This is a genomic window from Enterobacter sp. BNK-29 (assembly GCF_048684785.1).
In the GTDB taxonomy this organism is placed as follows: domain Bacteria; phylum Pseudomonadota; class Gammaproteobacteria; order Enterobacterales; family Enterobacteriaceae; genus Enterobacter; species Enterobacter cloacae_M.
On sequence record NZ_JBLQTU010000001.1, the window covers coordinates 631575 to 746917 of the forward strand.

At 56.8% G+C, this 115343-nt stretch carries 101 protein-coding genes, 1 tRNA gene and 1 pseudogene (2 of these 103 cut by a window edge); 33 read left to right on the forward strand and 70 right to left on the reverse strand.

Going from position 1 to position 115343, the window contains the following annotated elements:
• The 4 genes in view from ACMGGX_RS02950 to yejF are tightly spaced (at most 9 nt apart) and all read left to right on the forward strand, a layout consistent with a single transcriptional unit that may run on beyond the window.
• Nucleotides 1-270, forward strand: partial view of an extracellular solute-binding protein gene (locus tag ACMGGX_RS02950; protein WP_420298021.1) — the final stretch only. The gene continues 1536 nt to the left of window position 1, outside the view; 270 of the gene's 1806 nt are visible here — the last part of the coding sequence; its start codon lies beyond the left edge, outside the window; its stop codon occupies nt 268-270.
• Between the two features lie 9 nt (nt 271-279).
• Entirely contained in the window at nt 280-1374 is a 1095-nt protein-coding gene (locus ACMGGX_RS02955) for a microcin C ABC transporter permease YejB (RefSeq protein ID WP_181593527.1), read from the forward strand.
• On the forward strand, nt 1374-2399 hold the full coding sequence (locus ACMGGX_RS02960; RefSeq protein ID WP_023312492.1) for an ABC transporter permease: 1026 nt from the start codon (nt 1374-1376) through the stop codon (nt 2397-2399). Before ACMGGX_RS02955 ends, ACMGGX_RS02960 begins: the two co-directional genes overlap by 1 nt.
• A gap of 1 nt (nt 2400) precedes the next feature.
• Complete coding sequence (gene yejF / locus ACMGGX_RS02965) at nt 2401-3990, forward strand: microcin C ABC transporter ATP-binding protein YejF (RefSeq protein ID WP_181593528.1); 1590 nt, start codon at nt 2401-2403, stop codon at nt 3988-3990.
• A 3-nt stretch (nt 3991-3993) separates the two neighbouring features.
• Here the strand turns inward: yejF and ACMGGX_RS02970 are convergent, their stop codons facing one another.
• The 3 genes from ACMGGX_RS02970 to rsuA all read right to left on the reverse strand — a co-directional run bounded on the left by ACMGGX_RS02970 (nt 3994) and on the right by rsuA (nt 6537).
• Entirely contained in the window at nt 3994-4338 is a 345-nt protein-coding gene (locus ACMGGX_RS02970) for a YejG family protein (RefSeq protein ID WP_045334337.1), read from the reverse strand.
• Between the two features lie 279 nt (nt 4339-4617).
• On the reverse strand, nt 4618-5814 hold the full coding sequence (locus ACMGGX_RS02975; protein ID WP_008500953.1) for a Bcr/CflA family multidrug efflux MFS transporter: 1197 nt from the start codon (nt 5812-5814) through the stop codon (nt 4618-4620).
• 15 nt (nt 5815-5829) lie between these two features.
• Nucleotides 5830-6537: a 16S rRNA pseudouridine(516) synthase RsuA gene (gene rsuA, locus ACMGGX_RS02980; RefSeq protein WP_023312495.1), complete on the reverse strand. Its 708-nt coding sequence runs from the start codon at nt 6535-6537 to the stop codon at nt 5830-5832.
• A 281-nt stretch (nt 6538-6818) separates the two neighbouring features.
• On the opposite strand from rsuA, the gene ACMGGX_RS02985 reads away from it, so the two are divergent.
• Nucleotides 6819-8579, forward strand: a complete 1761-nt coding sequence (locus ACMGGX_RS02985) for a DEAD/DEAH box helicase (RefSeq protein WP_202781760.1) — start codon at nt 6819-6821, stop codon at nt 8577-8579.
• 125 nt (nt 8580-8704) lie between these two features.
• The gene (gene rplY / locus ACMGGX_RS02990) at nt 8705-8989 is read left to right on the forward strand and encodes a 50S ribosomal protein L25 (protein ID WP_023312497.1); all 285 of its coding nucleotides are present in this window, start codon (nt 8705-8707) and stop codon (nt 8987-8989) included.
• 52 nt (nt 8990-9041) lie between these two features.
• Here rplY and yejK read toward each other — a convergent pair whose 3' ends face one another.
• Nucleotides 9042-10049, reverse strand: coding sequence for a nucleoid-associated protein YejK (gene yejK, locus ACMGGX_RS02995; protein ID WP_008500957.1), 1008 nt, complete (start codon nt 10047-10049; stop codon nt 9042-9044).
• Nucleotides 10050-10183: 134 nt separating this feature from the next.
• Here yejK and ACMGGX_RS03000 point away from each other — a divergent pair, with 134 nt between their 5' ends.
• The 3 genes from ACMGGX_RS03000 to ACMGGX_RS03010 all read left to right on the forward strand — a co-directional run bounded on the left by ACMGGX_RS03000 (nt 10184) and on the right by ACMGGX_RS03010 (nt 12340).
• A complete protein-coding gene (locus tag ACMGGX_RS03000; protein ID WP_008500958.1) occupies nt 10184-10411 on the forward strand; it encodes a YejL family protein in 228 nt (75 codons plus the stop codon).
• A 19-nt stretch (nt 10412-10430) separates the two neighbouring features.
• A complete protein-coding gene (yejM, locus tag ACMGGX_RS03005) occupies nt 10431-12191 on the forward strand; it encodes an LPS biosynthesis-modulating metalloenzyme YejM (protein ID WP_420298022.1) in 1761 nt (586 codons plus the stop codon).
• 72 nt (nt 12192-12263) lie between these two features.
• Nucleotides 12264-12340, forward strand: a tRNA-Pro gene (locus ACMGGX_RS03010).
• A 35-nt stretch (nt 12341-12375) separates the two neighbouring features.
• On the opposite strand, the gene ACMGGX_RS03015 is transcribed toward ACMGGX_RS03010, so the two are convergent.
• Entirely contained in the window at nt 12376-13563 is a 1188-nt protein-coding gene (locus ACMGGX_RS03015; RefSeq protein ID WP_420298023.1) for an MFS transporter, read from the reverse strand.
• A 115-nt stretch (nt 13564-13678) separates the two neighbouring features.
• Nucleotides 13679-13939: a DUF2534 family protein gene (locus tag ACMGGX_RS03020; protein ID WP_008500962.1), complete on the reverse strand. Its 261-nt coding sequence runs from the start codon at nt 13937-13939 to the stop codon at nt 13679-13681.
• A 209-nt stretch (nt 13940-14148) separates the two neighbouring features.
• Between ACMGGX_RS03020 and eco the strand changes: the two genes are divergently transcribed.
• Nucleotides 14149-14652 carry a serine protease inhibitor ecotin gene (gene eco, locus ACMGGX_RS03025; protein ID WP_420298024.1) on the forward strand — a complete coding sequence of 168 codons (504 nt, stop codon included), beginning with the start codon at nt 14149-14151 and terminating at the stop codon, nt 14650-14652.
• 135 nt (nt 14653-14787) lie between these two features.
• Here the strand turns inward: eco and mqo are convergent, their stop codons facing one another.
• Nucleotides 14788-16437, reverse strand: a complete 1650-nt coding sequence (mqo, locus tag ACMGGX_RS03030) for a malate dehydrogenase (quinone) (protein WP_420298025.1) — start codon at nt 16435-16437, stop codon at nt 14788-14790.
• 187 nt (nt 16438-16624) lie between these two features.
• On the opposite strand from mqo, the gene ACMGGX_RS03035 reads away from it, so the two are divergent.
• The gene (locus tag ACMGGX_RS03035; protein ID WP_181593533.1) at nt 16625-17914 is read left to right on the forward strand and encodes a SulP family inorganic anion transporter; all 1290 of its coding nucleotides are present in this window, start codon (nt 16625-16627) and stop codon (nt 17912-17914) included.
• On the opposite strand, the gene mgtE is transcribed toward ACMGGX_RS03035, so the two are convergent.
• From mgtE to ACMGGX_RS03065, 6 genes are all read right to left on the reverse strand, one after another.
• Complete coding sequence (gene mgtE / locus ACMGGX_RS03040) at nt 17877-19313, reverse strand: magnesium transporter (RefSeq protein ID WP_059446208.1); 1437 nt, start codon at nt 19311-19313, stop codon at nt 17877-17879. The genes ACMGGX_RS03035 and mgtE overlap by 38 nt on opposite strands.
• A 148-nt stretch (nt 19314-19461) precedes the next feature.
• Nucleotides 19462-21105 carry a multidrug ABC transporter permease/ATP-binding protein gene (locus tag ACMGGX_RS03045; protein ID WP_420298026.1) on the reverse strand — a complete coding sequence of 548 codons (1644 nt, stop codon included), beginning with the start codon at nt 21103-21105 and terminating at the stop codon, nt 19462-19464.
• 69 nt (nt 21106-21174) lie between these two features.
• On the reverse strand, nt 21175-21831 hold the full coding sequence (gene alkB, locus ACMGGX_RS03050; RefSeq protein WP_202770682.1) for a DNA oxidative demethylase AlkB: 657 nt from the start codon (nt 21829-21831) through the stop codon (nt 21175-21177).
• Nucleotides 21831-22889 carry a bifunctional DNA-binding transcriptional regulator/O6-methylguanine-DNA methyltransferase Ada gene (gene ada, locus ACMGGX_RS03055; RefSeq protein ID WP_420298027.1) on the reverse strand — a complete coding sequence of 353 codons (1059 nt, stop codon included), beginning with the start codon at nt 22887-22889 and terminating at the stop codon, nt 21831-21833. The genes alkB and ada overlap by 1 nt, the downstream gene beginning before the upstream one ends.
• A gap of 72 nt (nt 22890-22961) precedes the next feature.
• Nucleotides 22962-24017 (reverse strand): FAD:protein FMN transferase ApbE, encoded by a 1056-nt coding sequence (gene apbE, locus ACMGGX_RS03060; RefSeq protein ID WP_023312507.1) that lies wholly within the window; start codon nt 24015-24017, stop codon nt 22962-22964.
• A 114-nt stretch (nt 24018-24131) separates the two neighbouring features.
• Complete coding sequence (locus tag ACMGGX_RS03065) at nt 24132-25244, reverse strand: porin OmpC (protein ID WP_063441564.1); 1113 nt, start codon at nt 25242-25244, stop codon at nt 24132-24134.
• A 743-nt stretch (nt 25245-25987) separates the two neighbouring features.
• Between ACMGGX_RS03065 and rcsD the strand changes: the two genes are divergently transcribed.
• A complete protein-coding gene (gene rcsD / locus ACMGGX_RS03070) occupies nt 25988-28660 on the forward strand; it encodes a phosphotransferase RcsD (protein ID WP_058841535.1) in 2673 nt (890 codons plus the stop codon).
• A 16-nt stretch (nt 28661-28676) separates the two neighbouring features.
• Nucleotides 28677-29327, forward strand: a complete 651-nt coding sequence (gene rcsB / locus ACMGGX_RS03075) for a response regulator transcription factor RcsB (RefSeq protein ID WP_003859405.1) — start codon at nt 28677-28679, stop codon at nt 29325-29327.
• Between the two features lie 90 nt (nt 29328-29417).
• Here rcsB and rcsC read toward each other — a convergent pair whose 3' ends face one another.
• Both rcsC and gyrA read right to left on the reverse strand, forming a co-directional pair.
• A complete protein-coding gene (rcsC, locus tag ACMGGX_RS03080) occupies nt 29418-32264 on the reverse strand; it encodes a two-component system sensor histidine kinase RcsC (protein WP_045402761.1) in 2847 nt (948 codons plus the stop codon).
• Nucleotides 32265-32399: 135 nt separating this feature from the next.
• The gene (gyrA, locus tag ACMGGX_RS03085; RefSeq protein WP_039263204.1) at nt 32400-35036 is read right to left on the reverse strand and encodes a DNA topoisomerase (ATP-hydrolyzing) subunit A; all 2637 of its coding nucleotides are present in this window, start codon (nt 35034-35036) and stop codon (nt 32400-32402) included.
• Nucleotides 35037-35182: 146 nt separating this feature from the next.
• Here gyrA and ubiG point away from each other — a divergent pair, with 146 nt between their 5' ends.
• The 4 genes from ubiG to yfaE all read left to right on the forward strand — a co-directional run bounded on the left by ubiG (nt 35183) and on the right by yfaE (nt 39978).
• Nucleotides 35183-35911, forward strand: coding sequence for a bifunctional 2-polyprenyl-6-hydroxyphenol methylase/3-demethylubiquinol 3-O-methyltransferase UbiG (gene ubiG, locus ACMGGX_RS03090; protein WP_420298028.1), 729 nt, complete (start codon nt 35183-35185; stop codon nt 35909-35911).
• A gap of 347 nt (nt 35912-36258) precedes the next feature.
• A complete protein-coding gene (gene nrdA / locus ACMGGX_RS03095; RefSeq protein WP_045402753.1) occupies nt 36259-38544 on the forward strand; it encodes a class 1a ribonucleoside-diphosphate reductase subunit alpha in 2286 nt (761 codons plus the stop codon).
• Between the two features lie 49 nt (nt 38545-38593).
• Entirely contained in the window at nt 38594-39724 is a 1131-nt protein-coding gene (nrdB, locus tag ACMGGX_RS03100) for a class Ia ribonucleoside-diphosphate reductase subunit beta (RefSeq protein WP_023312514.1), read from the forward strand.
• A complete protein-coding gene (gene yfaE / locus ACMGGX_RS03105) occupies nt 39724-39978 on the forward strand; it encodes a class I ribonucleotide reductase maintenance protein YfaE (protein ID WP_008500234.1) in 255 nt (84 codons plus the stop codon). Before nrdB ends, yfaE begins: the two co-directional genes overlap by 1 nt.
• 89 nt (nt 39979-40067) lie before the next feature.
• Here yfaE and glpQ read toward each other — a convergent pair whose 3' ends face one another.
• Together glpQ and glpT are read right to left on the reverse strand one after the other, a co-directional pair.
• Entirely contained in the window at nt 40068-41123 is a 1056-nt protein-coding gene (gene glpQ, locus ACMGGX_RS03110; protein ID WP_420298029.1) for a glycerophosphodiester phosphodiesterase, read from the reverse strand.
• An 11-nt stretch (nt 41124-41134) separates the two neighbouring features.
• Complete coding sequence (gene glpT / locus ACMGGX_RS03115; protein ID WP_024908206.1) at nt 41135-42487, reverse strand: glycerol-3-phosphate transporter; 1353 nt, start codon at nt 42485-42487, stop codon at nt 41135-41137.
• A gap of 252 nt (nt 42488-42739) precedes the next feature.
• On the opposite strand from glpT, the gene glpA reads away from it, so the two are divergent.
• The 3 genes from glpA to glpC are packed head-to-tail and all read left to right on the forward strand — an operon-like array spanning nt 42740 to nt 46762.
• A complete protein-coding gene (glpA, locus tag ACMGGX_RS03120) occupies nt 42740-44368 on the forward strand; it encodes an anaerobic glycerol-3-phosphate dehydrogenase subunit A (protein ID WP_420298030.1) in 1629 nt (542 codons plus the stop codon).
• The gene (gene glpB / locus ACMGGX_RS03125; protein WP_420298031.1) at nt 44358-45575 is read left to right on the forward strand and encodes a glycerol-3-phosphate dehydrogenase subunit GlpB; all 1218 of its coding nucleotides are present in this window, start codon (nt 44358-44360) and stop codon (nt 45573-45575) included. The genes glpA and glpB overlap by 11 nt, the downstream gene beginning before the upstream one ends.
• Nucleotides 45572-46762, forward strand: a complete 1191-nt coding sequence (gene glpC / locus ACMGGX_RS03130; RefSeq protein WP_420298032.1) for an anaerobic glycerol-3-phosphate dehydrogenase subunit GlpC — start codon at nt 45572-45574, stop codon at nt 46760-46762. The genes glpB and glpC overlap by 4 nt, the downstream gene beginning before the upstream one ends.
• A gap of 33 nt (nt 46763-46795) precedes the next feature.
• Here the strand turns inward: glpC and ACMGGX_RS03135 are convergent, their stop codons facing one another.
• The 10 genes and pseudogenes from ACMGGX_RS03135 to ACMGGX_RS03180 form a co-directional block, all read right to left on the reverse strand.
• A complete protein-coding gene (locus tag ACMGGX_RS03135; RefSeq protein WP_181593544.1) occupies nt 46796-47995 on the reverse strand; it encodes a nicotinamide mononucleotide deamidase-related protein YfaY in 1200 nt (399 codons plus the stop codon).
• Between the two features lie 93 nt (nt 47996-48088).
• Nucleotides 48089-48628, reverse strand: a complete 540-nt coding sequence (locus ACMGGX_RS03140) for a YfaZ family outer membrane protein (protein WP_348561539.1) — start codon at nt 48626-48628, stop codon at nt 48089-48091.
• A 124-nt stretch (nt 48629-48752) separates the two neighbouring features.
• Nucleotides 48753-50113 (reverse strand): annotated as a pseudogene (gene menE / locus ACMGGX_RS03145) (o-succinylbenzoate--CoA ligase).
• A complete protein-coding gene (menC, locus tag ACMGGX_RS03150; protein ID WP_181593546.1) occupies nt 50110-51075 on the reverse strand; it encodes an o-succinylbenzoate synthase in 966 nt (321 codons plus the stop codon). Before menC ends, menE begins: the two are co-directional and overlap by 4 nt.
• Entirely contained in the window at nt 51075-51932 is an 858-nt protein-coding gene (menB, locus tag ACMGGX_RS03155) for a 1,4-dihydroxy-2-naphthoyl-CoA synthase (RefSeq protein WP_159514608.1), read from the reverse strand. The genes menC and menB overlap by 1 nt, the downstream gene beginning before the upstream one ends.
• The gene (menH, locus tag ACMGGX_RS03160; protein ID WP_181593547.1) at nt 51929-52705 is read right to left on the reverse strand and encodes a 2-succinyl-6-hydroxy-2,4-cyclohexadiene-1-carboxylate synthase; all 777 of its coding nucleotides are present in this window, start codon (nt 52703-52705) and stop codon (nt 51929-51931) included. The genes menB and menH overlap by 4 nt, the downstream gene beginning before the upstream one ends.
• Nucleotides 52702-54372 carry a 2-succinyl-5-enolpyruvyl-6-hydroxy-3-cyclohexene-1-carboxylic-acid synthase gene (gene menD / locus ACMGGX_RS03165; protein ID WP_420298033.1) on the reverse strand — a complete coding sequence of 557 codons (1671 nt, stop codon included), beginning with the start codon at nt 54370-54372 and terminating at the stop codon, nt 52702-52704. The genes menH and menD overlap by 4 nt, the downstream gene beginning before the upstream one ends.
• An 88-nt stretch (nt 54373-54460) precedes the next feature.
• Entirely contained in the window at nt 54461-55756 is a 1296-nt protein-coding gene (gene menF, locus ACMGGX_RS03170) for an isochorismate synthase MenF (RefSeq protein WP_348561544.1), read from the reverse strand.
• An 86-nt stretch (nt 55757-55842) separates the two neighbouring features.
• Nucleotides 55843-56148 (reverse strand): stress response protein ElaB, encoded by a 306-nt coding sequence (elaB, locus tag ACMGGX_RS03175; RefSeq protein ID WP_008500219.1) that lies wholly within the window; start codon nt 56146-56148, stop codon nt 55843-55845.
• A gap of 53 nt (nt 56149-56201) precedes the next feature.
• Nucleotides 56202-56663 carry a GNAT family N-acetyltransferase gene (locus ACMGGX_RS03180; protein ID WP_348561545.1) on the reverse strand — a complete coding sequence of 154 codons (462 nt, stop codon included), beginning with the start codon at nt 56661-56663 and terminating at the stop codon, nt 56202-56204.
• A gap of 71 nt (nt 56664-56734) precedes the next feature.
• Between ACMGGX_RS03180 and rbn the strand changes: the two genes are divergently transcribed.
• Together rbn and ACMGGX_RS03190 are read left to right on the forward strand one after the other, a co-directional pair.
• Nucleotides 56735-57652, forward strand: a complete 918-nt coding sequence (gene rbn, locus ACMGGX_RS03185) for a ribonuclease BN (protein WP_348561546.1) — start codon at nt 56735-56737, stop codon at nt 57650-57652.
• Nucleotides 57653-57716: 64 nt separating this feature from the next.
• Nucleotides 57717-58721, forward strand: coding sequence for a chemotaxis protein (locus tag ACMGGX_RS03190; RefSeq protein ID WP_023312530.1), 1005 nt, complete (start codon nt 57717-57719; stop codon nt 58719-58721).
• Between the two features lie 92 nt (nt 58722-58813).
• On the opposite strand, the gene nuoN is transcribed toward ACMGGX_RS03190, so the two are convergent.
• From nuoN to lrhA, 14 genes are all read right to left on the reverse strand, one after another.
• The gene (gene nuoN, locus ACMGGX_RS03195; RefSeq protein ID WP_023312531.1) at nt 58814-60271 is read right to left on the reverse strand and encodes an NADH-quinone oxidoreductase subunit NuoN; all 1458 of its coding nucleotides are present in this window, start codon (nt 60269-60271) and stop codon (nt 58814-58816) included.
• Between the two features lie 6 nt (nt 60272-60277).
• A complete protein-coding gene (nuoM, locus tag ACMGGX_RS03200; protein ID WP_023312532.1) occupies nt 60278-61807 on the reverse strand; it encodes an NADH-quinone oxidoreductase subunit M in 1530 nt (509 codons plus the stop codon).
• A 76-nt stretch (nt 61808-61883) separates the two neighbouring features.
• The gene (gene nuoL, locus ACMGGX_RS03205) at nt 61884-63725 is read right to left on the reverse strand and encodes an NADH-quinone oxidoreductase subunit L (protein WP_014884634.1); all 1842 of its coding nucleotides are present in this window, start codon (nt 63723-63725) and stop codon (nt 61884-61886) included.
• Nucleotides 63722-64024, reverse strand: coding sequence for an NADH-quinone oxidoreductase subunit NuoK (gene nuoK / locus ACMGGX_RS03210; RefSeq protein WP_003861496.1), 303 nt, complete (start codon nt 64022-64024; stop codon nt 63722-63724). The genes nuoL and nuoK overlap by 4 nt, the downstream gene beginning before the upstream one ends.
• Nucleotides 64021-64575, reverse strand: a complete 555-nt coding sequence (gene nuoJ / locus ACMGGX_RS03215; RefSeq protein WP_023312534.1) for an NADH-quinone oxidoreductase subunit J — start codon at nt 64573-64575, stop codon at nt 64021-64023. The genes nuoK and nuoJ overlap by 4 nt, the downstream gene beginning before the upstream one ends.
• Before the next feature lie 10 nt (nt 64576-64585).
• Nucleotides 64586-65128 (reverse strand): NADH-quinone oxidoreductase subunit NuoI, encoded by a 543-nt coding sequence (nuoI, locus tag ACMGGX_RS03220; protein ID WP_003861491.1) that lies wholly within the window; start codon nt 65126-65128, stop codon nt 64586-64588.
• 13 nt (nt 65129-65141) lie between these two features.
• Nucleotides 65142-66119 carry an NADH-quinone oxidoreductase subunit NuoH gene (nuoH, locus tag ACMGGX_RS03225; protein WP_047346615.1) on the reverse strand — a complete coding sequence of 326 codons (978 nt, stop codon included), beginning with the start codon at nt 66117-66119 and terminating at the stop codon, nt 65142-65144.
• The gene (gene nuoG, locus ACMGGX_RS03230) at nt 66116-68839 is read right to left on the reverse strand and encodes an NADH-quinone oxidoreductase subunit NuoG (protein WP_252032540.1); all 2724 of its coding nucleotides are present in this window, start codon (nt 68837-68839) and stop codon (nt 66116-66118) included. The genes nuoH and nuoG overlap by 4 nt, the downstream gene beginning before the upstream one ends.
• Nucleotides 68840-68894: 55 nt before the next feature.
• Complete coding sequence (gene nuoF, locus ACMGGX_RS03235; RefSeq protein ID WP_023312536.1) at nt 68895-70232, reverse strand: NADH-quinone oxidoreductase subunit NuoF; 1338 nt, start codon at nt 70230-70232, stop codon at nt 68895-68897.
• The gene (gene nuoE / locus ACMGGX_RS03240; RefSeq protein ID WP_006176513.1) at nt 70229-70729 is read right to left on the reverse strand and encodes an NADH-quinone oxidoreductase subunit NuoE; all 501 of its coding nucleotides are present in this window, start codon (nt 70727-70729) and stop codon (nt 70229-70231) included. Before nuoE ends, nuoF begins: the two co-directional genes overlap by 4 nt.
• Nucleotides 70730-70731: 2 nt before the next feature.
• Nucleotides 70732-72534 (reverse strand): NADH-quinone oxidoreductase subunit C/D, encoded by a 1803-nt coding sequence (gene nuoC, locus ACMGGX_RS03245; RefSeq protein ID WP_023312537.1) that lies wholly within the window; start codon nt 72532-72534, stop codon nt 70732-70734.
• A gap of 89 nt (nt 72535-72623) precedes the next feature.
• A complete protein-coding gene (nuoB, locus tag ACMGGX_RS03250; RefSeq protein WP_003861482.1) occupies nt 72624-73298 on the reverse strand; it encodes an NADH-quinone oxidoreductase subunit NuoB in 675 nt (224 codons plus the stop codon).
• A 15-nt stretch (nt 73299-73313) separates the two neighbouring features.
• Nucleotides 73314-73754 carry an NADH-quinone oxidoreductase subunit NuoA gene (nuoA, locus tag ACMGGX_RS03255; protein ID WP_014171000.1) on the reverse strand — a complete coding sequence of 147 codons (441 nt, stop codon included), beginning with the start codon at nt 73752-73754 and terminating at the stop codon, nt 73314-73316.
• Between the two features lie 631 nt (nt 73755-74385).
• Nucleotides 74386-75324, reverse strand: coding sequence for a transcriptional regulator LrhA (gene lrhA, locus ACMGGX_RS03260; protein WP_047174162.1), 939 nt, complete (start codon nt 75322-75324; stop codon nt 74386-74388).
• Between the two features lie 937 nt (nt 75325-76261).
• On the opposite strand from lrhA, the gene alaA reads away from it, so the two are divergent.
• Entirely contained in the window at nt 76262-77476 is a 1215-nt protein-coding gene (gene alaA, locus ACMGGX_RS03265; protein WP_008500204.1) for an alanine transaminase AlaA, read from the forward strand.
• A gap of 94 nt (nt 77477-77570) precedes the next feature.
• Complete coding sequence (gene yfbR / locus ACMGGX_RS03270) at nt 77571-78170, forward strand: 5'-deoxynucleotidase (protein WP_023312539.1); 600 nt, start codon at nt 77571-77573, stop codon at nt 78168-78170.
• 54 nt (nt 78171-78224) lie between these two features.
• Here the strand turns inward: yfbR and ACMGGX_RS03275 are convergent, their stop codons facing one another.
• From ACMGGX_RS03275 to yfbV, 4 genes are all read right to left on the reverse strand, one after another.
• Nucleotides 78225-80057 carry an SLC13 family permease gene (locus ACMGGX_RS03275; RefSeq protein ID WP_048980040.1) on the reverse strand — a complete coding sequence of 611 codons (1833 nt, stop codon included), beginning with the start codon at nt 80055-80057 and terminating at the stop codon, nt 78225-78227.
• Nucleotides 80058-80132: 75 nt separating this feature from the next.
• Nucleotides 80133-80792 carry a sugar phosphatase gene (locus tag ACMGGX_RS03280; RefSeq protein ID WP_045402709.1) on the reverse strand — a complete coding sequence of 220 codons (660 nt, stop codon included), beginning with the start codon at nt 80790-80792 and terminating at the stop codon, nt 80133-80135.
• Between the two features lie 11 nt (nt 80793-80803).
• Entirely contained in the window at nt 80804-81298 is a 495-nt protein-coding gene (locus tag ACMGGX_RS03285; protein ID WP_023312542.1) for a YfbU family protein, read from the reverse strand.
• Nucleotides 81299-81390: 92 nt separating this feature from the next.
• Nucleotides 81391-81846 carry a terminus macrodomain insulation protein YfbV gene (yfbV, locus tag ACMGGX_RS03290; RefSeq protein WP_181593556.1) on the reverse strand — a complete coding sequence of 152 codons (456 nt, stop codon included), beginning with the start codon at nt 81844-81846 and terminating at the stop codon, nt 81391-81393.
• Nucleotides 81847-82183: 337 nt separating this feature from the next.
• Here yfbV and ackA point away from each other — a divergent pair, with 337 nt between their 5' ends.
• Together ackA and pta are read left to right on the forward strand one after the other, a co-directional pair.
• Complete coding sequence (ackA, locus tag ACMGGX_RS03295; RefSeq protein ID WP_033146081.1) at nt 82184-83386, forward strand: acetate kinase; 1203 nt, start codon at nt 82184-82186, stop codon at nt 83384-83386.
• A 76-nt stretch (nt 83387-83462) separates the two neighbouring features.
• Entirely contained in the window at nt 83463-85604 is a 2142-nt protein-coding gene (pta, locus tag ACMGGX_RS03300; protein WP_023312545.1) for a phosphate acetyltransferase, read from the forward strand.
• A gap of 74 nt (nt 85605-85678) precedes the next feature.
• On the opposite strand, the gene ACMGGX_RS03305 is transcribed toward pta, so the two are convergent.
• From ACMGGX_RS03305 to ACMGGX_RS03325, 5 genes are all read right to left on the reverse strand, one after another.
• Complete coding sequence (locus ACMGGX_RS03305) at nt 85679-86632, reverse strand: transketolase family protein (RefSeq protein WP_085841639.1); 954 nt, start codon at nt 86630-86632, stop codon at nt 85679-85681.
• Nucleotides 86625-87455, reverse strand: coding sequence for a transketolase (locus ACMGGX_RS03310; RefSeq protein ID WP_348561548.1), 831 nt, complete (start codon nt 87453-87455; stop codon nt 86625-86627). The genes ACMGGX_RS03305 and ACMGGX_RS03310 overlap by 8 nt, the downstream gene beginning before the upstream one ends.
• Complete coding sequence (locus tag ACMGGX_RS03315; protein WP_023312548.1) at nt 87452-88843, reverse strand: PTS ascorbate transporter subunit IIC; 1392 nt, start codon at nt 88841-88843, stop codon at nt 87452-87454. The genes ACMGGX_RS03310 and ACMGGX_RS03315 overlap by 4 nt, the downstream gene beginning before the upstream one ends.
• A gap of 21 nt (nt 88844-88864) precedes the next feature.
• Nucleotides 88865-89137 carry a PTS sugar transporter subunit IIB gene (locus tag ACMGGX_RS03320; protein WP_003861447.1) on the reverse strand — a complete coding sequence of 91 codons (273 nt, stop codon included), beginning with the start codon at nt 89135-89137 and terminating at the stop codon, nt 88865-88867.
• Between the two features lie 80 nt (nt 89138-89217).
• Nucleotides 89218-89661: a PTS sugar transporter subunit IIA gene (locus ACMGGX_RS03325; RefSeq protein WP_023312549.1), complete on the reverse strand. Its 444-nt coding sequence runs from the start codon at nt 89659-89661 to the stop codon at nt 89218-89220.
• A 234-nt stretch (nt 89662-89895) separates the two neighbouring features.
• On the opposite strand from ACMGGX_RS03325, the gene ACMGGX_RS03330 reads away from it, so the two are divergent.
• On the forward strand, nt 89896-90915 hold the full coding sequence (locus ACMGGX_RS03330; RefSeq protein WP_420298034.1) for a LacI family DNA-binding transcriptional regulator: 1020 nt from the start codon (nt 89896-89898) through the stop codon (nt 90913-90915).
• 3 nt (nt 90916-90918) lie between these two features.
• On the opposite strand, the gene yfcD is transcribed toward ACMGGX_RS03330, so the two are convergent.
• From yfcD to yfcF, 3 genes are read right to left on the reverse strand one after another with little or no spacing between them, the layout of a single operon-like run.
• Nucleotides 90919-91473, reverse strand: a complete 555-nt coding sequence (gene yfcD, locus ACMGGX_RS03335; protein WP_023312551.1) for an NUDIX hydrolase YfcD — start codon at nt 91471-91473, stop codon at nt 90919-90921.
• Between the two features lie 55 nt (nt 91474-91528).
• Entirely contained in the window at nt 91529-92080 is a 552-nt protein-coding gene (gene yfcE / locus ACMGGX_RS03340) for a phosphodiesterase (protein ID WP_181593558.1), read from the reverse strand.
• A gap of 56 nt (nt 92081-92136) precedes the next feature.
• A complete protein-coding gene (gene yfcF, locus ACMGGX_RS03345; RefSeq protein WP_420298035.1) occupies nt 92137-92781 on the reverse strand; it encodes a glutathione transferase in 645 nt (214 codons plus the stop codon).
• Nucleotides 92782-92922: 141 nt separating this feature from the next.
• Here yfcF and yfcG point away from each other — a divergent pair, with 141 nt between their 5' ends.
• From yfcG to ACMGGX_RS03365, 4 genes are all read left to right on the forward strand, one after another.
• Nucleotides 92923-93552: a GSH-dependent disulfide bond oxidoreductase gene (yfcG, locus tag ACMGGX_RS03350; protein WP_023312554.1), complete on the forward strand. Its 630-nt coding sequence runs from the start codon at nt 92923-92925 to the stop codon at nt 93550-93552.
• A gap of 75 nt (nt 93553-93627) precedes the next feature.
• A complete protein-coding gene (gene folX / locus ACMGGX_RS03355; RefSeq protein ID WP_023312555.1) occupies nt 93628-93996 on the forward strand; it encodes a dihydroneopterin triphosphate 2'-epimerase in 369 nt (122 codons plus the stop codon).
• A 13-nt stretch (nt 93997-94009) separates the two neighbouring features.
• Nucleotides 94010-94903, forward strand: coding sequence for a TIGR01777 family oxidoreductase (locus ACMGGX_RS03360; RefSeq protein WP_033146089.1), 894 nt, complete (start codon nt 94010-94012; stop codon nt 94901-94903).
• A 44-nt stretch (nt 94904-94947) separates the two neighbouring features.
• The gene (locus ACMGGX_RS03365; RefSeq protein ID WP_420298036.1) at nt 94948-95466 is read left to right on the forward strand and encodes a GNAT family N-acetyltransferase; all 519 of its coding nucleotides are present in this window, start codon (nt 94948-94950) and stop codon (nt 95464-95466) included.
• Between the two features lie 162 nt (nt 95467-95628).
• Here the strand turns inward: ACMGGX_RS03365 and hisP are convergent, their stop codons facing one another.
• The 15 genes from hisP to pdxB form a co-directional block, all read right to left on the reverse strand.
• On the reverse strand, nt 95629-96402 hold the full coding sequence (gene hisP / locus ACMGGX_RS03370) for a histidine ABC transporter ATP-binding protein HisP (protein WP_023312558.1): 774 nt from the start codon (nt 96400-96402) through the stop codon (nt 95629-95631).
• Between the two features lie 8 nt (nt 96403-96410).
• A complete protein-coding gene (locus ACMGGX_RS03375) occupies nt 96411-97127 on the reverse strand; it encodes an ABC transporter permease (protein WP_008502590.1) in 717 nt (238 codons plus the stop codon).
• Nucleotides 97124-97810 (reverse strand): histidine ABC transporter permease HisQ, encoded by a 687-nt coding sequence (locus tag ACMGGX_RS03380; protein ID WP_014832782.1) that lies wholly within the window; start codon nt 97808-97810, stop codon nt 97124-97126. Before ACMGGX_RS03380 ends, ACMGGX_RS03375 begins: the two co-directional genes overlap by 4 nt.
• An 88-nt stretch (nt 97811-97898) precedes the next feature.
• The gene (hisJ, locus tag ACMGGX_RS03385; RefSeq protein WP_023336423.1) at nt 97899-98681 is read right to left on the reverse strand and encodes a histidine ABC transporter substrate-binding protein HisJ; all 783 of its coding nucleotides are present in this window, start codon (nt 98679-98681) and stop codon (nt 97899-97901) included.
• A gap of 226 nt (nt 98682-98907) precedes the next feature.
• Nucleotides 98908-99690 carry a lysine/arginine/ornithine ABC transporter substrate-binding protein ArgT gene (argT, locus tag ACMGGX_RS03390; RefSeq protein ID WP_023312560.1) on the reverse strand — a complete coding sequence of 261 codons (783 nt, stop codon included), beginning with the start codon at nt 99688-99690 and terminating at the stop codon, nt 98908-98910.
• A 291-nt stretch (nt 99691-99981) separates the two neighbouring features.
• Nucleotides 99982-100551 (reverse strand): UbiX family flavin prenyltransferase, encoded by a 570-nt coding sequence (locus ACMGGX_RS03395; protein WP_029740194.1) that lies wholly within the window; start codon nt 100549-100551, stop codon nt 99982-99984.
• Between the two features lie 89 nt (nt 100552-100640).
• The gene (purF, locus tag ACMGGX_RS03400; protein WP_024908947.1) at nt 100641-102158 is read right to left on the reverse strand and encodes an amidophosphoribosyltransferase; all 1518 of its coding nucleotides are present in this window, start codon (nt 102156-102158) and stop codon (nt 100641-100643) included.
• A gap of 33 nt (nt 102159-102191) precedes the next feature.
• Nucleotides 102192-102680, reverse strand: coding sequence for a colicin V production protein (cvpA, locus tag ACMGGX_RS03405; RefSeq protein WP_000262116.1), 489 nt, complete (start codon nt 102678-102680; stop codon nt 102192-102194).
• Between the two features lie 255 nt (nt 102681-102935).
• Nucleotides 102936-103622: a cell division protein DedD gene (gene dedD, locus ACMGGX_RS03410; protein ID WP_039263233.1), complete on the reverse strand. Its 687-nt coding sequence runs from the start codon at nt 103620-103622 to the stop codon at nt 102936-102938.
• A complete protein-coding gene (folC, locus tag ACMGGX_RS03415) occupies nt 103612-104880 on the reverse strand; it encodes a bifunctional tetrahydrofolate synthase/dihydrofolate synthase (RefSeq protein ID WP_420298037.1) in 1269 nt (422 codons plus the stop codon). Before folC ends, dedD begins: the two co-directional genes overlap by 11 nt.
• Before the next feature lie 70 nt (nt 104881-104950).
• Entirely contained in the window at nt 104951-105856 is a 906-nt protein-coding gene (gene accD / locus ACMGGX_RS03420; protein ID WP_003861408.1) for an acetyl-CoA carboxylase, carboxyltransferase subunit beta, read from the reverse strand.
• 154 nt (nt 105857-106010) lie between these two features.
• Entirely contained in the window at nt 106011-106670 is a 660-nt protein-coding gene (locus ACMGGX_RS03425; RefSeq protein WP_039263236.1) for a DedA family protein, read from the reverse strand.
• A 28-nt stretch (nt 106671-106698) separates the two neighbouring features.
• On the reverse strand, nt 106699-107511 hold the full coding sequence (gene truA / locus ACMGGX_RS03430; protein ID WP_023312566.1) for a tRNA pseudouridine(38-40) synthase TruA: 813 nt from the start codon (nt 107509-107511) through the stop codon (nt 106699-106701).
• Complete coding sequence (locus ACMGGX_RS03435) at nt 107511-108524, reverse strand: aspartate-semialdehyde dehydrogenase (RefSeq protein ID WP_420298038.1); 1014 nt, start codon at nt 108522-108524, stop codon at nt 107511-107513. The genes truA and ACMGGX_RS03435 overlap by 1 nt, the downstream gene beginning before the upstream one ends.
• 67 nt (nt 108525-108591) lie before the next feature.
• Entirely contained in the window at nt 108592-109728 is a 1137-nt protein-coding gene (gene pdxB / locus ACMGGX_RS03440; RefSeq protein WP_420298039.1) for a 4-phosphoerythronate dehydrogenase PdxB, read from the reverse strand.
• A gap of 113 nt (nt 109729-109841) precedes the next feature.
• On the opposite strand from pdxB, the gene flk reads away from it, so the two are divergent.
• Nucleotides 109842-110846: a flagella biosynthesis regulator Flk gene (gene flk, locus ACMGGX_RS03445; protein WP_420298040.1), complete on the forward strand. Its 1005-nt coding sequence runs from the start codon at nt 109842-109844 to the stop codon at nt 110844-110846.
• A gap of 84 nt (nt 110847-110930) precedes the next feature.
• Here flk and ACMGGX_RS03450 read toward each other — a convergent pair whose 3' ends face one another.
• Nucleotides 110931-112109, reverse strand: coding sequence for an MFS transporter (locus tag ACMGGX_RS03450; RefSeq protein WP_420298041.1), 1179 nt, complete (start codon nt 112107-112109; stop codon nt 110931-110933).
• A 208-nt stretch (nt 112110-112317) separates the two neighbouring features.
• Complete coding sequence (fabB, locus tag ACMGGX_RS03455) at nt 112318-113535, reverse strand: beta-ketoacyl-ACP synthase I (RefSeq protein WP_023336433.1); 1218 nt, start codon at nt 113533-113535, stop codon at nt 112318-112320.
• Between the two features lie 158 nt (nt 113536-113693).
• On the opposite strand from fabB, the gene mnmC reads away from it, so the two are divergent.
• On the forward strand, nt 113694-115343 hold the 5' portion of the coding sequence (gene mnmC / locus ACMGGX_RS03460) for a bifunctional tRNA (5-methylaminomethyl-2-thiouridine)(34)-methyltransferase MnmD/FAD-dependent 5-carboxymethylaminomethyl-2-thiouridine(34) oxidoreductase MnmC (RefSeq protein WP_420298042.1). Its footprint extends 348 nt past the window's final position; the window shows 1650 of its 1998 coding nt (coding positions 1-1650); its start codon is at nt 113694-113696; its stop codon lies beyond the right edge, outside the window.

A 115343-nucleotide genomic window follows, 5' to 3' on the forward strand; every position in this document is an offset into this window, starting at 1 on the left:
GGGGTAAAAAGCCTGGCGATTGACGCGCTGATTGCGAAAATAGTGGCGGCGCAGGGGGATAAAGAAAAGCTCCTGCCGCTCGGGCGCGCCCTCGACAGGGTCCTGACCTGGAACTACTACATGCTGCCGATGTGGTATATGGGTGAAGATCGCCTTGCGCGCTGGGACAAGTTCTCCGTGCCTGCCGTGCGCCCTGTCTACTCCCTGGGCTTTGATACCTGGTGGTATGACGTTAACAAAGCCGCCAGACTTCCCGCTGAGCGGCGATAAGGAATCATCATGGGTGCCTATCTTCTCCGTCGTCTCCTGCTGATTATCCCCACCCTGTGGGCCATCATCACGATTAACTTTTTTATCGTGCAAATCGCCCCCGGCGGCCCGGTCGATCAGGCAATTGCCGCCATTGAATTTGGCAACAGCGGCGGCATGCCCGGCGGCGGCGGTGAAGGGATGGGCGCGAGCCATGCGCGAACCGGCGTAGGGAATATCAGCGAAAGCCATTATCGCGGCGGACGCGGGCTGGATCCGGAAGTGATCGCCGAGATCACCCACCGCTACGGCTTTGACAAACCGATTCACGAGCGCTATTTCAAGATGCTCTCGGATTACATCCGCTTTGATTTTGGCGACAGCCTGTTTCGCAGTGCGTCAGTATTAACGCTGATCAAGCAAAGCCTGCCGGTTTCGATAACGCTGGGGCTGTGGGGAACGCTGATTATCTATCTGGTCTCTATACCGCTCGGGATCCGCAAAGCGGTGTATAACGGCAGCCGGTTTGATATCTGGAGCAGCACGTTCATCATTATCGGCTACGCCATCCCGGCGTTTCTGTTTGCCGTCCTGCTGATTGTCTTTTTTGCCGGGGGGAGTTATTTCGACCTCTTCCCGCTGCGGGGGCTGGTCTCCGCCGATTTCAGCTCCCTGCCGTGGTATCAGAAAATCACTGACTATCTCTGGCATATCACGCTGCCGGTGCTGGCCACGGTCATCGGCGGGTTTGCGGCCCTGACCATGTTGACCAAAAACGCCTTTCTCGATGAAATTCGTAAACAGTACGTCGTCACGGCCCGCGCTAAGGGCGTGAGCGAGAAGCAGATCATGTGGAAACACGTGTTCCGCAACGCCATGCTGCTGGTGATCGCCGGATTTCCGGCCACGTTCATCGGCATGTTTTTTACCGGCTCGCTGCTGATAGAGGTGATGTTCTCGCTCAACGGCCTGGGGCTGCTGGGCTATGAGGCTACCGTATCTCGCGACTATCCGGTGATGTTTGGCACACTCTATATTTTCACCCTGATTGGCCTGCTGCTGAATATCATCAGTGATATCAGCTATACGCTGGTCGATCCCCGAATCGATTTTGAGGGCCGCTGATGCCGCGTTTAAGCCCCGTCAACCAGGCCCGCTGGGCCCGCTTTCGCCACAACCGCCGCGGCTACTGGTCGCTGTGGATTTTTGCCGTGCTGTTTGCCTTAAGCATGTGTTCGGAGCTGATCGCCAACGACAAGCCGTTGCTGGTGCATTTTAACGACCGCTGGTACGTGCCGGTTATCGCCAACTACAGCGAAAGCGACTTCGGCGGCCCGTTTGCAACACCGGCGGAGTATCAGGATCCGTGGCTTCGCCAGCAGATCGAACAGCACGGCTGGGCGCTCTGGGCGCCGGTGCGCTTTGGCGCAAACAGCATTAACTTCGCCACCACGACGCCGTTCCCTTCCCCGCCCTCCGCGCAAAACTGGCTGGGAACGGATGCTAACGGCGGGGACGTGCTGGCGCGCATCCTGTACGGCACGCGAATCTCGCTTCTCTTTGGGCTGATGCTGACAATCTTCTCAAGCGTAATGGGCGTCGTGGCGGGCGCCGTTCAGGGCTACTACGGCGGGAAAATTGATCTGTGGGGCCAGCGGGTTATTGAAGTCTGGTCAGGCATGCCAACGCTGTTTCTGATCATCCTGCTTTCCAGCGTGGTGCAGCCCGGCTTCTGGTGGCTGTTAGGCATCACCGTCCTGTTCGGCTGGATGGCGCTGGTGGGCGTGGTGCGCGCGGAGTTCCTGCGCACCCGCAATTTCGACTACATACGCGCCGCGCAGGCGCTTGGCGTGAGCGACCGGGGGATCATCTTCCGCCACATGCTGCCCAACGCGGTAGTGGCAACGCTCACCTTCCTGCCGTTTATTCTGTGCAGCTCGATCACCACCCTCACCTCACTGGATTTTCTTGGTTTCGGGCTACCGCTGGGTTCCCCGTCGCTCGGCGAACTGCTGCTACAGGGTAAAAACAACCTGCAGGCGCCGTGGTTAGGCATCGCCGCCTTTCTTTCCGTGGCCGTGCTGCTGTCGCTGCTGATTTTTATTGGCGAAGCCGTGCGCGATGCCTTCGATCCGAACAAGGCGGTATAAAATGACCCAGCCTCTTCTCAGTATTGATAACCTGTCGATTGCTTTTTCAAAGCAGGGCGAGACGCGCAACGTGGTCAGCGACCTGTCGCTGCAGATCCAGACCGGGGAAACGCTGGCCCTGGTGGGCGAGTCGGGTTCAGGCAAGAGCGTTTCGGCACTCTCTATCCTGCGGCTGCTGCCATCCCCACCGGTGAGCTACCCGCAAGGGGATATTCTGTTTCACGGCAGCTCGCTGCTGCATGCCGACGAACATACCCTGCGCGGCATTCGCGGCAACAAAATCGCCATGATCTTCCAGGAGCCGATGGTTTCCCTCAACCCGCTGCACAGCCTGGAGAAACAGCTCTATGAAGTGCTCTCCCTGCACCGGGGGATGCGCAAAGAGGCCGCGCGGGGAGAAATTCTGGACTGTCTGGAACGAACAGGAATACGCAACGCGGCCAAACGGCTGAATGATTTTCCGCACCAGCTCTCCGGCGGCGAACGCCAGCGCGTGATGATCGCCATGGCACTGCTCACGCGACCCGAGCTGTTGATTGCCGACGAGCCCACAACGGCGCTGGACGTGACGGTACAGGCGCAAATATTGACGCTGCTGCGGGAGCTGCGTGACGAGCTGAACATGAGCCTGCTGTTTATCACGCACAACCTGAGCATTGTGAGAAAGCTGGCCGACAGCGTCGCGGTGATGCAAAACGGACGATGCGTTGAACAGAATAGCGCGTCCACGCTGCTGAGCGCGCCGCAGCACCCCTATACGCAGCGTTTGCTCGACAGCGAACCCTCCGGCGACCCGGTTCCCCTCAAGGCGGACAGCACACCGCTGCTGCGCGTTGAGGATCTGTCCGTCTCGTTTCCGATCCGCAAAGGTATTTTGCGACGCATCGTCGACCAGAATCCGGTGCTGAAAAACATCCGCTTCTCGCTGCGCCCGGGAGAATCCCTGGGGCTGGTGGGCGAATCCGGTTCCGGCAAAAGCACCACCGGTCTGGCGCTACTGCGCTTAATTGCCTCCCAGGGAGAGATCCTCTTTGACGATATGCCGCTGCACCGCTGGAACCGCCGCCAGATGCTGCCCGTGCGGCCCCGCATGCAGGTGGTGTTTCAGGATCCCAACTCCTCGCTTAATCCACGGCTCAGCGTGCTACAGATTATCGAAGAGGGTCTGCGCGTGCATCAGCCCGGCCTGAGCGCTCAGCAGCGCGAGCAGGAAGTTATGCGGGTGATGGCCGAAGTGGGCCTAGATGCCGGGACGCGCCACCGCTATCCGGCTGAATTCTCCGGCGGGCAGCGCCAGCGTATCGCCATTGCCCGCGCGCTGATCCTGAAGCCGGAGCTGATTATTCTGGATGAACCGACGTCGTCGCTGGACAGAACCGTTCAGGCGCAGATCCTGGCCCTGCTGAAAGGGCTGCAGGAAAAGCACCGGCTGGCCTATATCTTTATCAGCCACGATCTTCAGGTGGTGCGGGCGCTATGCCATCAGGTGATTGTGTTGCGACAGGGAGAAGTGGTCGAGCAGGGTGAGTGCCAGCGCGTATTTAGCGCGCCAACGCAGCGCTACACGCGCCAGCTGTTGTCGGCAGACTAGCGGTCAGAAAGGGTACTGGCCGGAGAAAGGCTCCGCGATGGCAACGCCAAAATTCTTCAGACGGCAGGTGGCGGCAAATTCGTCCTGGCTTTTCACAAACAGGCACGGCTCACCTTCACACTCCAGCACGGAGCTGTCCACTTCGATATCCGTCAGGGCCTGACTGAGACGCTCCATCACCCGCCATGCATTTTCGTCGCTCGGGCTCAGCAGCTTGAGTGCCACCAGGCAGTTTTCACAGCCCGCGACGTTTTGCGGAATCGGTTCAACTTTCGAACCTGCAAAACCCGTCGACCAGCGATAGCTCTGGGGCAAGCGATGGACAATGGAGAGTTGTAATGTATTCACGTTCGTTCCCCGGAAGCAAAATTTACTTCACAATTTATTTACATTTATAGTAACACATCATCGCCAGCCTGCACTATTCAGCGCTTTTTTATCCGTTTCCTGGCTCGCGTCGGCGCTATATGTACCCGTTTCTGCGATCTAACTCAACCTTTTTGAATACAATGATGTGACTTTTTACACAAATAGATTTTACATAAAATAAACAAACACGGAATAAACGAACGGGGGTTTGGTTGATATGCATCAACAAAAAAGGCCCTGCCGGGCCTTCTCTGTGTTTTAGTGGGCCGCTTTTCGCGGTCGGCTGGCGTAAAGATAGAAGAGTATCGAGCTGGTTGCGCAAAAAGCCATCGCCCACAGCATGGGCCATGCCGTCGTAAAGGTCGCCATTGAAAGCAACGCGCCAACGATAGCGCCGATGCCGAAGCGGAACGTCCCCGCCAGGGAAGAGGCGGTGCCCGCCATATGCGGAAACTCATCCAGGATCACCGCCATCGCATTAGATGACACCATCGACACGCAGCCGACAAAGGCCGCCACCCCGACCACCAGCGCCCAGAAGCCCACGCCCAGAAACGCGCTCACCACCAGCCAGATAGCCATCACAAACTGGATCCACAGCCCGGCGCGGAACATGTTCAGCGCCCCCACCCGCCGGACAAAACGGCTGTTGATGATGGTCATGATGAACAGGAAGACGATGTTAAGCGCAAAGTAATAGCCGAAGTGCTGCGGCGAAACGTGGTTCAGCTCGATGTAGACAAACGGCCCGGCGCTCAGGAAGGAGAACATCCCGGCGAAGCTGAACCCGCTTGCCAGCATATAGCTGAGCACGCGCTTGTGGCGAAACAGCGAGGCAAAATTGCCGATTGTGGTTCGGATGTGGAATTTCTGACGGCGCTCGACGGGAAGCGTTTCATCAATAAAGAAGAAAATCATCGCCGAGGCCAGCAGCGCGGCCAGGGCCAGGATCCAGAAAATCACATGCCAGCTAAACCACACCAGCACCGCACCACCGGCCATCGGGGCCACCAGCGGCGCAATCGTCGTCACCAGCATAACAAACGACATCATGCGGGAGAACTCTTCCTTCGGGTAGATATCGCGCATCAGGGCGTTAATCACCACGCTTGCCGCTGCCGCCGCCAGACCGTGGAAGAAGCGCATGATAATCAAATGATCGATGGTCTGCGCCAGCGCACAGGCCACCGCTGCGGCTGCAAAGACCAGCGTCCCGCCCAGAATAACGGGCTTGCGTCCAAGGCTGTCCGCCATCGGGCCATAAAACAGCTGGCCAAGGGCAAAGCCAAGAATATAGGTGCTGAGCGTCATCTGCGCGCTGCCCGCCGGAACGCCAAACTGCGCGGAAATGACCGGCAGCGCGGGCAGGTACATATCAATAGACAGCGGCATCAGCATGGCCAGCAGGCCAAGAATGAAGACGATTTTGAACGACGAGTGTGGCCTGGTGGTCACAGAGCTCTCCTGAAATTAGTGCGAAGGCAGACCGACGCTGGCGATCTCTTCTTCCGTTAACGGGCGATATTCGCCTGGCGCCAGGTCGGGATCGAGTTCGATCGCACCAATCCGCTCACGATGCAGGCCAACAACGTGGTTCCCCACCGCGGCAAACATACGTTTCACCTGATGGTAACGCCCTTCGCTGATGGTCAGACGGACTTCCGTCGGCGTAATCACCTCAAGCACGGCGGGTTTGGTCAGATCTTTTTCATTATGCAGTTGAACGCCTTTCGTGAATTGCTCTGCCGTGTCATCCGACACCGGCGACTCCAGCGTGACCAGATAGGTTTTCTCGCAGTGGTGACGCGGGGAAGTAATGCGGTGCGACCACTGCCCGTCGTCGGTCATCAGTACCAGACCGGTGGTATCGATGTCGAGGCGGCCTGCGGCGTGCAGCTTGTGCGCCACCGGTTCGTCGAGGAAATAGAGCACCGTCGGGTGATCGGGATCGTCCGTTGAGCAGACGTAGCCTTCCGGCTTATTGAGCATGAAGTAGCGCGGACCGTGCTGCTGGGTCAGCGGATTGCCGTCATACTCCACCTGATGGTCAGGTTGCAGTTTGAACGCGCTGTCTCTCACAATGTCGCCATCCACGGTAACGCGGCTGGCGCGAATTTCGCGCCCGGCAATAGCGCGGCTTACGCCGAGTTGCTGAGCGATAAACTTATCAAGTCGCATGAAATCTTTTTAGCCTTAATGGTGCTGGGAGTCGGACAACAGGTCCGAAAAAAGAAGCAGTCTGGAACGGTTCAGTATAATGGTCTGGTTGCGCCACTCAAGGGAAAAAGTTTCGTGGCATACTATCTATACCCTAAATAATTCGAGTTGCATGAAGGCGGCAAAAGAGTGAATCCCCGGGAGCTTACATAAGTAAGTGACCGGGGTGAACGAGTGCAGCCAACGCACAGGCAACTTGAAGTATGACGGGTATATGTGCGGAATAACGAAACCGAGACCCTATGACTTTTACACTTCGTCCCTATCAGCAGGAAGCCGTTGACGCCACCCTCGCCTGGTTCCGTAAACATCGCGAGCCGGCGGCGATTGTGCTCCCGACCGGCGCAGGCAAAAGCCTGGTCATCGCAGAACTGGCGCGTCTGGCCCGTGGTCGCGTGCTGGTGCTGGCGCACGTTAAAGAGCTCGTCGCGCAAAACCACGCCAAGTATTGTGCGCTTGGGCTGGAAGCCGATATTTTCGCCGCCGGGCTGAAGCGCAAAGAGAGCCACGGCAAAGTGGTCTTTGGCAGCGTGCAGTCGGTGGCGCGCAATCTGGACCTGTTTCGCAGCGAATTTTCGCTGCTGATCGTCGACGAGTGTCACCGCATCAGCGATGACGACGACAGCCAGTACCAGCAAATCCTGGCTCACCTGAAAGCGGTGAATCCTCACCTGCGCCTGCTGGGCCTGACGGCGACCCCGTTTCGCCTGGGGAAAGGCTGGATCTATCGCTATCATTATCACGGCATGGTGCGCGGTGATGACAAGGCCCTGTTTAGCGACTGCATTTACGAACTTCCGCTGCGCTACATGATTAAACACGGCTACCTGACGCCGCCTGAACGGCTGGATATGCCGGTGGTGCAGTACGATTTCAGCCGTCTGCAGGCGCAGAGCAACGGCTTATTCAGCGAAGCGGATCTCAATCAGGAGCTGAAAAAGCAGAAGCGTATTACGCCGCATATTATCAGCCAGATTGAGGAGTTCGCCGCGACGCGCAAGGGGGTAATGATCTTTGCCGCCACCGTTGAGCACGCGCGTGAAATCACCGGATTACTGCCCGCCGGCGACGCGGCGTTAATCACCGGCGAAACGCCCGGCCCGGAGCGCGACAGCCTGATTGACGCCTTTAAAGCCCAGCAGTTCCGCTATCTGGTAAACGTGTCGGTATTGACCACCGGCTTTGACGCCCCGCACGTCGACCTGATCGCCATTTTGCGCCCGACCGAATCGGTCAGTCTGTATCAGCAGATTGTTGGCCGCGGCCTGCGTCTGGCCCCGGGAAAAACCGACTGCCTGATTCTGGATTATGCCGGTAACCCGCACGATCTCTATACGCCTGAGGTCGGCGCGCCAAAAGGGAAAAGCGACAACGTGCCCGTGCAGGTCTTTTGCCCTGCCTGCGGGTTTGCCAACACCTTCTGGGGAAAAACCACCGCCGACGGTACGCTGATCGAACACTTTGGCCGCCGCTGTCAGGGCTGGTTTGAAGATGATGACGGGCACCGCGAGCAGTGCGATTTCCGCTTCCGGTTCAAAAACTGCCCGCAGTGCAACGCCGAAAACGATATTGCCGCCCGCCGCTGCCGGGAATGCGACACGGTGCTGGTTGACCCGGACGACATGCTGAAAGCGGCGCTAAAGCTGAAAGATGCCCTGGTGCTGCGCTGTTCCGGCATGGCGCTGCAGCCCGGCGCCGATGAAAAAGGTGAGTGGTTGAAAATCACCTATTACGACGAAGACGGTGCGGACGTCAGCGAGCGCTTCCGGGTTCAGACGCCTGCCCAGCGAATGGCCTTCGAGCAGCTGTTTATCCGCCCGCATACCCGCACGCCGGGCGTGCCCCTGCGCTGGATAACCGTAGCCGATATCGTGCGCCAGCAGGTGCTATTGCGCCATCCGGATTTTGTCGTCGCCCGTAAGAAAGGCCAGTTCTGGCAGGTGCGCGAGAAGCTCTTCGACTATGAAGGTCGCTTCCGTCGCGCCAACGAATTGCGCGGTTAGCGGGACTTTTCATTGATGTGAGGGGCATTTGAGTATAAAATGCCGCCCGCTTCACATCCGTGAGGCAGAACACTCACCTGCTGCTGGGTCGCCTGTAGTAGGGTTTTAAATACAGAGAGAAATCAATGTTCACTATCGAAGCAGAAGTACGTAACGTGCAGGGTAAGGGTGCGAGCCGCCGCCTGCGTAACGCTAACAAGTTCCCGGCTATCGTTTACGGTGGCGAAGCTGCTCCAGTTGCAATCGAACTGGATCACGACAAACTGTGGAACCTGCAGACCAAAGCTGAATTCTACAGCGAAGTTCTGACCATCGTTGTTGGCGGTAAAGAAGAAAAAGTGAAAGTTCAGGCTGTTCAGCGTCACGCGTTCAAGCCAAAACTGACTCACATCGACTTCGTTCGCGCGTAATCGCAAACTCGTCGAAAAAAAACCCCGCTTCTGCGGGGTTTTTTTATGGCTGTTATTTCCCACCCGAGGTGCGGCGCTGAAGCTGATCGCGCAGGTTCGGCGGCGTACCTTTAATGGTCAGCGTATCGGTGGCCGGATCCCAAAAGATGCGTTCACCCAGCAACATCGCGTCAAAGTTGATGGTTAACCCACCGCCGCTGCCGGCAAACTTGGTTAACTGACGCAGCGTGCTGCGATCGGCCGGGAAGCTCTCTTCAAGCTCATAGCCTTTCTCCGCGGTGAATTCCTGGAAGCTGACTTCGCTGACGCCGGCCAGCTCTTTTGACAGGGACTCCAGCTCGATCTCCTCCCCTGCCTGCAGCTGTTCGTTGCAGTAGCTGTAGACCTGCTGACGCACGGTCTGGCGCTCAGATTTATCGAGCTGCGCTTCAGCCGTGAAGTCGTCCACCGCCTGGAGCAGCCCTTTGTTCTGCGCTTTGGCGTTAAGACCTTCGCTGGCACCTAGGAAATCCATAAAGAAATCCGCCACTTTGCGGCCCACGCGCCCCTTCAGGAATGTCAGGTAGCGGGTCGACTCCGGGTTGGTTTCCCATTCGGTCAAATCAATACGCGCCACGATATCCGCATGGTTGATATCCAGATAATGCGTTGAGCTGATATCCAGCTGCTCGTTCACGCGCATGCTGCTTAAGTTATTCAGCACGGTAACCAGCAGATACTCGACCGCCAGGTAGCGATAGTGGCAGAACAGCACGATCCCGCCGTCGGCGAACGGATATTTCGCCAGTTCGTCGCGCAGACGCCCGGTTGCGGCACGGCTAAACGCCAGGAAATCCTCTTCGCCCTGACGCTGCAGGCGCAGGCTATCAGCCAGTTCACTCTCTTCGCTGAACAGGCCATAGGCTTTATTTTTGGCGCTATAGACGCGATGCAGCTCTGCCATCATCTCCACCACGGTCGCCGTGGGTTCCAGTAACGAATCGCGCAGCACCACTTCAAGGGTTTGCTCATCACGCTTGATAAGCTGGTGCAAGGCAATCTGGTTGATTTCCAGACTCATGATAAACTCTCCTTTTAGACCGGGCGGTATTCAACCACCACCAGGACATGTGTGCAACAACAGATAAAAAAGGGGAAAAAAAGCTGTTGCTACGGTAATATGTTGCCCTTTCATCAACAAACTGATTTTGATTTATGCCACAACATTCCCGCTACAGTGATGAACACGTTGAACAACTGCTCAGTGAGCTGGTCAACGTACTGGAAAAACATAAAACGCCGACCGATCTCTCCCTGATGGTTTTGGGAAATATGGTCACCAACCTGATTAACACCAGCGTTGCTCCGGCTCAGCGTCAGGCGATCGCAAAATCGTTCGCCCAGGCTTTACAGTCGTCCGTCAGCAACGATCCGGCCCATTAAGGGATACGAACAACAGTTTATGGTGACGAATCGTCAGCGCTACCGTGAAAAAGTCTCCCAGATGGTCAGCTGGGGGCACTGGTTTGCCCTGTTCAACATTCTGCTGGCGACGGTCATTGGCTGTCGTTATCTGTTTGTCGCAGACTGGCCAACAACGCTAACCGGGCGTATCTACTCCTGGATGAGCGTTGTGGGTCACTTTAGCTTTTTGGTTTTCGCCACCTATCTGCTGATCCTGTTCCCCCTGACGTTTATCGTCATGTCGCAGCGTCTGATGCGGTTCTTGTCCGCCATCCTTGCGACGGTGGGGATGACGCTGCTGCTTATCGACAGTGAAGTGTTCACCCGCTTCCACCTGCACCTCAACCCCATCGTCTGGGAACTGGTGATTAACCCCGACCAGAACGAAACGGCCCGTGACTGGCAGCTGATGTTTATCAGCGTCCCGGTGATCCTGCTGATTGAGATGCTGTTCGCTACCTGGAGCTGGCAAAAGCTCCGCAGCCTGACCCGGCGACGCCATTATGCGAAGCCCGTCGCCGCGCTCTTTTTCGTCTCCTTTATCAGTTCGCACATCATGTATATCTGGGCGGATGCAAACTTCTATCGCCCTATTACCATGCAGCGCGCGAACCTGCCGCTCTCGTACCCGATGACGGCCCGTCGCTTCCTCGAGAAACACGGCCTGCTTGATGCGCAGGAGTACCAGCGCCGTCTTATCGAGCAGGGTAATCCGGAAGCCGTCAGCGTTCAGTATCCTCTGAGCGACCTGAACTACCGCGATATGGGGCGCGGGCAAAACGTCCTGCTGATCACCGTCGATGGCCTGAACTATTCCCGTTTCGAGAAGCAGATGCCTGCGCTGGCCGCTTTCGCGAGTCAGAACGTCTCGTTTACTCAGCATATGAGCTCCGGTAACACCGCCGATGCGGGCATCTTTGGCCTCTTCTATGGCATTTCAGCCGGCTACATGGACGGCGTACTGTCTACCCGCACGCCTGCGGCGCTGATCACCGGGCTGAATCAGCAAGGCTATCAGTTAGGGTTGTTCTCCTCCGATGGCTTTAACAGCCCGCTCTACCGCCAGGCGCTGCTGTCCGATTTCTCACTGCCGACGGCGCAAAAACAGTCCGACGCGCAGACCGCCAGCCAATGGATAAACTGGCTGCAGCGCTACGCCCAGGAAGATAACCGCTGGTTCTCATGGGTTGCCTTTAACGGCACAACGCTTGCTGACAGCAATAAGAGTGACTTTGCGCGCCGCTACGGTCACGCGGCTGGCGATGTTGATGCGCAGATAGGCCGCGTGCTTGATGCGCTTCGCGAGTCAGGCAAGCTGGACAACACCGTGGTGATCGTGACCGCGGGTCATGGCGTGCCGCTAGGTGACGAGACGAAGAGTATGAGCTGGTCTCGCCCGAATCTGCAGGTTCCGCTGGTGATCCACTGGCCTGGCACCCCGGCGCAGCGCATCAATATGCTCACCGAGCATAAAGATGTGATGACCACCCTGATGCAACGCCTGCTGCACGTCAGCACGCCAGCAAACGAGTATTCGCAGGGGCAGGATCTCTTCAGCGCCGCGCGCCGCCACAGCTGGGTGACGGCTGCGGGGAATAATACGCTGGTGGTGACCACGCCGAAGCTGACGCTGGTGCTGAACAGCAACGGGAATTATCAGACGTATAATCTGCAGGGTGAACGGCTGAAAGATCAGAAACCGCAGCTGAGCCTGCTGCTTCAGGTCCTGACGGATGAGAAGCGCTTCATCGCTAACTGATTAATAATAAACCAGTTAGCGACAGATTCCCTTGCATTCAAAACGGAATCGAGTAGTATTCTTTTTATGCGTCGGCACGTAGCGCAGCCTGGTAGCGCACCGTCATGGGGTGTCGGGGGTCGGAGGTTCAAATCCTCTCGTGCCGACCAAAAACACATTGAAAACCAGCCTGATGGCTGGTTTTTTATTTCGCCTCGTCCGGCGTTTTGCGCAGATATACTAGCGTAGCCAGACAAATCACCGCTCCGGCATAAAACGTATATTCCGCACCAAACGTTTCCCATATCGCGCCGGCTCCCACGCTGGCGATTAATAATCCCACGCCGCTTACCAGACTAAAAATACCGAAAGCCGTGCCGCGCAGATCGGGCGGTGCGGTTTTAGCGATCATTGCCGCCAGTAATCCCTGGGTCATACCCATATGTATCCCCCAAAGCGCAACGCCTAAAATAATGCCCGCCCAGTGGGTGCTCAGTGCCAGCACAATGTCCGCTCCAATTAGCACCACCAGCCCCCACTGCAATAATCGGGTGTGGCTCATCACGTCGGATAACTTGCCAAACGGATAGGCTGAGAGGAAATAGAGCAGATTCATGGCAACCATCACCAGCGGGATCAGCGCCAGCGGCACACCCGACTGCTGAGCGCGAAGCACAAGAAATGCTTCACTGAAACGTGCGAGCGTGAAGATGGCCCCCAGGCCAATGACCCACCAGCAGCCTTTCCCGAGGCGCCTGAGATTCTCTCGTTTGATGGGATTCGTTCGTTTATGCTCGACAGGGGTTTTAGGCTCGTGCAGGCCGAAGAAAAGCAAGGCAACTGCGAGTACGCCGGGGATCACCGCAATCCAGAAAATGGTACGAAAATCATCATTCCACAGCAGCATTAAGCCTACGGCCAGCAGCGGCCCGAGAAAGGCGCCAATGGTGTCCATCGACTGACGCAAACCAAAAGCCGCGCCGCGGAGTTCCGGCGGCGTAACGTCAGCGACCAACGCATCGCGCGGCGCACCCCGGATCCCCTTCCCTGCCCGGTCGATTAAGCGTGCCCCCAGAATCATGCCCGACGAAGAGGCGATAGCGAACAGCGGCTTACTCAACGCGCCAAGACCGTAGCCCAGAACCGCGAGTCCTTTACGTTTGCCCAGATAATCACTGATGGCGCCAGAAAACACTTTGATAAACAGTGCAGTAGCTTCAGCCAGACCTTCAATCAAACCAATGAAGATCACGCTGGCACCCAGCGTCGTGACCATAAACAACGGCAGCAGGCTGTGAATAATCTCCGAGGAGATATCCATTAACATACTGACGCCGCCCACCACCCAGACGCCTTTCGGGATCCGGCTGAGCGTTGCAAACCGGGATAACATTGCGCATCTCCTGCTTTATGTCGAACAACCTCGTTCGAAACAGAATATCCTGGAAAAAAACATCAGACATAAAAAAAGCCAGCCCGCAGGCTGGCTTCTTATTGCAGGTAAACGCTTAGTGCTTCTCACGTCCACCCAGGAAGAAAATGCCCAGCGGGATGGCCAGCAGAACGGTGAACACCAGGCTGTAGACGAAGATCATCGCCGACTGCAGGACATACATGCTGGTTGTCCAGGCAGAGAGGGGGATATTGTACTGTTCGATCACGCCAACGATGGTTGCCCGCCCCACGCATGCGGCAGCAATCATAAATACGACCAGCAGCGCCAGGAGGAACTTGCGGCCTTCAGGCGTTTTCAGTTTTGCACGAACCATCTCTCTTCCCTTTTACAGATGAATAACAATACATAGGGTCTAAAATAACACGAACTGACACCTGACTCCACACCAGCATAAAAAACCACTAAACAGGTAAATTAAAAGCGCATAACGCTACCCATAGTGAAAATGTAAGTAAATAACACCGGTCATTCATCGTTGTTATGTTAACCTGCGCAGGATCGTTTTGACATAAAGGAATGACAATGAAAAACGCACCTAAATTTGCCATCGCCCTCATCGCCGCCGCGTGCGTCAGCAGCAGCGCTTTCGCCAGCGAAACCCCAAAAGAGCAGCCGCTGGAAAATGTGGCTCCGTACCCGCAGGCGGACAAAGGTATGAAGCGTCAGGTGATTCAGCTGCCGGTTCAGCAGGATGAAGCGAACTTTAAAGTGGAACTGTTAATTGGCAAGACGCTGGAAGTGGACTGCAACCAGCACCGTCTGGGCGGTCAGCTGGAAAGTAAAATCCTGGAAGGCTGGGGTTACGACTATTACGTCTTTGACAAAGTGACCTCTCCGGTCTCCACCATGATGGCCTGCCCGGACGGCAAGAAAGAGAAGAAATTTGTGACGGCGTATCTGGGCGACAACAGTCTGCTGCGCTACAACAGCAAGCTGCCGATCGTGGTCTATACGCCTGAAAACGTGGAAGTGAAGTATCGCGTGTGGAAGGCTGATGAGAACATCGGACAAGCGGTAGTACGTTGAAATTAAGTCGGGTGGCGGCTTCGCCTTACCCGACCCGGAAAGGGTGCGCTCTGGTGCCCTCACCCCACCCCTCTCCCACCGGGAGAGGGAGAAAACACTAAAAACGGTAACGGATGTTACCGTTTTGCTTTTACCTTACAGCGCGATATCCGCAACCGGTTTGTTTTCCGGCTGAGGCTTCAGCTCCGCTTTTGGCGCAGCATCCACAGCCTGTGGCTTGATGTATTGCAGCTGCAGTACGCGGCTGGTGTATTCCAGTTCCTGCTCCGTCGCGCTCACGTTGCCGTTCAGCTTCGTGCCGTAGGATGGAATAATGGTTTTCAGCTTCGCCTGCCATTCCGGGCTGGCGACTTTATCTTTAAACACTTTTTCCATCAGGTGCAGCATGATTGGCGCAGCGGTAGACGCGCCCGGTGACGCCCCCAGCAGCGCGGCGATGGTACCATCCTTATCACTTACCACTTCGGTACCCAGACGCAGCACGCCGCCCTCTTTCGGATCGCGCTTGATGATCTGTACGCGCTGACCCGCCTGCCACAAACGCCAGTCTTCTTTCTTCGCCTGCGGATAGTACTCTTTCAGCGCCTCGAAGCGGTCGTCGTCAGAGAGCATCACCTGGCTGATCAGGTATTTCACCAGGTCGAAGTTATCCAGACCCACGTCCATCATCGGCTTGACGTTAGAGGTGGTCGTGGCGCTGAGCAGATCCCACAGGGAGCCATTTTTCAGGAACTTGGTGGAGAAGGTTGCGAACGGCCCAAACAGCACCACGCGTTTGCCGTCAAGCATACGGGTGTCGATGTGCGGAACAGACATCGGCGGTGCGCCAACGGAAGCCTGGCCGTACACTTTTGCCAGATGACGGTTCACCACTTCCGGGTTTTCTGACACCAGGAACTGGCCGCCCACCGGGAAGCCCGCGTAGTCGTCCGCTTCCGGAATACCGGACTCCTGCAGCAGCTTCAGCGCCGCGCCGCCCGCACCGATAAAGACAAACTTCGCCTTGATGACGTGCTCGGCTTCGTTGTTTTTCAGATCGGCAACGGTCACGCTCCAGCTGTTATCCGCGTTGCGCTTGAAACCGCGCACTTCGGTGCTGAGCTGCAGGTTGAAGTTCTCTTTTTTCTTCAGAGACGTCACCAGCTGACGGGTAATTTCACCATAGTTAACGTCGGTACCAATTTCGGTACGGGTCGCCGCCACTTTCTGGTTCGGGTCACGACCTTCCATGACCAGCGGAGCCCACTCTTTAATCTGCGCGTGGTCTTCAGAGTATTTCATCCCGCGGAACAGCGTGCTCTGCTGCAGAGCGGCGTAGCGCGCGCGCAGGAAGTTGACGTTCTGCTCGCCCCACACAAAGCTCATGTGCGGCACGGTGTTGATGAAGGAGTGCGGGTCGTGCATCACGCCGCTGTTGACCTGATGAGACCAGAACTGGCGAGAAACCTGGAATGCTTCGTTGATCTCTACCGCCTTCTCGATACTAATGGAACCGTCCTTTTTCTGCGGCGTGTAGTTCAGTTCCATGAGTGCCGAATGTCCGGTACCGGCGTTATTCCATCCGTTCGAACTCTCCTGCGCCACGCCATCAAGGCGCTCGACCATGGTCATAGACCAGTCCGGCTGCAGTTCTTGCAGATAGGTTCCCAGCGTGGCGCTCATGATACCGCCACCAATTAAAAGGACGTCCGTTTCCTGCTCTTTTGGTGCGTCAGCTTTCGCCGCCATGGAGACGGTGTTAAGCCCCACGGCCAGAGAAAAGAGCATGGCAGTCATTTTTTTCATAATTTATGCCTTAGTGTAAAAGTGCTTGATGCGTGGAAATTGCAGGTGAAAAAAGCTGCGGGGGCACGGTAACAACTTTTAAATATTGTTTAAAGGTTACGAAATTATTGTAATTGTGAAATTTAATGATGGATTGTTTGTAAGGAATTATCGATGCGTCTGGTAAAGCGCGGTTTTACTGGCTAATATGTTGCGTTTTGTGATCGCGCGCACGGAAGCCTGCCCTAACCAGCGAACTGTTATGTCCCTACCCCATTCTGCTGTATCCCCCGAAGACCGCGTAGCCAACGTGCTGCGTTCCCCAAAGCGGCTGACGCGTGAAACGCTGGCAGGCGTGATTACCGCCCTGGCGCTGATCCCCGAGGTTATCTCATTTTCGGTGGTGGCGGGCGTTGACCCGAAGGTCAGCCTGATCGCCTCCGTGGTGCTGTGTCTTGCCCTGTCTGTACTCGGTGGTCGCCCGGCGATGGTCACGGCAGCGGCCGGGTCCGTGGCGCTGGTCATTGGCCCGATGGTGCATCAGCACGGCGTACAGTACATACTTCCCGCCGTGCTGATGGCGGGCGTGATTCAGATTCTGTTTGGCGTGCTGGGCATGGCAAGGCTGATGCGCTTTATACCCCAGTCGGTCATGACCGGGTTTGTTAACGCCCTGGGCATTTTGATCTTCTTCGCTCAGGTACCGCATTTCTGGAGCCGAAGCCCGCTGATTGTGGGCCTGTTCGTCCTGACGCTGCTGATCGTGCTGTGGGTGCCGCGCTATATCAAAAGCATCCCTTCCCCGCTGATTGCGATTGTTGTGCTTACCTTATTCACCGTTTCAACCGGTCAAATCCTGCCGACCGTGGGCGATGAAGGCTCCATGAGCGGCGGTTTGCCGGGTCTTACCGAGCTGCTGGTCCCGCTCAATGTGCAGACGCTGAGCATTATCTGGCCGTGCGCGCTGAGCATCGCGTTTGTCGGCCTGCTGGAATCCCTGCTGACGGCAAAGCTGGTGGATGAGCTGACCGCGACACCGTCAGGTAAACGCCGCGAAAGCATTGGACTAGGCGTCGGCAATATTCTGGCCGGTTTTTATGGCGGGATTGCAGGCTGCGCGATGATCGGACAAACCATCGTCAACGTGGAGATGGGGAAAGGTCGAAGCCGCATTTCAACCTTTGCGGCGGGCATTGTGCTGCTGATCCTGGTGACGGCGCTCAGCGACGTGATGGCCAAAATCCCGATGGCGGTGCTGGCGGGTATTATGGCGATTGTCGCCGTCAAAACCTTCAGCTGGCACAGCCTTCAGCCAGCCACGGTGAAAACGGCCCCGATTGCAGAAACGGTCGTCATGCTGGTCACCGTAGCCGCCACGGTATCAACCGGCAATCTGGCGATTGGCGTGCTGGGCGGGATTATCGTTATGGCACTCCTTCCCGCCCGCATTAAGCGTCGGCTTAAAGAAGAAAAACCGTCGCCAGCCCAAGAAAAATAAAGAAACCGCCGGTATCGGTGATGGCGGTGATCATCACGCTCGACCCCACCGCGGGGTCGCGCCCCAGTTTGGTCATCGTCAGCGGGATAATCACGCCCATTATCGACGCTACCAGCAGGTTCAGCACCATCGCCAGCATCATCACGCCGCCCAGGGCCATATCGTCGTACAGCCACCAGGTGATGCCGCCCATAATCCCGCCCCACACCAGGCCGTTAATTAGCGCGACGCCCATCTCTCTAAAAATGAGCCACGAAAAGTTACCTGGCTGAATGTTTTCCAGCGCCAGCGCGCGAACGATCATGGTGATGGTCTGGTTTCCGGTGTTGCCGCCGATTCCGGCCACAATCGGCATCAGCGAGGCCAGCGCCACCAGCTGAGAAATGGTGTGTTCAAACCCGTCAATCACCCGGGAGGCGATAAACGCGGTACACAGGTTAATGGCCAGCCACGCCCAGCGCGTTTTTACCGCCTTGCCGACGGAGGCATGGACGTCATCTTCGGCGCTGATCCCGCCGAGCGCGCGCAGGTCGTTGTCGGTTTCTTCATAGACCACGTCAACGATCTCATCGATGGTCAGACGCCCCATCAGTTTGCCGACGGAATCCACGACGGCGGCACTCACCAGGTCGTCACGCTCGAAGGTACGCGCCGCTTTCTCCGCATCGTCTTCCGGGGAGAAGACCATCGGCTCGTTTTCCATCACCTCGCTCACCTTCCGCTGGGTGCTGTTGAGCAGGATGGTTTTCAGCTCCAGCTCGCCGAGCAGGGTTTTATCCCGCGAGGTGACAAACAGTTTATCGGTATTATCCGGCATTTTGCCCAGACGACGCAGATAGCGCTGCACGGTACCGAGCGTGACGTCCGGTCGCACCGTGATAACGCCGAACTCCATGATCGCGCCGACGCTGTTTTTCTCGTAATGCATCACCTGACGCACGCGCGCGCGTTCATCGGCAGGCAGTGACGCCAGCAGGCGACCGGTCAGGTTTCGCGGCAGGTGCTGAACGAGGTAAATCTGCTCGTCGATATCCAGGGTTTGCACCGCGTCGAGAATATCCCGGTCGCTCATCTCGTCGATCAGGTCGTCCCAGACGTTTTCGGAGGCCTCAAGCAGCACCTGCCCGCGCTCGTGATCCTGCACCAGACGCCACAGGGCGTGACGCTCTTCCGAGGGAAGCGCTTCAAGGGTATCCGCCAGATCCGGCGGGGGTAAATGAGCAACCAGCGCACCTACCTCAGCAATATCGTCGGCCAGGGTGCCGACATCATATTGCTCAGCCAGGGTGAGTTTGCCTAAAAGCGTAGAAGTGACCGCTTTATCGGTCGTGAGAAGCCAGATGAGTCGCGCGCGCTCCTGGTCACGCTGTCTGGCGCTGTTTTTCTTTAATACCGACATCAATCATAAATCCATTAAATGAGTTGGGGTTAAGCATAGCGCGGGGATATGTAAATAAGAATAAACAACGGGGCGGGATGGAGAAAAAAGCGGCATTACGGCCACGATCTATCCCCTCTCCCTGTGGGAGAGGGTTAGGGTGAGGGCATCAGGCTGTGCGCGCCACCGCGTCACGCGAGGCCGCATCTCGCTCTTCACCGGTCAGCTCGCTCAGCTTGCCGTCGCGCATCTCCAGCAGGCGGTCAGCATGTATGAAGTAGTGATCGTCATGGCTGATGGCGAAAATGGTTTTGCCCATCTCCTGCATCAGCGGCAGCAGCACCTGATAAAACTCGCGGCGGAAATGCGGGTCCTGATCGGCAGCCCACTCATCCAGCAGGATGATGTCACGCTCTTCCGCCAGCGCCAGCAGCAGCGCCACGCGCTTTTTCTGCCCTTTGGAAAGCTTCAGGTTGAGGATCTTCCCGTCCTGTAACTCCAGCTTGTGCGACATCTGCAGCTGCGTCAGCCATTTTTCCACCAGCGCAGGATTAGCCTGTTGCCCTTCCGGCCCCAGGAGCCGATCGAACAGCCAGACGTCGGTGAACACCGCCGAGAAAAGCTTGCGGTAATCCTCGGGCTTCTCCGCGCTCAGCGCCTTGCCGTCCAGCAAAATCTCGCCCGACTGCGGCTGATAGAGTCCGGTCAGCAACATCGCCAGCGTAGATTTACCGCTGCCGTTGCCGCCGATGAGGAACAGCAGTTCACCGCGGCGGATCGTCAGGTTGACCGGCCCCACGGAGAAGGCGCTGTCCTGATAGCGGAACGTGACGTTACGCAGCTCCAGCGTCTGCCAGTTCGGGAAGGCCTGCGGGCGCGGGAATTCGGCTTTAAACGGCGCGAGATCGAATTTTTTGAGCTTATTAAATGCCACCTGCGCACTCAGCAGGGTGGGCAGCGCACCGACCGCTGAGAGCAGCGGCGTGCGCAAAAACAGCAGCGTCAGCGAGTAGGTTGCCGCGACGTTGGTGTCCGCCCAGCCCAGGCCGTTCGCCATCCAGAATACCAGGCCAATGGCACCCAGCATCATAATGTTTGACCAGTTCACCGCGCTCAGGTGGAAGGTATCGGCGCGAATAATATGATGACGGTATTCGCGCGCGTCCGGGATATAGAGATGATTAAAGATATGCTCAGCGCGCTCGCGGTTCAGGGTGAGCTCTTTGCGCCCTTCCAGCACCGTCTGGTAATCGTTATAAAGCTTATCTTCGGTTTCGCGCAGTACCGCCATGTGTTTGTAGACGCGCGACACCAGCATAAAGCCGCCCCAGATGGTAATAGCAATCCACAGCGCGGTCACCGCCAGCATTTTGCTGGAGAGCCAGGCGAGATAGGCAGCCGAGCCAAAGGTCAGAATGATCCCCTGCACCAGCTCCGGCAGCCGAACGAACGCGATGGTAATGGCGCGCACGTCGCTGGTCAGCCCCGCCAGCAGGGATGCGCTGCCGAGCTGCTCAACGCGCTCTACCTGAGTATCGAGGATCCGCTTGATAAACTCACTGCGCAAACGGAAAACGAAATGGTGCCCGAGCGTGGTCAGCGCCAGCTGGGAACCGAGCGTAACCGCCATCAGCAGGAGCAGCAGGCCGAGAAACTCCGGCAGAACGGAGAGCGAGGTATCGACCATTTCAATCAACCGCACGTTAATAAACGCGATCAGGCCAATACCCAGCGCGGCGCTGGCGAGGCTTAACGCCATTACTGCGATGAAGGGCCAGCGATACTGACGCCAGACGAGGAGAAGTAGTTGCATGCAGGCAATCCGGACAATAAAAATCAGCCAGCAGTGTAAACTGCCCTGCGTGTACATCAAGAATAATTCTTATTTTTGTTTACTCGCCCCCGCCTGACGGAAGGTCAGGTTGAAACGGTATTCACCCGTCAGCGGATGGACCCCGGGCTTCAGCGGCTGAATGCCGTGATAGTATAGCCGCGACTCCCTGCCCCACACCACCACATCGCCATGTTCCAGCATGATGCGCTTGAGCGGGTCGTTGCGACGTAATCCCCCAAACTGGAAGACGGCAGGCAAACCTAATGATACCGAGACGATAGGCGCGCGCAGATCGGGTTCATCCTTGTCCTGATGCAGCGAGAGCTTCGCACCGACGGCGTAGCGGTTGATCAGGCAGGCATCCGGCCGGAAGTCAGGATACTGCGCTGCCACGGCGGCCTCGTGGCAGAGAGACTGAAAAATCGCGGGCATCGGGGGCCACGGCTGGCCGGTAGCGGGATCGTTCGGGGCATACAGATAGCCCCGCTCGTTCGTTGCCCAGCCCAGCTCGCCGCAGTTGGCCATGGCCACCGACATGGTGTAGCCGCCCGGCGTCACCATATGGCGAAACGGCGAAACAGCCGTCACCTCGTCGATACCGGCAAGCAGCGCCGCCGCACGGGAGAGTGCAAAACGGCGCAGGATCACCGCTCCCGGCGCAAGCGGCTCCTGCCAGGGTTCAGCATCCGCAAAAAGATCGAGCATTATCTCTCCTGGCGTTTCGCCTCACGTTTCAGTAATAGCGCCTTTCGCGCCGTCCCCCAACGGTAACCCGACAGCGCGCCGTCGTTACGAACCACGCGATGACAGGGGATCACAATCGCCAGCGTGTTTGCCGCACAGGCTCCGGCAACGGCGCGTACCGCATTAGGTTGACCAATCGCCTGCGCCACCTGCCGGTAACTTGCCGTTTCGCCGCAGGGAATGTTGCGAAGGGCCTGCCAGACGCGCTGCTGGAACACGGTTCCGCTAATATCCAACGGCAGCGCAAGCGGTACGTCGCGGTGATCGATACTGGCAATCACCTGCTGGATCCGCTGTGCGAAATCCTCTTCCAGCTGCGCATGCACTGCTTTTGGAAAATGCGCGGCAAGCTCTTGGGCTAATTCTTCATCGCTGTCACCCAGCAGGATCGCACAGATCCCCCGCTCGCTTTCCGCAACCAGACAGCGTCCTAACGAGCAGTCGCTGATGGCATAACGCACTGCCGCATCCCCTTTGCGGTACTGCTTCGCCGTCATGCCCAGCGCATCGTTGGCTTTGCGATAATAGCTGCTGCTGTCGGGAAAGCCCGCCGCCAGCACGGCGTCGGTAATTTTGTCACCCTGTGCAAGCGCGGTGCGCAGGCGCTGGCCTCGCGCCGCCTGCTGCCAGGCTTTTGGCGTCATACCGGTCACGGACTTAAACAGACGGTGGAAATGGAAAGGACTCATGGCGACCTGCTGCGCCAGCCCCTCAAGGGTTAGCGTGGGATCCTGCTCCAGAAGACGGCAGGCGTGTTCCACTTTTGCCAGCTTCTGCGCCTGCGGATCGCGTTTGTCCGGCATGCAGCGCTTGCACGGGCGAAACCCTGCCTGAACGGCATGGTGGGCATCAGGATAAAAGCGGACGTTTTTACGCAGCGCGTGGCGGGCGCGGCATGACGGGCGGCAGAAAATACCCGTGGTCTGCACGGCGAAGACAAACTGTTCGTCAGCGAGCGGATCGCGGGCCAGCACGGCCTGCCAGCGATCCTCATCGGTAATAAAGGTTGAGTTTCTCATTATCGGCTCCTCTTGTAAGCATACATAGAGCCTGCCTGAGTGCCACTGATAAAAAACCCGCAACCTTGCTTTTTAATTTTTGTCGCGCACCAGGAAGCTATTGAACTGCGGCGAGCTCCAGGTTTTGAACCCGTCGCCCTCTTTGGTGATCATATAAACCGCCAGCCCTTCCTGACGAACCACCTCTTTGGCTTTTTCCGGGCCGAGAACCATTAAGCCAGTATCCCAGGCATCCGCTTCCAGCGCGGTTGGGGCGATGACCGTCACCGAGACCAGGTTATGCGTGATGGGACGCCCGGTCTGCGGATCGATAACATGCGAAATACGCTTCCCGTCAAGCTCGTAATAGTTACGATAGCTCCCGGAGGTACTGATGCCATGTCCGTTGATATCCACTATCGCCTGCACGGCATTTTGCCTATCGGTCGGCTTTTGAATCGCTACGCGCCACGGCTTATCGCTGGCGTTCATCCCCCGGCTGACTAGCGCGCCGCCCACGGAGACCAGATAGCGGGAAATGCCTTCCTGGGCCATCAGCGCTGCAAGATGATCCGCCGCATAGCCTTCCCCTACCGTCGACAGATCGACAAACAGATCGGGGATATCCTTTTGCAGGTACTGTTGTCCGTACTGATTGATCACCGTCAGATGCTGCAGCCCTGTCCGGGCGCGGGCGTCATCAATGGCCGCCTGTTCGGGCGTGGTCACCGGCTGTTTATTAGGTCCAAATCCCCAGAGGTTTACCAGGGGTCCGACGGTCACATCCATCGCGCCGTTGGTTTTATAACCCACGCGTATGGATTCGGTCACGATATCGGCCATCGCCTCGCTCACCGGCCACAGGGAGGTGCTGGTGGAGAGGTTAAAGCGCATCAGCGCCGAGTCATTTTTATAGGTTGAGAGCAGCTGATCGTCGGCATCCAGCTGAGACTGGATTTTGCCGCGTAGCTCATCTGTGCGTGTTTTATCGAGGTTCATCACGCTGACGCGCCAGAAGGTGCCCATCGTTTTGCCTTCGAGCACCGTCGCGGCGGGTGCGTCGGCTTTCGCCACGGGCGCGGAATCGTCACACGCGGTCAGGAAAAAAAGCATAGCCAGAAAGCTGGCGCGTAAAAAAGTCATGTCCATTCATTATTATCCTCATGCCAGGGCGGCAAGAGTACACCAAAACGGGTGAGTTGTTCGAATCTGCGAGACACAAAAAAGGGGCCAGCAGGCCCCTTACGTCACACGATGAAGCGATTAGAACTGGTAAACCAGGCCCAGCGCTACGATATCGTCAGTACCGATACCCGCCTGACGGGTGAATTCATTTTCATCAACCAGGTTGATTTTGTAATCCACGTAGGTGGACATGTTTTTGTTGAAGTAGTAAGTCGCACCAACATCAACATATTTCAGCAGATCCTGATCGCCGTAACCTTCGATGTCTTTCCCTTTAGACTGCAGGTAAGCCACGGACGGACGCAGGCCGAAGTCGAACTGGTACTGAGCAACCACTTCGAAGTTCTGCGCTTTGTTAGCGAAGCCGTAAGCGGTAGTCGGGCTGCTGCCGTTAGAGGTACCGAAACGGGTTGCGTTGTAGGTCTGGGAGTACTGCGCTGCCAGATAGATGTTGTTGGCATCGTATTTCAGGCCGCCAGAATAGACTTCTGCGTTATCGCCATGACCGTAAACGCTTGCGCCGTTCTGATCGGCGGTGCGTTTGGAGGAGGACATTGCACCGCCAACGCTGAAACCTTCACCCAGGTTATAGGTCACGGATGCACCGTAGCCGTCGCCGTTCTGTTTCAGCAGGCTACGACCACCTACGTTTTCACCGCTTACGCTGCCGTTTTTACCCTGATACTGCAGGGCAAAGTTCAGACCATCCACCAGACCGAAGAAGTCCTGGTTACGGTAGGTCGCTACGCCGTTAGCACGGGACTGCAGGAAGTTGTCTGCACCGTAGGTATCGCCGCCAAATTCTGGCAGAACGTCAGTCCAGGAGGTTACGTCGTAGATTACGCCGTAGTTACGACCGTAATCGAAAGAACCCGCGTCACCGAATTTCAGACCCGCGAACGCCACACGCGTCCAGGCATCGTTTTCGCTTTCGGAGGTGTTGCCCTGGATCTGGTATTCCCACTGGCCGTAACCGGTCAGCTGATCGTTAACCTGAGTTTCGCCTTTGAAGCCAAGACGCATGTAAGTCTGGTCGCCGTCGGCACTCTTGTCGTCAGAGAAATAGTGCAGACCATCGACTTTACCGTACAGATCTAATTTGTTGCCATCTTTGTTATAAATTTCGGCCGCATTTGCTGCGCCTGCCACCAGGAGTGCTGGTACCAGGAGGGACAGTACTTTAACTTTCATTTTATTAACCCTCTGTTATATGCCTTATAATTGCCACTGCTTACTGGTTAACCCTCATTAACCAGTCGGCAATTTCATTCTCCGCAAAATTACAGAATAATCCAATGCGAATATGATACGAAAACTTTGAAGATGTTTCATTTACCCATAAACATGTTTCAAAATGTAAATATCAAGGAACTTTTACAAAGCACAAATAGCTTAGAAAATTAGCACTTATAATCAAACAGGAAAATCAAGTCATAAAAATCAATGAGTTACAATAAAATCCGTTACAGCACTGAATGACAAAACAAGATCGCACCTAATCTCTAAAATAACTCTCGCTATCATCATTAACTTTATTTATTACCGTCATTCAGTTTTGAATGTCTGTTTATCCCTAATTGAACCGGATGCTTCGCATTCGGTTTTTTTTTACCTTTCTTTACGTAACTTCTCTTTTTTTGTGCTACCGCACCGTAATTGTAACGACTATTAACTAAATTCTCGTCGGATATTCTTCAAAGTCCATAAATTAGTACAAGACTTAATTTCTTGTTAATTCGTGCTATTTATTGACGGCGTGGGTCGATTATTTGTACGCGCATGGCGAGTTTGTACATGTTTTCTGCACTCCCTGCCGCCGATATTGTACGGAGAAAAAGTCGCCTCTTCCCGGACAGTCGCGCTGGAAATTCAGTTATTACCCTTTATACTGCCCTATCGCCACAGAGCACGACCATAACGGGTTAAAGATATCAATGAGTCAGACTGAAACTACCGCCCCGAGCAAATTCTCCCTTCTCCCCGGGAGCATCACCCGTTTCTTTCTTCTTTTGATCGTTGTGCTGTTAGTCACCATGGGGGTGATGGTACAAAGCGCGGTTAACGCCTGGCTGAAGGATAAGAGCTATCAGGTCGTGGATATCACCCACGCCGTGCACAAGCGCATAGATACCTGGCGCTACGCCACCTGGCAGATTTACGACAATATCGCGGCTGCCCCGACCTCCTCGTCCGGAGATGGACTTCAGGAGACGCGGCTTAAGCAGGATGTCTATTATCTCGAAAAACCGCAGCGTAAGACCGAGGCCCTTATCTTTGGCTCTCACGACAGCGCGACGCTTGAGATGACGCAGCGTATTTCGACCTATCTGGATACCCTATGGGGTGCCGAAACGGTGCCGTGGTCGATGTACTATCTGAACGGTCAGGACAACAGCATGATCCTGATCTCAACGCTGCCATTAAAAGATCTCTCGTCCGGCTTTAAAGAGACAACCGTGGGCAGCATCGTCGATTCCCGCCGGGCAGAGATGCTGCAGCAGGCGAACGCCCTTGATGAACGTGAGAGCTTCTCTTCCCTGCGTCGTCTGGCCTGGCAAAACGGTCATTATTTTACCCTGCGCACCACGTTCAACCAGCCAGGGCATCTGGCGACGGTGGTAGCCTTCGATTTACCTATTAATGATTTAATCCCGCCGGATATGCCGCTCGACAGCTTCCGCCTGGAGCCAGACAGCAGCACCCAGAACATGCGTGCGGCGTCCGACAAAGAGGCCGCAGAGAGCGTATCGATCTCCTTTAACGGCTCGAAAATCGAAATTGCCTCATCGCTGAACTCGACCGGCATGCGTCTGGTGTGGCAGGTGCCGTTTGGCACGCTGTTGCTCGACACCCTGCAAAATATTCTGCTGCCTCTGCTGCTGAATATCGGTCTGCTGGCGCTGGCCCTGTTTGGCTACAGCACCTTCCGTTTCCAGACGGGGCGTCAGAGCGACGCCTCTGCGGTTCCGGCCGGCACCAGCAATGAGTTGCGCGTATTGCGTGCACTGAATGAAGAGATTGTTTCCGTGCTGCCGCTTGGGGTATTGGTTCATGACCAGGAGGCGAATCGTACGGTGATGAGCAACAAAATTGCCGACCATCTGCTGCCGCATCTTAACCTGCAGAACATCACCACCATGGCGGATCAACACCAGGGGGTGATTCAGGCAACCATCAACAATGAACTGTACGAGATCCGTCAGTTCCGCAGCCAGGTGGCTCCCCGCACGCAAATCTTCATTATTCGCGACCAGGATCGCGAAGTGCTGGTCAATAAAAAGCTCAAGCAGGCGCAAAGGCTGTATGAGAAAAACCAGCAGGGGCGCGCCGCATTTATGCAGAACATTGGCGATGCCTTCAAGCAGCCGTTAAAAACGCTGGCGACCCAGGCGGCGGCGTTAAACACTTCTGAAAGCCACCAGCTTGCCTGCCAGGCCGATTCGCTGGTCAGAATGGTTGATGAGATCCAGCTGGCGAACATGCTGGAGAATGATTTCTGGAAGGGAACGCCAGCCCTCTTCTCCATTCAGGATCTGATCGATGAAGTGGTGCCGGAAGTGCTGCCCGTCATTAAGCGCAAAGGGCTGCAGCTGCTGATCAATAACAATCTCCCTGCGAATGACGAACGCCACGGCGATCGCGAAGCGCTGCGCCGCATTCTGCTGATGATTATTCAGTACGCCGTGACCACCACGCAGATCGGCAAGATCACCCTTGAAGTCAGCACCGAGGAGTCAGCAGAAGACCGTCTGACGTTCCGCATCCTGGACACCGGGGAAGGCGTCACAACAAGTGAAATTGATAATCTGCACTTCCCGTTCCTGAATGACACGCAGAGCGATCGCTACGGCAAGGCCAATGCCCTGACCTTCTGGCTGTGCGATCAGCTGGCGCGTAAGCTCGGCGGCCACCTGAATATCAAAGCCCGTGAATCCCTCGGCACCCGCTATTCTCTGCATGTGAAAATGGCGGCCAATCCGCAGGAAGAAGATGAAGAACGTCTGCTGGATGACGTCGTGGTGATGGTCGACGTGACCTCGAACGAAATCCGCAATATTGTCGTTCGTCAGTTAGAAAACTGGGGTGCGGCCTGCATCACGCCGGATGAAAGACTTGCAAGTCAAGAATTTGATCTGTTTTTAACTGATAATCCGTCTAATCTTACTGCCTCCGGCTTGCTTTTAAGCGATGATGAGTCAGGCGTGCGGAAAATCGGCCCTGGCCAGCTGCGCGTCAACTTTAATATAAGCAATGCGATGCAGGAAGCTGTACTACAACTAATAGAAGAGCAGCTGGCGCAGGAAGAGATAACGGAGTCACCGTTAGGCGGCAATGAAAATGCCGAGCTTCACGCCAGCGGATACTATTCACTCTTTGTTGATACAGTACCAGATGATGTTAAGCGGTTGTATACTGAGTCCGCTGCGAATGATTTTGCAGCGCTGGCACAGACAGCACACCGGCTTAAAGGGGTGTTTGCCATGCTTAATCTGGTTCCCGGCAAGCAGTTATGTGAAACGCTGGAACATCTAATTCGTGAGAAAGATGCCTCTGGCATTGAAAAATACATCAGCGACATTGACGCCTACGTCAAAAGCTTGCTGTAGCAAGGTAGCCTTATACATGAACAATATGAACGTAATTATTGCCGATGACCATCCGATTGTACTGTTCGGTATTCGCAAATCACTTGAACAGATCGAGTGGGTGAATGTAGTCGGTGAATTTGAAGACTCTACAGCACTGATCAATAACCTCCCAAAGCTTGATGCACACGTGCTCATTACCGATCTCTCCATGCCTGGAGACAAATACGGTGATGGGATCACGCTCATCAAATACATTAAACGTCACTTCCCGGATATCTCGATCATTGTTCTGACCATGAACAACAACCCGGCGATCCTGAGCGCGGTGTTGGATCTGGACATCGAAGGGATTGTGCTGAAACAGGGCGCCCCGACCGATCTGCCAAAAGCGCTCGCTGCGCTGCAGAAAGGCAAGAAGTTCACGCCTGAGAGCGTCTCTCGTCTGCTGGAAAAAATCAGCGCGGGTGGCTACGGTGACAAACGCCTGTCCCCGAAAGAAAGTGAAGTTCTGCGCCTGTTCGCAGAAGGTTTCCTGGTAACCGAGATTGCCAAGAAGCTGAACCGCAGCATTAAAACCATCAGCAGCCAGAAGAAATCAGCGATGATGAAGCTGGGCGTGGACAACGATATTGCTCTGCTGAACTATCTCTCCTCCGTTACGCTGAGCGCAACGGACAAGGATTGATTCCGGACGGGTGTGCGGCCTGATGCCCTCACCCAGTCCCTCTCCCGCGGGGAGAGGGTGAAAAAACGAAAAGGCCCTTACGGGCCTTTTTTATATTCTGGTTTTTCTCACGCGATCCGCGTAAATCGACAACGTCTGCTTCAGCACGTCCAGCGTCACCGGTTTCGACAGACAGCTGTCCATGCCTGACTCCAGACAACGCTGTTTCTCTTCCGCCAGCGCGTTCGCCGTTACGCCCACCACCGGCAGCGTCAGGCCCAGCTGTCGGATGCGCTGCGTCAGACGGTAGCCGTCCATGTTTGGCATGTTGACGTCGCTAAGCACGATATCAATATGATTTTTACTCAGCACATTCAGCGCATCCACGCCGTCATTGGCGGTTTTGCACTGGTAGCCCAGCGATCCCAGCTGGTCAGCCAGCAGGCGACGGTTAATCGGATGGTCATCCACCACCAGAATCATCATATCGTCATTTACCGACGCCAGAGACTCCGGTGACGGCAATCCGCCCGCGCCGTCGCGCTCTTCCAGCTCCACTTTGTAGATACGCGCCAGCAGGCTCAACAGCTCGTGCGGCGTTGCAACGCTGTGTACCCATTCCCCAGGCGCACGCTCGACAGGAATGCCGATGTGGCGACGGCAGAAGAGCACCGACCCCCTCCCCTGCCACGGCTGCTCCGGCATCTCGTCGGCGATCAGCACATCGTCCACATCCGGTGTTTGACCTTCATAGAGACACACCCTGACTCCACTGTGGGCAAGCAGCGCCGTCAGGTAGTCATTCAGCGAGGCGTTCTGCACCGCCAGCCAGCAGCGCTTGTCGCTCAGCCCGTCCACCGTCGCTTTTGCCGGATACTGCGCCGAATAGAGCGGAATGCGGATGGTGAACTGGCTGCCCATGCCGGGCTCGGTATCCACAGAGATATCGCCGTCCATCATGCTGACGAGCTTCTCGCAAATCGCCAGCCCCAGTCCGGTGCCCTGGAAGTTACGCTGCACGCCAGTCCCGACCTGGAAGAACGGGTCGAACAGGCGGACCACTTCCTTCGCCGGGATGCCGACGCCCGTGTCGCGCACGCGAATGCTCAGGTAATCCCCCGCCCGGCAAACGTGCAACACGATACAGCCAACGTCGGTGAATTTGATGGCGTTGCTGAGCAGGTTTGAGATGACCTGCTGCAGGCGCATCGGATCGCCGTGCAGCGTCAGCGGCACGTCAGGTTCAATAAAGCAGTAGAGCCCCAGCTGTTTACGCACCACCAGCGGCAGATAGTTGGCGCTGATGTGGTTCATGACCTCGCGCGGCGAAAACTCCCGCGGTTCGATTTTCAGCTGCTCAGACTCAATTTTAGAGAAGTCGAGAATATCACTGATGATTTTCAGCAGCAGGCTGGAGGAGTTGTTCATTGCCGTCACCAGCCTGTCGACCCCTTTCGGCAACTCTTTGGTCTGCAGCAGGTCGAGGTTACCGATGATCCCGTACAGCGGCGTTCGCAGCTCGTGGCTGACGGTGGCAAGGAACATCGATTTCGACTGGCTGGCCTGCTCCGCGGCCTGCGCCATCTCCTGCAGCGACTCTTCCATCTTCACGCGCGCGGAGACATCCACCAGCACGCAAATCGCCACGTTTTCATTGCGATAGCGGGAATGCACAAAGCTGATCTGCAGGTTGGTGTGCGTGCTGGTGAGCACGTCGACAAAGTTAACCTGCTGGCCGCAGATAATTTGCGTCAGCCTCTGCCGGTCCTCATGCGTCAGCATGTTCAGGTAGTTATGCGCCAGTTCGTTACTCAGGATATTGGTTCCGTCCTGGGTACGCAGAATACAGATCCCCACCGGCGCCGAGGCAACAATCTTACGGTTAAACTGCTCGTGTTCCTCCAGCCGCTGGGCGTCGCTTTCGGCCGGAATAAAGATTTTCCGCTCGTACATGCGCGCCAGGGTGAACAGCGCACCACCCGCGATCAGGTTCAGCAGAATGGCATTCATGATGAGAATCCGTATCCGCTCAAGCACCATGTCCACTGGCACCGAGTAGACAATGCTCAGCGACGAAGGCGGCAGGCTCTTCTTCAGCACCAGTTCGCGGAAGCCCGAGGTATAGCCAAACCACGACCGTTCCTGCATCCAGTGCGGTTCGACGTTTAACCGGTTATCCGGCCCGGCGAGTGAGATCAGCTGATGACCGTTTTCATCCAGAATGGTCACCCCCATAGGCAGGCTGCCCGGGGTGAAGAAGTTTTCCATGCGGATGGTCTGCTCAATCCCCAGCAGCGCCTGCAGGCGATTGCCGAGATACACCGGCGTCAGAGCGTAGAAATAGCCCACGCCCGGGCGCGGGCCCTGGCTAACCCAGAAGATGTTATTCCCGCGCTCGTCCTGCGGCGCATTGCGATATTTCACAATACGTTCATGCAGGCTTTTCAGCGCATCGTCACGCTCAACGGGCACGTCGCGCAGGCCAAAGTCAGCCATGCAGAGATTTTCACTGCCAATCAGGAATACGCGGTTCAGGTCATAGGCGGCGGAGAAATTGTCGCGCCAGTAGCGCATAAACCAGGCAAGGGATTCCAGCGACCCGCGCCAGGTATTGCTCATGGTGGAACAATCGGAGTCCGGGAACAGCGGCTGGAAGTCCGGGACTTCGGTATTGTCATTCCGCCCGCGAAGCGCAAGGATGCCGTTTTCCGCCGTCAGACGATTTTCGGCAATATACTTCAGCTCCTTCATCACGTCAGACGTTCGCTGAATGTAGCGCTGGGCCTGGTCGGAGCTTAAGTTAAACTCCTGGCGGATCTCCGCTTCTTTCTGGTGCAGCGCGTTAACGATGTAAAACACCGAGAACAAGGCCACCAGCAGCCAGAGCAAGAGCGCCAGCGCCCGAAACAGATAGCGAGAAACTTTCAGCGTAGTACGAAAGGAGACGAGGTATTTCAAGGGGGCGAGGCTCCGCCGTCGGGGTCAAAAGAATGTGGTTAAGGTAGCGGTAAACGCGCCAGGTCGCAACGTTGACTTATCTGCTTGTGCAAAAGAAAAGGGCCGGAATCCGGCCCTTTTTTGCATCAGGAGACATTACTCGTCAGCGTCATCCGCTACGTCATCGTCGGTGTCGGCTTCCGGCGCGATATCATCATCGCCTTCCGCAACGCTACCGTCGATGGAATCGAGCTCTTCGTCATCCACCGGCTCAGCAACGCGCTGCAGACCGACCACGTTTTCATCTTCCGCTGTACGGATGAGGATCACACCCTGGGTGTTACGCCCAACCACGCTGATCTCAGACACGCGGGTACGCACCAGCGTACCGGCATCGGTGATCATCATGATCTGGTCGGCATCGTCTACCTGCACCGCGCCCACAACGGAACCGTTGCGCTCGGTCACTTTGATAGAGATAACGCCCTGCGTGCCGCGAGACTTGGTTGGGTATTCCCCTTCCGCCGTACGTTTACCGTAACCATTCTGCGTCACGGTCAGGATAGCCCCTTCACCGCGCGGAATAATCAGAGAAACAACGCTGTCTTCGCCAGCCAGTTTGATACCACGAACGCCCGTAGCGGTACGACCCATTGCACGGACGGCGTTCTCTTTAAAGCGCACCACTTTACCGGCCGCAGAGAACAGCATCACTTCATCAGAACCGGAGGTCAGATCCACACCGATCAGCTCGTCGCCTTCGTTCAGGTTCACCGCGATGATCCCGGCGGAACGTGGGCGGCTGAACTCGGTGAGCGCGGTTTTCTTCACGGTACCGCTGGCGGTCGCCATAAAGACGTTCACGCCCTCTTCGTATTCGCGTACCGGCAGGATGGCGGTGATACGTTCGTTCGCTTCCAGCGGCAGCAGGTTAACGATTGGACGGCCACGCGCGCCGCGGCTCGCTTCCGGCAGCTGATAAACTTTCATCCAGTACAGACGACCGCGGCTGGAGAAGCAGAGGATCGTGTCATGGGTGTTCGCCACCAGCAGGCGGTCAATAAAGTCTTCTTCTTTAATACGAGCTGCAGACTTGCCTTTACCGCCACGACGCTGTGCTTCGTAGTCGGTCAGCGGCTGATACTTCACATAGCCCTGGTGAGACAGGGTGACCACCACGTCTTCGCGGTTGATCAGATCTTCAATGTTGATATCAGAGCTGTTCGCGGTGATTTCGGTGCGGCGCGCATCGCCGAACTGATCGCGGACCAGCTCCAGCTCTTCACGGATCACTTCCATCAGACGCTCTGCGCTGCCCAGAATGTGCAGCAGCTCAGCAATCTGTTCCAGCAGCTCTTTGTATTCGTCGAGCAGTTTTTCGTGCTCAAGACCGGTCAGTTTCTGCAGACGCAGATCCAGAATCGCCTGGGCCTGCTGTTCAGTCAGGTAATACTGACCGTCACGCACGCCGAATTCAGGTTCCAGCCACTCAGGACGCGCTGCGTCATCGCCCGCACGTTCCAGCATCGCGGCGACGTTACCCAGATCCCACGGACGAGAAATCAGGGCGGCTTTCGCTTCCGCCGGGGTTGGCGCACGACGGATCAGTTCGATGATCGGGTCGATGTTGGCCAGCGCAACCGCCAGCGCTTCAAGGATGTGCGCACGGTCGCGCGCTTTGCGCAGTTCGAAGATGGTACGACGGGTCACCACTTCACGGCGGTGACGCACGAACGCGCTCAGGATCTCTTTCAGGTTCATGATCTTCGGCTGACCATGGTGCAGCGCAACCATGTTGATACCGAAGGAGACCTGAAGCTGAGTCTGGGAGTACAGGTTGTTCAGCACAACCTCACCCACCGCGTCGCGTTTGATCTCAATCACGATGCGCATACCGTCTTTGTCAGACTCGTCACGCAGCGCGCTGATGCCTTCAACGCGTTTTTCTTTTACCAGCTCGGCGATTTTTTCAATCAGACGCGCTTTGTTCACCTGATACGGGATCTCGTGAACAATGATGGTTTCACGGCCGGTTTTAGCGTCCGCTTCCACTTCGGCGCGGGCACGGATGTAAATCTTGCCGCGGCCGGTGCGGTACGCTTCTTCAATACCGCGACGACCGTTGATGATCGCCGCCGTTGGGAAGTCCGGACCCGGGATGTGTTCCATCAGCCCTTCAATGCTGATGTCTTCATCGTCGATATAGGCCAGGCAGCCGTTGATCACCTCGGTGATATTGTGCGGCGGAATGTTGGTTGCCATACCGACCGCGATACCGGACGAACCGTTAACCAACAGGTTCGGGATCTTGGTTGGCATCACATCTGGGATGCGCTCGGTGCCGTCGTAGTTATCGACGAAATCAACGGTCTCTTTTTCCAGGTCGGCCATCAGCTCATGAGCGATTTTCGACATACGGATTTCCGTATAACGCATCGCCGCAGCGGAGTCGCCGTCGACTGAACCAAAGTTACCCTGACCATCTACCAGCATGTAACGCAAGGAGAATGGCTGCGCCATACGAACGATGGTGTCATAAACGGCGGTATCACCATGCGGGTGATATTTACCGATGACGTCACCGACGACGCGGGCAGATTTTTTATAGGCTTTATTCCAGTCATTGCCCAATACGTTCATGGCGTATAGTACGCGACGGTGTACCGGCTTAAGGCCATCGCGGACGTCCGGCAGCGCACGGCCAACAATGACCGACATCGCATAGTCCAGATAGGAGCTCTTCAGCTCTTCCTCGATGTTAACCGGTGTAATTTCTCTCGCAAGGTCGCTCATCTAACCGCTATCCCTCTACTGTATCCCGGATTCAAAGGTCGCAAATTATAACACAGCCGAGGTGATTGAGGTAAACCTATACGCTTTATTCACGGGGATTGCCTGATATACTCCTTTGTCTTGCTAAATAAGGAGTAAAAGCGCCCATGAATGCCGAAAAATCCCCGGTGGCTCACAACGTTGACCACGAAGAGATTGCCAAATTTGAAGCGGTGGCGTCCCGCTGGTGGGATCTCGAAGGTGAGTTCAAACCGCTGCATCGCATTAACCCGCTGCGTCTGGGCTATATCGCGGAGCGTTCCGGCGGTCTGTTCGGTAAGAAAGTGCTCGACGTTGGCTGCGGCGGCGGCATCCTGGCTGAGAGCATGGCGCGCGAAGGGGCGAATGTTACGGGCCTGGATATGGGCTTTGAACCGCTCCAGGTTGCCCGCCTTCACGCGCTTGAGTCCGGCATACAGGTGGAATACGTGCAGGAAACCGTGGAAGAGCACGCGGCAAAACACGCCCAACAGTACGATGTGGTGACCTGCATGGAGATGCTGGAGCACGTTCCCGATCCGCAGTCGGTGGTGCACGCCTGTGCAAAACTGGTGAAACCGGGCGGCCAGGTCTTCTTCTCAACCATAAACCGCAACGGTAAAGCCTGGCTGATGGCCGTTGTCGGCGCGGAGTATGTGCTGCGCATGGTGCCGAAAGGGACGCACGACGTGAAGAAATTCATTAAGCCTGCGGAGTTGTTAGGCTGGGTTGACCAGACGTGGCTCAAAGAGCAGCACATCACCGGCCTGCACTACAATCCGCTGACCGATAAATTCAAACTCGCACCGGGCGTTGATGTTAACTATATGTTGCACACAACCGCCAAAAACGACTAACGTCATTCGTTATTCTTATAAAGATTGCGCGACATCATGTTGCGCAATTCTGACCTCCCGTTGAAGAAATCAGCACTCGATCAAATTTTGAATTTTTTTTCTTAATTATTGACATGTCTTCCAGGCCTTACGGTACGAGGACTTAGCCTTTTTTACCCTTTCACAACCTCAATTTAACGTCAAAATCAACCCTTGTGCTGAAAAGATTCGATACTAGAATACTCACCATATAGCGTTTTTCTTATCGCAAACCCCCTATATGTAGTATTTATCCACAGAGTTAGTCACAAGGCGGATCTGTGGATAAACGGGGGATATTTTTTATTTCACGGACAGGTAAAACCCACATGAATCAGAGTCTGCTGGTGACAAAGCGCGACGGTACTACCGAGCGTATCAATCTGGACAAAATCCATCGAGTTCTCGACTGGGCAGCAGAAGGACTGAACAACGTATCTATCTCCCAGGTTGAACTGCGCTCTCACATTCAGTTCTACGACGGCATCAAAACGTCTGATATCCACGAAACAATCATTAAAGCAGCGGCTGACCTCATCTCCCGCGAAGCACCGGATTATCAGTACCTCGCTGCACGTCTGGCGATTTTCCATCTGCGTAAAAAAGCCTATGGCCAGTTTGAGCCGCCGAAGCTTTACGATCACGTAGTGAAAATGGTTGAGCTGGGCAAATACGACACGCATCTGCTGGAAGACTATACGGAAGAAGAGTTCGAGCAGATGAACGGGTTTATCGATCACTGGCGCGACATGAACTTCTCCTACGCGGCGGTGAAGCAGCTCGAAGGCAAATACCTGGTTCAGAACCGTGTAACCGGTGAGATCTACGAAAGCGCCCAGTTCCTCTATATTCTGGTGGCCGCCTGCCTGTTCTCTAACTACCCGCGTGACACCCGTCTGGAATACGTGAAGCGTTTCTACGATGCGGTATCCACGTTCAAGATTTCACTGCCGACGCCAATCATGTCTGGCGTGCGTACCCCAACCCGTCAGTTCAGCTCCTGCGTACTGATCGAGTGTGGTGACAGCCTGGATTCCATCAACGCCACCTCCAGCGCCATCGTGAAATACGTTTCCCAGCGTGCCGGTATCGGCATCAACGCCGGTCGCATTCGCGCGCTGGGCAGCCCGATTCGCGGCGGTGAAGCGTTCCACACCGGCTGTATTCCGTTCTATAAACACTTCCAGACGGCAGTAAAATCCTGCTCTCAGGGCGGCGTGCGCGGCGGTGCTGCGACTCTGTTCTACCCGATGTGGCACCTGGAAGTGGAAAGCCTGCTTGTCCTGAAAAACAACCGCGGCGTGGAAGGCAACCGCGTGCGTCACATGGACTACGGCGTGCAGATCAACAAGCTGATGTACACCCGTCTGCTGAAAGGCGAAGACATCACGCTGTTCAGCCCGTCCGACGTTCCAGGCCTGTATGACGCGTTCTTTGCCGATCAGGACGAGTTCGAGCGTCTGTACACAAAATACGAAAAAGACGACAGCATCCGCAAGCAGCGCGTGAAAGCGGTAGACCTGTTCTCCCTGATGATGCAGGAACGTGCCTCTACCGGCCGTATCTACATCCAGAACGTGGACCACTGCAACACCCATAGTCCGTTTGATCCAGTAGTTGCGCCAGTGCGCCAGTCTAACCTGTGCCTGGAGATCGCCCTGCCGACCAAACCGCTGGAAGACGTGAACGACGAAAACGGCGAAATCGCGCTGTGTACACTTTCCGCGTTCAACCTGGGCGCGATTAAGAGCCTGGACGAGCTGGAAGAGCTGGCCGTGCTGGCGGTTCGCGCGCTCGACGCCCTGCTGGACTACCAGGATTACCCAATCCCGGCCGCTAAACGCGGTGCGATGGGCCGCCGTACCCTGGGTATCGGCGTGATCAACTTCGCCTACTGGCTGGCGAAAAACGGCAAGCGTTACTCCGACGGCAGCGCTAACAACCTGACGCACCAGACGTTCGAAGCGATTCAGTACTACCTGATGAAAGCCTCTAACGAGCTGGCGAAAGAGCAAGGCGCGTGCCCGTGGTTCAACGAAACCACCTACGCGAAAGGCATTCTGCCAATCGACACCTACAAGAAAGACCTGGATGCGATCGTCAGCGAGCCGCTGCATCTCGACTGGGAAGGCCTGCGCGAGTCCATCAAGACCCACGGCCTGCGTAACTCTACGCTCTCTGCCCTGATGCCGTCCGAGACCTCTTCGCAGATCTCTAACGCCACCAACGGTATTGAACCGCCGCGCGGCCACGTCAGCATCAAAGCGTCGAAAGACGGCGTGCTGCGCCAGGTGGTACCGGATTACGAAACGCTGGGCAACAACTACGAGCTGCTGTGGGAAATGCCAAACAACGATGGCTACCTGCAGCTGGTGGGTATCATGCAGAAGTTTATCGACCAGTCGATCTCTGCCAATACCAACTATGACCCGACGCGCTTCCCGTCCGGCAAGGTACCGATGCAGCAATTGCTGAAAGACCTGCTCACCGCCTACAAATTTGGCGTGAAAACCCTGTACTATCACAACACCCGTGACGGTGCGGAAGACGCGCAGGACGACCTGGTACCGTCAATTCAGGACGATGGCTGCGAAAGCGGCGCATGTAAGATCTAATGAAGGGCGGGGATATCCCCGCCTTTATTTCGTAAGACAGGACACACTCATGGCATATACCACCTTTTCACAGACGAAAAACGACCAGCTCAAAGAGCCGATGTTCTTCGGCCAGCCGGTCAACGTGGCACGCTACGATCAGCAAAAATATGACATCTTCGAAAAGCTGATTGAAAAGCAACTCTCCTTCTTCTGGCGCCCGGAAGAAGTGGACGTCTCCCGCGACCGTATTGACTACCAGTCGCTGCCGGATCACGAAAAACATATCTTCATCAGCAACCTGAAGTACCAGACGCTGCTGGACTCCATTCAGGGTCGTAGCCCGAACGTGGCGCTGCTGCCGCTGATCTCCATTCCGGAGCTGGAAACCTGGGTGGAAACCTGGGCGTTCTCCGAGACTATCCACTCCCGCTCTTACACCCACATCATCCGCAACATCGTGAACGATCCGGCGGTGGTGTTTGATGATATCGTTACCAACGAGCAGATCCAGAAGCGCGCGGAAGGCATTGCCCATTACTACGACGAGCTGATCGAGATGACCAGCTACTGGCATCTGCTGGGCGAAGGTACGCACAACGTGAACGGTAAAACCATCACCGTGAACCTGCGCGCGCTGAAAAAACAGCTGTACCTGTGCCTGATGAGCGTCAACGCGCTGGAAGCGATCCGCTTCTACGTGAGCTTTGCCTGCTCCTTCGCCTTTGCCGAGCGCAAGCTGATGGAAGGCAACGCCAAAATCATCCGTCTGATCGCCCGCGATGAAGCCCTGCACCTGACCGGTACCCAGCACATGCTGAACCTGCTGCGCAGCGGTACGGACGATCCGGAGATGGCGGAAATCGCCGAAGAGTGCAAGCAGGAGTGCTACGACCTGTTCGTGCTGGCGGCTCAGCAGGAGAAAGAGTGGGCAGACTACCTGTTCCGCGACGGCTCCATGATTGGCCTGAACAAAGACATCCTGTGCCAGTACGTTGAGTACATCACCAACATCCGCATGCAGGCCGTCGGTCTTGACCTGCCGTTCCAGACGCGTTCTAACCCGATTCCGTGGATCAACACCTGGCTGGTGTCCGATAACGTGCAGGTTGCGCCGCAGGAAGTGGAAGTCAGCTCTTATCTGGTCGGTCAGATTGATTCTGAAGTCAACACCGACGACCTGAGCAACTTCCAGCTCTGATGTCACGCGTCACGTTAAGTCTTTCCGGCACTGAGGTACTGTGTCGGGAGGAGCACCCTTCTCTGCTGGTGGCGCTTGAGGCGCATCAGGTAGAAGTAGAGTACCAGTGTCGTTCCGGCTACTGCGGCTCCTGCCGCTGCCGCCTGGTCGCCGGCCAGGTGGACTGGCTGACCGAACCGCTGGCCTTTATCAACGAAGGGGAAATTTTGCCCTGCTGCTGCCGGGCGAAAGGCGATATTGAGATCGAGATGTGATTGCGTCGGGTGGCGCTTCGCTTACCCGACCTACAAAACCGCAGTTCGTAGGCCGGGTAAGGCGCAGCCGCCACCCGGCAATTTCAGCGTTAATCCTTCAAAAAGCTCACCGCTTTATCCGGGAAATCCGTAAACAGTCCGTCCACGCCCGCCTGGTTATACAACACCTCATAAAGCTGATTCACGTCCGTGGCATACGGCGGCAGCTGGTCTGCACGCACGGTATACGGATGCACCTGCATCCTGCTGGCGTGCGCCTCCTTCACCATCGCCGTCAGCTTCACGTGGCCCGGCGCTGAGCCTTCCGCCACCAGCATGTGGTAATCCGGCCCGATGCCGTCGGCGTACTGCGCAATCTGCTTCATCGCGCCCGGCTTAAACATCCAGTCGTAGTTATAGTTCACCCACCTGCCGTCCGGCTGCTTCTCCTGGGTTTCATTCCAGTCGGTATAGGCAATCAGCTGAACCAGATTGAGGTTCATGCCCATCTTCGGCTCCAGCTCGGTTTTGATGCGCTTCAGCTCGGCGGCGTCAAAACACTGCAGGTAAACTTTGTCCTTCTTGCTGGTGTAGCCGTACTGTTTCAGCACCTCCAGCGTCTTCGCGGCAATATCTTTGCCTTCCTGATGGTGGAACCACGGCGCTTTGATCTCCGGGTAGATGCCGATATTTTTACCGGTTGAGTGGTTCAGCCCCTGAACAAACTCAATCTCTTCCTGGAAGGTATGGATCCGGAAGTCAGATTTGCCCATCGGGAAACGTCCCGGATAGACCTGCACCTTCTTGCCGTTTTCAATCTCAAAGCCTTCGGTAAACTTCAGGGAACGGATCTCAGCCAGGGTGAAATCAATGGCGTAGTAGCGACCATCTTTGCGCGCGCGGTCCGGGAAACGCTCCGCCACGTCCGTCACGCGGTCCAGATAGTGGTCATGCAGGACGACCAGCTGGTCATCCTTGGTCATCACCAGATCCTGCTCCAGATAATCCGCGCCCTGGGCATAGGCCATCGCTTTCGCCGGGAGCGTATGCTCCGGCAGATAGCCGCTGGCGCCGCGGTGGGCGATAACGATTTTATCCGCCGCCAGCGCGGAGCCTGTCATCAGGCCCGCCAGCAGCAGGCCGGTTGTTACGTAAGATAATTTCATCGCAATGCTCCTTATTGACGACGCGCCAGCACTTCCGCGTGGTGACGTTTCTCACCGATCATGACCACAATGAGCAGCAGTACCGCCAGCACGCTGCCGCCGATCATCACCATAAAGCCGCCGTCCCAGCCGAAGAAGTCTACGGTGTAGCCCACGATGGCGCTCGCCGCGACCGAACCGCCCAGATAGCCGAACAGACCGGTAAATCCTGCCGCCGTGCCTGCCGCTTTTTTCGGCGCCAGTTCCAGCGCGTGCAGGCCAATCAGCATTACCGGACCATAAATCAGGAAGCCGATAACGATCATGCAGGCCATGTCAACTGATGGGTTGCCCGGCGGGTTGAGCCAGTAAACGACGGTCGCGATGGTGACCAGGGTCATAAAGAACACGCCCGTCGCGCCGCGGTTGCCTTTAAACACTTTGTCCGACATCCAGCCGCAAAGCAGCGTGCCCGGGATCCCAGCATATTCATACAGGAAATAGGCCCAGGACGATTTATCCAGCGCGAAGTGCTTCACCTCTTTCAGGTAGGTCGGGGACCAGTCCAGAATGCCGTAGCGCAGCAGGTAAACGAACACGTTCGCCACCGCGATGTACCACAGCAGCTTGTTCGGTAGGACGTACTTCATGAAGATCTGTTTTGCGGTCAGCTCTTCTTCGTGCTCCTTGCTGTAATCATCCGGATAGTCGTTTTTGTACTCTTCAATCGGCGGCAGGCCGCAGGACTGCGGCGTATCGCGCATCAGCGCGAAGGCGAAAATCGCCACGACGATGGCGCCAAAGGCAGGCATATACAGCGCAGCGTGCCAGTCGTTGAACCAGGCCATCCCCAGCAGGAACAGCAGCGGCGGAATACCGCCACCGACGTTATGCGCGCAGTTCCACACCGACACGATGCCGCCGCGTTCCTTCTGCGACCACCAGTGCACCATGGTACGTCCGCACGGCGGCCACCCCATCCCCTGGAACCAGCCGCAGAGGAACAGCAGCACGAACATAATCGCAATACTGGACGTCGCCCACGGCACAAAGCCCATGAACAGCATGACCGCGGCCGCCAGGATCAGGCCGGCGGGCAGGAACACGCGCGGATTCGAGCGATCCGACACGGAACCCATGATGAATTTGGAAAAACCGTAGGCGATTGAGATCCCCGACAGCGCGAACCCCAGATCGCCGCGGGAGAAGCCCTGCTCCACCAGATACGGCATGGCGAGCGCGAAGTTTTTACGTACAAGGTAGTACGCCGCGTACCCGAAGAAGATCCCCAGGAAAATTTGCCAGCGCAGACGGCGGTATAGCGGATCAATTTCTGCCTCTGGCAGACGCGCCCTGTGCGGCGCAGGTTTGAAGATACTGAGCATAACAGCCTCCGTGGCCTTGAATTGAATGGGCAGGTGGCTCGCACCTGAATTCCAGAGGCGGGGATGTTAAGAAATCACGGTGATTGTTACTGTGAATCAACGCACAGATTGTTACAGAAATATGACAGAATGCGCAAAAAAGCGCATGAAATCACGTTCCACTTTCGAATTTCGCGCGTTTATGCTCGAAATCAAACAAACCACACTATTGATATGGCTAAATGATAAAAAAACGAACATAGAGGGTAAACAATGACCATTCACGATCCTCGCTACAGCGATGTGATAATCATTGGCGGTGGCGCAACCGGCGCCGGGATCGCACGCGACTGCGCCCTTCGCGGCTTAAGCGTCACGCTGCTGGAGCGCCACGATATCGCCACGGGCGCAACCGGGCGTAACCACGGCCTGCTGCACAGCGGAGCGCGGTATGCGGTTACCGACGGTGAATCCGCACGCGAATGTATTGCTGAAAACCAGATCCTCAAGCGTATCGCCCGCCACTGCATTGAGCCAACCAACGGCCTCTTTATTACTCTTCCCGAAGATGATCTCGCCTTTCAGGACACCTTTATTACCGCCTGCACTGCGGCGGGCATTCAGGCTGAGGCCATGGACCCGGCGCTGGCGCGGCGGCTGGAACCGTCGGTTAACCCGGCGCTTATCGGCGCGGTGAAAGTGCCTGACGGCACCGTTGACCCCTTCCGCCTGACGGCCGCCAATATGCTGGACGCCCGCGAGCATGGCGCGCGCATCCTGACCGGGCACGAAGTGACCGGGCTTATCCGCGAGGGGAATCGCATCTGCGGCGTGCGGATCCTTGATACGCAATATAACGAACACAGCGAGCTGTATGCCGCCGTGGTGGTCAACGCGGCGGGGATCTGGGGACAGCGCATCGCGGAATACGCGGATCTGTCGGTGCGCATGTTCCCGGCGAAAGGCTCGCTGCTGATCCTCGACCACCGCATCAATAACCACGTGATCAACCGCTGCCGCAAACCGTCCGACGCCGATATCCTCGTTCCGGGCGACACCATTTCGTTAATCGGTACCACCTCAACCCACGTCGACTACAGCGAGATTGACTACAACCGCGTGACCGCCGAAGAGGTCGACGTCCTGCTGCGCGAAGGGGAAAAACTGGCCCCGGTGATGGCGCAGACGCGTATTCTGCGCGCCTACGCGGGCGTGCGTCCGCTGGTTGCCAGCGACAACGACCCGAGCGGACGTAACGTCAGCCGGGGCATCGTGCTGCTCGATCACGCCGAGCGCGACGGCATGGACGGGTTTATCACCATCACCGGCGGCAAGCTGATGACCTACCGCCTGATGGCCGAGTGGGCGACCGATGCCGTCTGCCGCAAGCTGGGGAATACCGAACGGTGCGTGACGGCAGACCAGCCGCTGCCCGGCTCGCGGCAGTCCACCGAAAAAACGCTGCAAAAAATCATCTCCCTGCCCGCGCCGCTGCGCGGATCCGCGATTTACCGCCACGGCGACAGAACGCCGCAGTGGCTCGGTGAAGGACGCCTGAGCCGCAGCCTGGTGTGCGAGTGCGAAGCCGTCACCGCCGGTGAGGTGCAGTACGCGGTGGAGAGCCTGACGGTCACAAGCCTGCTCGATCTTCGTCGCCGCACCCGCGTGGGAATGGGTACCTGTCAGGGCGAGCTGTGCGCCTGTCGTGCCGCCGGGCTGCTGCAGCGTTTTCATACCACCACCGCCACCCAGTCGCTCGATCAGCTCAGCGCGTTTTTAAACGAGCGCTGGAAAGGTATTCAGCCTGTCGCCTGGGGCGATGCCCTGCGCGAAAGCGAATTTACCCGCTGGGTCTACCAGGGGCTTTGCGGTCTTGAGAAGGAGCAACGCGATGAAATTTGATACCGTAATCGTCGGCGGCGGGCTGGCAGGCCTGCTCTGCGGCATCAAGCTCTCGAAGCAGGGGCTGCGCTGCGCCATTATCACCCGGGGCCAGAGCGCCCTGCACTTCTCGTCGGGCTCTCTGGATCTGGTGGACGAAGCGTACCGCGACAAGCTGCCGCCGGAGCACCCGTATCACCTGATTGGCGCCCAGCATATTGACCGCTTTGCGCTGGAAACCGAAGCGCTGCTGGCGGACTGCGGCGCGCGTCTGAAGGGAAGCGCCCGGCTCAATCACCAGCGCGTCACCCCGCTCGGCACCCTGCGCCCTGCCTGGCTCAGCCCGGAAGAAGTGCCCGTTGCTCCCTTCAATGCCGCGCGCGTGCGGGTCGTGGGCATTAGCGGCTTTCTGGATTTTCAGCCCCATCTCGCGGCCGCGTCGCTCTGTCGCCAGGGCGTCAATGCCGAAACGGCAGAGATAGAGCTGCCCGAGCTTGATGTCCTGCGCGATAACCCGAGCGAGTTTCGCGCGGTGAATATCGCCCGTTTTCTGGATAACGAGGACAAATGGCCGCTGCTGTATGACGCGCTCAGGCCGCTCAGCGACGGCTGCGACTCCCTGCTGATGCCCGCCTGCTTTGGTTTACGCGACAACCGGCTCTGGCGCTGGCTCTCGGATCGTCTGCCCTGCACGCTCGGCCTGCTGCCCACGCTGCCCCCTTCCGTACCCGGCATTCGCCTGCATACCCAGCTCCAGCGCCAGTTTGTCGCGCAGGGCGGCGTGTGGATGGCGGGTGATGAGGTGAAAAAAATCACCCTGACCGACGGCGCGGTGAGCGAAGTCTGGACGCGCAACCACGACGATATTCCGCTTCGTGCCCGCTATACGGTGCTGGCAAGCGGCAGCTTCTTCAGCAACGGGCTGCTGAGCAGCCGGGAGGGCATCCGGGAAGCTATTATGGGGCTCGATGTTCGCCAGCGATCCTCCCGCGCGGACTGGTATCAAAGTGATTTCTTCTCGCCGCAGCCCTGGCAGCAGTTCGGCGTGATTGTCGATAACCAGCTACATCCGCAACTTTCCGGTAAGCCCGTCAGAAATCTCTTTGCCATCGGCTCGCTGCTGGGCGGGTACGATCCCATTGCCCAGGGATGCGGTGGCGGGGTCTGCGCCGTCACGGCGCTGTATGTGGCAGAGCAGATTAGCCAGCGCACGGAGGCTGAACAATGAACGACACCCGTTTTGAAAGCTGCATTAAATGCACGGTGTGTACCACCGTCTGCCCGGTGAGCGGGGTGAACCCACGCTATCCCGGGCCAAAGCAGGCCGGACCGGACGGCGAGCGTCTGCGTCTGAAGGACGGCAAGCTGTACGACGAGGCGCTGAAATACTGCATCAACTGCAAACGCTGCGAAGTCGCCTGCCCGTCGGATGTGAAAATCGGCGATATCATCCAGCGCGCCCGGGCGCGCTACAGCACGCAAAAGCCGACGCTGCGTGACGCTATTTTGAGCCACACCGATCTGATGGGCAGCGTCTCGACGCCCTTTGCCCCGCTGGTGAATGCCGCGACCTCGCTCAAGCCGGTGCGCCAGCTGCTGGATGCGACGCTGAAGATAGACCATCACCGCAGCTTGCCGAAATATTCTCACGGCACCTTCCGCCGCTGGTACAAATCCGTCGCGGCGGAGCAGGCGAAGTATGCCGACCAGGTGGCCTTTTTCCACGGCTGCTATGTGAATTACAACCACCCGCAGCTGGGTAAAGATCTGCTGAAGGTGCTGAACGCCATGGGAACGGGCGTTCAGCTACTGAACAAAGAGAAGTGCTGCGGCGTACCGCTGATCGCCAACGGGTTTACCGATAAAGCGCGCAGGCAGGCTCAGAGCAATGTCACCTCCCTGCGCGAAGCGATTGTCGATAAAGGTATTCCGGTGCTGGCGACCTCGTCCACCTGTACCTTCACCCTGCGCGACGAGTACCCGCATCTGCTGGACGTGGATAATACCGGCCTGCGCGAGCACATCGAGCTGGCGACACGCTTCCTGTGGCGTAAGCTGGACAGCGGGCAGACGTTGCCGCTGGGGAAATTACCCCTGAAAGTGGTGTATCACACGCCGTGTCATATGGAGAAAATGGGCTGGTCGCTCTATACGCTTGAGCTGCTGCGGTTAATCCCGGGGCTGGAGCTGACGGTGCTGGACTCGCGCTGCTGCGGGATTGCAGGAACCTACGGCTTTAAGCGGGAAAACTACGAAACGTCACAGGCGATCGGCGCCCCGCTGTTCCGTCAGATTGAAGAGAGCGGCGCGGATATCGTGGTAACGGACTGCGAAACCTGCAAGTGGCAGATTGAGATGTCCACCAGCAAGCGCTGCGAACATCCGATCGCCCTGCTGGCGAAGGCGCTGGGCTGAACACGGCCGGGGCTAAACGCCCCGGCCAACGCATTACTCCACGAACAGCGACTCGACAACGTTAATCCAGCCGTGCTCGCTTGCAACCTCTTTGCCATTCAGCCAGCGGCGCAGCATGTTCAGCGCCATCATAGCGCAAACCTCCTGACGCACCGCCAGGCTGTGGCGGGTGATGCTCATTTTTACCCGCATGGCCCAGGTGCCTTCCGGCGTCGCCAGCGCGAAGTTAAGATGTTCCTCGTCCAGCCCCCCGACAAACAGCGCCAGCCCGGCAAAATGCTTCACCCTTCTCTCGGAAGCCCAGCGGGCGGTTTGCGCCAGGGTCTCCTGCTGGAACGGCACCACTTCGCTGGCCAGCAGCGGCGCGTTGACGCGCGACAGCTGCAGCGCCAACAGGCCACCGGTGAACTGCTCGCTTAAGGTCACGCTCAGCTGACGCGACTGCAGATGCGTCGCAATCTGCGCGGGCAGCCCTTCCGTCCCTTCAAAGATCAGGCTTTCGCCCGCCACGCGCTGCACCTCGGGCCACAGGGCCAGCATCGCCTCTTTCTGTTCGGCCGGGCCTGTCAGCTTGAGTTCAATGATCGGCATGGAGGAGCGGTAGCCCATGGAGACGCCCGGCGGCAGCGGGAGAGGGTCAAGGCTCTGGGCCAGATCGCTTTCCGAGCGGCCAAAGGTGGTCAGTCGCAGGCACAGCGGCGGTTCAGGCAGGGTAAAACGATCGCGAAGGCGCGGCAGGATCTGCTGCTCGACCATCACTTTAAATTCTGAGGGCACGCCCGGCGTGAAGAACATCAGGCAGCGGTTCAGCTGCATGGCAAACCCGCACGCGGTACCCACCGGGTTATCGACCAGCTCGGCGCTGGCGGGAATTTCAGCCTGTTTGCGGTTGCTGGGGGCCATGACGCGGCCACGTTCGGAGAAAAAGCGCTCCATCTGCGAAAGCCACGCCTCATGCAGCACCAGCCCTTCGCCTTTTGCGGTGGCGGCGGCCAGCGCGCTGAGATCGTCACCGGTGGGGCCGAGTCCGCCGTTCACAATCAGCACGTCGCAGTGCTCGCTGCGCTCGCGCAGAATAGCGACCAGCGACTCAAGATTGTCGCCCACCGTATTGCGGCGCGTTAACGGTAATCCTTGCTCAAAGAAAAGATCGGCAAGCCAGGCAGCATTGGTATCGATAATTTGTCCATGCAGCACTTCGTCGCCGGTGGATAACATCTCCACGTTAATCATTATGTTCTCCCGCTTATTTGGTCAAAACACTATAGCGCAAACGCGGGGTGGAGAAGAGAGAAACTGGCGCGACAGAACGCCGCGCCGGAGTGATTAGAAGCCTGCGCTGACGCCCACGTACGGGCCGTCGGCCAGCGCGTTGTCGCGGTTGCCGTCTTTGCCGGCCAGGTTCAGATAGCGATAGCCCGCTTCGATGGTAATCGGACGCATGATGGTCCAGCGCGCGCCGGCGTTGGCCTCTTCATAGCTTTCGATACCGCTTGAGAGGGAATCTGGAGAGTAGTAGTACTCACCAAACAGGCCGAAGCTGTCGCCAATTTTCCACTGCAGGCCGCCGCCCACTGCCGCCGCGTACCCTTCGTCACCGTCATTTGGGTTGGTATAGATACCTTTACCGCCGACGGTGGCCAGGAACGGGCCAAGAGGAATGTTGAGACCCAGGCCGAGGCTCGCCGCGTCGCCGTCGTCATCGTTATGCGTCCAGCCGCCGGTCATCGCCAGACCGGAAGTCTCGGTACCCATGCCAAAGCCCAGGTGGGTATAATCCTGACCCGCCGAGCCGCTAATGCTGATGGCGTTAGCCGCCGCAGATACAACCATCAGGCCGAAGCCCACGAATGCCACTTTTTTCATTGTCGTGATCCCGCACAATTATTATAAAGAAGTCCCAAAACCGCGAGATTTTAACCGGAGTCTCCCGGGGATCAAGCACTCTGCGTGCGGCAGGTCAGTAGATTGTAATTATTTGAAACGGCTATTATCCCTTCAGCGAGGCGTTCACCCACTGCTGCAACGCGCGGCGCGAGACTTTAATGCCGCCATTTTTGAGTTCGGTCGGCAACAGCAGCCAGCGGACGGGTTGCTCAAAACGCGCTACCTTATCCCTGACCCAGTCAGGTAAACAGCTGATATCCGTTCCCGGCTCGCACTCCACCACCGCCACCGGACGCTGTCCAAACTCGGCGTCGTCCAGCGGGACGATAAACACCTGGTTAATCTGCGGATGGCGGGCGATAACACGCTCAAGGCTCTCCGGCTGGATCCCTTCTCCGCCGCTAAAAAAAGGTTGTCCATGCGGCCGAGGATCGTCAGGCGGCCGTCATGCCATTCACCGCGATCGCGGGTGGCGAACCATCCCTGCGCGTTGGTCAGCGGAACTAGTTCGCCGTCCCGCCAGTAGCCTGAGGCCATACTCTCTGCCCGGATCCAGACTTCACCGTTAACCACCTGCACCTCTCTGCCCGGCAGCGCATAGCCTACGTCCGGCTCGCCGTCCGCCGCTTTCGCGCAGACGGTAGAGGCAAACTCGGTCAGGCCGTAGCCGCAGAAGGTGTGAATCCCCTGCTCGCGCGCCTGCTGCGTCAACTCCACAGGGATGGCGGCCCCGCCCAGCAGCACCGCTTTCAGTGCAACAGCCTGGTGGGCATTAAGCAGACGCCAGAGCTGGGTCGGCACCAGCGAGGCGTGCGTACAGCCGCGCAACGCCTGCGCCAGCGGCTGTTTCTCGCGCACGGTTAACCGCGCGCCGGCCTGCAGCCAGCGCCATAAAATCCCCTGCCCGGAAACGTGAAACAGCGGCAGCGAAAGCAGCCAGTCGTCGTCTTCACCGTAGGGCATCAGCGACAAAACGCCGCGCGCGCTGGCGAGATGGGCGTCGCAGGTATGCACCGCCGCTTTCGGCAGCCCGGTGGAGCCGGAGGTTAGCGTCATCGACGCCAGACGCGCCGGTTGCCACGCAACGCGATTTTCCCCCGCGCGCTCGCGCATGCTCAGACCAGGAAGACCGTCAAAGGTACCGTCCAGCACCAGCGCAAAGCGCAGCGTCATCTGCGGGAGCAACACGTCCAGCAGCGGGCGCGGCAGCTGCGGATTAACGGGAAGAATGCGCGCCCCGCACTGGAGCAGCGCCAGCCACGCCAGCAGGGTATGCGGGTGATTATGGGCCAGCAGCAGCACGCCGTTGCCCTCCTCCACGCCCTGCAGATGAAACTCTGCCGCAAGGCGGTCGACGCGGGCGCACAGCTGCTGCCAGCTGAGCACCTCGTCGTTCAGCCTCAGGGCCGGTTTATCAGCAAACTGCGCGCGCCAGTGCCGCCACGGCCAGTCGGAAAAACTCATAACAACGGCTCCAGCGCCGCGACGTCGAGGCACGGCAGCGCGCTGTCTGGCCACGTGCGGATAAGCTGGGCCTGCATCAGGTTCAGCGTGTCGAGGCCGGGGATCGTATCCGGCGTTAGCCAGGCGGCAATGCGCGCCAGCTGGGTCAGCCCAAGGCTGGACTCAATCGACGAGCTGATGACCGCCGTCAGCCCCGAGGCGTGCGCTGCCGCGACCTGCTCGCGCACCTTCGCCAGGCTGCCGGTCAGCGTCGGTTTAATCACCACCGCGCTGACGCCGGGCTCGGCGATAAATTCAAAATCGTCCTCACGCAGGCTTTCATCCCAGGCGATGGCAATCCCCGTTTCGCGGGCAAACGCGCGCGAATCATCGCGGGTTTTGCACGGCTCTTCCAGGAAGGCAATGCGGCTGCGGTACGCCGGGTTGACGTACTTTGCAAACTGCTGCGCCTTGAGCGGCGTCCAGGCGCGGTTAGCGTCCAGACGCAGATGAAGGTCGGGGATCGCCTCCAGCAGCAGGTTAGCGACCATGCCGTCGCGCACCGCCTCGTAGAGACCGACTTTAATTTTCGCCACTTTCTCGCCCGGCATGGCGGAGAGCAGCGCGAACAGCTCGTCAGGATCGCCCGTACAGAGCGGTGCCGCGCGGTAGTTAGCCTCTTCAGGCAGGCTGCCGTCCAGCTCCGCCAGCGCGCAGCTGATGCCAAAAGCCGCGGAAGGCACCTCCGGCAACGCCGGATCCGCGCCCTCACGCCACGCGTCCGCCCACGCCAGCAATGCTGACTGCGCGTCATCCAGCGACTCCAGGCTAAAGCCCGGCAGAGGTGAAATTTCGCCCCAGCCTTCCCGCTCGTCCTGCTGCAGATGCACGAAGAAACCGTCACGGGTTTTTAACCGCCGTTCACGCAGCACCACGCCCGCGTCCATCGGTATCTGCCAGCGGTAAACCTGCGCGCGACGCATTACGGGTTCCGTTTGTATTTGCTGAAATCCGGCTGGCGTTTTTCGTTAAACGCATTGCGCCCTTCCTGACCCTCTTCGGTCATGTAGAACAGCATGGTGGCGTTGCCCGCCAGCTCCTGCAAACCCGCCTGTCCGTCGCAGTCGGCGTTGAGAGCGGCTTTGAGGCAGCGCAGCGCCATCGGGCTGTTTTGCAGCATTTCACGGCACCAGCGCACGGTCTCTTTTTCGAGATCGCTAATCGGTACCACGGTATTCACCAGGCCCATATCCAGCGCTTCCTGAGCGTTGTACTGACGGCACAGGAACCAGATTTCGCGGGCTTTTTTCTGCCCGACGATGCGCGCCATGTACGAGGCGCCCCAGCCGCCGTCGAAGGACCCCACTTTCGGACCGGTCTGGCCGAAGATGGCGTTCTCGGCGGCAATGGTCAGATCGCACATCATGTGCAGCACGTGACCGCCGCCGATGGAGTAGCCTGCCACCATCGCCACCACCGGTTTTGGACAGGTGCGGATCTGACGCTGGAAATCGAGGACGTTCAGGTGGTGGGTACCCGCATCGTCCTGGTATCCGCCGTAGTCGCCGCGCACTTTCTGATCGCCGCCGGAGCAGAACGCTTTATCGCCCTCGCCGGTCAGGACAATCACGCCGATGTTGTCGTCGTAGCGCGCATCCGCCAGGGCCTGAATCATCTCTTTCACGGTCAGCGGACGGAAGGCGTTACGCACCTGCGGACGGTTGATGGTAATTTTGGCAATGCCGTCGGTGGATTTGTGGTAACGAATGTCGGTGTAGCCTTCGGAACAGTCCTGCCATTCAACCGGGGCGTAGAGCATGTTTTCATCAGGATAGATCATAGAGTGTCCTTTATTCGATAACGCAGTATCTGAGCCAGACTCGCGATAACCGCATCGGGGTTTTCCCGGTGGGCGTTGTGTCCGGCATTGGGAATGGTATGGCGAACGGCGTTCACTTCCGCGGCAAGGGCCGCGAACTTCTCATCCCGTTCGCCATAGAGATAGTCAAAAGAGAAATCGCGTGCGCTAAGCGCGGCACGCAAATCCGGCTGCACGGCCAGCGAGGTAGCCTCGAGCATCATCGCCAGCGTCGCGCCGTTGTTCTGGCTGCGCAGGGTAATAAGAGCCTCGCGCTGGGCGTCCGTAAGGGAGGCGAACACGGGCTGTTGGTACCAGTCAGCGAACACCTTATCCAGCGGTTCGGTGCGAAAACGCGTTGCCCAGCGGCGGTCGGACGCCAGCCGCGCATTTCGCGCATCGGCTTCCTGCAGGCCCGGGTGTCCTCCCTCCACCATCACGCCCTGCAGCCCCTTCGGCTGCTGGCAGGCATGAAACATCGCAATGCGGCCGCCGAGGGAGTACCCGATGAGCCAGAATTTAAGTATGTTGTAACTAAGAAGGGTTCGGGTGAGCAACGTGCTCATCTCGTCAAACCCCGTCACGCCCAGATTCCGGGATCCACCGTGACCCGGCAGATCCAGATACAGCCGGGGATAATCGCTGAGCCCTTCACCGACCCTCTGCCACTCGCGGCGGTCGCCCGAAAAACCGTGCAAAAAGACCAGCCAGGGATAGCCGGGTTTTCCGGCCTGCTGCACGCCCGAGAGGATCACAGCTGGCTCACCTGCGCCAGCAGGCTTTGCAGGGACTGCGCACCGTCAGCCTCGTTCACCACCAGCTCAATCAGCGTCGCGCCCGGCTGTTTCCAGGCGCTGCTTAACGCCGCGTCCAGCTGTTCCCAGCTTTCCGGGCGATGGTATTTCAGGCTAAACATCGCCGCGGCGTGTTCGAACTGCACGTTCTGCGGCATCAGATAGAAGCGCTCGCGCTCGCTCTGCGGCGTTGGCAACAGGGAGAAAATCTGACCGCCGTTGTTGTTGACCACAATCAGCACAAACGGGGCTGACGCCTGACGCAGCAGCGCCAGCGCGTTGAGATCGTAGAGCGCGGAGAGATCGCCCACGATCGCCAGCGTCGATTTCGCGCTGGCGCGCTGCACGCCCGCCGCCGTCGAGATCAGCCCGTCGATGCCGCTGGCACCGCGGTTGCTGTACACCGGGTAGCCCGCAGGCAGCTTTGAGAAAGCGTCAATCAGCCGCACGACCAGGCTGTTGCCGACAAACAGCTGCCCCTGTTCAGGCAGGTACTGGCGAATGCGGTGCGCCAGCCCGGCTTCGCTAAACGCTTCACAGTGCGCTTTGGTCAGCTCCCACGCCTGACGCGAAAGGTCCGGGATGGCCACAGCCCAGGGCTTGCGTTTCTCAGCCGGATGAAGCGTCAGCCAGGCGTCGATACTGCTGACCAGACGACGACCGCGGTGGTGCGCCGGGTCAAGCCGTCCTTCCAGCGAATCCACCAGCCAGTACTCTTCCGGCGTGCAGGTGGCCTGCCACTGCAGTAACCGTTTGCCGGTCAAACTCGATCCAAGCTGGACCACAATCTGCGCCTGCGCAAGCTCGGTGACCGCTTTCGCGTTACCCAGCCAGAGATCGGCGCACGGCAGCGGCTGCCCGGTCTGGGAAAGCACGTCGCCAATCAGCGGCCAGCCAAGGGTTTGCGCCCATTCGGCAACCAGTTTGCCTTCAGCGGCGCTCATGCGCCCGGCTATCACCACGCCGCGCTTCTGCCGCCAGAAGAACCAGTCGCGCTGTTTCGCGCTCTCAAGATGCGTCTGCTCGCGCAGCCACGGTTTTTCACTCTGCCACCAGTCGCCGAGGGACTGCTGCCAGTCAAGACCCGTGTCGTCCAGCTCGCCGTACAGCGGCTCGGCAAACGGGCAGTTGATATGCAACGCCCCGCTGCGCAACGTCTCCATGGCGTGATCGACGGTGGAGACCAGCCAGCTTGCCGGAATATCCTGGGTGGGACGCGGTAACGAAATCGTCTGCGAAGGATGCGAAGAAAAGAGCCCCGGCTGTCGAATGGCCTGATTGGCACCGCAGTCGATAAGCTCAGGGGGACGATCGGCCGTCAGTAAGATCAGTCTTTCACCCGTTAACCCGGCTTCAATCAGGGCCGGATAGAGGTTCGCCACGGCGGTACCGGAGGTGACGATCACCGCCACAGGTTCTTTGCTGACTTTCGCCAGACCCAGCGCCAGATGGCCGAGGCCGCGTTCATCAAAGTGGGTGTGGTGAATCAACGCCCGGTTTTCTGCGGCCGCCAGCGTCAGCGGCGTTGAGCGAGAACCCGGTGCAATACACACGTGCCTGACGCCATGGCGCGTCAGGGCTTCAAGGATCACCGCCGCCCAGCGTCGGTTAAAAGAACTTACTGACATGAGATTGTCCGGTATCAAGAATGCGACACAGTATAAATAATAGAAAAAATTGGAATTTTGATATGAATCGGGATTGCGCGAATCTGTGTTAATCCCTTAGGAGCAGAGAGCGCAATCCGGCGGCTTTGTTTTCAATCTCCTGCCACTCCTGCTCCGGGTCAGATCCGCTGACAATACCGGCGCCGGCGTAGAGCCGCAGGGAGTCCTCCTGAACGCGCGCGGAGCGCAGCGCCACGCAGAACTCACTCTGTTCGGGGGATAAATACCCGGCCGAACCGGCGTACCACTCGCGGTTAAAGGGTTCAACCTTCTGGATAAACTCGCGCGCGGGCTGTCGGGGTAATCCGGCAACGGCCGCGGTCGGCTGCAACATGAGCAGACACTGCTCGTCGTCGGCCTGTTTGAGCTCGGTCCAGATACAGCGGCGCAAATGCTGCACCTTACGCAGGCGTACCACCTGGGGGGGCAGTACCTCAAGCGTCTGCGTAGAGTGCTGAAGACGCTGGCAGATATCTTCCACCACCAGCATATTTTCGCGCTGGTTTTTATCATCGTTCAGCAGCCACTCGCCGAGACGCTGCGCCTGGCTATCTTCGGTATGGCTGGCGACGGTGCCAGCGAGCGCTTCCGTGCGCAGCAGCTTGCCGCGCCGCCGCCAGAGACGCTCGGGCGTAGAGCCGAGAAACGCGTTGCGGGCGTCGAATACCATGCAGAAATGATAGCAATGTAAATTGAGGGCGCGGCTGGCGGCCATTAGCGCGACAGGGTTAACGCGCTGTGTGAACTGCAGATCGGTTGCCCTGGCGAGCACCACTTTTTCAAAATCACCTCGCGCGATGGTCTCCGTCGCCCTGCGGATAAGCTTCAGCCAGTCGGCCTGCTGCGGCTGATGGGTTTCGTGCTCAACCTGAACGGAGAGCGGACGGATAGATTTGGCAGGACGAAGCCGCTGTAAAAAATCCTGCGCGACGCGGGCATCCTCCACAAGCGAGCGGTCGCTCCACAGCTGCAGGCGCAGCGTGGCGTTGCCGGCGATGCGTCGCCAGAGCAGTCGCGGTAAAAAGAGGCTACCCTGTTCGGGATTAAAGGCGTTCAGGCCGCAGATGCGGGTATCACTTGCCGCGTTTTGCGCGTGCAAAAACTGCGAGGCTAATGCCAGAGAGGAAAATTGGGTGACCGCCCCCAGCGCGGCCAGCTCTTCATCACCGTTACGCTGCTGCCAGTAAAACTGCGGATAACACTGCTGCTCGCCCAGCCAGGCGAGGGGATCGAAGGCGTCGTTTAACGGGAAAGTGACGTCGAAATGACGTATGCCGGGTGCTGCGGGTAACGCTTGCGAAAGCTGGGTACGCAGTTGCTCCAGCGCGAGGAAAATCGAATTCACGCGAACCTCTCCCTGTTAAAACCTCATATTATACGGGGTACTGGCCATAAATAGCAGTACCCACGTATAGGGAGTGGTTAAGCGGCTTAACGACGGGCTAACAGCAGCCCCAGCACCAGCCCTACGGCAGCACCCACCCCAATACCCTGCCACGGTTTTTCATGCACGTAATCATCGGCACGATACACCGCTTTTTTGGCACGGTAGTAGTAAGTATCTGACGCATGACTGACGCGGTTTTTCACTTCATGCAGCGCCTGCTCGGCACGGGCTTTTAGCTCAATATATTTCTGATCGGCAGGGTCGCCCGAGGAACGTAACACCTCTTCCAGCGTTTCGCTCAGCAAGGCCAGGTCGTCGTCGATACGGGTATCCCAGGATTGAAATGACATATTTTTCTCCATGTTAGTACACCAGTCCGCTAACTATAGCCAACGACTCGCCATTACGCCTGCTTCGTTTCCCGCGCCATGCCGATATGCGGAATACCATCTTCGTCATATACATCCGTCACTGGCGCAAAGCCAAAGTGCCCGTAAAAGGATTGAAGATGCGCCTGCGCGCCCAGGTATAACGCCTTGTCCGGCCACTGTTTCCGGCACGCCTCCAGCGTTTTTTCCATCAGCTGATAGCCCAGTTTTTCACCGCGCGCCTTGCCGCTAATGATGACGCGACCAATGACGACAGGCTCAAAATCGTCTTCGCTTTTCAGAATCCTCGCATACGCCACCAGCTCGTTATCCCGCCAGCCGAGGATATGGCGGTTCTCACCAACGAGGTCATCGCCGTCGATGTCCTGATACGGGCAGGTCTGTTCCACAACAAACACTTCACAGCGCAGCTTCAGCAGGGAATAAAGTGAATGAACGGTGAGGTCGCTATGATGTAAATCTTGCCACTGGATCATGTCAGTCTCCTTCCTGGGGTTCATCACGTTATACTAAACCCCTCCCCGTTCGGCAAAGGGCTGATTGCGTTATGGAACTGATTTTTCTGGGTACGTCCGCTGGCGTGCCAACCCGCTCACGGAACGTGACGGCGATCCTGCTGGATCTTAAGCATCCCACCCGCGGCGGGCTGTGGCTGTTTGACTGCGGTGAAGGGACGCAGCATCAGCTGTTACACACCGCTTACCACCCCGGCAAGCTGGATAAAATTTTTATCACCCATCAGCATGGCGACCACCTGTTTGGCCTTCCCGGCCTTCTGTGCAGCCGCTCGATGGCCGGTAACGCCAACCCGCTGACGATTTACGGGCCAGCGGGTATTCGTGAATTTGTTGAAACTACGCTACGCCTGAGCGGGTCATGGACAGATTATCCGCTGGAGGTCGTTGAGATTGCTGAAGGCCTGGTTTTTGATGACGGGGATTACCGGGTTACCGCTCAACCGCTCAATCATCCTGTGGAGTGCTATGGCTACCGTATTGATGCGCATGATAAACCCGGCGCGCTGGATGCCGCCGCGCTGATGGCCGACGGCGTAAAACCCGGGCCGCTGTTCCAGCGTCTTAAGCACGGAGAGACCGTCACGCTGGAGGACGGACGCGTCATTAACGGCCAGGATTATCTCGCCGCACCGCAGCCCGGCAAAAAACTGGCGATTTTTGGCGATACGGCCCCGTGCCCGGCGGCGCTCACGCTGGCTCAGGGCGTGGACGTGATGGTGCATGAAGCGACGCTTGAAACGGCGATGGAAGAGAAAGCCAACAGCCGGGGCCATAGCTCCACGCGTCAGGCGGCGCAGCTTGCCCGTGACGCGGGCGTCGGGCGGCTCATCGTCACCCACGTCAGCTCGCGCTACGACGCGCGGGGATGCGCAAGCCTGCTGGCAGAGTGCCGTGCGCTGTTCCCGGAATGTGAGCTGGCCGAAGATTTCGCTCAGGTTAGCGTTTAGTCCTTCATTTTTCCCTCAGGATGCCGATAACGATTAAAAGGTCAGCATTTCTCTCGAGGGTAGAATGGATAATTTCCAGAAAGATATTGATGACAGGGCGAATCTGACCCTGTCGAACCGTTTTGAACTGTTGCTGTTCCGTCTTGGCACCTCTCTGAACGAAAATAAATCCGAGCTGTTTGGCATTAACGTCTTTAAGCTGCGTGAAATTGTGCCGATGCCGGAGTTCACGAAACCCGCCGGGATGAAATCGCCGCTGATGGGAATGGTGAATATTCGCGATCAGGTGATCCCGGTGATTGACCTGGCCGCCGTTGCGGGCTGTAAGCCCACCACCGGGCTGAACATCCTGCTGATCACCGAATATGCGCGCAGCGTGCAGGCGTTTGCCGTGGAATCGGTTGAGAACATCATGCGTCTGGACTGGAAACAGGTGCATGCGGCGGAAACCGCCGTCAGCGGTCGCTACATCACCAGCATCGCGTGTCTTGACGAGAAGACCGATACCAACGATCTGGCGATGGTGCTGGACGTTGAGCAGATCCTGTATGACATCACCCCGGCCAATCACGATCTGCACGCTACGAATCTGAAGACCACCAAATTCCATATCAAGCCGGGCGCTGTCGCCATCGTTGCGGAAGATTCCAAGGTGGCGCGCTCGATGCTGGAGAAAGGTCTGCAGGCGATGGAGATCCCCGCGCAGCTGCATATCACCGGCAAAGACGCGTGGGAGAAAATTGGCGTGCTGGCCGCACAGGCGCAGGCTGAAGGAGTTCCCATCACCGATAAGATCGCTCTGGTGCTGACCGACCTCGAAATGCCGGAGATGGACGGTTTTACGCTGACGCGCAAAATCAAAACCGACCCGGTATTGAAGGACATTCCGGTAGTGATCCACTCTTCCCTTTCCGGCAACGCCAATGAAGACCATATTCGCAAGGTGAAGGCTGACGGGTACGTCGCGAAGTTTGAGCTGAACGAGCTGTCGTCGGTGATTGAGGAAGTGCTGGACCGCTCGATGAAGAAGATTGACGGGCCGTTGATTAGCCGGAAGCAGCTGGCTTAAGCATGGTGCGGGCTGGTGCCCTCACCCCGGCCCTCTCCCACGGGGAGAGGGAGAAAACCATAAAAAAACCCGCCGAGGCGGGTTTTTTGTTTTTACATCAGCGGCATCGCTCGCTGCACGATATCAATCAGCGGCTGCGGATAGATACCGAAGATCAGCACCAGCAGTGCGGAGATAAGCACGACGATACCACCGGCGCTGTACTGCCAGTTGGTTGGGGCATCACGGTTGAGCTGCTGAGGCGCGCTCAGGTACAGGCTCACGGCCACGCGCAGGTAGTAGTAGAGACCAATCGCGGAGCCGATAACCACGCCCGCGGTCAGCCACCACAGGTGCGCCTGCACACCGACGGCCAGCACGTAGAACTTACCGATGAAGCCAAGCGTCATCGGGATACCTGCCAGAGAGAGCATCATCACGGTCATTACCGCGGACAGGATCGGACGGTGCCAGAACAGACCACGGTAGGAGAACAGTGAATCGGCATCCGGGCCACGGTACGGGCTGGACATCAGGCTCACCACGCCGAAGGCGCCGAGACTGCTGAACAGGTAACCGGCCAGATACACGCCCACGGTTTCCATCGACATCTCGCCGCTCTGCAGCGCAATCAGCGCCACCATCAGGTAGCCCAGATGAGAGATAGACGAGTAGCCCAGCAGACGCTTGATGTTGGTCTGGCTCAGCGCCATCAGGTTACCGAAGATGATGGAGACGAACGCGATAATGCCCAGCACCACGCGAACCGCTTCGCTGTCACCCACAGGCGCGTACAGGAACAGACGCATGACCACACCGAAGATAGCGATCTTGCTCGCCGTCGCCAGGAAGGTCGATACAGGAGCCGGGGCGCCCTGGTATACGTCTGGCGTCCACAGGTGGAACGGCACCAGAGAGAGTTTGAAGCCGAGGCCAACAATCATCATGCCCAGACCTGCCAGCAGCAGCGGCTCATGCAGCATGCCGTCACCGAGGCTCTTGCCGAGCGCCATGAAAGAGAGGTTACCGGACTGTGCGTACAGCAGCGCAATACCAAACAGCAGGAACGAGGACGCAGCAGCAGACAGAATGGTGTACTTGATGCTTGCTTCCAGGGAGCGCTTCTGACGGAAGGCGTAACCAATCAGGCCGAACAGCGGCAGAGAGATCAGCTCAATACCGAGGAACAGCGCAGCCAGGTGGTTCGCATTCGCCAGCAGAATGCCGCCCAGCGCGGCAATCAGAACCAGCAGGTAAAACTCTTCTTTGTTGTCGTTGTAGCCTTCGAGCCATGGGTACGCAAAGGTACAGGTTGCCAGGCTCGCCAGCAGCACCAGACCGGTATACAGCATGGCGTAACCGTCAACGCGCATCAGCGGGGTGACGTCCATCGCCCCACCCTGGCCAACAAACCAGAGAGAGACTAACGCGGCGTTCAGGCCGATAACCGACAGCGTGGCATTCAGGAAGTGATTGCGTCGCCACGCAATGGAGAGCATCACAACCACCACCGTCAATCCGACGATCAGCAGCGGTAGCAGCGCGATCAGTTGTTGTGGAGTTATTGTCATGGCGAATTACGGCCTTGTAGTAGAAGCAGAATTAACAAACCACTGCTGGATGTTACCCATCGCGCTATGCGAGGTATCCAGAATCGGCTGCGGGAAGAAGCCCAGCAGCACCAGCAGTACGACCAGCAGCAGGATGATGAACAGCTCACGCAGCGACATCCCCGGCAGTTCTTGTGCAGCAATTTCGCTCTTCGCTTTACCGAAGTAGGCGCGGTGCAGCATCGCCAGCGAGTACACGGAAGCAAACACCAGACCAAAGGTGGAGATCACGGTAATCACCGGTACCACTTTGAAGCTGCCGAACAGAATCATAAATTCGCCGACGAAGTTACCGGTACCCGGCATCCCCAGGGTAGCCACTGCGAAGAACATGGACAGCGCTGGCAGCCATTTAATTTTGCTCCACAGGCCGCCCATCATACGCATGTCGCGGGTATGCAGACGTTCATACAGCTGACCGCACAGGATGAAGAGGCCGGCTGCGGACAGACCGTGCGCAATCATCTGGATCACCGCGCCCTGGTACGCCAGCTGGCTGCCGGTGTAGATAGCAATCAGCACGAAACCCATGTGGGAAACGGAGGTGTAGGCAATCAGACGCTTGATGTCGTACTGCGTGAAGGCCATCCAGGCACCGTAGAAGATACCGATCACACCCAGCCACATGGCAATCGGTGCGAACTCTGCGGAGGCATTCGGGAACAGCGGCAGTGCGAAACGCAGCAGACCGTAGGCCGCCGTTTTCAGCAAGATGCCCGCCAGGTCAACGGAACCCGCCGTTGGTGCCTGAGAGTGCGCGTCTGGCAGCCAGCCGTGCAGCGGAACGACCGGCATTTTCACCGCGAACGCGATGAAGAAGCCCAGCATCAGCAGGTATTCAACGCCGTGGGACATTGGCGTCTTCAGCAGATCTTCGTAGTTGAAGGTCCAGGTTCCGGTCGCGTTGTGGTGAACAAACACCAGCGCCAGAATGGCAATCAACATCACCAGACCACTCGCCTGGGTATAGATGAAGAACTTGGTTGCCGCCGTGATACGCGTTTTACCGTCGGACGCCTTGTGGCCCCACAGCGCGATCAGGAAGTACATCGGCACCAGCATCATCTCCCAGAAGAAGAAGAACAGGAACATGTCGATGGCAAGGAACACGCCGATTACGCCGCCCAGGATCCACATCAGGTTCAGGTGGAAGAAGCCCTGGTATTTTTCGATTTCTCGCCAGGAGCAAAGTACCGCCAGAACGCCGAGCAGACCGGTCAGCACCACCATCAGCAGCGACAGGCCGTCAATCGCCAGGTGGATCGTAATGCCGAAACGCGGGATCCACGGCAGAATGAACTCAGACTGCCACTGCGGAATGCCCGCAGACTGGGTCAGTGAGTAACCGCCCTGCAACCACAGTTGCAGGCCAAGCGCGAGCGTCAATCCCATGGTGATCAGCGCGATCCAGCGCGGCATCTTCACGCCAAAGCGTTCAGTCTGCCAGCACAGGAAGCCGCCGATGAAGGGAATTAATATTAGCCAGGGTAGTAACATGGCGATTTACATTCCTTTTTAAGGCCCCCAGCAGGGGCCTGATTTTCAACGAATTCGAATAAAATTCACTTAACGATCAACGCAACACCATCAGCAGCGCCAGCACGACAACCGCACCGATGCTCATGGACGCCACATACCAGCGCAGGTAACCGTTCTCGCTGTACAGCAGGCCTTTACCTGCAAAGCGGGAAAGGATCGCCGGGATATTCATCAGGCTGTTCAGTGGGTCGCGCTTCAGCAGCCACGCAATGCCCAGGAACGGCTTAACGAAGATCATGTCGTACAGCCAGTCGAAGCCCCACGCGTTGTACCACCAGGTGCCCAGCAGACGGCCCGGCGCGCTGTTGGCAACGGCAGTCACCAGCGTACGTTTGCCCAGCCACAGCCATGCAGCGATCAGGATGCCCGCGATAGCGACCACACCGGAGGTGATTTCAAGCGTCAGAACGCGACCGTGCTCAAGCTCGGTGGTGTCTGGCAGTACGCCCTGCAGCGGTGGCACAATCATCGCGCCAACGAAGGTGGACAGTACCAGCAGCACAATCAGCGGCAGGTGGTGGGTAATTCCCTTCCCTGCGTGAGCGTGAATTTGTTCTTTACCGTGGAATACGATGAAAATCATACGGAAGGTATACAGGGAGGTCATGAACGCACCGACCAGACCCGCAACCATCAGATTGATATGACCATTCGCCATGGCACCCGCAAGGATTTCGTCCTTACTGAAGAAGCCCGCGGTGATCAGCGGCAGTGCCGCCAGCGCCGCGCCGCCCACCAGGAAGCAGACATAAACCAGCGGAATGGACTTACGCAGTCCGCCCATCTTGAAGATATTCTGCTCGTGATGGCAGGCCAGAATCACGGAACCGGATGAGAGGAACAGCAGCGCTTTAAAGAACGCGTGCGTCATCAGGTGGAAAATGGCCGCGTCCCATGCCTGAACGCCCAGCGCCAGGAACATGTAACCGATCTGGCTCATGGTGGAATACGCGAGAACGCGTTTGATGTCGGTCTGCACCAGCGCAGCAAAGCCTGCCAGCACCAGGGTGACCGCACCGACGATACCCACCAGATGCAGAATTTCCGGGGTCATCAGGAACAGGCCATGGGTACGCGCAATCAGGTAGACACCGGCGGTTACCATGGTCGCGGCGTGGATCAGCGCGGAGACAGGGGTTGGACCCGCCATCGCGTCGGCCAGCCAGGTCTGCAACGGCAGCTGCGCGGATTTACCCACAGCGCCACCCAGCAGCATCAGCGTTGCCCACCACAGCATGTTGTTGCCTGCAGCGAAGTGTGCCGGCGCCAGTTCCACCATTTCGCGGAAGTTCAGCGTGCCCAGTTCGTTGTAAAGAATGAACAGCGCAAAAGCGAGGAAGACGTCACCCACGCGGGTCACGACGAACGCTTTCATGGCCGCTGCGCCATTCTTCGGATCGGTGTAGTAGAAACCGATCAGCAGGTAAGAACACAGACCTACGCCTTCCCAGCCCAGATACATCAGCAGCAGGTTATCGGCCAGCACCAGAACCACCATGCTGGCGATAAACAGGTTGGTGTAGGCGAAGAAGCGGGAGTAACCCTCTTCACCGCGCATATACCAGGAGGCGAACATGTGGATCAGGAAGCCAACGCCGGTGACCACGGAAAGCATGGTCAGCGAGAGGCCGTCCAGCACCAGGTTGAAGCCGATGTTGAAATCACCGACCGACATCCAGGTCCACAGCGGCACGCTGAAAGGCTGACGCCCGTTGTTAAAGAAATCGATACCCGCATACGCCGTCACCAGCGCAGCCAGACCGATGGAGCCAATGCCCACGGTCGCAGACAGATTCTCAGACCAGCGGCCGCGAGAAAACGCCAGCAGCACGAAGCCAATCAGCGGAAAAATAATGGTTAAGGCAAGCATGTTCATCCACGCAACTCACTTACTGAATCGATGTTCAGGTTCTGGCGGCGACGATGGAGCTGCAGCAACAGCGCCAGGCCAATACTCGCTTCAGCAGCCGCGAGGCTGATGGCGAGAATGTACATCACCTGACCATCGGTCTGGCCCCAGTAGCTTCCGGCGACCACGAAGGCCAGCGCGGAGGCGTTAATCATGATTTCCAGACCGATCAGCATAAACAGCAGATTGCGGCGGATAACCAGACCGGTCAAACCCAGAACGAATAAAATCGCAGCGAGGATCAGTCCATGTGTTAAGGGGATCATGCGCGCTCCTCCGTTTTTCTTTTCGCGCGGTCGTCAGTGCGGTTGCTCAGCACCTCGCCAGCACGCTCTTCGCGGCCAACGTGGAAAGCAACAACCAGACCTGCCAGCAGCAGCATTGAGGCCAGTTCAACCGCCAGAACGTATGGGCCAAAGAGCGTGATACCGACCTCTTTAGCGCCGATCGGCGTGCCGTCGATGCCCTGATCGTTGACGCCCAGAATGGCGTAAACAATCACCGCCAGCATGATGGCCGACAAAATTGCCGGACCAATCCACACCTGCGGTTTTAACCACTGACGTTCCTGCTCAATTTCAGAGCCGCCCAGGTTCAGCATCATCACCACGAACACGAACAGCACCATGATGGCCCCGGCGTAGACGATGATTTCCAGCGCACCGGCGAAGTGCGCGCCCAGTGCGAAGAACACCCCGGAAATGGCCAGCAGCGAGATGATTAAGTACAGCAGCGCATGCACCGGATTGGTGTGCGTAATCACTCGCAGCGTAGCCAGGATGGCGATAAGGCCACAGATATAAAAAGCGAATTCCATTGCCCTCTCCTTACGGTAACAGGCTCTTGACGTCGATAGGCTTAGCTTCGTTCTCTGCTTCGCCCTTATCTTTGCCGTCGATTGCCATACCCGCCATCCGGTAGAAGTTATATTCCGGGTATTTGCCCGGACCGGAAATCAGCAGATCCTCTTTCTCGTACACCAGGTCCTGACGCTTGTACTCACCCAGCTCGAAGTCTGGAGTCAGCTGAATCGCCGTGGTTGGGCACGCTTCTTCACACAGACCGCAGAAGATGCAGCGTGAGAAGTTGATGCGGAAGAACTCAGGGTACCAGCGGCCGTCTACCGTCTCTGCTTTCTGCAAAGAGATACAGCCTACCGGGCACGCTACCGCACACAGGTTACAGGCAACGCAGCGCTCGGAACCGTCCGGATCGCGCGTCAGCACGATACGGCCACGGTAGCGCGGCGGCAGATATACCGGCTCTTCCGGGTACATCCGGGTTTCGCGTTTGGCAAACGCGTGCAGGCCGATCATCCAGATACTGCGTACCTGGGTACCGAAGCCTACCAGTAATTCTTTTAAGGTCATGGTCTATAGCCCCTTATGGCTGCTGCCAGAGAATGACAGCCGCCGTTACCAACAAGTTGACGAGCGTCAGCGGCAGGCACACTTTCCAGCCGAAGGACATTACCTGGTCATAACGCGGACGCGGTAACGCTGCGCGAATCAAAATGAACATCATCATGAAGAACGCGGTTTTCAGCGCGAACCAGATGAACGGCGGTAAGAACGGGCCATGCCAGCCACCGAAGAACAGCGTTACCATCAACGCGGAAATGGTGACGATACCGATGTACTCGCCCACGAAGAACAGACCGAATTTCATACCGGAATATTCGATGTGGTAACCGTCGGCCAGTTCCTGTTCGGCTTCTGGCTGGTCAAACGGGTGACGGTGACACACGGCCACGCCCGCGATTGCAAAGGTAATAAACCCAAAGAACTGCGGAATAACGTTCCAGATGTCGGCCTGGTTGTTAACGATGTCGGTCATGTTGAATGAACCGGCCTGCGCCACCACGCCCATCAGGGAGAGACCCAGGAACACTTCGTAGCTCAGCGTCTGCGCGGAAGCACGCATCGCACCCAGCAGCGAGTATTTGTTGTTACTGGACCAGCCTGCGAACAGCACCGCGTAAACCGCGAGGCCTGCCATCATCAGGAAGAACAGAATGCCGATGTTCAGGTCAGCAACCACCCAGGTCGGGCTGACCGGAACGATAGCAAACGCCAGCAGCAGCGAGGTGAAGGCGATCATCGGTGCCAGAGTAAAGATCACGCGGTCCGAGAAGCGCGGGATCCAGTCCTCTTTAAAGAACATCTTGATCATGTCCGCGACCAGCTGGAGTGAACCACCCCAGCCCACGCGGTTCGGTCCATAACGGTTCTGGAACAGACCGAGCAGACGACGTTCACCAAAGCTCATGAACGCACCGCAGGTGACCACTACCAGCAGGATAACAACCGCTTTCAGAATGCTCAGCAGGATGTCGATAAGATCCGGCGTTAACCAACTCATGCTTTTGCCTCCTGCAGGTTATCAAGACGCGCACCCGCCAGAACCGGCGCGATGCCAGGCATACCCATCGGCAGACCCACCTGCCCTGCTGTCAGACCTTCGGAGATAATCAGCGGCAGGCTGATTGTCTGGCCGTCATAGCTAAAGGCGATGTTTGCGCCCGCGTTAACGCCAAGCTTCGCGGCATCCGCCGGGTTGAGCTTGATGTACGGCTGCGGCATGCGGGTCTGGAAGACCGGTGAACGCTGGGAAAGCTCGTCGCTACCGAACAGATGGTAGTACGGCGCGATACGCCAGTTGCCATCCTGCGCCTGGAAGCTCGCCGGTACGGTGGTGAAGAAGTCCAGACCGGTTTCGGAGGCTTCAATCAGACGCACGCCCGGATCGCCGTGGCGCAGGGAACCACCCACTTCAGCCTGGAACTTGTTCCAGGCCTGCGGGGAGTTCCAGCCTGGTGCCCATGCGAATGGGATTTGCGAACGCGGCGCAGACGGCTGGTTGTTCCCTTCCATGGAGAAGGCGAACATGGTGTCTTTATCCTGCGGCTGGCGCGGTTCGTGCACGCTGATATTGGCGCGCATCGCGGTACGGCCGCTGTAACGGTGCGGTTCACGCGCCAGTTTCTGGCCGCGAATGCGGAAGCTTGCTTCAGGTGCGGCATCTTTAATGCCTGCCAGCTGAGGCAGTTTTTCGACTACCGCGTCGATAACGTGGTCGAGCTGCGTCCAGTCCACTTCACGGCTCTGCACGGTGCTGTGCAGGGAGTGCAGCCAGCGCCAGCTTTCCAGCATCACGGTGTTGCTGTCGTAGTAGGCCGGGTCGTAAACCTGGAAGAAACGCTGTGCGCGGCCTTCGTTGTTGATAACGGTACCGTCGCTTTCTGCGAAGCTTGCCGCAGAGAGAACCAGGTGCGCTTTGTCCATGATCGCGGTGCGCTGATGGTCAATCACCATTACCAGCGGCGCTTTGGAGAGCGCGGCGTCAACGCGAGCGGCAGAGGCGTGGCGATGCAGGTCGTTTTCCAGCACCACAACGGCGTCAGCGGCACCGGATTCCAGTTCGCTTAACGCTGCTTCCAGCGAGCCGCCGCCGATCATGCCCAGACCAATGCTGTTCACCGCACGGGCAATCATGGTCACACCGACGTCCGCACCGCGGCCCTTCAGGGCTTTGGCAACGTTGGCTGCCGCCTGAATGATCTCCGCGCTGCCGGCATTGGTTCCGGAAATAATCAGCGGTTTCTTCGCACCTGCCAGGGCCTGAACAATCACGTCAACCTTGTTCTGCAGGTCGCGATCCAGTTCTACCGCCGGCGAGCTGCTGTCCAGCGCGTGGGCAATCGCAAAGCCGAGGCGCGCCTGATCTTCAACCGGTGCGCAGTAGGTCCACGCCGCGATGTCGTCCAGACGGGTGTTGTCAACGTTGGTCACAAACAGAGGATGCTTCGCGCGCTGACCGATGTTCAGGATCGCCGCAATCTGCCAGTCGGCCACTTTCTGCGCCGCTGCCATTTCACGTGCTTTACCCTTCACCGCCTGACGAACCGCCAGAGCCGCGCGTGCGCCGGTCTGCGTCAGGTCTTCACCCAGCACCAGGACCGCATCATAAGATTCGATTTCGCGCAGCGCAGGGGTATGAATACCGCCTTCACGCAGCACTTTCAGTACCAGCTGCAGACGTTCCTGCTCGCCCTGGGCGATACCGGTATAGAAGTTTTCCGCCCCAACCAGCTCGCGCAGCGCGAAGTTGCTTTCGATGCTGGCGCGCGGGGAGCCGATACCGATCACTTTCTTCGACTGGCGCAGAATATCTGCCGCGCCCTGCATCGCCTGTTCAGCGTTCAGGGTAATGAAGTCGTCGCCACGGCGCTGAACCGGCTGACGCGGACGGTCTTTCAGGTTCACATAGCCATAGCCGAAACGACCGCGGTCGCACAGGAAGTAGTGGTTAACGGTACCGTTGTAACGGTTTTCGATACGGCGCAGTTCGCCGTAGCGCTCACCCGGGCTGGTGTTACAGCCGAGGGAACACTGCTGGCAGATGCTTGGCGCAAACTGCATGTCCCATTTACGGTTGTAACGCTCGGAGTGGGTTTTATCCGTGAATACGCCGGTCGGGCAGATTTCTACCAGGTTACCGGAGAATTCGCTTTCCAGCGTACCGTCTTCCGGACGACCGAAGTAGACGTTATCGTGCGCGCCATAAACGCCCAGATCCTGACCGTCTGCGTAGTCTTTGTAGTAACGCACGCAGCGGTAGCAGGCGATGCAGCGGTTCATTTCGTGAGAGATGAACGGCCCCAGGTCCTGGTTACGGTGGGTACGCTTGGTAAAGCGATAGCGACGGAAGCTGTGGCCGGTCATCACGGTCATATCCTGAAGGTGGCAGTTACCGCCCTCTTCACAGACCGGACAGTCGTGCGGGTGGTTGGTCATCAACCATTCCACAACGCTTTCGCGGAACTGTTTCGCTTCTTCGTCATCAATCGAAATAAAAGTGCCTTCGGTGGCTGGCGTCATACAGGACATCACCAGGCGACCACGCGTGTCTTCCGCGTTTTGATATTGCTTCACCGCACACTGGCGGCAAGCACCGACGCTGCCCAGCGCCGGATGCCAGCAAAAGTACGGAATATCGAGGCCAAGAGACAGACAAGCTTCCAGCAGGTTGTCCGCCCCGTTGACTTCGTATTCTTTGCCGTCTACATGAATCGTAGCCATTAGCATGCTTCCAGTTGGCTCGGTCGAAACCGAGCGTTAATCAAAATTCTTGTCGTTACCAGCGCGCTTTAAGCAGGTTCGGCTGAATCCCATTAATCGCATGGGTATTGCTGAACGGCTGCTTGATGCCTGCTTCGAACTCGTCGCGGAAATATTTGATCGCGCTCTGCAGAGGTTCGACGGCACCCGGTGCGTGGGCACAGAAGGTTTTACCCGGGCCTAAGAATCGACACAGTTGCTCAAGCGTCTCGATATCCCCAGGCTGGCCTTCGCCACGTTCGATTGCACGCAGGATCTTCACGCTCCACGGCAGACCATCACGGCACGGTGTACACCAGCCGCAGGACTCGCGGGCGAAGAACTCTTCCAGGTTACGCACCAGCGAGACCATGCCGATCTCGTGGTCGACGGCCATCGCCAGCGCCGTACCCAGACGGCTGCCTGCTTTACCAATGCTTTCGAATTCCATTGGCAGGTCAAGGTGGGCTTCGGTCAGGAAGTCTGTCCCTGCCCCACCCGGCTGCCAGGCTTTGAATTTCAGGCCATCACGCATGCCGCCAGCGTAGTCTTCAAGAATTTCACGTGCGGTGGTACCGAACGGCAGTTCCCAGACGCCAGGATTTTTAACGCGACCAGAGAAGCCCATCAGCTTGGTACCGGCATCTTTGCTTGAGGAGATACCCTGATACCACTCCACGCCGTTGGCAAGGATAGCCGGAACGTTACACAGGGTTTCAACGTTGTTTACGCAGGTCGGTTTACCCCATACGCCGGAGCTTGCCGGGAACGGTGGCTTGGAACGCGGGTTCGCGCGGCGGCCTTCCAGGGAGTTAATCAGCGCGGTTTCTTCACCGCAGATATAACGCCCTGCGCCGGTGTGCACGAACAGCTCAAAGTCAAACCCGGTACCCAGGATGTTTTTACCCAGCAGGCCCGCTTCGGTGGCTTCGGCAATCGCGCGACGCAGGTTTTCCGCCGCTTCGATGTACTCACCGCGCAGGAAGATGTAGCCACGGTAGGCTTTCAGCGCAAACGCGGAGATCAGCATGCCTTCCACCAGCAGGTGCGGCAGCTGTTCCATCAGCAGGCGGTCTTTATAGGTGCCCGGCTCCATTTCATCGGCGTTACACAGTAGGTAACGGATGTTCATGGATTCGTCTTTTGGCATCAGGCTCCACTTCAGACCGGTGGAGAAGCCCGCACCGCCGCGCCCTTTGAGGCCGGAGTCTTTCACCGCGTTAACGATGTCGTCCGGCGCCATGCCGCCGAGGGCTTTACGCGCACCGGCATAGCCGTTTTTGCTCTGGTATTCGTCGAGCCATACCGGCTGTTTGTCATCGCGCAGACGCCAGGTCAGCGGATGCGTCTCAGCAGTACGAATTACAGTTTTCATTTGTACTGCTCCAACAGGTCAGGAATCGCTTCCGGCGTCAGATGGCTGTGAGTGTCCTCATCAATCATCATGGTCGGCCCCTTGTCGCAGTTACCCAGGCAGCAGGTTGGCAGCAGGGTAAAGCGTCCATCGAACGTGGTCTGGCCCGGCTTGATATTGAGCTTTTTCTCAATCGCAGCCTGAATGCCCTGATAACCGGTGATGTGGCAGACAACGCTGTCACAGTAGCGGATCACATGGCGGCCTACCGGCTGACGGAAGATCTGGCTGTAGAACGTGGCTACGCCCTCTACGTCACTTGCCGGAATACCCAGCACTTTCGCGATCTCATAGATCGCCCCATCCGGCACCCAACCACGCTGTTTCTGTACGATTTTCAGCGCTTCAATGGACGCCGCACGCGGGTCTTCGTAGTGGTGCATCTCGTGCTCAATGGCGGCACGTTCTGCTTCACTCAGCTCAAAAGCCTCGGTTTGTGGTTGTTGATTCTCGTGCATAATTAGCGGTCCACATCTGACATAACAAAATCGATACTACCCAGATACACAATCAGGTCGGAGACCAGACTACCGCGGATGGCGGACGGGATCTGCTGCAGGTGCGCAAAGCTCGGCGTACGCACGCGGGTACGGTAGCTCATGGTGCTGCCGTCACTGGTCAGGTAGTAACTGTTAATACCCTTGGTCGCTTCAATCATCTGGAAGGATTCTTGCGCCGGCATGACCGGACCCCATGAAACCTGCAGGAAGTGGGTGATCAGGGTTTCGATATGTTGCAGCGTGCGCTCTTTCGGTGGCGGCGTCGTCAGCGGGTGATCCGCCTTGAACGGGCCTTCCGGCATGTTGTTGAGGCACTGCTCAAGGATGCGCAGACTCTGGCGCAGTTCTTCCACTTTCAGCATCACGCGGGTGTAGCAGTCGGAAACACCGCCGCCCACCGGGACTTCAAAGTCGAAGTTCTCGTAGCCAGAGTAAGGACGGGCTTTACGCACGTCGAAATCAATACCGGTCGCACGCAGACCTGCACCTGTCGTACCCCACTCCAGCGCTTCTTTCGCGCCGTAGGCAGCAACGCCCTGGGAACGGCCTTTCAGGATGGTGTTACGCAGCGCGGCTTTCTCGTATGACGCCAGACGTTTTGGCATCCAGTCGAGGAACTCACGCAGCAGACGGTCCCAGCCGCGCGGCAGATCGTGTGCCACGCCGCCGATACGGAACCAGGCCGGGTGCATACGGAAACCGGTAATCGCTTCCACCAGATCGTAGATTTTCTGACGGTCGGTAAAGGCGAAGAAGACCGGGGTCATCGCGCCGACGTCCTGAATGAACGTGGAGATGTACAGCAGGTGGCTGTTGATACGGAACAGTTCTGACAGCATAACGCGAATCACGTTAACGCGATCCGGCGTAACGATACCCGCCAGTTTCTCAACGGCCAGCACGTATGGCATTTCGTTGACGCAGCCGCCGAGGTACTCGATACGGTCGGTATACGGAATGTAGCTGTGCCAGGACTGACGCTCGCCCATCTTCTCAGCACCACGGTGGTGGTAGCCTATGTCCGGAACGCAGTCGACAATCTCTTCGCCATCAAGCTGAAGAATAATACGGAATGCACCGTGCGCAGACGGGTGGTTTGGACCGAGGTTGAGGAACATGAAGTCCTCGTTGTCGGTACCGCGCTTCATGCCCCAGTCTTCCGGTTTGAAGGTCAGCGCTTCCATTTCCAGATCCTGTTTGGCTTTGGTCAGCTCAAACGGATCGAATTCGGTTGCACGTGCCGGGTAGTCTTTACGCAGCGGGTGGCCGGTCCAGGTCTGCGGCATCATGATGCGCGTCAGATGCGGGTGGCCGTCGAAGGTCATACCGAACATTTCCCAGGTTTCACGCTCATACCAGTTCGCGTTCGGGAAAAGTTTGGTGATCGTCGGCAGATGCATGTCGTTTTCAGACAATGCCACCTTGAGCATGATATCCGTATTACGGTCTATTGAGATCAGGTGGTAGAAAACGGAAAAATCCGCAGCAGGGAGACCCTGGCGGTGGGTACGCAGACGTTCATCCATGCCGTGTAAGTCAAACAGCATGACGTACGGTTTTGGCAATTTCTTGAGGAAATCGACAACTTCCAGCAATTGCTCACGCTTCACCCAAACAACGGGTACCCCGGTGCGGGTAGCCTGAACAGTAAAGGCATCCGGCCCAAAACGGTTGCGCAGTTCGCCAATGACTGGGTCATCCAGATGATCCCGGGTCTGCCAGGCGGCTTCTTGCGCGGTTAAGTCGGTCATATTGTTCACCATTGCAAATGGTCCGTGGTGACTGTTGAGCCTGGCTTCGCGCTATTTGAGTAGTGATATGCGAAGGTGTTCTCCAGGCCTACAGGCGCAAATTAAATTTCGTCAGGCGTACGCAGGTTGGTGACGGCAATACGTTCACCACGTTTACGCTCGCGCTCAGACTGCATGTTCGCGCGATACACACCCTGATCGCCAACAACCCACGACAGTGGGCGACGTTCTTTACCGATAGATTCCTGCAGCAGCATCAGCGCCTGCATGTAGGCTTCCGGACGTGGCGGACAACCCGGGATGTACACATCCACTGGGATAAATTTATCTACGCCCTGCACGACGGAATAAATGTCGTACATACCGCCAGAGTTTGCACATGCGCCCATGGAGATAACCCATTTTGGCTCCAGCATCTGGTCATAAAGACGCTGAATAACAGGTGCCATCTTGGTAAAGCACGTACCGGCAACCACCATCAGGTCAGCCTGACGCGGGGAAGCACGGAGTACCTCGGCCCCAAAACGCGCAACGTCATGCACCGCAGTGAATGACGTCACCATTTCAACGTAGCAGCAAGAAAGGCCAAAGTTATAAGGCCAGATGGAGTTCTTACGACCCCAGTTGACCATATCGTGCATGGCATGTTCGAGCTTGCCCATGTACACGCTTTTATTGACTTCTTGCTCCAGGGGGTCGGTTACGATCTCCTGTTTTTGCAGGGGGTAACGGTCATTCTCACCGTTAGGATCTATGCGGGTGAGCGTATAATCCATCTTATTGCCTCGCTGTTACTGCTGACGATTAGAGATACTGTTTTCCGGGTTGATGTGTTCACGACGTGAACGCGCAGGCGTCCAGTCAAGCGCGCCAATACGCACCAGATAAACCAGACCGGCCAGTAGCACTAAAATGAAAATTGCGGCCTCGACAAAGCCCACCCAACCACTTTCGCGGATGGACGTTGACCATGCGAAAAGGTAAAGCGCTTCCACGTCGAAGATGACGAAGAACATGGCTACCAGATAGAACTTGGCAGACAGGCGTAAGCGAGCGGAACCTACTGAATCAATACCTGATTCGAAAGGTGTGTTTTTGTGCCTTGCACGGGCGCGACCGCCCAGGAACCAGCCGCCGACTAACATCAGGCAGCACAGGCCAATGGCTACAATAAGAAAGATTGCGAATGCCCAGTGATGAGCGATGACTTCTGTGGATGTTGACATACTCATTGCTTACTCATCAAAAGTGATACCAACGACACTGCTCTTGCTGGCAGATGGGCATCACATCGATTCATGGGGAGGAACAAATAACCTTACACTAACTGTCAGAAATGAGACGTAGACAGCAAAATGATGGGGTTTTTTACTCCTTTCTATAACCTATTGTCAACTTTAACAAAGGTTTCTTCACATTAAATTACATCGAGCGATTCTCATTAACATTTGGTGCCCTTTAACCCTGGTGGGTGCATGACTTTCCGTCAAATGTATGTTGTTGAATCGTGTCCGTTTCGGAAGTAAAAAAAATAACCCTCCTATTTTGACAGGATTTGCCAACGATTCCTCCCCCCAAATAGGAGTATTTTCTTGATCTGCGACACGCTTTTGTTAATTCAACATGGAAAACGGCAACATATTTCCTGTTTTTTTAACATGAGAGGGATATGGGCGAAGTTAGAACGGAAAACGGACAAGTTTTAAGCAAAAGTATTCATCTTATTGATAAATAAGAGAGTATTCTGAAAACCCTTGCGCCATAAGCGGGTATTATTGCGTAAAAAAAGCCACTGCATGTGAAAATCACACGAGTGGCTGTTTTTTACACTTACATTTTGTTACCAGAATATTGAGCTATCGATCACTCAAAATCCCCTTCGACGATCAGGGAATCATCCCCCCCTTCGGAGGTAATGCGCTCGAACTGCCAGGGATTATGGTAGTTTTCCATCGCCTCGAACACCACTTTGGCCAACTCATTATGGCTGGACGAATTGTGGCAGAGCAGATACTCCGTATCCGGCAGCGCAGGAAGACCGTCGGATTTCCCCAGGACGCGCAGATCGGGACTCATCATCTCTACCGGACGGGCCGTTACGCCCAGACCAGCCTTCACGGCGGCACGAACCGCTGGCAGCGTGGAAGCCACATACGCCAGACGCCACGGAATGTTGGCCTCATTCAGCGCCGTGAGCACCATATCGCGGAACGGGCTCGGGTCATCCAGTAATACCAGCGGAACCGGCTCCCCTTTTTGCAGCACGTACTCGGCTGCACAATACCAGTGCGTAGGCGATGTGCGCAGCGTCAGGCAATCAAACTGCCCGGGACGATGCGTTGTCACCACCAGGTCGACTTTATGCTCATTTAACATCTCAACCATAAAGGCATTACGTTTTACGCTAACGTCAAGCGCAAGCTTCGGATAAACCGAACTAATACGATTGAGAAGAAACGGCAATATAGTATCCGCTGACTCATCAGATGCGCCTAACGTTAGCACCCCTTGAAGGTTGCTAAACATTAATGACATACATGCTTCATCATTAAAGCGAAGAATTTTCCTGGCATAACCCAGTAGCTGAATACCGTGTTCCGTTAAGAGCTTATTACGCCCGTGACGTGCAAAAAGCTCTTTACCGACCAGCTGCTCCAGCCGCTGCATTTGCTGGCTAACGGCGGACTGAGTTCGGCAAACGGCGGCAGCAGCAGCTGCAAAAGTGTTGAGATCGGCGACCGCAACAAACGTTCTCAGCAGATCGAGGTCGAGATTCATTATCGGACGATTTGCATTTATCATATCTATTCACTTTCAGGTTGCTCGTGCGGAGCTGCCCGGGTTGAAGCTGTGTGTAACAGTTAAGCAATTCCCTCTGAAGGTTTTCCCTCGCATCCCGGCCCGGCAGACTGCCTGACAGATAGTTATTGTGCTGCTTTATATCAACAGTCAGAAAGCACGTTTCATGACGTTATTTTTATTCTCTTAAACGTTCAGGATATTTAGATGTTCGCAGGTTTATGTAAATTACATTAAAGGTATAACACCTTTTCTGCCATCTTTATCGCAGCGCTGTCAACGTAGCAGGAGATGTTCGACACATTCCAGCCAGAGATAACTCCAACAATAACAATCAATTAATTCGAAAAGTCAGTGCCAGATATACAAAATTCTTGCATCTGTTCTCTGCTTTCCTGAAAGACATCTTAACCCAAATCCACTTTATTTATAAGTCTTATTGCAATATTGAGGATTAAAGAAGAATGTTAAGCTTCTAAACTAATTTTATTAAAATTAACTAAAGTTGCATTTTATAGGTTAATAATAAATAAATTTTAATTTAGATTAAGACCATTCATTAATGGCACTTAACATTAAGTTCACATGAGTAACTTTTAGCCACATTACGCTTTTACAGAAACATGTATCAAGCATTCAGGTTTTACGAAAAGTCACTCAGGGTGATTGCTTCCGCTGTCAGGTTCACCACTTATTTTCACCAGCACAATATACAGAATTTTGACAAATGAATAGCACGTTTAACCTGTCATCGTGCTATGTGCACAACTTTAAGGCAGTGAAGAAGCTTACGAACAGCGAAAAAGATTTATCAGAATTTTGCTCCCGGCACAAAATCTTCTACTGCATACCCTTCAAAACGAAGCGAGGGGGGAGTACATTATTCCGTGCTGACTTCCACGGCAGGGAGTGGCAATAATAGCGAAAAGGTTAAAGGTTCATGTCCCCTATCGAAAAATCCAGCAAGCTAGATAACGTTTGTTATGACATCCGCGGCCCGGTTCTGAAAGAGGCAAAACGCCTTGAAGAGGAAGGCAACAAGGTTCTGAAACTCAACATTGGTAACCCTGCGCCATTTGGTTTTGAAGCGCCGGATGAAATTCTGGTTGATGTGATCCGCAACCTTCCAACTGCACAAGGCTATTGCGATTCAAAAGGACTTTACTCCGCACGTAAAGCCATCATGCAGCACTACCAGGCACGCGGTATGCGTGATGTTACCGTTGAAGATATTTATATCGGCAACGGCGTTTCCGAACTGATCGTGCAGGCGATGCAGGCGCTGCTGAACAGCGGGGACGAAATGCTGGTGCCCGCGCCGGACTATCCGCTGTGGACGGCTGCCGTATCACTGTCGAGCGGTAAAGCCGTGCACTATCTGTGCGACGAGTCCTCCGACTGGTTCCCGGACCTCGATGATATTCGCGCGAAAATTACGCCCCGCACGCGCGGGATCGTGATCATTAACCCGAACAACCCGACGGGCGCAGTGTACTCAAAAGAGCTGCTGATGGAGATCGTCGAGCTCGCCCGCCAGCACAACCTGATCATCTTTGCCGACGAAATTTACGACAAGATCCTGTACGACGCGGCACAGCACCATTCAATCGCCGCGCTAGCCCCGGACCTGCTGACCGTCACCTTTAACGGCCTGTCTAAAACCTACCGCGTGGCCGGTTTCCGCCAGGGCTGGATGGTACTGAACGGTCCGAAAAAGCACGCCAAAGGCTATATTGAAGGGCTGGAGATGCTGGCCTCCATGCGTTTATGTGCCAACGTTCCGGCGCAGCATGCGATCCAGACGGCTCTCGGCGGTTATCAGAGCATTAGCGAGTTCATCGTTCCCGGTGGTCGCCTGTACGAACAGCGCAACCGCGCGTGGGAGCTGATCAACGATATCCCGGGCGTCTCCTGCGTGAAGCCAAATGGAGCGCTGTATATGTTCCCGAAAATTGACGCGAAACGCTTTAATATTCACGACGACCAGAAAATGGTGCTCGACTTCCTGCTGCAGGAAAAAGTACTGCTGGTTCAGGGAACGGCGTTTAACTGGCCGTGGCCGGATCACGTGCGCATCGTGACGCTGCCGCGCGAAGATGACCTCGAAATGGCCATCAGCCGCTTCGGGCGCTTCCTCTCCGGATACCACCAGTAATCTTAAAATCAGGTTACTTCGGTAGCCTGATTTGCATCTTCCCTCCCTTCCCCGCACAATGAACGCCTGTCGCAGTGAAGACAAAAGGTAACCTATGAGTCAGAGTCATTTCTTTGCCCACCTCTCCCGCCTGAAACTCATCAACCGCTGGCCGCTAATGCGCAATGTCCGCACGGAAAATGTCTCAGAGCACAGTCTGCAGGTTGCGATGGTCGCTCACGCGCTGGCCGCCATAAAAAATCGCAAATTCAACGGTCAGGTCAATCCAGAGCGCATTGCGCTGCTGGCGATGTACCACGATGCGTCAGAAGTGCTGACCGGCGACCTGCCTACGCCGGTGAAATATTTCAACTCGCAGATTGCGCAGGAATATAAGGCCATCGAAAAGATTGCCCAGCAGAAGCTGATTGACATGGTGCCGGATGAGTTGCGCGACATCTTTGAGCCGCTCATCGATGAGCATCAATACACGGAAGATGAAAAGTCGCTGGTCAAGCAAGCCGACGCGCTCTGCGCCTACCTGAAGTGCCTGGAAGAGCTGTCTGCAGGGAATAACGAATTTTTACTGGCGAAAACGCGTCTGGAAAAAACGCTGGAATCCCGCCGCAGCGAAGAGATGGACTACTTTATGCAGGTGTTTGTACCGAGCTTCCATTTATCGCTGGATGAGATTAGCCAGGATTCTCCGTTGTGATTTTTTCGCCGGGTGACGGCTTCGCCTTACCCGGCCTACATTTCTGCGCTCACGCTAAAATGGGAACAGGACCGGTATCAACACCACGCACACCACCATCACCAGCACGGTGAACGGCACGCCCAGCTTCACGAAATCACTGAATTTATAATTCCCGGGCCCCAGCACCAGCGTATTCACCGGTGAAGAGACTGGCGTCATAAATGCCGCGGAGGCAGCCATTGCGACCATCATCGCAAAGGGATACGGTGACACGCCCATGGATTTGGCCATCGCCAGCGCAATCGGCGCCATCAGTACCGCCGTCGCGGTGTTGGAGATAAACAGACCGATGGTGGCGCACATGATAAACAGACAGACCAGCATCATGTACGGCCCATACCCGCCCCCAACATCCATTAAGCCTCTAACGATCAGATCCACCCCGCCGGTTTTTTGCAGCGCCAGGGCAAAAGGCATCATCCCGACAATGAGGATAATGCTCGGCCAGTGAATAGCTTTATACGCACTTTCGGCGTCAATGCAGCGGAATTTCCCCATCAACAGGCAGGCGATGATTGCCGCGACCGGATTGGGGATTTCATCGGTCAGCATCAGCGCCACCATCAGCACCAGACAAAAAATCGCGTGGGGCGCCTGGCTGTGCGCCGGGGAGGCGTCGCTCTCCTCGACAGGCATGTTGAGTACCACAAAATCGCGCCCTTTTTGCCCGAGCTGGCTTATCAGCTTCCAGTTACCGACAACGAGGAAGATGTCGCCCAGCAGGATCGGCTCATCCACCACCGCCCCTTCCATCGCCACGCCATCGCGCTTCAGCCCCACGACATTCAGGCCATAGCGGGTTCGGAATCCCATTTCCCGCACGGTTTTGCCCAGCAGTTCCGATTCCGGGATCAGCGATACTTCGGCCATGCCGACATCCAGCGCCTGATCGGAGAAATACTCCCCGCGCAGCACCATCGGTTCCAGCAGCTGTTCGCTGCAAAACTCGCGCAGATCCACGTCCGCGGTGGACATATCAATCAGCAGGACGTCCCGCGCGCGGAATTCCGACACCCCGTTAACGTTGACAATCACCCGGCGAAAACGACGCCAGCGCTCTACGCCGATCACGTTTGCGCCATAGCGCTCACGCAGCTTCAGGTCGTCCAGGCGCTGTCCCACCATCGGCGAACCGGGACGAATAGCCAGACGGCGCGCGCGCCCGGTGAGACGGTACTCTTTAATCAGATCGCGGAAGGTGCGTCGCTTCCACCCTTCTTTATTTTTGTCCTGTTTTTCACCTTTAAGGGCAAACCGGGTCAGCAGCATGTAAACCACGCCCAACACCAGAATGACCAGCCCGAGCGGGGTGACGCTGAAAAAACTGAAGCCCTGAAATCCTTCCCGGATCAGCTCGCTGTTGACGACCAGGTTCGGCGGCGTTGCCACCAGCGTCATCATGCCGCTGATCAAACCGGCAAAACTCAGGGGCATCATCAGGCGCGACGGCGAGATCTGCATCCGCATGGAGACGCTCAGCACCACCGGGATAAAGATGGCGACCACGCCCGTTGAGCTCATAAACGCTCCCAGCCCGGCGACGGTCACCATCAGGTAGATCAGCATTTTGGTTTCGCTGCTGCCCGCCACTTTCACCAGCCACGACCCCATGATGGTCGCCACGCCGGTACGCACCAGCCCATCACCAATAATAAACAGGGCGGCAATCAGGATAACGTTGGGATCGCTAAACCCGGAAAACGCTTCCGGTAGCGTGAGCGTACCGCTCAGCACAAACGCGACGATGACAAACAAAGCGACGGCGTCCATGCGCACCTTGCCCGTTGCAAAAAGAAGGATGGCGATTAAAAGCAGGCTCAGGACCCAAATCAGTTCACCGTTCACAACATGTCCTTGTCAGTGGGAGATGAGGAATTTTGCCATAAAAAAGCCCCAGCAATGTGGGGCTATATCATGTGATTACATTTTTAGCGAGACGGTTACAACCCCGTCAGAGGCTTTCGAAACAGCCAGCGCCGTCAGTGAATCCAGCACAAAGTCTGCCTCCTCCAGCCGGGGAGATCCCGCCGGAACATTCACCGCGATAACGTGGCTTCCGGCGTTCAGCCCGGCCAGTACACCAGCGGCCGCATCTTCCACCACCACGCACTCTGCGGGCGCGAGGCCCAGCAGTTCAGCGCCCAGTAAAAACGCGTCGGGCTCCGGTTTACCGCGCTTTACGCGCTCCGCAGTGATAAACACTTCCGGCTTCGGTAAACCTGCCGCCTTATGACGGGCGTGGGCGACGGGAATGGAGCCTGAGGTGACGATAGCCCACGGGATCTGCGCCTCGTTCAGATGCTCAAGCAATTCGCGCGCGCCCGGTAAGGCTGTGATGCCGTCCGTATCCGTGGCTTCAATGTGTTCCAGGTATTTGAACTCCGCCTGAATTTCGTCCTCAGAGCGTCCGGCCAGGAAGTGCCGTAGCGAGGTGATGGCCTGTTTGCCATGGATAAAATTCAGCACGTCCTGATGGTCGATGCCATGTCGGTCAGCCCAATGGCACCACGAACGCTCCACAACCGGCAGCGAATCCACCAGCGTACCGTCCAGATCAAACAGAAAACCTCTACACTGCACACGCACCTCCGTCAGGCATTAATGATTTGTTGAATTTCGTTGCTGCTTAAATGGTACTGACGCGGGCAGGCGTGCCACGCGCTTAGCATACGCTGATATTTTTCCCACATTGGGGTCTGCGCGTTGAAGCCGTGGGTGCCCGCGTCAAAGTGGGTATAACGCCCTTCTGTATTCACCATAAAGCGAACATAGCTCAGATAACGCGCTTCCGTTGCGGCATCAAAGCCTAAGAAAGTCACGCGGCGCTCGTCAATGGACTGCTGATCTTTGAGATTCGTCCAGGACACGTGCAGAGCGTGATACATCTCCATAATATCGATCACGATGCGACAGGTTTCTTCTTTCAGCTCGCCAAACTCGCGGTCCAGTTCGCGCATTTGCAAACCAAAACCGCGTTCGACGATGGTTTGCAGGCGGCTGTAGCGCGCAGCGTTATCGGGATCAAGCATAGTCATCATCTTGTACTGGTTGGACAAAATCAGACGTTGAGCATGGGTCATTTCCATCTTTCGACTCCTGTAGCGCATTGCACTTTAAAAAAAAGACACGGTAACTGATTGTTACTGTGCCTTCTTTTCGTCGTCGTTTCGATGATCAATCACAAGTCATCGAGGAATGTTTTATCCAGTTGCTTAAAAGCACGCTTTAACGTGTCCGCCAGCGCCTGGTAATCCGGCTTGCCTTCAACCGGGGCGAGCGCCTGTCCGGCCTCCTCCAGTTTTCCGCGCACTTCATAAAACCAGTGTAAAATAGATGGGGGAAGCGGCGTGATGGAGCGTTTACCTAACCACCACAGGCCCTGCATCGGCAGGCTTAATGCGAAGAGCGCCGTCGCGACGGCAGGGCCAAGCTGGCCGCCCAACGCAATCTGCCAGCACAGCGTAAAGACAGCGACTGGCGGCATAAAGCGAATCGCATAGCGCGTGGCGCGAATGGTGCGATTCTCAATGAACATCGGCGCAAGGCGCTTTTCCATCGGCCACGTCTTTGCGTAATGCTGTCCCCGACGAAACAGACTAAAGAAATTTACGGACGAGTTCTCTGGTGTCGACATGGCTGTACCTCAACTTCACATATAAAAATTAAAATTTTCGTGCAAAACCACAACAAGCTATGACAACGTTCAAAATATTTTGTCATCTCTACCCCGTATCGGGTATCCTGTGCCAGCCTGATAGGGCCTTAGACGAGAATCATTAACTCGTCAAATTATTGCATATTATGCCATTGGCTGAAAATTGTGCAAAATGGCATAAAATCATAGTTATTTCTTCCATCATGCCACAATGTTCGTTTGGCATGATGTTAATCATAAATGTCTGAGTCATCATGCGTTACGCTGTTAGACTCACTGACGTTTTTTTAGCCACGTATCAATAATAGGTACTTCCATGTCGAGTAAGTTAGTACTGGTTCTGAACTGCGGTAGCTCCTCACTGAAATTCGCCATCATCGATGCGCTCAACGGTGACGAATACCTCTCTGGTTTGGCCGAATGTTTCCATCTGCCTGAAGCACGTATCAAGTGGAAAATGGACGGCAGCAAACAAGAAGCGGCTTTAGGTGCAGGCGCCGCTCACAGTGAAGCGCTGAACTTTATCGTTAACACTATTCTGGCACAAAAACCAGAACTGTCTGCTCAGCTGACTGCGATTGGTCACCGTATCGTCCACGGCGGCGAAAAATACACCAGCTCCGTCGTCATCGACGAATCTGTGATCCAGGGCATCAAGGACTCTGCGTCCTTCGCACCGCTGCACAACCCGGCTCACCTGATCGGTATCGCTGAAGCGCTGAAATCTTTCCCGAATCTGAAAGACAAAAACGTGGCCGTATTCGACACCGCGTTCCATCAGACCATGCCGGAAGAGTCTTACCTCTATGCCCTGCCATACAGCCTGTACAAAGAACACGGCGTACGTCGCTACGGCGCACACGGCACCAGCCACTTCTATGTGACTCAGGAAGCCGCAAAAGTTCTGAACAAGCCGGTTGAAGAACTGAACATCATCACCTGCCACCTGGGCAACGGTGGTTCTGTTTCCGCTATCCGCAACGGTAAATGTGTTGATACCTCCATGGGTCTGACCCCGCTGGAAGGTCTGGTGATGGGTACCCGTTCCGGTGACATCGACCCGGCGATCATCTTCCATCTGCACGACACCCTGGGCATGAGCGTTGACCAGATCAACAAAATGCTGACCAAAGAGTCTGGCCTGCTGGGTCTGACCGAAGTCACCAGCGACTGCCGTTACGTTGAAGACAACTACGCAGAGAAAGAAGACGCTAAACGTGCAATGGACGTTTACTGCCACCGTCTGGCGAAGTACATCGGCTCTTACACTGCGCTGATGGACGGTCGTCTGGACGCGGTTATCTTCACCGGTGGTATCGGTGAGAACGCGGCAATGGTTCGTGAACTGTCCCTGGGCAAACTGGGCGTTCTGGGCTTCGACGTTGATCACGAGCGTAACCTGGCTGCCCGCTTCGGCAAGTCTGGCTTCATTAACAAAGAAGGCACCCGCCCTGCTCTCGTTATCCCAACTAACGAAGAACTGGTCATTGCGCAAGACGCGCACCGCCTGACTGCCTGATTCCACACCGCCAGCAATGCTGGCGGTGCTGTTTTGTAACCCGCCCAATTGCGGCGGTAACGAAAGAGGATAAACCGTGTCCCGTACTATTATGCTGATCCCTACCGGAACCAGCGTCGGCCTGACCAGCGTCAGCCTTGGCGTTATTCGTGCTATGGAGCGCAAAGGCGTTCGTCTGAGCGTCTTTAAGCCAATCGCCCAGCCACGTGCCGGTGGCGATGCGCCAGACCAGACCACCACCATCGTTCGCAAGAACTCCAATCTGCCAGCGGCTGAACCGCTGAAGATGAGCCACGTTGAATCTCTGCTGTCCAGCAACCAGAAAGACGTGCTGATGGAAGAGATCATCGCCAACTACCATGCTAACGCGCAAGACGCGGAAGTGGTGCTGGTTGAAGGTCTGGTCCCGACGCGCAAACACCAGTTTGCCCAGTCTCTGAACTTTGAAATCGCGAAAACCCTGAACGCAGAGATCGTTTTCGTGATGTCTCAGGGCACCGACACCCCAGAGCAGCTGAACGAGCGTATCGAACTGACGCGCAGCAGCTTCGGCGGCGCGAAAAACACCAACATCACCGGCGTGATCGTGAACAAGCTGAACGCACCGGTGGATGAGCAGGGCCGTACTCGCCCTGACCTGTCCGAGATCTTCGACGACTCTTCCAAAGCGAAAGTCATCAAAGTTGACCCGGCTAAGCTGCAGGAATCCAGCCCGCTTCCGGTTCTGGGCGCGGTGCCATGGAGCTTCGATCTGATTGCCACCCGTGCAATCGATATGGCGCGTCACCTGAACGCCACCATCGTTAACGAAGGCGACATCAATACCCGCCGCGTGAAGTCCGTGACCTTCTGTGCGCGCAGCATTCCGCACATGCTGGAACATTTCCGCGCAGGTTCCCTGCTGGTAACCTCCGCAGACCGTCCTGACGTTCTGGTTGCAGCCTGCCTGGCCGCAATGAACGGCGTGGAAATCGGTGCGATCCTGCTGACCGGTGCCTACGAGATGGACCCACGCGTCAGCAAGCTGTGCGAACGCGCGTTTGCTACCGGCCTGCCGGTCTTCATGGTGAACACCAACACCTGGCAGACCTCCCTGAGCCTGCAGAGCTTCAACCTGGAAGTGCCGGTTGATGACCACGAGCGTATCGAGAAAGTTCAGGAATACGTTGCGGGCTACATCAACGCAGACTGGATCGAATCCCTGACTGCAACCTCAGAGCGCAGCCGCCGCCTGTCTCCTCCAGCATTCCGTTACCAGCTGACCGAGCTGGCGCGTAAAGCGGGCAAACGCGTTGTTCTGCCAGAAGGCGACGAACCACGTACCGTTAAAGCAGCTGCTATCTGTGCAGAGCGCGGCATCGCGACCTGCGTGCTGCTGGGTAACCCGGATGAGATCACCCGCGTTGCGGCGTCTCAGGGCGTTGAGCTGGGCGCTGGCATCGAAATCGTTGACCCTGAAGTGGTTCGCGAGAGCTACGTTGCTCGTCTGGTTGAGCTGCGTAAGAGCAAGGGCATGACCGAAGCCGTTGCGCGCGAACAGCTGGAAGACAACGTGGTGCTGGGCACGCTGATGCTTGAGCAGGACGAAGTTGACGGTCTGGTTTCCGGTGCGGTTCACACCACGGCGAACACCATCCGCCCACCGCTGCAGCTGATCAAAACTGCACCGGGCAGCTCTCTGGTTTCTTCCGTATTCTTCATGCTGCTGCCTGAACAGGTTTACGTTTACGGCGACTGCGCGATCAACCCGGATCCAACCGCAGAGCAGCTGGCAGAAATCGCTATCCAGTCCGCAGACTCCGCGATTGCCTTCGGTATCGAACCGCGCGTAGCGATGCTCTCCTACTCCACCGGTACCTCTGGTGCTGGTAGCGACGTAGAGAAAGTGCGTGAAGCGACCCGTCTGGCGCAGGAAAAACGTCCTGACCTGATGATCGACGGTCCGCTGCAGTACGACGCAGCCGTGATGGCCGACGTTGCGAAATCCAAAGCGCCGAACTCGCCGGTTGCAGGTCGCGCTACCGTGTTCATCTTCCCGGATCTGAACACCGGTAACACCACCTATAAAGCGGTGCAGCGTTCAGCAGACCTGATCTCCATCGGGCCAATGCTGCAGGGCATGCGCAAACCTGTGAACGACCTGTCTCGTGGCGCGCTGGTAGACGATATCGTCTACACCATCGCTCTGACCGCGATCCAGTCTTCGCAGCAGCAGTAATGTTAAAAAGCCCGGTGGCGCTAGCGCTTACCGGGCAACAAAAAGGCGACCACTTAACGGGTCGCCTTTTTTATTTACAGCAGCTCTCGCGCCGCCGATACAATGTCATGTGCCGTCAGGCCATACTCCTTCTGCAGGAAATCCTGCGTCCCCACCTGTCCGTAACGCTCCTTGACGCCCACCCGCCGCATCGGTACCGGGCAGGTTTCCACCAGCACCTCCGCCACCGCCGACCCGAGGCCGTTATGAATGCTGTGGTTTTCACAGGTGACGATGCGACCGGTTTTCTCGGCGTAGTTTTTCACCAGCATCCGGTCGATGGGCTTCAGGGTAAACATGTCGATGACCGCCGCGCTTACCCCCTCCTGCTCAAGCTGGCGCGCCGCTTCCAGCGCTTCCGCCACCATGATGCCGTTGGCAATCAGGGTAATATCGGTTCCTTCGCGCAGCACGTTACCTTTGCCGATGGTGAAGGTTGAGCCAGCCGCATACACGCTCGGCGCCTGCTTACGGATGGTACGTACCCAGTAGAAGCCTTCGAGGTCGATAAGCTGGCGCAGCACGTCCTCAAACATCACCGCGTCGGTCACCTCCAGCACCACCGAATGCGCCAGACCGCGTACGATGCCCATATCCTCAAACGACATATGTGTTCCGCCGTTATGGCAGGCCGTCACGCCCGCATCCGAGGCAATCACCTTCACGTTGTTGCGCTGATAGTCCAGGGACATAAACAGCTGGTCAAAGCAGCGACGGCTGGCAAACGCGGTGAAGGTATGAACGAACGGTTTACGCCCGGTAAGCGACAGCCCCGCCGCCGTGCCGATGACGTTGGCCTCCATAATGCCGCAGTTAATCACGTGCTGCGGATAATCGCGCGCCACGCCGTCCATCGCCATCGAGCTCATCAGATCCGCTTCCAGGGCGATAATCTCGCTTCCCGCCTCAATCTGCTTTGCCACAAAGCCCGCGTAGACCTTACGCATCTCAACGGCGTCTTTCTCTCCTGCCGGTGCAACCTTAATCATGTGAAGCCTCCAGTTGGCGAATCGTCTCGTTGAGGGCCGCTTTGCTCTCCGCGGTCAACCGCAGGTGGTGCGAGTTGCTGAGCTGTTCCAGGTACGGCACCCCCTGCCCTTTGATGCTGTCGAGGATGACGACTAACGGACGCGCGTCGGCAGCCGGGACCCGCGACGTCACCGCCAGCAGGCCCGGGATGTCGTCGCCCTTCACCGTCGCCACGTCAAAGCCAAAGGCGCGGAATTTCCCCTCCAGGTCGAACGCGCTGATAATTTCGTCCAGCTCGCCGTCGAGCTGCTGTTTGTTCCAGTCCACGAATACCGTCAGGTTATTCAGACGATGGTGGGCAATAAACTGGAAGGCTTCCCAGCACTGCCCCTCGTTCAGCTCGCCGTCACCGACGATGCAGAAGACGCGATTCGGTCGCCCCGCCAGCCTGTGCGAAAGCGCCATACCGCCGGCAATGGAGATCCCCTGCCCCAGCGAACCGGTGGTGGCATCCACGCCCCGCGTTTTAAGGCGGTCCGGGTGGCTTGGCAGGCGCGTGCCGTTCTGGTTCAGGGTGTTCAGCTCTTCCACCGGGAAGTAGCCCTTGATCGCCAGCGTGCTGTAGAGCGCCGGGCCCGCATGACCTTTCGACAGGACAAAATAGTCTCGCTCCGGCCAGTCCGGATCCGCCGGGTCGATTTTCATCACCGCGCCGTACAGCACGGCCAGGGTCTCGACCACCGACATACTGCCGCCGTAGTGCCCAAAGCCCAGCTGCGTCAGGGATTTCAGCGTCTCTAGACGGATCTGACGCGCGAGTTCGGTTATCTCTTTCTCATTCATGATTTGGCTCCGGTGTTTTCCTGCGCGTTACCGCCCGCAGGTTTGTTTTTCGCGAAGACGTTGTACGCCACCAGCAGAGCGAACAACGCCACGACCAGTCCGGTGATGGCAAGCGGCGACAGGAAGCGCGCCAGGTTGCCGAGGACAATCCCGACCGCGCCAAAGTCGGCGTCCGAGAAGGTGGTGTTGGCAAAGCCAATGGCGCCCAGCACCGGCAGCAGCAGGACCGGCAGGAAGGTGATCAACAGGCCGTTAGCAAAGGCGCCAATCATTGCCCCGCGGCGTCCGCCGGTGGCGTTACCAAACACGCCCGCCGTTGCGCCGGTGAAGAAGTGCGGCACGACGCCCGGGAGGATCAGCACCCAGCTAAACTGTCCGCAGATGAACAACCCTACAATCCCGCCGAGGAAGCTGAACAGGAAGCCAATCAGCACCGCGTTCGGCGCATACGGATACACCACCGGGCAGTCCAGCGCAGGACGCGCGTTCGGCACCAGTTTCTCCGAGAAGCCGGTAAAGGCCGGAACGATTTCCGCCAGAATCAGGCGCACGCCCTGCAGAATGATGAACACGCCCGCCGCGAAGGTGATCGCCATGATGATGGCGTAGACCAGGTAATTCTGACCGCCGCTGAAGGTAGCCTCCACGTACTCACGTCCGGCGCTCACCGCCATGATCAGGTAGATAATCATCATGGTCAGGGAGATGGAGATCGAGCTGTCGCGCAGGAAGCTCAGGTTCTTCGGCAGGTTCATCTCTTCGGTTGAGCGGGAGCCTTTGCCGACCTTGCTGCCAATCCAGCCGGACAGCACGTAGCCCAGCGTGCCGAAGTGGCCGAATGCAATCTCATCGTTGCCGGTAATGCGCTTCATGTAGCGCTGCGCAATCGCCGGGAAGAAGGCCATGATCAGGCCGAGGATTAGCGAGCCGGTAAAGACCAGACCCACGCCCTCAAAGCCTGCTACCGTCAGGATCACGCCAATCATGCACGCCATGTAAAACGTGTGGTGTCCGGTCAGGAAGATGTACTTCAGGCGGGTAAAGCGCGCGACGATAATATTCGCCACCATGCCGAAAGCCATAATAAGCGCGGTCGCTGCGCCGTATTTCTCCAGCGCAATTGACACAATCGCTTCATTGTTTGGAATAATGCCCTGAATCGTAAAGGCGTGTTCAAACATACCGCCCAAAGGATTTAATGACCCCACCAGCACCGTGGCGCCGCCGCCCAGCACAATAAAGCCGAGAATGGTTTTAATTGTTCCTTTCACCACGTCGGAAAACGCTTTTTTCTGCGCAACCAGACCAATAAGCGCAATTAAACCGACCAGCACCGAAGGGACTTTTAAAATATCAACAACGAAATTCAGCGTTTCAAGGATAAACATATCCACCTCGCCTTATCAGGGTTATTGTCTTTCGAACCAGGCGCGCAGCTGCGCTTCAAGTTCGTTGATGTCGATGATGTTGTTAATCACCACCAGCTGGCTTTCCGGCACGCTGGCGCTGGCCGCAATGTCTTTTGCCATCACGAACAGATCGGCCGCGCCCGGCGTGGCCGAGGAGAGATCGGAATGTTCAACCTCAGCCTCAATCTCCAGCTTTTTGAGCACCTTTTTAATATTCATTTCGACCATAAAGCTGCTGCCCAGGCCGGAGCCGCAAATAGCCATGATTTTCATTGTTGTCCCCTTATTTTGAGTAGAGCACGCCCCATCACGCTGTCGCGTAATGTTGTGAATAATCGGATTAAAGAATTAAATCAGAAGCGGTCAATAATCGTTTTAATTTCCTCCAGGGTATTCGCCTGATGCAGTTTCTCCATATCCTCGTCGCTGGAAAATAATTCTGCGAGTGCGGATATCATTTCGATATGGCTATGTTTATCCGGTGCCGCGAGCATAATAATCACATCGACAGGGTCAAACTCACCGGCACCAAACGAGACGCCCTGTTTTAGTTTTAATAAAGACAACCCCAGTCCTTTGGCGCCTTCCTCCGGCCGCGCATGCGGCATCGCCAGCCCTGGTGCCAGCACATAATAGGGTCCTAACGCGTGGTGCTGCTGGATGATGGCCGTGACGTATTCAGGCTCAATCACCTGCAAATCCAGAAGCGGCTTCGCGCACAGCTCCAGCGCCTGCGGCCAGTTTTCCACGCTATCCTGCAGCGTGATGGTTGTATCATATATCCATTTTTTGAGCACTTTTCACTCCCGCTACACGCTAAAGATGAGCAAACTTTATTCAACACATCGCTGGATGACTGCGATCGCGATCACAAAGATAGCGCTACCAACACTTAACATGCAGAAATGTGATAGCGCTATCAAATTGCAATCACGGCGCTAAATCACAGCAAAAAAAGGGATTTAAGGCGTATACTGCCTGTCACGTGAAGCGAAGGAAATGAAGAACGCGTCTGGTCAGCAGGAAGGTGTATGTCTCTAACCCGAAAACGGCGCAGTACCGGTAAAGTGACACTCGCCGATGTCGCACAGCTTGCCGGTGTGGGCACGATGACCGTGTCCCGTGCACTCCGCACGCCCGAACAGGTTTCCGATAAACTACGAGAAAAAATTGAAGCTGCCGTGCAGGAGCTGGGTTATATGCCTAATCTTGCCGCCAGCGCGCTTGCCTCGGCGTCGTCGTGGACGATAGCCATGGTGGTGCCTAACCTCTCCGAAGCAGGCTGCTCGGAGATGTTCGCCGGGCTACAGCAGGTGCTACAGCCTGCCGGGTATCAGATCATGCTGGCAGAATCCCAGCATCGCCTGGAGCAGGAGGAGAAGTTGCTGGAGACGCTGCTGGCGTCGAATATTGCCGCCGCTATCCTGCTCAGCGTTGAACATACCGATACCGTTCGCCACTGGCTGAAAAACGCCTCCATTCCGGTGATGGAGATGGGCGCCATGCGCGCCGACCCGATTGATATGAATATCGGGATTGATAACGTAGCGGCCATGTATGAACTCACGGAAATGGTGATTAAGCGCGGCTATCAAAATATTGGCCTGCTGTGCGCCAACCAGGAGCAGTGGATTTTCCAGCAGCATTTGCAGGGCTGGTACAAAGCCATGCTTCGCCACCATATGTCGCCGACCCGCGTGATTAACGCGGCGATGCCGCCGAGCTTCTCGACCGGCACGGCACAGCTGCCTGAATTCCTGCTGGCGTGGCCGGAGCTGGATGCGCTGGTATGCGTCTCAGACGAGCTGGCCTGCGGGGCGCTGTACGAGTGCCAGCGCAGGCGAATCAAGGTGCCGGACGACCTGGCGGTGGTAGGTTTTGGCGATAGCGACGTGAGCCGCGTCTGTCAGCCGCCGCTGACGACGATGGCGGTGCCGCATCGTAAGATTGGAATTGAAGCCGGGAAAGCGTTGCTGGAGCGTCTGAATGACGGTGACTGGCGCGATCAAAAGCCCATCGCGTCCAGTCTGTGTCTGAGAGAGAGTTGCTGAATATTACTCAGCCTCTTCCTCTTTCTCTGATTTGGTCGATTCGTTTTTGGCGTTGCGGGTCATCCACAGCGCCAGCGCTTTTAACGAATCCGGGGTGAACTCGTCGCAGCGCGCGGTGATCTCTTCCGGCGTCATCCAGCTGACTTCACTCACCTCTTCTTCCTGCAGAGCGAACGGCCCGTGGGAGACGCAGCTAAACAACCCGCCCCAGACGCGGCAGTTTTCGTCTTCGAAATAGAACTGGCCGTGCTCGGCAAACGGCACGCCGGCGATACCTAACTCTTCTTCCGCTTCACGACGCGCGGAATCCAGCAGCACTTCATCTGCCTGGACAACCCCACCTGCGGTAGCATCCAGCATACCCGGGAGAAAATCTTTGGTATCCGTACGGCGCTGGACCAGAATTTTGCCCATACCGTCATGCACAACGATGTACGTTGCGCGGTGGCGCAGACGCTCCGCACGCATTTGTTCGCGGCTGGCCTGCGCGATCACTTCATTCTCTTCGCTGACAATGTCAACCCACTCTGTACTTGCCAAATGACTCTGCTCCACCATCGGGAAACCTTCTCTTCTAAGCGCTCTTTCGGCGCGTTTGCAGTTGAGGTGTAACTTACGGATTAATCGCTACCTGCGCAATAACTTGCTGATCATTAAGTGCGATAACGCGCAGGGTATTTCCATCCAGCATGCCATAGCTCGCTGGATAACCGCCTTTCGGTATGCTGACCGATCCCGGGTTGAAGTGATAAATCTCACCGCGCTTTTCAGCAACCGGAATATGAGTATGACCGTAAACCAGGACATCGCCAGCCGCGAGCGCCGGGAGATTATCCGGGCTAAAAAGATGCCCGTGCGTCAGGAACAGGCGGCTTTGTTCCAGCAGCACCTGCTGCCATGGCGCGGTAAGGGGAAAATGCAGCAGCATCTGGTCCACTTCGCTGTCACAGTTGCCGCGAACGGCGATAATGCGCGAGGCAAACGGGTTGAGCTTTTCCGCGACCTGCGCCGGAGCGTAGCCCTCCGGCAGCGCGTTGCGCGGGCCGTGGTTGAGGACATCCCCCAGAATAATCAGCCACTGCGCGCCGCTTTGTGCAAACAGGGAAAGGACACGCTCGGTAGCGGGCAGCGATCCATGGATATCCGACGCAAACATCAGTTTCATCAGTCACTCCTCGGGAAAACAGACTGCCCCCATCATACCTGAAGCGTCCGGGCTTATCAGCCCACGCGCCTGGCAGATAGTGCCACATAGCGCTGCACGGAGGCGCGCTGCCACTGAAACGCGGCATAATCCACCAGCAGCTGCGGCACCTCATCGCCGTTGAGGATCAGGCGGTTTAGCATCAACGCCAGATCGGCGTCGGCGATGCACCACTCGCCGAACAGGTTCGGGTTGCCGTGTGCGAGGAGCGAGGTGGCGGTTTCAATGAGTTTTTGCGCGCTTTCACGACCTTCAGCGCTGAGCGCTGGCTTTTTCACCCCGGCGAACACGACGTCCGTTGAGCGTTCCACGCGAATTGGCACCAGATCGCTACGCAGCCACGCCTGGATCTGCCGCGCCCGCGCGCGTTTTTGCAGGTCGTGCGGATAGATGCGCTCCCACTCGGGCGGCGCGAACCTATCTTCCAGATATTCATCAATCGCCGACGATTCGCTCAGGGCAAAACCGTCAATCTCCAGCACCGGCACGCGTCGGGTCAGGTCGTAACCCTGCCACTGTGGCTTGAGATGTTCACCGCCGTCGAGATCGACGGTCTTCAGCGTAAAAGTGAGTCCTTTTTCGGCAAGCGCAACGTATACGCTCATAACATAGGGAGAAAAGAAATTCGCATCGGACCACAACGTGATTACGGGCTGGTTCATAACATCCTCATCGGCTGATCGGGTTTTTACTCAACATATAATCTCTTTGCCTCGCTGTCACTTGATGAAAACTCACGATTTACAACAACCACCTATACTCATTTGTCATGGCACCACTATTCGCATGGACAGGAGTTGAGAATGATCGACCTTTATTACGCCCCTACCCCAAACGGCCATAAGATCACCCTCTTTCTTGAAGAAGCCGAGCTGGATTACAGGATCATTCGCGTGGATATCAGCAAAGGCGAACAGTTCAGCCCTCTCTTTCTGGCTATCTCGCCGAATAATAAAATCCCGGCCATTATTGATAACCAGCCGGCGGACGGGGGCAGGCCGCTGAGCCTGTTTGAATCCGGTGAAATTTTGCTCTACCTGGCGGAGAAAACCGGCAAACTGCTGAGCGGCGAACTGCGCGAGCGTCACCATACCCTGCAATGGCTCTTCTGGCAGGCGAGCGGGCTGGGGCCCATGCTGGGGCAAAATCATCATTTTACCGCTTACGCCCCGCAGCCCATTCCCTACGCGATCGAACGCTATCAGGTTGAGACTCAACGGCTGTATGACGTTCTGAACCGTCGGCTGAAGAAAACGCCGTGGCTCGGGGGCGATCATTACAGTATTGCCGATATCGCCTGCTGGCCGTGGGTGAATACGCATGAAAAACACCGAATTGACCTGGCCGCTTACCCGGCGGTGAATAACTGGTTTGAGCGCATTCGGACCCGCCCGGCCACCGAGCGGGCGATGCAAAAAATCCAGCAGATTTAACCCTCTATGAGGCTGGGTGCCCGCGAGCCTCTCATGTATGATGAGCGTGAAATACTGACACGGAGAAGACCTGCAATGTCACAGCCAGACGCTATTATTCGTATAAAAAATTTACGCTTGCGCACCTTCATCGGAATCAAAGAGGAAGAGATCGCCAACCGTCAGGATATTGTCATTAACGTGGTAATTCACTATCCCGCAGACAAAGCGCGGGCCAGCGAAGACATCAACGACGCGCTGAACTACCGCACAATAACCAAAAACATCATTCAGTACGTGGAGAATAACCGCTTCTCTCTGCTGGAAAAATTAACTCAGGATGTGCTCGATATCGCACGCGAACATCACTGGGTCACTTATGCTGAAGTTGAGATCGATAAACTTCACGCCCTGCGCTACGCCGATTCCGTCTCCATGACGCTAAGCTGGCGACGCCAGGCGTAACCCTGGAGGTTGTATGAAGATTTTGCTGACCGGCGGCACGGGCCTTATTGGTCGTCACCTCATTGCGCGTCTGCAGGCCTTGCATCACGACATTACCGTGGTCACGCGCAGCCCGGAGAAGGCGCGCCAGGTGCTGGGGGCGGGTATCGATATCTGGAAAAATCTGGCCGAGCAGCAAAATCTGGACGGCTTCGACGCCGTCATTAACCTCGCGGGTGAACCCATCGCCGATAAGCGCTGGACGGAAGAGCAAAAACAGCTGTTATGCAGCAGCCGGTGGAATATTACCGAAAAGCTGGTCGAGCTGATCCGCAATAGCCACACGCCGCCTTCGGTGCTGATTTCAGGTTCAGCGGTAGGCTATTACGGCGATCTTGGTGAGGTAGTGGTGACCGAGGAAGAGCCTCCGCATAACGAGTTTACCCACAAGCTTTGCGCCCAGTGGGAGCGTATCGCCTGTGCGGCGCAGAGCGATCGCACCCGCGTCTGCCTGCTGCGGACCGGCGTCGTGCTTGCGCCGAAAGGCGGTATCCTGGCGAAGATGCTTCCCCCTTTCCGGCTCGGACTCGGCGGTCCTATCGGCAATGGTCGTCAGTACCTGGCGTGGATCCATATCGACGATATGGTCAACGGTATTCTCTGGCTGCTGGATAACGATCTGCGCGGGCCGTTTAACATGGTTGCGCCGTATCCGGTACGTAATGAACAGTTTGCCCACGCGCTGGGGCATGCCCTGCACCGCCCGGCGATATTGCGCGTGCCTGCCACGGTCATTCGCCTGATGATGGGTGAAGCGTCCGTGCTGGTATTAGGCGGACAGCGGGCGCTGCCAAAACGGCTGGAAGCGGCCGGCTTTGCGTTCCGCTGGTATGAATTAGAAGAGGCGCTGGGGGATGTGGTGCGGTGAATATGTTACAGTGACAGGCCATGTTCCGAAGATATGGCGTAACAATGGCAACGATCACCACTCCCCGGCTTCACCTCACTCCTTTCGAACCCACTGACTGGGCTTTCTTCCGCTCGCTGCGTGAAGATCGCAGCATCATGCGCTACATGGCCGCCATCGCGCCGGAAAAAGAGACCCGCCGCGTGTTTGCCGCGCGGCTGATGGCGGAGCATATCTTCGTGATCCGCTCTCTGGTGGACGATACGCCGCTGGGCGATATTGGCCTGCAAATCAGCCCTGAGAATCGTGAAGAGGCCGATATCGGCTATACGGTTGTGCCTGCCGCGCAGGGAAAAGGGATTGCCAGCGAGGCGCTGCACGCGGTGTGCGAGTACGCGTTTAACAAGACCAGCGTAAAAGCGATTAACGCATATGTGCTGGCGGATAACGGCGGTTCGGTGCGCGTGCTGGAGAAAGCAGGGTTTGTGCGTACGCAGGTGCTGGAAAAGGCGTATGAAATTGACGGCGTGCGCTATGACGACTGGGTGTATCGGCTGGAGTATGCCGGCCGGCATCGGAATTAGTAGGCCCGGTAAGCGAAGCGCCACCGGGCGATTAGGCTTCACTGCGGTCTGATGCCCTCACCCCGACCCTCTCCCACAGGGAGAGGGAGAACACCCAGTCCGTAGGCCCGGTAAGCGAAGCGCCACCGGGCGATTGGGCAGCACTGCGGGCTGATGCCCTCTTTACTTCAGAGATCCTTTGAGGAACTGCTGCAAACGCGGACTTTGCGGGTTCGCCAGCACCTCGTCCGGGTGCCCCTGCTCTTCAATTTTCCCCTGATGCAGGAAGATAACGTGGTTCGAGACGTTACGGGCGAAGCCCATCTCGTGCGTCACCACCACCATCGTTTTGCCCTCTTCGGCCAGCTTCTGCATGATGCGCAGCACTTCGCCAACGAGTTCAGGGTCCAGCGCGGAGGTCGGTTCGTCAAACAGCAGCACTTCGGGCTCCATCGCCAGCGCGCGCGCGATGGAGACGCGCTGCTGCTGACCGCCGGAGAGATGCACCGGGTATTTCATCTGCTGGCGCTCGTCGATACCCACTTTCGCCAGGTATTTCACCGCACGCTCGCGGGCTTCCTGCTTGCTCAGGCCCAGCACCTGAATCGGCGCTTCCATCACGTTCTCCAGCACCGTCATGTGGCTCCAGAGGTTGAAGTGCTGGAACACCATCGTCAGGCGCGTACGCAGCAGGCGCAGCTGGTGTTTATCGGCGACTTTCAGCTGGCCGTCTTTGTCACGGACCAGGTTAATATTCTGCCCGCTCACCACAATCGAGCCTTCGCTCGGCTTTTCGAGGAAGTTAATACAGCGCAAGAAGGTACTTTTACCCGAGCCGGATGAGCCGATGATACTGATCACGTCGCCCGCATTCGCCTGCAGCGACACCCCTTTCAGCACTTCATGTTCGCCGTAGCGTTTGTGCAAATCAATAACGTTTAATTTGTTCTCAGCCATCATCTTTCTCAGTGCGTCGAAGAAGGTTTTATATGCTGCAACCAGCGTTTTTCAGCCTTACGGAACAGGCTAATCAGAACATAAGAGATAATTAAATAGAGCACCGCCGCAATGCCAAACGCGGTAAACGGCTGATAGGTCGCGGAGTTAATATCGCGCGCAATTTTGAGCAGATCCGGCACCGTCGCGGTAAAGGCGAGCGCGGTAGAGTGCAGCATCAAAATCACTTCGTTACTGTACGCCGGTAACGCGATACGCAGCGCCGACGGCAGAATAATGCAGCGATAAAGCTTCACTGAGGAAAAGCCGTACGCGCGCGCCGCTTCAATCTCACCGTAAGGGACAGAGCGAATTGCCCCGGCGAAAATCTCGGTGGTGTAGGCGCAGGTGTTGAGCGTCAACGCCAGCACCGTACAGTTCAGGCCGCTGCGGAAGAACGCATTCAGCATCTCAGTGCCTTTTACGATCTCAAGCGTATACATCCCTGAATAGAACACCAGCAGCTGCACGTACAGCGGCGTACCGCGAAACACGTAGGTGAACAGCCAGATCGGGAACTGGATAAATTTATTGTTCGACACGCGGCCGATGGCAAGAAACACCGCCAGAATGCCGCCCATCACCACGGAGGAGATCAGCAGCCAGAGCGTAATGGCCACGCCGGTAAAGCGGTAGCCGTCCGTCCACAGCAGCGATTTCCAGTATTCCTGAATAATCTCAATCACAGGTCAGCCCTCTTCACACCCACGGAGTAGCGACGCTCGAGCAGAAGCAGCACACCATTGGAGACGGTCGTAAAGACCAGATAAATCACGCCGCAGACCACCGCAAAGTAGAACGGCTCCCAGGTGCTCTTGCCCGCCAGCTGAGTCGCTTTTACGACGTCTTCCAGACCGAGCAGCGAGACCAGCGCTGTCGCTTTGAGGATAACCTGCCAGTTGTTGCCGATGCCCGGAAGCGCATAACGCATCATGGCCGGGAACATAATCCGACGAAACGTTTGTGAAGAGGTAAAACCAAATGCGGTTGCCGCCTCAATGTGGCCTTTCGGCACGGCCATGTAGGCACCGCGGAAGGTTTCGGTGAAGTAGGCACCGTAGATAAAACCGAGGGTAATAATACCGGCCACCATCGGGTCGATATCAATTTGTCCCATGCCCATCGCGTCCGTTACGCTGTTCAGCGCAATCTGCAGACCGTAAAAGATAAGCAGCATCAGCACCAGATCGGGAACGCCGCGAATAAGCGTGGTGTAGCCTTCAAATATGAGCGCCAGCGGTTTGTTAGCCGAAAGCTTCGCCCCTGCGCCCGCCAGACCTATCAGCACCGCCAGCACCACGGAGCTGATAGCCAGCTCAAGGGTGACAAGCGCGCCCTGTAAAATAACGCCAGAAAATCCGTACAGCATACCGCGAGCCCTGTCGTATCGTGAGTGGTGGAACCGTGTCTTTTCCCCTCCCACATCGGGAGGGGCCGCACGTTATTTGACGGGGCGATTAGCCGCCGTAAACATTAAAATCAAAGTACTTTTTCGCCAGCTTGTCGTAGGTGCCGTCAGCGCGCATTTCAGCAAACGCTTTGTTCAGCGCCTCACGCAGCTCGTTGTCTTCTTTGCGCAGGCCCATACCGGTGCCCACACCAAACAACTTCACGTCCTTAATAGACGGGCCGCCAAACTTGTAATCTTTACCCACCGGCGTTTTCAGGAAGCCTTCGCTTGCCGCAACTTCATCCTGGAATGCCGCATCAATTCGGCCTGCCGTCAGGTCAGCGTAGATATTTTCCTGACCCTGATAGGAGACGATTTCAATCCCCTTCGGCGCCCAGTGTTCGTTGCCGTAGGTTTCCTGCGTGGTGCCCTGCAGCACGCCGACGCGTTTGCCTTTCAGCGACTCCAGCGTTGGCTGAATGTCAGAAGCTTTAGCCACCACCAGACGAGAATCGGCCGCGTAGAGTTTGTCGGTGAAGGCAATCTCCTGCTGGCGTTTTTCGGTGATGGAGAGCGAGGACATGATTACGTCGATTTTTTTCGCTTTCAGGGACGGGATCAGCGCATCCAGCGGGTTCTCAACGTAGGTACACTGTGCTTTGATGCGTTTGCACAGCTCATTGGCCAGATCGATGTCAAAACCGACCAGTTCACCCTTTGAATTCTTCGATTCGAACGGCGCATAGGTTGGATCGGTACCAATCCGAATTTTCTGCGGAATGGCTGCGAATGCCGCGGTGGCGCTGGAAAAGGCCAGCACCAGAGATAGTGACAACACGAGTTTTTTCATATTTGTCCTCAACAAACTGTCTTCATACGGGATTTTTACGACGACGGGGTGGTGCTAATGTGCCATCAATCCCCTCTGTCAGGCAAAGACTAATGCCCTTCAGGCGGGAATTTTTGCATTATAAATGCGTAAGTATGCACAAAGCGATCCAATACGGTGCAACAAATGCACCGCATTGGGTCAACCACTCCCGCAACGCACCTTTGCAGTGCGTTAGCGCCTGGTATTATTCACCGTATACGTTGAAGTCGAAGTATTTCTTCGCCAGTTTGTCGTAAGTACCGTCTTTACGCAGCTCTGCAAAGGCTTTGTCGAAGGCGGCTTTCAGCTCGGTATCATCCTTGCGCAGGCCAATACCGGTGCCGTCACCAAAGTATTTTTTGTCTTTCACCGACGGGCCCGCAAACGCATAATCTTTACCCGCAGGCTGTTTCAGGAAGCCTTCGCTCGCGGCGACTTCATCCTGGAATGCCGCATCCAGACGGCCTGCGGCCAGGTCAGAGTAAATCAGATCCTGGTTCTGGTAAGCCACCACGTCTACACCCTTCTCACGCCAGGTCGCATTGGCATAACCTTCCTGCGTCGACCCCTGAAGCACGCCAACATGCTTGCCTTTCAACGAGTCGATGGTTGGCTTAATCGGGGAGCCTTTCGGCGCAATCAGGCGAGAATCCGCGGCGTAGAGCTTGTCAGAGAAGGCAATCTCCTGCTGGCGTTTTTCGGTGATGGAGAGAGAAGAGATAATGGCGTCGATTTTCTTGGCTTTCAGCGACGGGATTAACGCGTCAAAGTCGCTGCCCACCCATGTGCATTTCACCGCAATGCGTTTGCACATTTCATTTCCCAGATCGATATCAAACCCCACGAAATCGCCTTTCGCATCCTTGGAAGAGAATGGCGCGTAGGTTGCGTCTGTACCGATACGAACCGTCTGTGGAAGCGCTGCGTAGCTACCTGCTGCCGCACTTAACCCCACGAGCAAAGACAGAGCCAGAACCGTCTTCTTCATACATTTACCCTCAAGTACCGTGATTTTATTATGTATTGTGTTGTGTGTTGTGTTGCAGGCTTCATCTTGCAGGTCTTATGCCACATTGCCGTCTGGTCAAAACTTCGACGTTAAATATGTTAATAAAACGTTGCGATATTGCCTTAATGGTGAAAGATAGCAGGTCTGCCGAACGAACCGGAAAGAGAAAAAGGGAAAAAACGAATTAAATGTCGAGGATATGATCGCCGTTGCATAATTGCCCTGAAACAGGGCAACGTCTCTTTTCATGCACTCTGTTTGTGCACAGAATCAGGCCCCTTGCCAGCGGGTGAAGAGATCTTCGGGCAGGTCGATGTCAAACTGATCCAGCACGCGGTTAACGGTCTGATTAATCACGTCATCCAGCGAGGTCGGGCGATGATAAAACGCCGGAACCGGCGGCATGATGATGGCCCCAAGTTCGGCGGCCTGGGTCATTAAACGCAGATGACCGAGATGCAGCGGCGTTTCCCGCACGCAGAGCACAAGAGGACGACGCTCCTTCAGCACCACATCCGCCGCGCGCGTCACCAGGGTGTCGGTATAGCTGTTCACAATGCCGGAGAGCGTTTTAATTGAACAGGGCAGGATAACCATGCCGGCCGTTTTAAACGAGCCTGAGGAGATGCTGGCGGCGATATCACGGGCATCGTGAACCACGTCCGCCAGTGCCTGAACATCGCGCAGGGAGAGATCGGTTTCCAGAGAGAGGGTCTGCCGCGCCGCCTGGCTCATCACCAGATGGGTCTCGACTTCCGCCACGTTACGCAGAACCTGTAACAGACGTACGCCATAGATCGCGCCGCTGGCGCCGCTGAGCCCAACAATGAGTCGTTTCATGATTTTCGCCCTTACTGATTTCAGGGCAGACTGTGCAGGATTTTGCGGGGAGTTGCAAGTGAGGGCATTCGCCCTCACCTGCCGGAACATCAACCTTCGTTGTGCATCTCTAAGCTTTCAAGATCGTTCTGCATCTGAACGGCTTTCGCATCGTCGTTGCGCAGAGAATCAAGATAGTCGAGGTACTGCTGGTCAACGTCTTTGGTCACGTAAATACCGTTGAACACGGAGCATTCAAACTGCTGAATTTCCGGGTTCTCAGCACGCACCGCGTCGATGAGATCGTTCAGATCCTGGAAAATCAGGCCGTCGGCACCGATGATCTGGCGAATTTCATCCACTTCACGGCCGTGAGCGATCAGCTCGTTGGCGGTTGGCATATCGATGCCGTACACGTTCGGGAAGCGAATCTCCGGCGCGGCAGAAGCCAGATAGACTTTCTTCGCACCCGCTTCGCGCGCCATCTCGATAATCTGCTCGGAGGTGGTGCCGCGAACGATGGAGTCATCCACCAGCAGAACGTTCTTGTCGCGGAATTCCGCGCGGTTGGCGTTCAGCTTGCGGCGCACGGACTTACGGCGCAGGTGCTGGCCCGGCATGATAAAGGTGCGGCCAACGTAGCGGTTCTTCACGAAGCCCTGACGGTATGGCTTGTCCAGAATGCGGGCGATCTCCAGCGCGATATCGCAGGAGGTTTCCGGGATAGGAATAACCACGTCGATGTCGAGATCGTCCCACTCGCGGGCAATTTTCTCGCCCAGCTTCGTGCCCATGTTGACGCGCGCGCTGTAGACGGAAATCTTGTCGATGAAGGAATCCGGGCGGGCGAAGTAAACGTATTCAAACAGGCACGGGTTGCTGACCGGATTATCGGCACACTGGCGGGTAAACAGCTGGCCCTTCTCGGTGATATAGACCGCTTCGCCCGGCGCAACGTCACGCAGGAACTCAAAGCCCAGGGTATCCAGCGCCACGCTCTCAGAGGCAACCATATATTCGGTACGGCCATCGCCAAGGTCGCGCTTGCCGAGCACCAGGGGACGAATGCCGTTTGGATCGCGGAAGGCGACCATTCCGTGACCGATAATCATCGCCACGCAGGCGTACGCGCCGCGGATCTGGCGGTTGGTCGCGGCAATGGCAGCAAAGATGTTGTCTGCTTCCAGCGGGTAGTGACGGAAGTTATCCAGCTCGCTGGCGAACACATTGAGCAGAATTTCAGAATCAGAGGTGGTGTTAATGTGGCGACGTTTCTCTTCGAACAGCTTTTTACGCAGCTCATGCGCGTTGGTCAGGTTGCCGTTATGAGCAAGGGTGATGCCATACGGTGAGTTGACGTAGAAAGGCTGTGCCTCAGAGGCGCTGGAACTGCCAGCAGTAGGATAACGAACGTGACCGATCCCCATATTACCTTGCAGACGCTGCATATGGCGGGCTTCAAACACATCGTTTACCAGGCCATTGGCCTTGCGTAAACGGAAGCAGTTGTTTGCATCAATGGTGATGATACCCGCAGCATCCTGCCCACGGTGCTGAAGCACCGTTAACGCGTCATAAATCGACTGGTTTACCGGCATGAAACCGGCGATACCGACAATACCGCACATTCGTCTTTTCCTCGTTAAGCCACATCTCAGGGTTTATGCCCTGGGCAAAAAACTTGACGAGCTTTGCAGATAGTCAAAGAACCATCTGATGATGAAGCTGAACTCTGGAATGAGCTGCGATTTTTGCCAGTCTTCGCTTTTGGAGAACCCGGTGAAGGTATCCAGGAAGAACAGGATCGCGGCCACAATCAGCACGCCTCGTAATGCCCCGAAACAGATCCCGAGCACCCTGTCCGTTCCTGACAGACCGGTTTTCTCGACCAGCTGACCTATCACGTAATTCACGATAGCGCCGACAATCAGCGTTGCGATAAACAGCACCGCGATAGCGATTCCATTTCGGACCAGTTCATCTTCAAAGCCCGTGAACCAGACAGACAGGTAAGTGTAGTAATGACTGGCAACAAAGAAAGCACAACCCCAGGTTACCAGCGATAACGCTTCACGAACAAAGCCACGGATCAGGCTAACCAGACAGGAAAAACCAATCACCGCAATGATGGCGTAATCAATCCAGACCATATGTGTCCCACGATTTAACGCCCTGTCATCCAGTTCGGGGCGAATTCTAACAGAAAAAGAAAACGTTTGCGTAGGGATTTCCTTCCCGAGCGTAAATAAAAAAGGCGCTGAAAAAATGTTCAACGCCGTTGGCTCATTACGTCTCTTTGGACGTCTGCCATTCCCCCTCACCCCAGCCCTCTCCCTCAAGGGAGAGGGAGCAAACCATCCCCTCGCCCCTCTGGGGAGAGGGTTAGGGTGAGGGGGTAGATCTTATCAGTTCGCGCTGTAGCCCATCACCACACCGCTCAGGCCGGAGATCTGCTTCAGCTCACCGAGCGAACCTTTAAGCTTATCTTTGGACGCTTCTGGCCCCACGAGGATACGGGTAATTTTACCCTGCACCGGCGTGGAAGGTGAAGTGTAAACACGATATCCCGCACTGCGCAGTTTGCTAACGACCTCGTTGACCTTATCGGCGTTTTTCAGCGCGCCGAGCTGCACAACGTACGCTTTTCCGGTCGGTGCCGCGTCTTGTTTTGCCGGCGGCGGGGTTTCTGACGCTGCAGCCAGCTGCTCTGCGGCTTTATCCCGCTGCGGTTTCGGCTGCGGCTTCTCAACCGGCTTCGGTTTTTCAACAGGTTTAGGCTGCTCTACCGGCACCGGATCGATATCGCTGCTGCTCGCTGCCGCCAGGCGTGACGGATCGAGCGAAGGTGCGGCGGCATCGCCTGCACGCACCTCTTCCGCCGCCCCTTCCGGAGGCTGAGCAGGCAGCGCCTGCGTCGCCGCGGGCAGCATATCCGGCTCATCGCGGTCACCCGGTTTAGGGACCAGCGGAATAGCGGCAAACTCATCCTGATAATGCTTTTTCTGCCCGTCGAGCAGACCCGGGAGAATAATCACCCCGAGCGCGACCAGCACAATGGTTCCTGTTAAACGGTTCTGAAACTTACTCGCCACCGGTTCTCCCCGCGTCCATCACTTCCATGACATGTGCCACCGTGTGGAATGAACCACACACCAGCACGGTATCTTCTGGTTTAGCATCCGCCATCGCGGCATGCCAGGCCTGAGCCACGCTACTATAGATTGCGCCTTTGCCGAGATGTTCCATCAGCTGCTCAGCCGTCGCGCCGCGCGGCCCCTCCAGAGGAGCACAATACCAGCTATCGACCACACTCTCCATGCAGGCCAGCGTCCCGCCGATATCTTTATCATGAAGCATACCGATAACCGCCAGCACGCGCCCGGTTTTTGGTAACGATTTGAGACGTCCCGCGAGATACGCCGCCGCATGCGGGTTATGCGCCACGTCCAGAATCAGGCGCGGTGACTCGCTGACAATCTGGAAACGCCCGGGCAGAATTGCGCTCTGAATGCCGTCGCGGATCGCCTGCTCGCTGACCACGAGGCCGCTGGCGCGCAGTGCCGCCAGCGCGGTTGCCGCGTTCGGCTGCGGCACCTGCGGCAGCGGCAGGTTGTCCAGCACGCCCTGCGCATCGCTAAAGCGCCAGACGTTTTCCTGAACCTCATACTGCCAGTCAACGCCGCGGCGCAGCAGACGCGCGCCCTTCTCGTTTGCCACGTCAGCAATGGTGTGCGGCATATCTGGCTCGCCGACCACGGCGGGCTTATTTGCGCGGAAAATACCGGCCTTCTCGCGGCCAATGCTTTCACGATCCGGTCCCAGCCAGTCGATATGGTCCAGCGCGATGCTGGTGACCACCGCCACGTCCGCATCCACGATATTGGTCGCATCAAGACGTCCGCCGAGGCCGACCTCAAGGATCACAACATCCAGCTGCGCCTGTTTGAACAGCCACAGCGCCGACAGGGTGCCGTATTCAAAATAGGTTAATGAGATCTCACCGCGTGCGGCTTCAATTTCTGCGAACGACGCCGTATGCGCCGATTCCGGCAGCTCGCTGTTCTGCACGCGAACGCGCTCGGTGTAGCGGACCAGGTGTGGAGAGCTGTACACGCCAACTTTGTAACCTGCGGCCATCAGGACAGATTCCAGCGTGCGGCAGGTCGTGCCTTTACCGTTGGTACCCGCGACGGTGAACACGAAAGGTGCCGGTTTGAGCACATCAAGACGCGCGGCGACCTGGCTTACGCGCTCAAGCCCCATATCGATGGTTTTACTGTGCAGGTTTTCCAGATAAGAAAGCCACGCGGCCAGGGGCGACGTGGCTTGGGGAATGCTTTTATTTTCCATAATGCCCGGTTGTCATTAACAGATTAGAAAGCAAAAGGGCAGCGCCAACCGGCCCTGCCCTTTTCAGTTATCAGGCCTCGGGTTCCTGATCCGGTACCACCACGCCTTCGCGCGGCTCATCCGGGTTCGGCGCTGGCAGATTCATCAGCTTCGCCAGGATGCTCGCCAGCTTCAGGCGCATTTCCGGACGGCGGACGATCATATCGATAGCGCCTTTCTCAATAAGGAACTCACTGCGCTGGAAGCCCGGCGGCAGTTTTTCACGAACGGTTTGCTCGATAACGCGAGGGCCCGCAAAGCCGATCAGCGCTTTAGGCTCAGCGATGTTCAGGTCGCCCAGCATCGCGAAGCTCGCGGAGACGCCGCCCATGGTTGGGTCGGTCAGCACGGAGATGTACGGAAGACCGCGCTCCTGCATTTTCGCCAGAGCAGCAGAGGTTTTCGCCATCTGCATCAGCGACATCAGCGCTTCCTGCATACGCGCGCCGCCGGAGGCAGAGAAGCAGATCAGCGGACAGTTGTCTTCCAGCGCCTGCTCAACGGCACGCACGAAGCGCGCACCGACCACGGAGCCCATTGAGCCGCCCATAAAGGAGAACTCAAAGGCAGCGGCGACAACCGGCATCTCATGCAGGGTGCCTTTCATGACGATCAGCGCGTCTTTCTCGCCGGTCTCTTTCTGTGCAGAGGCCAGACGATCTTTGTATTTTTTGGAATCGCGGAACTTCAGCACGTCTTTTGGCTCAAGTTCGCTACCCAGCTCTACCAGAGAGCCTTCGTCCAGCAGGCTATGCAGGCGGTTGCGCGCCGACATACGCATATGGTGGTCACACTTTGGACACACCTCAAGGTTGCGCTCCAGCTCTGCGCGATACAGAACCTGACCGCAGCTATCACACTTCGTCCATACCCCTTCAGGAATGCTCGCTTTGCGCGTTGGGGTAATGTTGCTTTTAATTCGTTCAATCCAGCTCATTGATAACCTTTCTGCCTGAACCTGGTCGTATGCCAGTTTTGCTATAAGAGGCGAATAATGCCATTTTTGCCTCCAACAGACCATGAATGTTGCACATTAAAACATAACAGCCCGAAACTTTGGATAAAAAAGTGGTCGAACCGCCAGCGTGCATTTACTTCGCTTGTTTTGCCGCCGCACGTTTGTGACGAATGATTTCGATAACGCCCGGCAGTACGGAAAGCACAATAATCGCTACAATCAGTAACTTAAGATTTTCCTGAACCACCGGAAGATCGCCAAACAGATAACCTGCGTAGGTAAACAGCAGTACCCACAGCAGCGCGCCAACCACGTTGTATGCCGCAAAATGACGATAGGACATATGCCCCATTCCCGCCACAAACGGTGCAAATGTGCGCACAATAGGCACAAAACGCGCAAGGATAATGGTTTTTCCGCCATGGCGTTCATAAAACGCATGGGTTTTGTCTAAATAGCTGCGACGGAAAATTTTCGAATCAGGATTGCTGAACAGCCGCTCACCGAACACCCGTCCAATCGTATAGTTGACCGCATCACCGACAATGGCGGCAATCACCATCAGCACAACCATAAGATGCACGTTCAGATCGTTAGTGGGCAACGCCGAGAGCGCACCGGCAACGAACAGCAGTGAATCCCCTGGCAGGAATGGGGTAACGACCAGTCCGGTTTCACAAAACAGAATGAGGAACAGAATAGCGTAGACCCAGACGCCATACTGCGCGACCAGCTCCGCCAGGTGAACATCAATATGCAGGATGAAATCAATCAGAAAACGTATTACGTCCATATTGTCTAAGCCCTAATTGCACCTTTGTTTAGTCCGCTAAAAATAGCGGGCCCATTGGCGGTTTCGGCAGGTCAAATCGATCCGGATAGTCTACTGAGACCAGATACAATCCTTCCGCTTTCGCCGTGGCTGCCGCAAGCGTTCTGTCCTTCGCTGCCAGCAGGTCTGCAATCCAGCTCTCCGGCTGGTGTCCGGCACCCACTTCCATCAGGCTGCCCACAATATTCCTAACCATATGATGTACAAAGGCATTGGCTTTGATATCTACCACCACATACGCGCCAAAACGGCTGACGTTTATGTGCATGACGTTGCGCCACGGCGTGCGGGACTGACACTGCACCGCACGAAACGACGTAAAGTCATTTTCACCAATCAGACACTGCGCCGCGCGATGCATACGTTCCGCATCAAGCGGTTCATAAAAATGCGTTACGCCCTGGCTTAACACCGCCGGACGCAGGCGCTGGTTGTAGATGACATAACGGTAGCGACGCGCCGTGGCGCTGAAGCGCGCATGAAAATCATCCGGCACAGCTTTTACCCAACGCACAGCAATGTCACCAGGCAAATTCGCATTTACACCCAGCGTCCAGGCGGCATCCTTACGCACGGCGGTGGTTTCAAAGTGAACCACCTGCCCCGTGCCGTGAACACCCGCGTCCGTACGTCCTGCGCACAGGACGTTGATCGGCTCGTTTGCCACCTGAGAGAGCGCTTTCTCCAGCTTCTCCTGGACGCTGCGCACCTCGTTCTGACGCTGCCAGCCATAATATTTACTGCCATCGTACTCAATTCCGAGGGCAATTCTATGGACCGGCTTTTGTTCCACGTCTGACATCAGTACAGGTACTCCTGCACCAGTTTTTCAGCGATTTTGACCGCCATCAGCGCGCCGCCGAAGCGAACGTTATCGGCAACGGACCAGAACTGAACCTGCTCCGGCATGCCGTAATCGTTACGCACGCAGCCAACGGAAAGATGCGCGCTGCCGGTGGCATCGCCAACCTGGGTCGGGAACTCGCTCTCTTCAGAGAGCACGATGTCTTCACCGCGGCCAAACGCGTCGCGCGCCTCTTCTGCCGCCAGCGGACGCAGCGCTTCAAAACCGACCATCTGCGCGTGGCCGTAGAAGACCGGGGACTGCACGACGTTCGCGGAGATCATCAGGCCATCGTCCTGCAGAATTTTGCGCACTTCATCGACGATACGACGCTCTTCGCGCACGGAGCCCTCGCGGTCCGGCAGCAGCGGCAGCATGTTAAACGCCAGCTGGCGGCCAAAGAAATCATCTTCGTCAATCGGGATACCGTTCAGCAGCTTCGCGCTCTGCCCGGCCAGCGCGTCAACGGCCTTTTTGCCGTTCGCGGACGCGGACAGCAGGCTGGTGACGGTAATGCGCGACAGGCCGCCGTCGTCGATCAGCGGTTTCAGCGCGGTCAGCAGCTGGCTGGTCAGACTGTTCGGAACCGCAATAACGTTACGGTTGCGGTAGTCAGCCAGCACAAACGGGTTCACGTCCGGCACCACCAGCGGCACATCCGGCTCCATTGAGAACAGGCCGCTCAGGTCGATCACCAGGCAGCCTGCGTTAGTTGCCTCTTCAACGTACGCTGCAGTCGCTTCAGCGCCCGCGGCGAAAAACGCCAGCTGCGCCTGCGTCCAGTCGAACGCTGCCGCGTCCTGAACCATGACGGATTTACTGCTAAAACGCAGATGCTCACCTGCGCTGTCGGTACGGGCCAGCGCATAGATATCGCCCACCGGGAACTGACGCTCAGCAAGGGTTTCGAGCAGGGCTTCGCCCACGGCACCCGTGGCACCTAAAATGGCAATATTCCAGCCTTCAGACATGGTGGTTTACTCCAGAAATAAAAAAGCGTCCCTGTCGGAGTATCCGACAGGGAGCATTAAGAAGACATTAATGCGCCGGGTGATGAACGGCGTTAAATCCCAGCTTATGCAGCAGCGTCGCCGCCGACGCGTCGTCGCACATTACATACAGGGAAGACCACTCGCGGCGCTCAACGTAGTTCTTGCGCAGCTTATCAAACTCACCCGGGATCCCCGCCACTTTACGCAGCAGCGCATCATCGCGGCGCACATCATACACCAAATGCACCAGCCTTTTCAGCGTTGCCTGATCGAGCGGGCCGTGCAGGGTAATGCGGCCAAATTCAGGCGCGGGGAGTAAGGTATCCAGCGCCACCTGCTGCGGATGGCCGATAAAAGCGCTGTAGGCTTCGAAGACCTGCGTGGTACCGCGTGCTTTGCCTTCCAGGGTATAACCAGCGATATGCGCCGTGCCCACGTCTACCTTGCTAAGCAGCTCAACGTTGAGATCCGGCTCCGGCTCCCAGACGTCCAGCACCACGCTGAGGTCTTGTCCTTCGTTCAGGTATGTCAGCAGCGCGGCGTTATCGACGACCGGACCACGGCAGGCATTTATCAGAATAGTGCCGGCCTTCAGACGACGGATCAGCGCCTCGTCAGCAAGATGCAGCGACTTATACGGCCCCTCTTTAAACAGCGGCGTGTGGAAAGTCAGCACGTCACACTGTTCAACCAGCTCATCCAACGAGCGGAAATCCCCGTCATCGCCGTTGTCTTTACGCGGCGGATCGCACAGCAGCGTGCGGATCCCTAACGCTTCCAGGCGCTTTTGCAGGCGCCCGCCGACGTTACCCACGCCGACAATCCCCACGGTGCGGTCCTTCAGCGCAAACCCGTCGCGCTCGGCCAGCATCAGCAGGGAGGAGAAAACGTATTCCACAACGGCGATGGCGTTACAGCCCGGGGCGGCGGAAAAACCGATTCCGGCCTGCTTCAGCCATTTATCATCCACATGATCGGTCCCTGCCGTTGCGGTTCCGACAAACTTAATCGCTTTACCGGCGAGCAACGCCTCATTTACTTTAGTCACCGAGCGCACCATCAGCGCGTCTGCGTCATCCAGTTCGTTGACCGGGATCGGGCGACCAGGGACAGCCTTAACGTTACCCAGGCGGCTAAACAGCTCACGGGCGTAAGGCATATTTTCATCAACGAGGATTTTCACGTCTGAGTACCTGTTTGAGAGGAAGAAAACCTGCCAAGTGTGCCATAATCTCGCCGCCAGGCATATATGTATGCCTGGTTTACGCTGAGTTTTGACTTTAAGGATTTTTGACGATGCAGCCCATTTCAGGTACGCCGCCACGCCCTCCGGGTGAAGGCCCCGTCACGCCAAACGTTGCCGGTGAACAACCGCTATCCACGCAACAGCGCACCGTGCTGGAGCGACTGATCACGCGCCTGATTGCGTTGACTTCACAGCAAAACGCGGAAGTCTGGGCCGGGGTAAAGCATGATTTAGGCGTGAGGAACGACGCACCGCTGCAGTCGCGCCATTTTCCTGCGGCCGAGCAAAACCTGAATCAGCGTATTAATACCGCGCAGCAGAACCACACCACGCGCCAGATTGTTGCTCAGCTGACGGAGCTGCTGGGACAGGGTAATAACCGCCAGGCGGTGAGCGATTTTATTCGCCAGCAGTATGGTCAGACCGCGCTGGGCCAGCTGACGCCCGACCAGCTCAAAACCGTGCTGACCCTGCTGCAGAACAACGAGCTGTCTATTCCGCAGCCTCAGGTGCGCCCGGCAACCGAGCGTCCGCTGCTGCCAGCCGAGCACAACACGCTCAAGCAGATGGTGACAAAGCTGGCTGCGGCCACCGGCGAACCGACGAAGCTTATCTGGCAATCCATGCTGGAGCTGTCCGGCGTGAAGGCGGGTGAGCTGATCCCGGCCAAACAGTTTACGCATCTGGTGACCTGGCTCCAGGCGCGCCAGACGCTCAGCACACAGAATGCCCCTACCCTGCATACCGTCCAGGCGGCATTGAAGCAGCCGCTTGAGCCGCACGAGTTTGAAGTCATCCGGGATTACGCCCAGCAAAACTGGCAGGTCACGCCGCAAACGGTACTGACCACCGCGCAGGTGCAGGATCTGCTCAATCAAATCTTCGTTCGCCGCGCCGAGCGCGAGGGCGGCGTGCCGGAGGTGAGAAACATTCAGCCGATCTACAGCCCGCTGTTTGCGCCAGTTGTCGAGACGTTCAGAACGCTCTCTGCGCGTCCGGGATTGATGTTTATTGCGCTACTGATTGCGCTGGCGATTTTCTGGCTGGTTGCTTAACACTGCCGGGTGGCGGCTTCGCCTTACCCGGCCTACGGCTAGTGCGGTTGTAGGCCCGGTAAGCGAAGCGCCACCGGGCAAAAACTACGATCTGCGAAACGCCACCAGCGTCACCACGATCCCCACCACTGCGGAAACCGCACCGGCCAGAAAGACGGACGGATAACCAAACGAGGTGGCTAACACCCCGGCCAGCGGTCCGGTTACCCCGTATGAGATATCCTGAAATGCCGCATAGCCGCCCAGCGCCGTACCGCGCACCTGCGGGGCCACGCGCTTCACCACTTCAACGCCCAGCGCCGGGAAGATCAGTGAACAGCCGCAGCCGGTTAGCGCCGCGCCGAGCAGCGCAGCGGATGCCACGGGTGCATTCCACAGCAGCAGCAGACCCACGGTCTCTATCACCAGCGACGCCACCGCCACCTTCACGCCGCCAAAGCGATCCGGCATCCAGCCGAAGAAGACACGCATCAGCACAAACGCGCCGCCAAACGCGGTAAGCGTAAAACCGGCCATCGCCCAGCCGCGGCTCATGAAATAGAGCGAGACGAAGGTACCAATCACCGCAAAACCCACGCCCTGCAGCGCCAGGCCAAGACCCGGCTGCCAGATTTGGCCAACCACGCTCCACAGGGAAGGACGCTCGCCTTTGTGCGCGGGCACCTTACGCACCGAACCGTTAAACGCCCACGCCAGCAGGGGTAAAGCCATCGTGGTGGCAGCCAGCGCCGCAAAACCAAACTGGCTATTGATCAGCAGCCCAAGCGGTGCGCCTGCGGCCAGCGCGCCATAGATGGCCATACCATTCCAGGACATCACCTTGCCGGAGCGTGCGGGACCCACCAGCCCCATTCCCCAGGTCAGGGTGCCAGTCAGCAGCTGGCTTTCACCGAATCCAAGGATTAAACGGCCCAGCACCAGCAGCGCAAACTTATACGCGGCGTCTACCGGCAGGAGAGCAGCCAGCAGCCATGCGCCGCCCGCCAGCCCACAGGCAAACATTCCCTGTAACGCCGAGCGTTTTGCACCGTGCTGATCCGCCAGCCGTCCGGCGTAGCCGCGGGTCAATACCGTGGCTAAAAACTGAATGCCAACGGCAATGCCGACCATGGTGTTGCCATAGCCCAGCTCCTGATGAACGAACAGCGGGATCACCGGCAGCGGCAGGCCAACGGTCATATAGGTCAGAAATACCGCAAAAGCGATACGGAACAGCGAGACGTTCGCTGAAGGGGTTGTTTCTGTTTGAGTTACTGCAGTCATGCTTTACTCCGAAATGAAGAGTAAGGCGGGGAAATGCCACGCCCCCTCTACCTGATTATCAGGATTAAGGTGCGTTGGTTGACGTTAAACGCTTACGCATTATCGTGAGGATAATGTTGAGGGGTGAAGTTTGCCTGTGAGATCAGCCGCTTGTCAATGCATAAAAAAAGGGAGCCTTATGGCTCCCTTCCGGAATCAAACGTAAAACTTATGCTTTCAGCTTACGCATGACCAGCGTGGCGTTGGTGCCACCGAAGCCGAAGCTGTTTGACATGACGGTGGTCAGCGTCGCTTCCGTTGGTTTGGTCACGATGTTCAGGCCAGCAGCCTGCTCGTCCATCTCATCAATGTTGATGCTTGGCGCGATAAAGCCGTTTTCCAGCATCAGCAGAGAGTAGATCGCTTCCTGCACGCCAGCCGCACCCAGCGAGTGGCCGGTCATGGCTTTGGTCGCGGAGATCGCCGGGCTGTTGTCGCCGAAGACTTCACGGATCGCACCCAGCTCTTTCACGTCGCCTACCGGAGTAGAGGTACCGTGGGAGTTCAGGTAGTCGATTGGGGTGTCAACGCCGTGCATCGCCATCTTCATGCAGCGCACCGCGCCTTCGCCGGATGGCGCAACCATGTCGGCGCCGTCAGACGTTGCACCGTAGCCCACGATTTCAGCGTAGATGTGCGCGCCACGTGCCAGAGCATGCTCCAGCTCTTCAACCACAACCATACCGCCGCCGCCCGCGATAACGAAACCGTCACGGTGCGCATCATAGGTACGGGAGGCTTTATCCGGAGTTTCATTGTACTTGGTGGACAGTGCGCCCATCGCGTCGAATTCACAGGCCATTTCCCAGCCCAACTCTTCGCCGCCGCCAGCAAATACGATGTCCTGTTTACCCAGCTGGATCTGCTCAACAGCATTACCGATGCAGTGTGCGGAAGTCGCACACGCGGAGCTGATGGAGTAGTTCACACCGTGGATTTTGAATGGGGTCGCCAGGCACGCGGAAACCGCAGAACCCATGGCTTTTGTTACCACGTACGGACCTACTGCTTTCAGACCACGCGGGCTACGCATTGCGTCAGCGCCGAATACCTGCGCTTTTGATGAGCCGCCGGAACCGGCGATCAGACCCACGCGCGGGTTGTTCTGATAAACCTCTTCGCTCAGGCCGGAATCTTTGATCGCTTCCTGCATGGAGAGATAAGCATAAATAGAGGCATCGTTCATGAAACGAACCACTTTGCGGTCAATCAAACCGGTGGTGTCCAGTTTGACGTTACCCCATACGTGGCTACGCATACCTGAATCTTTAAACTCTTCAGAGAAAGTGATCCCGGAGCGTCCTTCACGCAGAGATGCCAGGACTTCCTGCTGGTTATTACCGATGCTGGAAACAATGCCCAGGCCAGTAATCACTGCACGTTTCATTCAATACCTCTGTAAGTCGCACTATAGTAAGTTTCGAGTCGCACAATAGCGTACACTTGTACGCCGAACAAGTCCGATCAGACATTTTCTGCGGAAATTTGCACCAATGGACTCACATCGTTAAGATCGTGCCACTGCCTGTCAGACGAGTAACTTACGTGAAACAAAACGCTATACAACCCGCCAACCTCGAATTCAACGCTGAGGGTACACCTGTTTCCCGAGATTTTGATGACGTCTATTTTTCTAATGATAACGGACTCGAAGAAACTCGCTATGTTTTCCTCGATGGAAACCAGCTCAGCACCCGATTCCCGGAGCATCCCCGGAGCCTGTTTGTGGTCGCGGAAAGCGGATTCGGCACCGGGCTCAATTTTCTGACCCTCTGGCAGGCGTTTGACCAGTTTCACGCTGCCCATCCTGAGGCTACGCTACAAAGATTACATTTCATCAGTTTTGAAAAATTCCCGCTCACCGCGCACGATCTGCGGCTCGCTCATCAGCGCTGGCCAGAGCTTGGTGCCTGGGCGGAGCAGCTTCAGGGGCAGTGGCCACCCCACATCGGCGGCTGCCACCGTCTGATTCTGGACGGCGGACGCGTGACGCTGGATTTATGGCTTGGCGACATCAATGACCTGACCGATACGCTCGATGATTCGATGAATCAGACGGTGGACGCCTGGTTCCTTGACGGCTTTGCCCCCGCCAAAAACCCGGACATGTGGAGCCAGCATCTGTTTAGCGCGATGGCGCGGCTGGCGCGCCCGGGCGCAACGCTTGCCACCTTCACCTCGGCAGGCTTTGTCCGCCGCGGACTGCAGGAGGCGGGCTTTACCATGCAGAAAACCAAAGGTTTTGGCCGCAAGCGCGATATGCTGGTCGGCAGAATGGAGCAGACGCTGGATATCCCCGCACGGGCCCCCTGGTTTGCACGCGGCGCCAGCGCATCCCGTGAGGTGGCGATAGTCGGCGGGGGGATCGCCAGCGCCCTGCTGTCTCTCGCGCTTCTCCACCGCGGCTGGCAGGTCACGCTCTACTGTGCTGACGACACGCCAGCAAGCGGTGCGTCCGGCAACCGCCAGGGGGCGCTCTATCCGCTTTTAAGCGCGCACGACCCGGCCCTGTTCCGGTTTTTCCCGGCGGCATTTACCTTCGCTCGTCGCCTGTACGATGCCCTGCCGGTGGCGTTTGACCATGACTGGTGCGGCGTGACGCAGCTCGGCTGGGATGAAAAGAGCCAGCAAAAAATCACGCAGATGCTGTCGCTGGGTCTGCCTGACGAGATTGCCCGTGCGGTAAGTGCGCAAGAGGTGGCAGAGACCGCTGGCGTGGAAACCGGGTGTGGGGGCATTCAGTATCCACTCGGCGGCTGGCTGTGCCCGGCTGAACTGACCGCGGCGGCCATTGTCCTGGCGCAGTCGCGCGGGCTGACGGCGCATTATGCTCACAAGGTTGAATCGTTGAGCCGGACAGAACGCTGGAATCTGCGTTTTGCCGATGGCAAAGAGGCGAGTCATGCCAGCGTTGTGCTGGCAAACGGGCATAACATCAGCCAGTTTATCCAGACAGAGTCATTGCCGGTTTATCCGGTCGGCGGCCAGGTAAGCCATATTCCTTCCGCGCCTGAACTGAGCAAACTGCGTCAGGTGCTGTGCTATGACGGCTATCTGACGCCGCAAAATCCGTCTAACGGCCATCACTGCATCGGTGCCAGCTATCATCGTGGCGAAACGGATATGCGCTACAGCGAAGCGGATCAAGCCCAGAACCGCCAGCGCCTGATTGACTGCTTCCCGGATGCGGCGTGG

Excerpts from the sequence above, each read along its gene's own strand:
- ACMGGX_RS02955 (WP_181593527.1), top strand. The coding sequence starts at position 280 with ATGGGTGCCTATCTTCTCCGTCGTCTCCTGCTGATTATCCCCACCCTG.
- ACMGGX_RS02960 (WP_023312492.1), top strand. The coding sequence starts at position 1,374 with ATGCCGCGTTTAAGCCCCGTCAACCAGGCCCGCTGGGCCCGCTTTCGC.
- yejF (WP_181593528.1), top strand. The coding sequence starts at position 2,401 with ATGACCCAGCCTCTTCTCAGTATTGATAACCTGTCGATTGCTTTTTCA.
- rsuA (WP_023312495.1), bottom strand. The coding sequence starts at position 6,537 with ATGCGACTTGATAAGTTTATCGCTCAGCAACTCGGCGTAAGCCGCGCT.
- ACMGGX_RS02985 (WP_202781760.1), top strand. The coding sequence starts at position 6,819 with ATGACTTTTACACTTCGTCCCTATCAGCAGGAAGCCGTTGACGCCACC.
- rplY (WP_023312497.1), top strand. The coding sequence starts at position 8,705 with ATGTTCACTATCGAAGCAGAAGTACGTAACGTGCAGGGTAAGGGTGCG.
- yejK (WP_008500957.1), bottom strand. The coding sequence starts at position 10,049 with ATGAGTCTGGAAATCAACCAGATTGCCTTGCACCAGCTTATCAAGCGT.
- ACMGGX_RS03000 (WP_008500958.1), top strand. The coding sequence starts at position 10,184 with ATGCCACAACATTCCCGCTACAGTGATGAACACGTTGAACAACTGCTC.
- yejM (WP_420298022.1), top strand. The coding sequence starts at position 10,431 with ATGGTGACGAATCGTCAGCGCTACCGTGAAAAAGTCTCCCAGATGGTC.
- ACMGGX_RS03015 (WP_420298023.1), bottom strand. The coding sequence starts at position 13,563 with ATGTTATCCCGGTTTGCAACGCTCAGCCGGATCCCGAAAGGCGTCTGG.
- ACMGGX_RS03020 (WP_008500962.1), bottom strand. The coding sequence starts at position 13,939 with ATGGTTCGTGCAAAACTGAAAACGCCTGAAGGCCGCAAGTTCCTCCTG.
- eco (WP_420298024.1), top strand. The coding sequence starts at position 14,149 with ATGAAAAACGCACCTAAATTTGCCATCGCCCTCATCGCCGCCGCGTGC.
- mqo (WP_420298025.1), bottom strand. The coding sequence starts at position 16,437 with ATGAAAAAAATGACTGCCATGCTCTTTTCTCTGGCCGTGGGGCTTAAC.
- ACMGGX_RS03035 (WP_181593533.1), top strand. The coding sequence starts at position 16,625 with ATGTTGCGTTTTGTGATCGCGCGCACGGAAGCCTGCCCTAACCAGCGA.
- mgtE (WP_059446208.1), bottom strand. The coding sequence starts at position 19,313 with ATGTCGGTATTAAAGAAAAACAGCGCCAGACAGCGTGACCAGGAGCGC.
- ACMGGX_RS03045 (WP_420298026.1), bottom strand. The coding sequence starts at position 21,105 with ATGCAACTACTTCTCCTCGTCTGGCGTCAGTATCGCTGGCCCTTCATC.
- alkB (WP_202770682.1), bottom strand. The coding sequence starts at position 21,831 with ATGCTCGATCTTTTTGCGGATGCTGAACCCTGGCAGGAGCCGCTTGCG.
- ada (WP_420298027.1), bottom strand. The coding sequence starts at position 22,889 with ATGAGAAACTCAACCTTTATTACCGATGAGGATCGCTGGCAGGCCGTG.
- apbE (WP_023312507.1), bottom strand. The coding sequence starts at position 24,017 with ATGGACATGACTTTTTTACGCGCCAGCTTTCTGGCTATGCTTTTTTTC.
- ACMGGX_RS03065 (WP_063441564.1), bottom strand. The coding sequence starts at position 25,244 with ATGAAAGTTAAAGTACTGTCCCTCCTGGTACCAGCACTCCTGGTGGCA.
- rcsD (WP_058841535.1), top strand. The coding sequence starts at position 25,988 with ATGAGTCAGACTGAAACTACCGCCCCGAGCAAATTCTCCCTTCTCCCC.
- rcsB (WP_003859405.1), top strand. The coding sequence starts at position 28,677 with ATGAACAATATGAACGTAATTATTGCCGATGACCATCCGATTGTACTG.
- gyrA (WP_039263204.1), bottom strand. The coding sequence starts at position 35,036 with ATGAGCGACCTTGCGAGAGAAATTACACCGGTTAACATCGAGGAAGAG.
- ubiG (WP_420298028.1), top strand. The coding sequence starts at position 35,183 with ATGAATGCCGAAAAATCCCCGGTGGCTCACAACGTTGACCACGAAGAG.
- nrdA (WP_045402753.1), top strand. The coding sequence starts at position 36,259 with ATGAATCAGAGTCTGCTGGTGACAAAGCGCGACGGTACTACCGAGCGT.
- nrdB (WP_023312514.1), top strand. The coding sequence starts at position 38,594 with ATGGCATATACCACCTTTTCACAGACGAAAAACGACCAGCTCAAAGAG.
- yfaE (WP_008500234.1), top strand. The coding sequence starts at position 39,724 with ATGTCACGCGTCACGTTAAGTCTTTCCGGCACTGAGGTACTGTGTCGG.
- glpQ (WP_420298029.1), bottom strand. The coding sequence starts at position 41,123 with ATGAAATTATCTTACGTAACAACCGGCCTGCTGCTGGCGGGCCTGATG.
- glpT (WP_024908206.1), bottom strand. The coding sequence starts at position 42,487 with ATGCTCAGTATCTTCAAACCTGCGCCGCACAGGGCGCGTCTGCCAGAG.
- glpA (WP_420298030.1), top strand. The coding sequence starts at position 42,740 with ATGACCATTCACGATCCTCGCTACAGCGATGTGATAATCATTGGCGGT.
- glpB (WP_420298031.1), top strand. The coding sequence starts at position 44,358 with ATGAAATTTGATACCGTAATCGTCGGCGGCGGGCTGGCAGGCCTGCTC.
- glpC (WP_420298032.1), top strand. The coding sequence starts at position 45,572 with ATGAACGACACCCGTTTTGAAAGCTGCATTAAATGCACGGTGTGTACC.
- ACMGGX_RS03135 (WP_181593544.1), bottom strand. The coding sequence starts at position 47,995 with ATGATTAACGTGGAGATGTTATCCACCGGCGACGAAGTGCTGCATGGA.
- ACMGGX_RS03140 (WP_348561539.1), bottom strand. The coding sequence starts at position 48,628 with ATGAAAAAAGTGGCATTCGTGGGCTTCGGCCTGATGGTTGTATCTGCG.
- menC (WP_181593546.1), bottom strand. The coding sequence starts at position 51,075 with ATGCGTCGCGCGCAGGTTTACCGCTGGCAGATACCGATGGACGCGGGC.
- menB (WP_159514608.1), bottom strand. The coding sequence starts at position 51,932 with ATGATCTATCCTGATGAAAACATGCTCTACGCCCCGGTTGAATGGCAG.
- menD (WP_420298033.1), bottom strand. The coding sequence starts at position 54,372 with ATGTCAGTAAGTTCTTTTAACCGACGCTGGGCGGCGGTGATCCTTGAA.
- elaB (WP_008500219.1), bottom strand. The coding sequence starts at position 56,148 with ATGTCATTTCAATCCTGGGATACCCGTATCGACGACGACCTGGCCTTG.
- ACMGGX_RS03180 (WP_348561545.1), bottom strand. The coding sequence starts at position 56,663 with ATGATCCAGTGGCAAGATTTACATCATAGCGACCTCACCGTTCATTCA.
- rbn (WP_348561546.1), top strand. The coding sequence starts at position 56,735 with ATGGAACTGATTTTTCTGGGTACGTCCGCTGGCGTGCCAACCCGCTCA.
- ACMGGX_RS03190 (WP_023312530.1), top strand. The coding sequence starts at position 57,717 with ATGGATAATTTCCAGAAAGATATTGATGACAGGGCGAATCTGACCCTG.
- nuoN (WP_023312531.1), bottom strand. The coding sequence starts at position 60,271 with ATGACAATAACTCCACAACAACTGATCGCGCTGCTACCGCTGCTGATC.
- nuoM (WP_023312532.1), bottom strand. The coding sequence starts at position 61,807 with ATGTTACTACCCTGGCTAATATTAATTCCCTTCATCGGCGGCTTCCTG.
- nuoL (WP_014884634.1), bottom strand. The coding sequence starts at position 63,725 with ATGAACATGCTTGCCTTAACCATTATTTTTCCGCTGATTGGCTTCGTG.
- nuoK (WP_003861496.1), bottom strand. The coding sequence starts at position 64,024 with ATGATCCCCTTAACACATGGACTGATCCTCGCTGCGATTTTATTCGTT.
- nuoJ (WP_023312534.1), bottom strand. The coding sequence starts at position 64,575 with ATGGAATTCGCTTTTTATATCTGTGGCCTTATCGCCATCCTGGCTACG.
- nuoI (WP_003861491.1), bottom strand. The coding sequence starts at position 65,128 with ATGACCTTAAAAGAATTACTGGTAGGCTTCGGTACCCAGGTACGCAGT.
- nuoH (WP_047346615.1), bottom strand. The coding sequence starts at position 66,119 with ATGAGTTGGTTAACGCCGGATCTTATCGACATCCTGCTGAGCATTCTG.
- nuoG (WP_252032540.1), bottom strand. The coding sequence starts at position 68,839 with ATGGCTACGATTCATGTAGACGGCAAAGAATACGAAGTCAACGGGGCG.
- nuoF (WP_023312536.1), bottom strand. The coding sequence starts at position 70,232 with ATGAAAACTGTAATTCGTACTGCTGAGACGCATCCGCTGACCTGGCGT.
- nuoE (WP_006176513.1), bottom strand. The coding sequence starts at position 70,729 with ATGCACGAGAATCAACAACCACAAACCGAGGCTTTTGAGCTGAGTGAA.
- nuoC (WP_023312537.1), bottom strand. The coding sequence starts at position 72,534 with ATGGTGAACAATATGACCGACTTAACCGCGCAAGAAGCCGCCTGGCAG.
- nuoB (WP_003861482.1), bottom strand. The coding sequence starts at position 73,298 with ATGGATTATACGCTCACCCGCATAGATCCTAACGGTGAGAATGACCGT.
- nuoA (WP_014171000.1), bottom strand. The coding sequence starts at position 73,754 with ATGAGTATGTCAACATCCACAGAAGTCATCGCTCATCACTGGGCATTC.
- lrhA (WP_047174162.1), bottom strand. The coding sequence starts at position 75,324 with ATGATAAATGCAAATCGTCCGATAATGAATCTCGACCTCGATCTGCTG.
- alaA (WP_008500204.1), top strand. The coding sequence starts at position 76,262 with ATGTCCCCTATCGAAAAATCCAGCAAGCTAGATAACGTTTGTTATGAC.
- yfbR (WP_023312539.1), top strand. The coding sequence starts at position 77,571 with ATGAGTCAGAGTCATTTCTTTGCCCACCTCTCCCGCCTGAAACTCATC.
- ACMGGX_RS03285 (WP_023312542.1), bottom strand. The coding sequence starts at position 81,298 with ATGGAAATGACCCATGCTCAACGTCTGATTTTGTCCAACCAGTACAAG.
- yfbV (WP_181593556.1), bottom strand. The coding sequence starts at position 81,846 with ATGTCGACACCAGAGAACTCGTCCGTAAATTTCTTTAGTCTGTTTCGT.
- ackA (WP_033146081.1), top strand. The coding sequence starts at position 82,184 with ATGTCGAGTAAGTTAGTACTGGTTCTGAACTGCGGTAGCTCCTCACTG.
- ACMGGX_RS03305 (WP_085841639.1), bottom strand. The coding sequence starts at position 86,632 with ATGATTAAGGTTGCACCGGCAGGAGAGAAAGACGCCGTTGAGATGCGT.
- ACMGGX_RS03310 (WP_348561548.1), bottom strand. The coding sequence starts at position 87,455 with ATGAATGAGAAAGAGATAACCGAACTCGCGCGTCAGATCCGTCTAGAG.
- ACMGGX_RS03315 (WP_023312548.1), bottom strand. The coding sequence starts at position 88,843 with ATGTTTATCCTTGAAACGCTGAATTTCGTTGTTGATATTTTAAAAGTC.
- ACMGGX_RS03320 (WP_003861447.1), bottom strand. The coding sequence starts at position 89,137 with ATGAAAATCATGGCTATTTGCGGCTCCGGCCTGGGCAGCAGCTTTATG.
- ACMGGX_RS03330 (WP_420298034.1), top strand. The coding sequence starts at position 89,896 with ATGTCTCTAACCCGAAAACGGCGCAGTACCGGTAAAGTGACACTCGCC.
- yfcD (WP_023312551.1), bottom strand. The coding sequence starts at position 91,473 with ATGGTGGAGCAGAGTCATTTGGCAAGTACAGAGTGGGTTGACATTGTC.
- yfcE (WP_181593558.1), bottom strand. The coding sequence starts at position 92,080 with ATGAAACTGATGTTTGCGTCGGATATCCATGGATCGCTGCCCGCTACC.
- yfcF (WP_420298035.1), bottom strand. The coding sequence starts at position 92,781 with ATGAACCAGCCCGTAATCACGTTGTGGTCCGATGCGAATTTCTTTTCT.
- yfcG (WP_023312554.1), top strand. The coding sequence starts at position 92,923 with ATGATCGACCTTTATTACGCCCCTACCCCAAACGGCCATAAGATCACC.
- folX (WP_023312555.1), top strand. The coding sequence starts at position 93,628 with ATGTCACAGCCAGACGCTATTATTCGTATAAAAAATTTACGCTTGCGC.
- ACMGGX_RS03360 (WP_033146089.1), top strand. The coding sequence starts at position 94,010 with ATGAAGATTTTGCTGACCGGCGGCACGGGCCTTATTGGTCGTCACCTC.
- ACMGGX_RS03365 (WP_420298036.1), top strand. The coding sequence starts at position 94,948 with ATGGCAACGATCACCACTCCCCGGCTTCACCTCACTCCTTTCGAACCC.
- hisP (WP_023312558.1), bottom strand. The coding sequence starts at position 96,402 with ATGGCTGAGAACAAATTAAACGTTATTGATTTGCACAAACGCTACGGC.
- ACMGGX_RS03380 (WP_014832782.1), bottom strand. The coding sequence starts at position 97,810 with ATGCTGTACGGATTTTCTGGCGTTATTTTACAGGGCGCGCTTGTCACC.
- hisJ (WP_023336423.1), bottom strand. The coding sequence starts at position 98,681 with ATGAAAAAACTCGTGTTGTCACTATCTCTGGTGCTGGCCTTTTCCAGC.
- argT (WP_023312560.1), bottom strand. The coding sequence starts at position 99,690 with ATGAAGAAGACGGTTCTGGCTCTGTCTTTGCTCGTGGGGTTAAGTGCG.
- ACMGGX_RS03395 (WP_029740194.1), bottom strand. The coding sequence starts at position 100,551 with ATGAAACGACTCATTGTTGGGCTCAGCGGCGCCAGCGGCGCGATCTAT.
- purF (WP_024908947.1), bottom strand. The coding sequence starts at position 102,158 with ATGTGCGGTATTGTCGGTATCGCCGGTTTCATGCCGGTAAACCAGTCG.
- cvpA (WP_000262116.1), bottom strand. The coding sequence starts at position 102,680 with ATGGTCTGGATTGATTACGCCATCATTGCGGTGATTGGTTTTTCCTGT.
- folC (WP_420298037.1), bottom strand. The coding sequence starts at position 104,880 with ATGGAAAATAAAAGCATTCCCCAAGCCACGTCGCCCCTGGCCGCGTGG.
- accD (WP_003861408.1), bottom strand. The coding sequence starts at position 105,856 with ATGAGCTGGATTGAACGAATTAAAAGCAACATTACCCCAACGCGCAAA.
- ACMGGX_RS03425 (WP_039263236.1), bottom strand. The coding sequence starts at position 106,670 with ATGGACGTAATACGTTTTCTGATTGATTTCATCCTGCATATTGATGTT.
- truA (WP_023312566.1), bottom strand. The coding sequence starts at position 107,511 with ATGTCAGACGTGGAACAAAAGCCGGTCCATAGAATTGCCCTCGGAATT.
- ACMGGX_RS03435 (WP_420298038.1), bottom strand. The coding sequence starts at position 108,524 with ATGTCTGAAGGCTGGAATATTGCCATTTTAGGTGCCACGGGTGCCGTG.
- flk (WP_420298040.1), top strand. The coding sequence starts at position 109,842 with ATGCAGCCCATTTCAGGTACGCCGCCACGCCCTCCGGGTGAAGGCCCC.
- ACMGGX_RS03450 (WP_420298041.1), bottom strand. The coding sequence starts at position 112,109 with ATGACTGCAGTAACTCAAACAGAAACAACCCCTTCAGCGAACGTCTCG.
- fabB (WP_023336433.1), bottom strand. The coding sequence starts at position 113,535 with ATGAAACGTGCAGTGATTACTGGCCTGGGCATTGTTTCCAGCATCGGT.